The organism is Bradyrhizobium sp. ERR14 (genome assembly GCF_014198235.1).
In the GTDB taxonomy this organism is placed as follows: Bacteria; Pseudomonadota; Alphaproteobacteria; order Rhizobiales; family Xanthobacteraceae; genus Bradyrhizobium.
The window spans coordinates 55974-171316 of record NZ_JACIHD010000010.1 but is presented as its reverse complement, the minus strand read 5'-3'; the positions used below and the strand labels follow the sequence as shown (position 1 = coordinate 171316).

The window sequence follows — 115343 nt, the reverse complement described above, 5'->3', positions numbered from 1 at the left end:
CGGCGCTGCGGATGCGGAGTGGCGGCGTGAGTCGATCAGCTCGCTGAATTTCGCAAAGGGCAGCGGTGCGGCGACGAGATAGCCCTGCCCTTCCTCGACGCCGGAGGCGATCAGGGCGCGGCGCTGCTCCTCGGTCTCGATTCCTTCGGCGACGACCGTCATGCGGAAGTCCTTGGCGAGCGCGACCAACATCTCGACGATCGTCGTGGTCGATGCATCCACGGTGATGGTGTCGACGAAGAACTTGTCGATCTTGATCGTGTTGGCGCCGAGTCCCTTCAGTCGCGATAGACCGCTGTGACCCACGCCGACGTCGTCGATTGCGACGCGGAAGCCGTGGTCGCGTAACTCGGCCACGACGGTCGCGGCGTGCGCGAGATCGTCGAGCTCGTCGCGTTCGGTGACCTCGACCACGATCTGGCGTGCGGAGAGTCTCGCCGCCAGGACCGTGCGACGCAGCGTCTCGACGAAGCCGGCACTCAGCAGGTGTTTGGGCACGACATTCACGGACATCTTGAAGGTCTTGTCCGCCTTCAGCACGCCCTGCAGGTCGGCGAGCGCCGATTTCAGGATCTGCCAGGTCATCACCTGGATGCGCCCGCTGGATTCGGCCAGCGGAATGAAGTTCATCGGCGGCACCACCGAGCCGTCCCGACGAACCCAGCGCGCCAGAATCTCGCAGCCGGTGATCTGGCCCGTCCTGAGCTCGAAGATGGGTTGGTAGTACGGCTTGAACTCGCCGGCTGCGAGGCCGCGATCGAGATCGGCGACCGGCCCTTCCATCCGGCGGCTGCGTGCCAGCAGGATGCCGAACAGTGCACCAAGCCCAAGGGCGACTGCGAGCGCCGGCCAATACGCCTCGCTGTTCCAGCTCGAAAGCACGGCGTGCTCGAGCCGGATCGTGGCGTGAAGCGGGAAGCGCGTGGAATGCCTGTCGAAGCTGATCGGCCCTGGCAGGGGCCTGTCGGCATCGAGCCGGAATTCGCCGAGCTTCTCGCCATTGCTCAAGGCGAGGATCACTTCGCTGTGCGCGCGCAGCTCGGCGGGCATGAGATCGAACAGGCCGGCGTTGATGCCGACGATGGCGACCAGCGCGGAGCTGCGATTGACGTCCCTGAGCACGCCCAATGCGTCGCCGCCGAACTGCTCCACGCGGAACAGCGAGAGCCTCTTGTCGTGTGAGGGCAGCATGTCGCGCCGATCCGCCCATCCCTTGTCGAACTCGAGCGTCTCGGAATAGGCCGAGCAGATCACCGATCCGTCCGGGTTGACGAGACGGACGTCCTTGATCGCCGAGCGCTGGTAGACGTGGAGCCGGATGGCTTGCAACGCTGCCGGTGCGCAGCTGGCAAGATCACGCTTGGCGAGTTCGTCGAGGCTGGCCGCGGCGAAATCGACCGCAAATTCGGAGCGGCGCAGAACGACCTCGGTCAGCTCGTTCAGCTGGTGCGCCTGCTGGTGGCGAATGACGCCGTCTGCCACAAAATGGCCCGCCAGCCCGAACGCCATCGTGCTCGCAACAACGAGCGCCGCAAACGAGAGGTTCGGCCGCTGTAATCTCATCCGGTCCAGGCGAAATTCAGGAGAGGCTTGGTGACTGATCTCGGAACTGATTTTGGGAATTGATTCTAGCCAGCGGGGGCTAAGATAGGGTTTAACGAGCGGACCGGTCCGGAAGGGCTACCCAGGGGTTGCCTGACTGATGGTCGTGCGGCCCGAGCATGGAAAGTTGAGCAGTATGATCAGGACGTTAAGCCTCCTCCTCCTGTCGTTCGTCGTCGGAAGCTCCGCGGCTTGGGCGCAGGGAACCAAAGACCAGCCATCGGGCACTCAGCCCACCTCCCGCAGCGGCACGGCGACGAATTCCGGTTCGGACAGCATGGGCGGAGCCTTCAAGGGGACGGGGACACCCAACTATGGAACGAGCCCTGGGATGGGGTCCCAAAAGAAGACGCGCAACTAGGTCAGGTCAGCTTGGTCGCGCTCATCAGGGGCGCGGGGCGACGGCCTCTGGATAAGCTCTGCCTGACCTGTCGGTGTGGGGCGCTGCGGGATCACGGGCGGCCCGCAGCCGAAGCACCACGAAGGCGATGTTGATCGCCAGCCAAACCAAAACCGCGGAAATGGCAAAGTGGAGCACTGCCAGACCTCGCTGTGAGATTCGAACTAACACCCAAACGTAGGTCTGGTTCCGTCCCGGCGAGACAAGCCATGATTACTCTGTTTCGACTGTAGGCTGACGCCCGCATCTGCGGAGTCGTGACCTCTGAGCCTTTTGCAGTGACCTGCTGGCCCCGTCAGTGAGGTCGGTCGTCATTCATCGCACGCGGGAGGTCATGCTGCGCGGCTCAAGGCGAGCACCGTCGCCTTTCCGAGGCTAGCTCTTTTTGCCCGTCTTCGGCTTCAGCGAAAGACCAAGCCGCAAGGCCATGCGCTTGATCGCATCAGGCGAGCGTCCGAGAACTTTCGCGGCCTCTTCCAGCGAAGCCGAAGACTTAGCCAGCTCCATGAGCCGGCGGTCTTCTTTGAACGACCAGGGCTTGCGCGCCATAACCGAAATCATCCTCTTGTCGACACAACGACAAAGCCGCCAAGCGACCCATGTTCGCTCGACGGCTTTGCTTGGGTGGGGCCGGGCTTGGGGGAGCCCGGTGCGAGATGGATATGCGATCGGTGAGACTTCGCAACAAACAACGCGGATTAAGCTAACTGCTCAACCTTACTGCGATGAAATCGGTGCGCGACGCTCCGTATAACCACGGTGTTTCGCTGGCGAATCCGATGCGCGCCCTCCGACGGCGGTCTCATCCGTGCCGGTCGACGTTTGAAGCACCAAGATGAACGAGGGTTCATGGTGTCGGCGTGGCGAGTTCTGGTAAAAAGAACTGGAGCCTCTTCTCCGCGCTCTGTGCCCTCGCGTGCCGACCAATCTTCGAGCATCACGTTGCACAAACTTCATCTTCGTCTGACAAAAGTTTCAGCGGTGACGAACTTGAAGTCGACACAACGAAAAGATGAAAATGAGCGCGGGAGGAGCGTTCCGGCAAACGTGGGAATATTCCAATGTTAGCTGCTTTGGTTTTGATTTCGATTTTCGCGGCGGGTTTTGGCTGCGGCTATGCCGTACGGGCGTGGCGCTCGCGGAAGCGATCGGCACGATATCGTCTTTATGCACCCTATACCCCCGCTTCGATGCAAGCCGGTCGCACCCAGCGGCCATCGTAACCGCGGGGCTGCGCGCGTGCTGAGCCGGGTTAATAGTCGTCGTGGCGAAGTCGAAATAACCATGTGCGGTTAGGTTAATCTGTCGCGGTCCTTGAGGGCCCAGGAAAGGCAACCTAAAACGGATCAGTTCATTGCGAGTTCGGGCCCTCTATTTCCGGAGGGCGCGCGGGTAGGCGTAGATGACGTGGCTGATTGCGTTGCTGGGCGCGACGACTTGCGCTCTTATTTTGATTGCGTTTGTTTGTAGCTATGGCCGGCATCTGAGAGATCTTCCAGGTCCTTGGATCATGAGCGAGGGTCATTCAAATGATTGATCAACGGCAGAACGCGCCGCGCAGATATTTTGTTGACGCGCAAGGGCATCGTGTTCTGATAGGCCTTTCGCTGGAGGAGACGGCGGAATTCGAGGCGCTGGATCTTGCCTCGAAGGAGACGGTGCAAATCGTGGCCGAAACCCGCGCAGGCACGAGAGCGGCCGCGGTTGACGACGTTCGGTGGCTGGAGCTCTATTCCAAGCACGAAGGAGCCTGGCGGGCCTGGATCGCACAAAGCCAGGCGGGGCGGACGCAGGATTTAGGCTTTGTTAACTATGCCTGACCGATGGTAGCGGCTTAGATCTCGAAAATGGGGATGGCCCACATGTTTCAGCTGTTCCTGAGAGCACGCGCGCATAATCTTCTCGGCTCCCGCCGCGAGGACAAAGGTTTTAAGGCCCGCTCCGCGGAGCGTGATGCGGAGACCGACCGCACGCGGATCGGTGCCGTCCTGGCGGCGATCGAAACGGCATTGCAGGAAGCGGAGAGGGAGCAGGCCGGCCTCAACCGGCGTGTCGATGACGCAGTTGCGCGCGCATCCGTCACCTTCGGAAACGGTACCGACGAGTACCTCGAGCGAGAGGCGCTCGACAATCATCACCAGGATCTCTTTGCGGCTGATATCTCCAATGGCCAGCGCCGGCTCAAGGAATTGGCGAGCAGCATCGGGCACCTGAAGTTCGTCAAGACCGCAATGCTCACGCGTTTTCCGAATTTCAAGCCGCCGCAGCTCAACAGCTAGTATTGGAGCTCTTGCCGCGCGCTCGGCCATCCTTCGAGACGCCCAGGCCACACCGCGTGACAATTCGGCGCCGCTTTGCGGTTTGGCGCGTCGATCCTTTTTGCTATGGTCCCGGCAAGCATTCACGCTTCGAGGGAGCAGCAAGGTGCCGGTCAGGAATATGCGAAGGTTGGTTGGATTGGCATGCGTGTTGACGTTGGCTGCGCCGGCGACGGCGTCGGCCATCACCGCCGAAGTGGCGCGCGCATGCGAAGCGGCGGTGGCCAAGGCGTTTCCGCCCAGGCAAATCGGCAACCCGGCGGCGGGGAGCGCCAAGGGAACGGCCAAGGATCAGCGCGCATACTTCCAAAAATGCGTCGCGAACAACGGTAAGGTCGACGACGCGCCGGCGGAGGCGGCCAAGGACAGCAAGCCCAGTAAGTAGCGGCCGTCGATCTAACGCGGCGGCGGGCAGGGAGAATAGAACGCGCCGTTTGCCGCGTTGATACGTTCGACGCATTGGTTGGGATCGGTGATCGTCCCTGCCACGGTGAAATCGTAGCCGATGCCTTTGACGACGACGATGTAGCGGCCCGGCGACAGCGTGAAGCCGTCCTGTTCCGGTTGCAGCAACAGCATCCTCTGCTGATCCTCGACCGGCCCCACTTTGTAGGGGTAGGACATGCTGCGAATGACCCAGGAATCGCCCGCGTTGACGATGGCGGCCTTGCCGGAGGCATCGACGCCCATTGACCGGGACACCTTCGCGACGACTCGAACCTCGGTCACGCTTGCCTCAATGCTTCCGTCCGGTCTGAACACGATAAAGTTGACATCTCCGCTTGTCAGGGTCGTTGCACTCGGCGTGTTGATGGCCGCCGAGATCGCAACGCGGCGGTCTGGAATCTTTCCGGGGACCGGCTTCAGTTCCTGGAGCTGCCCCTCGTTCAGCGCGTAGACGCCGAAGGTCGTCGGCAAAGGCATGGAGGGGTGTGCAGGTGGCGCCGGCTCCTTTGCGCTGTCGGACGCTCGTTCGACACTCACGCTCTCCGACGGGGGCGGGGCGGTGGCCGGCCGGGGCTCGGGGTTGCCCGGCGCGCGCTCGGATGGCAGCACCAATTGTGACAGTGCGGACACTTGGGTCCTCAAACGCGGCCAATAGATCACCGTGGTGCTGGCGCCGGCCATGAGCAGGAGAATGCCGGCCAGTCGAACCAGAAAGGTGAAGGCGCCGCTGCGTTTGGTTTGATCCGGCGATCGCGGCGAAGCCACGGGACGGCGCGGTGCTCCCGCGTCGTTCGCAGCAGGCGGCGAAGCCGAAACGGGTGACGACATCGGAATGGGCGGGGGAGCGGGGGTATGGCCCGGGGGCGGGACCGGAACGTCGGTTGCCGCGACAGTTTTTTGCGGCTCGGACGCGGCGCTACGCTCGAAGGAACGCTCGACCTCCTTGATGGCACGTTCGAGGACCTGCTGAAACTCGCGCGATTCCCGCGCGTCGGCGTGCGTGAATTGCTCCAGAAGCTTGACGCGCGCCAGCTCATAGACAATCTCCCGCATCTGCCGGGGATCGTCGGATACGGCGCGGATGCGGCTCGACAGGAGACGGATAAACCCGGCTTTGATCTGTTGCGCCGAGGGAGCGTTGGCCGCAGTTTCACCGGAGTCGGTCATCAAGGCCGATCAAGTAGCCCGGATAGGGCTATTTCGCTAGGTCTTTCCGCTTCAAACCTCTCGAGTTGAGGCAGTTTGGCTTCGATTGGCGGCTCCGCGACGGCCTCGCGCGGTGTTCGAAGGTGCTTGCTTTTGGGCGAGAACCTGTGACATTTCGCCAAGCTCTTCTCTTTCTGGTGCTCGACCATGCGCGGCGTTCTAGCAGTCCTCACGGTTTTGATCTTCCTGGTTTCGCCTGCCGGTGCGCAGGGGACCAAGGATCAGGCCAACACCACGAGCTCCAGCATCATCACGACCCCCACGAAGAAGGCGCAGACCAATCAGGCTGCCTCGCGGCCGACCGCCGTTCGGAACCTTTCAGGCAGCCTGCCTGCTGGAAAGTCGGCCCAGGGCGTCTGGCGGGATGGCAAGCTGGTTGCCGTCCCCCGCTAAGGTTCACCCAACGAACCGTGAAGGAACGGTGATCGCCTCCCTGACGTTCATGCTCGGGAGATATCGTATGAAACGACCAGTTCTGATCGCCATTGCGTTGCTTTTGCCCGCCGCTGCCTGGGCCCAGGGCGTCAATGACCCATCGACGCCCAACCGCAACGTGACCATTGTCAATCCGTCGCAGCCCGCGCGCCCCAGCGCGACGCCCAATATCCCGAGCCGGATCGAGCCGCCCGTGACGAGGGGCGGATACGCCCGACCCTATCACGGGAATAGAACCCGGGGCAGTGGCTCGAGCCGCCGCTAGCCGCGCCGTTCATCCTTCGGGGCCTCTCTCAAGCTATTGCGGGTTGACCTCGACCTCCAAGGTCGACGTCCCTGCATTGCGACGGTTCTTGCCCGAGATCAGCAGCGTGAACTTGTCGGTGCCGGGCGCCTCGGCTTCTGCCGAATAGCGGAAGCCGGACCCGACCACCGCCAATTGTCCCCGTGATGGTCCGCTCACGACCGATACCTTGAAGATCTGCATGTACGACCAGCGCAGGCCCTGGATGCACTCCGCGCCAGGCGCGATCGACATCGTCCATTTCACCGTATCGTGCGACAAGGCAAACGGTGTTCGTTCCTTGATGCAGATGGGGCTCGCCTGCGCCGCAAGGCCAGACATGGCGGACGCCGCGAGGACAGCACCTGACAGCAGTACCGGTCTTGTACGCATTCTCGGCAACTCCACCAGCTTATGCCGAAATCGAACGGCGACGATTTAACGAGGTCTTGGAACGCAGCTGTTTGCCACTGAGCCGCTCATCTCACATGGATCTCAGAAAGCGCGATCATCCGGTCGGCTCTCTCCAGATCATGCCATCCTACCTCTGTTTTGCCCGACGGATCAAATCGGATTTCGGGAAAGGCGTAACTGATTGAAATGGCTGGCGCCGGCTACTGTGCATGGGGTTGTTTTTCGATTTTTGATGGCACGGCCCCGCGTTCCTAAAATCTTGCAATTGGCAGCCGCATGAGCTGAAGTTGAGGGGGCCGCTTGATGCCGCTAGGCCCGCTTGGGAGTCATCGGAGTGCGATCCATTCGCCGCAAGTCCACATCGGATCGCTGGATATCCGGGCACGCGCCGGTTCAGGCGGCCGTGGCCGCCGCTGTCGGATTGGTCCTCTCTGCCTACCCGCTCTCATGTCGTGCTCAGTCTGAGCCGGAGCCATCCATCAACGACTACCTTCCGCCAAGCGAGCCGGAAGTCTCGCGCGACGAATGGCGGCAGCGGATCGAGGACGCACGGCGCCGCGCCAAGGAAGCTTCGCGCGAGCGGCGGGAGCATCCCGAGCTCTACAAGCCGATTCCGGAAGATCCGGACCTTGTCGCGACCGAACGCCTTCTCCGCGACGATAGCCTGCAGCGAGGCGATATCGTCACGACCAAGAAGGGCATGTTCGTCTACCAGGGGCGATCCGACCAGCCGCGTCGCGATCAGGACTTCGTGCCGGTCAATCCGAAATCGGTGCGCTGAGCTTCAGTAGCGGCGGAGGATCTCGTTGAATTTGGGATCGGTCACTTTCGTGGTGTCGAGCAGCAGCGCCTTGCCTTGCGGAGTTGCCTGCACATAGGCCGCGATCAGCAGCGGCTCGTAACGCGAGCGATTGGCCAGCGCCGCGCGGATGTCGGATTGCGCCAGCAGCTTGATCTCCTCGTCCGTTGCAGCCGCGCTCGAGGTCACGGTCCGGACGCGAGCGAAAGCGACGTCGATCGGCACCGATCCGGTCAAGTAGGACATCTTCACAGCCGGCGTTGCCGCTTCGCCGGCCTGGGCCTGCAGCGTGCCGAGCGTGAGCCAGAGCGCGGGCCTGATCGGTGAGACCTTCAAGGCTGCGACCACGGCGCCTTGGGCGGCCTTGTTCTCGCTTGCCCGTCCGGCCGCATCGGACGATGGACGGTGAAGAACGTCAGCGGCCACTGCCGCCGCGTAGTTCGCGAGCAGGTCGCCATCCAGCGAAACTGATGCCAAGACACCGCCGGCCGCCAGCTTGGCCTTCTCGGGCGGAATCTCGCCCGAGAACAAATCGCTCGCGCGAAAGTTCGGTCGGATGAGATCGCCGTAGAATTCCATGCCGGCATAAAGCGCCAGCACGATGGCGGTGCAGATGCCGATGACGCGAAGCAGGAACATGCGGTTCATGATGAAATCGACGAGGCCTGTGAGGGCGAAGCGAGCACGGGATTGAAACGAGAGCAGGGCTCTTAAATTGCGAGCAGACTATCACCTTGGATCGTCAGCAGCGTCAAGTTTCCGGTCGCGTAAGCGCCGGTGTCGATGTTGATGCGGTTCGGGCGAATATCGGGCGCGCTGACCGGGGTGTGACCGTGGACGATATATTTGCCGAAGCGCTCCTCGGACGCGAGGAATTCCTCGCGGATCCAGAGCAGGTCCTCATCCTTCTGGCGCTCGAGCGGCACGCCAGGCTTGACGCCGGCATGGACGAAGAAGAAGTCGCCGCAGGTAAAGGACGAGGGCAATTGCTGCAGGAACGCCAGGTGCTCGGGCGGCAATGCGCGCTTCAGTCCTTCGATCAGCTCGACCTGCTGCTCCGCGGACGGATTCATCGTCGGCGTGATGCCGTAGGAGACCAGCGTCAGCAGGCCGCCATAGTGGCGCCACTCCTGCAGGCGGGCGGGGTCCTTGAGGACCTCGAGCAGGAAGATCTCGTGGTTGCCCTTCAGGCAAACCGTCTCGTGTGTCTTCGAGCGTTCGATCAACAGATCAAGAACGGCGCGCGAGTCCGGGCCACGGTCGACGTAGTCGCCGAGAAAGACCTGGATGGCCCGCTCGGGGGCCGAGCGGGCCAGATCGACGTCGATGACGGTTAACAGCGATTGAAGCAGATCGGCGCGGCCGTGCACGTCGCCGATGGCATAGACGCGAACGCCGTCGGGAAGCCGAGGCTTGGTCTTCTTTCGAAAGCGTGAGGAAAGGCCCATCAGGTCGGTCGAATCGCTTCCAGCGTCATGAGCGGAACGTCGCGATGGCTCTTAGCAGAACAAGTCACACATCGGTATTCTTAATTGTTTCCGACCAAGGCGCCCGCATTTTGATTAAAGGATCGCGCGGCCTTTGAGCCGTATTTCAAGACGTCTCGCGTAGCGTCTCCCCAACAAAAACGGGGAGCGCGACATGCGCAAAGTTGTAAAGTTCCTGGCGGCCGTGGCCGCCATCGTCGTTGCTGCAGGGGTGCAGCAGCGCGCTGAAGCCGCTTTCGTCGGTGCGCCCTTGGGGCTGCGCGGCGCCATCCAGTACATCAAGTTCGATCAGCCGACGCTGGCGCCGATGGCCTTCACGCTGTTCTGCCTGAAGTACAAGGACGAGTGCAAGCCGCGGCCGCAGCACGTCGTGTTCAGGGGCGGGCGCCTGAAGCTTACCGCGGAGCGGCTGGCGCAGATGCAAGAGGTCAACCAGCAGGTCAATACCGCCATCCGTCCCGAGGCCAATCTGGAAGGGCTGCGCGGCGAGAAGTGGCTGCTGCATCCGACCAGCGGCGACTGCAACGATTACGCTGTGACAAAACGCCACGAGCTGATCGCCAAGGGCTTTCCGGCGCGCTCGGTGCTGCTCAGCGAGGTCGTGACCACCTGGGGCGAGCATCATCTCGTGGTCGTGGTGCGCACCTTCGCCGGCGATCTCGTGCTGGACAATCTCTCCGGTCACATCCTGCCGTGGTCGAAGAAGCCCTATCGCTGGGTCCGCATTCAGTCGCCCAAGAACCCGAACTACTGGGCCTCGCTCGGCGACCGCGCGGTCTGATCATCCGCGCTCTATCGTGATCCGGATTGGCTGACGCTCTGCGACAGCCCGAGTCCCACGATCACGGAAAGGCACAGGATTGCTGCGGGCCGCAGCAATCCTGGCCCGGCGAAGCTCTGAACCAGCGCAAACAAAACACAGGCCGCGGCGGCCGCAGGGAAGAACGAGTCGCGTCCGCGCTGCAAGGCGCCGAAGAACAGGCGCAGCAGCGCGATCGAGCTCACCGCCAACGCGCTAGCCAGGCCAATCCATCCCATGCCGGCAAAGACCGCCGCGGCTGTCGACGGCGCCGTCAAAGCGGCTCCGACATCGCTCTGGTAGATCCGGCCCACCGCAGCAAAGGTCCCGGCGCCTGCGCCGAACCAGCGCGTGTCGGACAACATCCGCTCCAGCGCGGCCCGCGTTTCAGCCCCCATATCCGGGACGAGCCGCAGCAGGATCGGTCCGGAGCCCTTTTCGAACAGGAAGGACAGCACGATCGCCGCTCCGATCAAGGCGGCGGCCGACAAGGCGCCCGCTGCGAGCGGCGATAGATCGAGCCTGCGAATGACGAGGATCAGCAGGATCAGCACAATGCCAAAGGCCGCGGCGATCGCGCTGTTCGTGCCCGACAGGCCGAACACCGCAAGCGCGCTTGCCAGCGTGCCCACAAGACCGCAAAGGCCGATCGCCACCGAGCGAAGGACCGAGTGATGGGTCTCGGCCCGTTCAGCCGCAAGCTGCATCACCGCCAGATTGAGCATGAGGCCGAGGCCGGCCAAAGTGGTCGTGAAATCCGAGGGCGCGGCTGCAGCAAGGGCCGGCGACAGCCGATGCAGGTCCAACATCAAGGCGGAGACCGCGGTTACGCCGCTCAGCACAAAGAGAACCAGCTCGGCCCGGCTGCGGTTGCGGACCACCAGGACGGTGACGCCGAGCAACGAGATCGCCGCAAGCGCCAGCAGCAGCGCGCTGACGGTCAGGCCGATATCGGCAGTGATCGGTCCGAACGGCAGGCCACCTATGGCATCGCGGGTGCTGGCCCAGATCGGATGGGCAAAGCTTAGCGGAAGCGGGACGAGCTGAGCCGCGATGAACAGCGGAATGGCGATCGGGATCCAGCGGCCCCAGGAGGTCGCGCGAACATAGTGGTCGTAATCGGCTTTTCGCGCGCTTGCGGTGGCCGCCAGCAGGCTTAGCGCGGCGGCCATCGTCCCGAGCTGCGCACCAAACTTGGCGCCGGCGATTTCGAGAGCGGAAGCGGAGACGATGGAAACGATGAGGGCAAAATAAGCGAGGGACAAACGGCGCGCTCGAAGGGAATCCTGAAACGGTCAGGTCACCATACAAGCGGGCGGGTGGTTTTCAAACAGAGGCCTGCCTCGGTCCAACGCTTAAACCTTGGGCCGTTTGCGCGCGGGCTCGTTGGTCGCTGATTGATCGGCGCGATCAGCGGGTGGCCTTGATCGGGCGGCCGAAGACGCGGGCGGCGCGTGCGGCGGCAAGGCCAAAGCGCGCGGCCGAGCCGAAGAGATAACCGCCCTGGAGGGCGATGGCCGCGAGTGCCACGCCTTTGAGGCTCTCGAGCAAGGTGAGATCGAGCATCAAGCCGACCGGGATGGCGGCGAGCACAATGACGAAGGTCAATGGCAGCAGGACCAGGACGCGAAAGCGTTGGCCCAGCACGGCACCTACGAGAAAGCTGAAAATCAAAAACGCGGTCATCCGAAACACTCTCCGTGCTTCGGACCCTAGGTTCCCCACCCTAAAAAGACCCTTAAGCTGTATGGCTAAATTTGGCCTATTGGCTGCAATTTGCCAGCAGCGAATGATAGGCCTCCCGCAAGCCGTTCAGGGCCACCACGCCTTTGATCTCGCTGTCGCTTTCCCTGACCACCACCGACAGCGAGGTCGTTGTCTGCCACTTGCCTGCGGCAAAGGCCGAGACCTCGTCGGGCAGCAGCACCGCGGCGCCTGCGGCCGCCATGCTGGCGTCAAAGGTCAGGCTGCCGCCGCCGCTCGCTGCAATGGTGACCTTGGGGTGGCTCCGCGGCGGAAAAGGCCGGATCAAGGCCACCAGCACGTCGATCTTGCCCTTCGGCGCACAGCGGACGATGAGGCCGGCAAAGTCCGGGTCGGATTGGGTGGTGTCCGCGGTCTTCGTGATGGCCGCGAAGCTCTCGCCGTCCTTGGCCCCTTGCGTGCGGCTGAACTTCCAGATGGAGGAGGGGGCGGCCACCTCAACGACGGGGGCGCCCTGGCACGAGGACCGCGCGCGGCCAGCACAGGAGGTAGCAGAGCCCCATGGGCGATCAGCGGCGCCAAGGAGGGAGCCTGCCAACAGCGGAACAAGAAGGAGGCCAGACAATGGGAGTTCCTATCCTTAACGGCCCAGACTTAGCAGAGCGGCGAGAGGTCAAGAAGCCTCGCGCTCGACACACGAAGCCCTTGAGTTGGGCGGTTTGCTCGCCGACCGGGCACACGAAATACAACAAATGGTCACAAAGGGTTAAACCAAGCCCCAAAGAGTGGCCCGCACGCAACAGTGGCCGACCGATCGCTCCGTTAACTACTGGGAACCCTTGTCGCACCACCCCCTAGGCCGTACCAATCAGGGCTAATTGGGGTCTCTTGGGGCGCGCGATTCATGCATTCCTTTGCCAAGTCATATCTTTTCAAGCCAGCATTTCTGGCCGCCGCTTTGGCGCTCGGAGCGTGCTCGACCAATCCCGGCTCGGGTCCGCTGACGGACGACGTCAACAACAAGATTCAGACTGAAAACGCTCCGGCCTACGAGTTGGTGCCGCTCAATCCGGCCACGGTGAAGATCCTGCACACCCATGAGCCCAAGGGGCTCGCGGGGGCGTTCACGGACAAGCGGCCGCCGGCCAGCATCGTTTTCGGCATCGGCGACGTCGTCAGCGTCACCATCTTCGAAGCCGCGGCAGGCGGTCTGTTCATTCCGGCGGAAGCCGGCGTCCGTCCGGGCAACTATGTGACCATCCCGGATCAGTCGGTCGACAATGACGGCTTCATCACGGTGCCCTATGCCGGCCAGATCAAGGCTGCGGGCCTGACGGCGGTGCAAATCCAGCGTGCGATCGTCGAGAAGATCGGCAACCGCGCCATCGAGCCGCAGGCGGTCGTCGCGATGTCCTCGCAGCGCACCCAGCTCATCAGCGTGCTCGGCGAAGTCAATTCGCCGGCGCGTTATCCGGCGAGCGCGGCGGGTGCGAAGGATCGCGTGCTCGATGCGATCACCCGCGCCGGCGGCATCAAGGGCCAGGGCTTCGAGACCTGGGTCATGCTGGAGCGCGGCGGGCGGCGGGCCACCGTGCCGTTCGAAAATCTCGTGATGGCGCCCGAGAACAACGTTTATGTTCGCCCCGACGACAGCATCTACGTCTATCGCGAGCAGCAGAAGTTCCTGGCGTTCGGCGCCAGCGGTCAGAGCGGCGAGTTCAACTTCGATGCCTGGCGCATCAATCTCGGCGAAGCCGTGGGCAAGGCGGGCGGTCTTCTCGATGGTCAGGCCGATCCGGCTGCCGTCTATCTCTATCGCCGCGAGCCGCGCGAGGTTGCGGCCCAGCTCGGCATCGACGTGAGCAAGTACACGTCGGAGACGATCCCGGTCATCTTCAACGTCAACTTCCGCGATCCGGCCGGCTTCTTCCTGGCCACCAAGGTCATGATGAAGAACGGCGACATCATCTATGTCTCGAACTCGCGCAACGTCGAAGTTGCCAAGTTCCTGCAGTACATGCGTGTGATCATGGCGACCGGCAGCGATGCCGTGAACCTCAGCAACGATGCGCTGATCTTCCGCAACAACATCAAGCTGGCGCCGTAAGACGCCGACTTGGTCGACCAAAAACGATGGCACCGGGGCTTTGTCCCGGTGCCATTTTCGTTTAGCGATCCAATCGATATTGCCGGGGCCGAGGGGACGCCATTGGGATTAAGGCGCCATCGATCACCTCGCGCCGGTCACCGCCCACCCCGCAGCGTTGCAAGGGGCTTCAGGTTCATGCGCGTTCGAATAGTCTGGCAGCTTCCGGCTCTCGTCTTGCTGTCCCTTGGGCTCGCGCCGGCCGGAACGGCCCTCGGCGCCGCAGGTGAGCTGGGCGTGCGCCACCGCATCGACATGATGGTCTCCGCGGAGCCTGATGCTCCAATCTTGTCGCGCTTCAAGGGAGCCAAGGGCGAGCTGTCGTTCACGGTCCGGCTGTCGGCGAACTCCAAGGAGAGCAAGTTCTTCGGGATGCTGCGTCCCTCCTTCCCGGATATCGTTGTCCCCGATGGTGCGGGAAAGCCGCTGGTCCAGCAGACCAAGCTATGGGAGGAGGAGGTTTGCCATCAGCGCCGCGGCCTGCCCAAAGTCACGGTGACGCAACTCGGCGGGCATTTCGGCGAGGGGGAGGGGCGGATCGAGATTTCGGCCATCAACCGGCACATCGGCGTCCTGGTCCCGCCCGACGAATTAACCCCTGGAATAAAACTCGATCCGGGCAGCGATAGCTTTGGAGTATTCTTGGCATTCCGGGCGCAGACCCGGAACAGCCGCCTCAACGTGGATCTGAAAATCTATCCGATCGATTGCTTCCTCTAAGCCTAAAGCAAAGCTCGCCTAAAGAAAGCACGATGCGCCTTTGGCCTCCCAATATCAGCTGGTTCAGGATTCGTTGGTCATGGAGCCTGCCCGCGACCTTCGTCCTATTCTTCGTGATGGCCGGCGCGCCGTTCCCGTTCGGCTCGACCAATGATCTGTCGATTGCGTTCTGGTGCCTGTGTCTCGGGATCGCGGTGATCTTCGCGCCGACGCGCGATCTGCGTCGGCCGCATCTTTGGCTGCTCGCCGGCATCGGCGTGATCGTTGTGGCCTACGCGTTCGTGCTGCATGAGCAGCTCTCCGACCATCCCTGGGTTGCGCCGTTCCAGCCGATCTGGAAGCAGGCCGCGGAGCTGCTGGGCGTGCCGATCGCCCCGTCGGCTTCCATCGTCAAGAACGAAGCGTTCTTCGCGCTCGGCGCGCCGCTCGCCAACATCCTCGCCATCGTTCTCGGCATCACTGTCGGAGCCGATCGTGATCGCGCCCGTCGCATGCTGTGGGTGATCGCGATCTCGGGCGCGGCCTACGCGCTGTATGGCGTGCTCTCGTTCCTGATCGAGCCCACCATGATTCTGTGGCGGGACAAGACGGCCTATCTCGGCAGCGTCACCGGCACCTTCATCAACCGCAACACGGCGGCGGCCTATTTCGGCTCCTGCGCGGTGATCTGGATGCTGTTGATCCTGGAGGACGTCCGCCGCCGGCTGCCTGAACGGCACATCGAATGGCGACGCCTGTCGCTCGATCTGCGCACGATTCCGCCAAAAGAGATCCTGCCGCAGCTTGGCTGCCTGCTGATCTGCCTGATGGCGATGTTCATGACGACCTCGCGCGCCGGCGTCGGCCTGTCGCTGCTCGCGATGATCGTCGCGTTCACGCTCTTTCTCAGGAAAGACCTGCCGCCGCGCACCGGCATCTGGATCTCCCTAGGCTCGGGGCTCGCAGTCGCTCTCGGTCTCTTGCAGCTGCTCGGCGGCCGCGTCTCCAGCCGCTTCGACAGCCAGGGCCTGGTCGACGAGGGCCGCATCGAGGCCTGGAAATCGACGCTCAAAATCATCGGCGACAATCCCTGGTTCGGCACCGGCATGGGCACCTTCCAATGGGCCTTCCCGCCGTACCGCAGCCCCAACATCTCGATTCGCGGCGTTTGGGATGCCGCGCATTCGACGCCGCTGGAGCTTGCCTCCGAGGTGGGCATTCCCATGGCGCTGCTGGTGGCGCTGGCCTGGGCCATCATGCTGCTGGTGCTGGCGCGGGGCGTGTTCACCCGCCGGCGCGATGCCATCATCCCGCTGGCGGCGGTGGCGACCGCGACGCTGTCGCTGCTGCATTCGTCCCTCGACTTCACGCTGCAGGTGCCCGGCTACAGCATTCCATTCTTTGCGCTTTTCGGCGCCGGCCTGGCGCAGTCCTTCCGGAGTAAGGAGGGCCGGGCGATGGCGGAGGCGGGCGCTACCAGCCGGCGAGGCGAGGGCCATCCGACAACCGCGGGCGCAGCCCCGAGCCCGGTGCCTCAGCTTCACAAAAGTGTCTAGATTTGAAGCAGTTGCGTCGTTTACGAAGTCTTTAGAATAAGTGGACAGCTGTTTTCTCTTCGGTTAGGTTCCGCACTGCACAGCCATTTGCCCGGGCCGAGGAAGCACATCGGGGCAGCTGATTTTTTGGAGGTTGATTTATGAGCGTTATCAGAACCGCGCTTCGCATGGCTGCCGCCGCGGCCCTCGCCGCGACGATTACGTCGGCCGCCAGCGCCGCCGTTTACCCGCCGCAGCGCCAGCTGCCGGCCACCGTCATTTCCGACTTCAAGGCTTCCCCCAACAGCCTGCTGCAGCAATATCCGACCGGCGGCCCGCAGCTGATCTCGCGCGTGCGCGATCTCGGCGCCTCCGATCCGACCACGCTTCCCGGCCTGATCGCGCTCCTGAAGGATCCCGCCACCACCAAGGACCAGATGCGCGCGATCGTCGGCGGCCTCGCCCAGGTCGCCCGCATGGCCGCACAGTCAGACCAGGCCTTCGCCAATGAGATCCAGGCCGCGATCGCCAACACCGGCAACGCCGACGTGATCGCCGCCTACCAGGCCGCGACCGGCGACGTCGCGATCGCCGCGACCGGCGGCGGCGCGGGCGGCGGTGGTTCAGGCGCGGGTGGGCCGACCGGAGCCGGCGGCTTTGCCAACGGCGGACAGGGCGGCACCCTCGGCACCTTCGGCGGCCTGCACTATGCGACGCAGGTCAACCCGAACGCGAGCAACGGCGTGACTGGTACCACCAACAGCACCAGCCCCCGGCGCTGACCGGACCGGCCCTTGCGGCCGGCCCATGACAACTCACGGCAGCGGCGCCAGCGGGCGCCGCTTTGCTTTTGCGCCGTTAAGCTTTCTGCAAAATATCGCGCAAAGCGCGCGCTGCACTGCATCGACTGCGTTCAATTGCAGGCAGACTTATGCTAGTGTGGCGCGTAGCGCGGTCCTTTGGCATCCGGTTTGCTCCGGATAGCCAGCAGGCGTTTTGCCAGCATTGATCCCAAGACGACAGATCGATCCATTTTCAGGAATTGCTAGATGTTGCAGGTGAACAAGCCGACCTCGGAGATCAACCGTGATTTCGCCGAGGCCGACGGCTCCCCGTCGCAGACGCTGACCTCCTATCTCGACATTATCAGGCGCCAGTTCCCGACCATGGTCGCGATCGTCTCGGCCTGCGTGATCCTGGCGTTGCTTTATCTCTTCACCGCCGCGCCGCTGTTCACCTCAACCGCCTCGATGGTGATCGACACCCGCAAGGTGCAGCTGTTCCAGCAGCAATCCGTGCTCGGCGACATCGCGGTCGATTCCGCGACGGTGGAAACCCAGGTCGAGATCCTGAAATCCGAGAACATCAGCCTCGCGGTAATTCGCGACCTGCATCTCACGGAGGATCCGGAATTCACGGGTGGCGGCGCCGGCTTGCTCGGCGCGATAACCGGTTCGATCTCCAGCCTGTTCTCCTCCAGTCGCGCAGCGTCCGAGTTCGAGCTGACGCGCAAGGCGCTGGAGCGTTTCGCGAGCAACCGCACTGTCAAGCGCCTTGGCCTCACCTATGTCATGGAGATCGGCTTCACTTCGCGCGATCCGCAGAAGGCGGCGCGCATCGCCAACGCTATCGCGGACGCCTACATCGTTGACCAGCTCGAGGCGAAGTATCAGGCCACCCGGCGCGCCAGCGTCTGGCTGCAGGACCGCATCAAGGAGCTGCGCACCCAGGCCTCCGCCGCGCAGAAGGCGGTGGTGGATTTCAAGATCGCCAACAACATCGTCGACAGCGGTGGCCGACTGATGAACGAGCAGCAGCTGGCCGAGGTCAACAGTCAGCTCATCATGGCCCATGCAGCCACTGCCGAAGCCAAGGCACGGATGGATCGCATCAACGATATCCTGAAGCAGGAGATTCCGGACGCCAGCGTAGCCGACGCGCTGAAGAACGACACCATCGTCAAGCTGCGCGGCCAATATGTTGACATGGCTTCCAAGGAATCGATTTGGTCGATGAAGTACGGCGCCGATCACCTCGCTGCAGTCAACCTGCGCCGGCAGATGGCCGAGATCAAGAAGAACATCGTCGACGAGCTGAAGCGCATTCAGGAATCCTACAAGAGCGACTACGATATCGCGGTGACCCGCGAGGAGGCCATCAAGTCGAGTCTCGCCAATGTAGTCTCGGAATCCCAGCTCACTAACCAGGCGCAAATCCAGCTCCGCGAGCTTGAGAGCAACGCGCAGAGCTACCAAGCGATGTACGACAATTTCCTCCAGCGTTACATGGAAAGCGTACAGCAGCAATCCTTTCCGATCACTGAAGCGCGAGTGATCAGTGCTGCCACTACCCCTCTGGTAAAGAGTTCTCCTAAGAGCCGCATTGTCTTAGCGCTGGCGCTTATTGGAGGCCTTCTGCTTGCCTTCGGTGTGGCTATGGCCCGCGAACTGACGGACAAGGTGTTTCGAACCACTTCGCAGGTGGAGGACGTGCTTGGAGCCAATTGTGTAGCAATACTTCCGGCTCTAACTAATTCTTCTCAAACTGGTATGGCGGGCAGGTTGGTCAAGGGTGTCGATCATCCCCAGCCAGACCTATTGCGATACGTTGTTGAGCATCCCCTCTCTCGCTTTGCCGAGGCTGTGCGCTCATTGAAGGTAGCAGTCGACTTAAATTCGATCGTGCGGGAGAATCGCGTACTTGCAGTGACATCGACTTTGCCGAACGAAGGCAAGAGCACTCTCTCCACAAACCTTGCGCAATTGATAGCCCATTCAGGCAGCAAGGTGATCTTGGTCGATGCCGACCTTCGTAATCCTTCATTGTCGCGGGCGCTACGTCCGAACGCGAGCGCTGGATTGATTGATTTAGTTGCACAAAAGGCGGAGTTGCAGGAGCTTATTAGCACGGATCCTGAGACCGGGCTTTCCGTGTTGCCCGCGGGGTCCACCTCGAAACTTATGCACACTAACGAGATACTTGCCTCCAAGGCGATGCATGCAGTAGTTCAACTTCTGCGGTCGCAATACGACTACGTAGTACTGGACATGCCTCCTATGGCGCCGGTAGTGGACGTCAGGGTGACCTCGTCTTTCGTCGACTCCTACATCTTTGTAGTCGAGTGGGGTAAGACCAAGACCGATGTAGTGAAGCACAACCTTCGCAGCGCTCCGGAAATTCAGGAGAAGCTTTTGGGCGTCGCTCTCAACAAGGCAGATACACGTCTGCTAGCTCGCTATGAGTCCTACCATGGCCGCTATTACTATCGGAAGTACTATGCTCGCTATGGCTATGTGGAGTAGCATTCGGCTTTATCTGTTCCTACTTGCTATCGCAAGTCTGTGCTGGGGCACCATTGTATTTCCAACCTTCCGCAGGGCCACTCCGGCGGAAGCAGTAGTCCAAGGCATCATTGCCGGTGATCGGTTTCAGCGAGGCACGCTGGCCGAGGCATTGGAACGCGTCAAAGATGAATCTGGGTATTCTATCGAAAATCCCGAGAACCTCAGGGCCAGCGCTCTCATCCAAGCGCGCATTTCTGAGGACGCCATGCAGCGCAACAGCGATGAGGAGCCCGATCGGAAGGTGGCTTTGGCTCAAGACGCGCTCAGGAAGTCGCTTTCGAGGAATCCCGGCGACGCTTTCATTTGGCTGATGCTCTATTCGGCAGCAACAGTTCGCGACGGCTTTGCCGCGACCAATTTGCGCTACCTCGATCAAAGCTATTCGCTTGCACCTCTAGAAGGGGGGATTGCATTGCGTCGTAACCGTCTAGCCCTTGCTGTTTTCTCTCATCTAAGCCGCCAGACGCAGGACGGGGTGGTATCTGAATTTTCCACATTGGTTGACGCACGCTTGATCGACGAAGCTGCGATGAATATCGTAGCTGTCCAGCCCTTTCTCAGAGGGCGTCTACTATCTGGCTTGGAGGGTGTCGACCAAGCCAGTAAAGAGGCTCTAAGAAAAAAACTAACGGAGGCAGGGGTAAACGATAGTATTCCTGGAGTCCAATCGCGGGATCGTCCTTGGCAGTAAGCGAGTAATCTAAATGCGACCTCCAGTCTTTTTCTGCGCAATTGCCCTGGTCATCCCAACGCCTAGTGTTGTTGCTCAGACAGTATCCACGAGCCTGAAGGCAACTTTGCAGGGACCTGCCGAGGCGGGCTCTGCTGTTATTCGAGATGGTTTGAATCGTCCATGCCTTGACGTCGAAGCAATCGCGCGCCCGCACACCGTAAATCAAATTCTAATGGATCACGTCGTAAGTTTGAAAAACCGATGCCCGCGAACCATCAAAGTGAAGGCGTGTTACTTTAATTCGGATCGGTGCCAATCTGCGGAGGTCGGTCCATACAGAAGGGAAGACGTTATCCTTGGAACAATCGCAAAATCGCCATACTTTCGGTATTCGATTTCTCAGAAATAGATCTAGTTTATAAACCCGCGCTCTCTTTTGCCGAGCAAGGTGAGGCCGGTAAGTCGTTGCACTTCGCGTGCGACCTCGGCGCTATCTGTGAGGTGCTCCACGGAACGTCTAAGTTCATCGACCTTTGCACCTACGAGAAAGCGATACCAGAAGCCTTGCAGCACGCTGTAAATAAGACCCGCTTTCCCGTCCAAGAATCCCAACAGCAGGACATACCTGTAAAGAAAATAACCGAAGCTGCTTATCGGAAACGGAATGCGATTATAGATACGTTGTTTGATATAACGCTTTGCCGCTGCCTGAAAGGAGCTCCTTTCGATCAGAAGGGAACTTGGTGCCGGCATAAACCGTAGATGCTGATTGAGGAGCTCAATTGCTTCTCGTGTAGCGTACCTATTGTGCTTTTCTACAAAGAACGTCAGGTCATTCAGGTTGTGGTCAGTAAACTCGCCCTCGAATGTCAGCACTCCACCGCTTCGAACGGAAATGTGTTCATCCATCCATCTGTCTTCGATATTGGCGAATCCGCGTCTCCAAATGCGGAGGAGAATTAGGGTTCCCCGGCCACCATATCGAATGACGCGGTCCATGAAAACGAGCTTCCGCTTTAAGTTTACTCCGGTTACTTCCGCTGGAACGAGAGGAAGCCGACGTTCAATTTCAGCCTGGAGGTCTGTCCCTACAACTTCATCAGCGTCCAGTCGCATCACCCATTCCGATTTGATTGGCACGTTTTCTAGCGCCCATTGGAATTGTTTGGCTTGGTTCACAAACGGATGCTGGAGAACGACGGCTCCAAACGATTCTGCTATCTGTGCAGTATCGTCGGTAGAGAAGGAGTCCACGACAAAGATCTCCTTCGCGATCGCGCGAACGGAGTGCAAGGCTCGCGCTAGATGGAGGTGTTCGTTATAGGTGAGAATGATTACGGCCAAATCAGCCACTAGCTTCCGCCTCGTTTGGATTGCGCTTTCGAACTGCCACAGCACGGTTGCCCGCATAGATCGTCCAAGCTTCCAGATCCCTCATTGTGACAGCGCAAGCACCCAGCACGGCACCTTCATGGACGGTGACCCCTGGGCCGACAAAAGCGTTCGCTGCCACCCATGACCGCGAGCAAAGGCGGATTGGGCGTGCAATTAGATCAAATCTTTTCGATTGGACGTCGTGTGTCCCGCCGCACAGATAAGCACCTTGAGAGGCGAGGGCGTATTTCTCGAGCGTGATGCTGCTCATACAGTAGCAATCTACGCCAGGCCCAAGGCAAGCGAATTCGTGCATCTCAAGATTGCGCGGATACCAAATCTTGACACCTGGATAGATTTTGGCTGTGGGAGCGATTTTTGCTCCAAAGGCCCTTAACAGAAGGCGTCGCCAAGAATGCAATGGGACCGGAGTCCAGGATCCAAGAAGAGTCCAAACCACGTTCCAAAGCGCTCGCGCGGCGCGATGCGACAAGGGAAAAGTTGGAGCACCTTCAAGTGGATTGCTCTCAAGAACCATCTTAGCCGTTCCGATACAACTGAACCAGCTTCGCTGCGTTTTGGTTGAGATCAAAGCAGTCTAAAAAAAGCCGCCGCGCCGCGAATTGCATTTCCTTGACTTGTGCGGGGGTAAGTTCGGCGAATGTTTTCAGGAGCCGTACTACTCCTTCCACATTGTCGGGCGCAACAAGGCCGGCACCGCTTTCCTTAACTTCACGCCATATGTTGACCTTGTCGCTAATGAGAACAGGCTTACCGCAAGCGAGCGCCTCTGCCACAACGATACCGAAGTTTTCCTGGTGCGACGGTAGTACGAAGGCTTCGCAAGCGCGAAAGGCTCCCCATTTCTCCGGCCCTTCGAGCATGCCAGGCCAGTGGACGCGTTGAGAAATTCCAAGTTGATCCGCCAAACTTTGCAAATGGCGTCGCCATCCCGTCTGGTCCGGCCCCGCAATGACCAGATTGAGATTAGGCGATGTTGAGGCAACTTCGGCAAATGCTCGGATCAGGAGATCGCAGCCCTTCTTCTCGTGAATGCGACTGAGGAAGAGGATAAATGGCTTCTCGCCTAGAACTGGGAGCCGCCCTCGGAACCTGCTTGTTTGATTAGTAGGATCGCCAAGTTCGTCAGTTGTGCCGTAACCGACTACAAACTCTTTCACTCGGTAAGGCCAAAAAGCATTGCGTGCACGAACGCGTTCTTCTTCCGTTGTAAACAGAACCGCGCGCGCTTTGGCTAGCAAGGGACCTTCATTGATCCACCAACTCAGTTGCTTGAAGGCGCTCTTGAGCGGGTATCGCTTCCGAAACCAGGGATCTAGCATGCCGTGCGTGAAAACGTAGTAAGGAATATCGGCCGAAAGCGATTGGCGAGCTGCCGCCGCGCAGTAATTCCATATCCCATTAATCACAACAACATCGTAGTTGCGGGCACGAGCCTTTAGCCAGGGTGCCATCCGCTTTGTGTAGCCGTAGCGAACCCAAGGCAACCATGATAGCCGCTGCCTTGCTTGCAGGGACCGCTCCCCAAGTGCAAATACGGGAAGAGGAAACTCCTTCACCCACGGGTCGTCCGGGTGATCCAAAGTCGCTAGTTCACGGAGGCAGCCGAGCCGTGCCAGAGGCTCGGTAGATCGCAGTATCCCCTCGAGAGGGCCGCCGGTGCGGGGGTCAACAGTTGCAATAATGTGTAGTATTTTCACTCGAACATCCGTATGTATACTTCGTTTTCACTGGGGTACTTTTTAGCAAGCGAGGACCGCGAGATCGAGATATCTCGCCATCAGAATCCTCGAAATCGGTAAACGGCCGTCCATGACCAAGCGCATTCTGTTCTTTTATCTGTTCGGGGTCACGATGTATTTCGTTGGCTTAGTTGAGTCAGCGATGCTCGGAGGACAGGGGATTTGTGGAGTGGCCTGTCTCGTCATTTCAGCAGTCGCGGCATTTGGGTTTCTAAGCTATCTATTGGTCGGTCGAATTAACGTCTTTAACATCGCCGGCTACACGACAGTATTGGCATATATACTTCCGCTTGGATGGACCTTGCTCTGGGATCCAAGCCCCCTCAAAAACGATCTCAACTCGTACTTGCTGTACGGGTTTGAAATTCTCCTGATGGCGTTTTTGGTATTGCTGGTTGGATTGCGCAACAAGCATGACTTCGAGATATCAAATTATATCAGTTCCCATTCGATCAGGCGGAGCCTCCCGCAGTTTGTGCTGGTCGGTGTCTGCCTCGCTGGGTTTCAGGCTGTGCTACTAAGTTCGCAAATGTGGACATATGGCTCGTTGTCGGTCACTTCGGAGCAGGCCTCTCCCATTGTACTACTAGCGGCCTCGATCACTGTGGGCGTATCCGGTCTGACAGGAGTGGTGCTCGGATCGCTCTCACGCAATATCAGATTAGTTGGACTTCCCCAGCTCGCTGCCATCGCAATCACCATCGGAATGCTGGCGCTGCAAGGAATATGGTGGTTGCCGGTCGGAAGACGTTTCTTTGCGGCTCAAATGGTGATTGCAATTGCTGCCTTTTGGGGAGCTCGTCACGACTTCCGCCTCTCAAGAAAGTTAGTTCTCTCGTTTTGCTCGACTATAGGATTTCTAATTCCGGTAGCCTTATTGTTCGGTCGAATATTCATCGCATTGAGGATACTGAGCTGGTCGAGGGGAGGTGTCGGCAAAATCGATTTGTTCGAGTTGTTGTCCCAGTTGGGTCAAGTAGATCCGAGTGCGGTCACTACATATGAGGAGAACGCGGGTAGTCGTGCCTTGATCCTTGAATCGTACGCAACAGCGCGACAGTACTTCAGCCAGCCGCTTGGGGGTCTGGAGATGCTAACCCAAATCATAAACTCTATTCCGTCGTTTTTTTTCGACAAGCAGTGGCTTCTTGACAGTCTAGGAGGCGTCCACGAGCGACTCTGGACCAATGTAAGCGGGATTCCCTTTAATGATTACGCGCAAACGTTGATGTTGGAGGGATTCATAGATTTCACTTATCTCGGATTTCTCGCATATGTCTGGGTGTTGAGCGTGGTTTTCAAACTATTGTTGAAGCTAACCAGCAACGTTGCCGGTGCGCCGATCCTGGTGCTGTATTTCTACGGTTCCATCTATATGTTGGTGCAGGTAGAAAGCGAACTAAGTTCTTTTATCGCGTTCTTCAGGGCCTCCATCGGCCTGGTTGTCTTCGGAGCGATCGTGCAATTGTGCTTCTACGTCCGTCCGCTTCATAAAGCCGTCTCGCCCCCCGGCCTAATCCCTCCGACCTAAGGATTATAGCCAGGAGTATCGAATAGGATGAACTGTCGATGCGTTGCTTGAGAGCTCTTCTGTTCTTCGCTCTTTTCATCAGCACACTCTCGGAGGCTGCAGCATCCGTCCTTTCTCCTCAAATACGGAGAAGTGTGCGCGAGTGGACATCGTGTACAGGGGTGCAGGATGATCGAGAAGGCGTTGCTCAAGCGTTCGAAGAAGCCAAGAACGATAGATTTATCTTAGTTGTTGATTGCCCTGTTTTCATTCACGTGGGGACCGACATCTCTCGCCCGATATTCCTCGACGATGGAATTACCGTCGAATTTGGTGAAAAGGGACTCTTCATAACCGACAACGTCTTCATGCCGACATGGGTGCTGGCGAATGCATCTCGGATCAACCTAATCGGATGGCGCATTGAATATGTAGGTCAACTTCCGGTTGATCCAGATACGAGAGGATACATAAAAGCGGGCAACTTCGTTCCGCTGTCTGGAAAATACCAACCAGCGGCGGCGTTCCACGACCACATTCTCACGCCGTGGTTGAGTGCGCATCGAGGAATAATTTTTGATCGCAGTCGAGGTCACATTACTTCGCCATGGCCTGGACCAACTGCTACGTCGGCAATGTTTTACATTTTAGGAAGTGCGTCTGAAATCTCTATTCAGAGGATGAAGATGTTCGTCTCCCAGAAGACGGCCGGTAGTCGGTTCATACCTGTCTGCTTTCTCACTACAGCAGGGTTCAAGAGCAATCAGCGCATAACTGCCACTACTTCCATCGATGAGCGTTCCGCAAGCATCCCCGAACACATCAACGTCTCAGAGCTTGAACTGGATGGCACGTATATGGGCTGGCTAGGCGTGGTGAAGAATGCAACATTTGAAGGAATTCGGTCTTTGCGGTACGGCGATCTACAGGCCGATGATGGAACCTTCGTCGGCGGTGTCGGAAAGTGGTTCGCACCTCCTCATCTCTTTTACCTCACCGATACGAAGTATGCCGATCTGCAAAGTACGAACGTCGAGATAAGCAACGTGTTCGATCAAGGGGATCGCGCTGGGCCCGCTCGAGATCGGCCAAATGAACAGCGCAGCGGATACGCTCTCTCCCTAAAAATTGCGGCCATAGACTCGCGAGTGGTGGGCTACACATCTAATCGACCCGACGGATTGCTTGATCTGCTGCCGAGTAAGCGCTTAGTAATTGAGGGATTGAGAGGATCTTACGATTCTTCGTTCTTGAACGGCTTGTATCCGGGCATACGCTTTCCGGCCAGCGGATATAGGGATATCCGCCTCGAAGGCATACAAATTGAAGACAGATCGGCGGAAGCGCAAGTGGCAGCCATCGGAGGGATGTACGACCGCGATGCTAAAAACTTTGTTTTGAAAGACGTGCAAGTTCGCCTCCATAACGCCCATGCAACAGCTTTGCTTGAGCCGAGACTCCTCGGTCAAAGCCAAGTGCTCCAATTTCAAATAATCTCCGATTGAGAGGACTTAGAACTCGACACCAACTGAAGACAATCGCTTCAAGACCGACGAGATCAAGTTTTCATTGAAGTTACCGTTCTTGAGTGCGCGCTCATGGCCGGCTTTTGCGATAGCGGTCAATCGTTGCGGGTCATTGAGAAGGTTTAGACATACGTCGGCGCATTCGGCGGCATCTTTCCAAAAGACGGCTTCCTCGCCATCATTGTACATATCCATGTGCTCAGAAGTTCGTTCAGCGCAAAACAATGTTCCAATAGCCGGGATTTCGATCGATCGTGTCGTGTGCAGGTCTTCATTTCCCTTTGAGAGCAAGCCAATCGCAATAGAACTGCACTGTATCGCTTTGACGTAACGCTGGGACGAAAGCGGGCCCAATCGCAAGTACGGCTTTAACGCGGGAAATTCCGGTGCCTTTTCCCAACGCGGTCCAAAAATTGTTATCGCTACTCCACGCTTGAGAAGCGAGATCAGAAAGGAGCCTCTTTCAGGCATCCATGTTCCGACAAAACTAACTTGACTGGTGTATTCGGCGACTTCGTTTTGCTCAATCTGCTGAGCCCGGTGTACGACCTCGTCAGCAGCAAACATAACCCTCATTACGGCTCGTGCACCGGCCTCATAGGCTGTTGCGACGTTTGACTCCCGAGGCGTGACAATGAGATTGTACTCAGGAATGGCCCTGAGAAGCTGTCTCCAGCGGTAACCGTCCCGTTTTACGTAAGGATTATCCTGACAATAGTTTACAATAGGCACTCTATGTCGACGTAAGTCTCCGATCAGGTCTGCGTTGCAGGCGTCACCCTGATCTACCCACACAAGGTCGAAAGTCGAATTCTGAATGCGTGCGTTTACGTATTGTCGTACCGCATGAGAAATGCCGAGATATCCCGATTTAAAGCCCCACTTTACTAGAGCTGATGGGAGCGCCTTATAAGGATCAATCGCCATTACTTCATGCCCAAGCCGACGCATCGCCAGCTCGCGGAGTTTCGAGTTGCCAGAATTGGCGCCGAGATACAGAATTTTCATCAGGCAGCTTCAGCGCTGAAGAGCTTTCAACGCATCCATGATCTTCGCTCCATACTCCGACCATCCGCCGAGGGTTTCAATTCGTTTTCTGGCTTGTTGTGACATGCGCCGATGCAATTTAGGATCACTGTGGAGTTTCGCCAGAGCTTCTGTTAAGGCGGTCGAGTCTCTTGCGTCAATTATCAGTCCCTCTTCACCGTCGTGGAATAAGTCTTCGGCGCCTGTATTTCTTGTCGCGAGGACGGGACACCCGCATGCTAAGGCCTCGCCCATCACCAGCGCCAAACCTTCCTCAATGCTAGGAACTACTAGCACGTGAGCTTTGCTCATGTGGTACCGCAATTTCGGTTGAGGTACGACCCCTAGGAAGCGAACATTTTCGCGCGGGATGAATGGAGTAAGGATCTCCAGATCGGAGGTTGGCGCCCCAATCAGCGTCAGCGTTTTGTTCTTCGCTTTTAACTTTTCGAAGGCTTGAAACAGGTAGAGCAATCCCTTTCTGACGGAAAGCGCCCCCACGAACAGGATGTCGAACGAAGCATTATTCCGTTCGTCAGAAGGGTAGAACATTTTGAGATTTGATCCATAAGGGATCTTGATCAGCTTCGTCTCGGGGATTCCGCGGGAGACAAAGGATCTCCGGACAAACTCCGACGGGACAAGAATCGCGTCCGCTTGGTCGTATTCCTCGATCTCTCGCTCGACAATGCGCTGATCAAATGAAGGTGCAGACAAGCCGAGCGCTTCATACTCCTCTTGCAGGATATCCCGTTGAAACAGGATGTGCGTAGACCCGCGATCACAAAGATAGTTGGCGCCCATCGATCTAGCCAAGCGACCGCTCCTCGTCCCTGTTCCAGACAGGGCCACATACGCGTCCAAGCTGTCCTTCGCCTTCGAAATCACGCTGTATGCAATGTTGTCTATGTGAACCAGATTCTTGTAATGGAAGTGGGATGAGAGCTGAGTCCATTTGGCTCGAGCCGAAAGGTGTTTAAGGACAGAGAAATGCGGTGATGTAAGTAATAGCTCGTTGGGTATACCTTCTCTCGCGAGCCTCGTTCGGGGGAAGCCACTAATGATGTGGGCGAGAGCATCTTGGTTGGCGAGTTCTCGAGCCAAAGCGAAGGAATGAAATCTTCCAGGAGTCGCTACAAGAACTTTCAATTGTTGTCTCACCTATTCAAGCGTACGGGTGCCGCTAGAGCCGATCTAAACAGTTCATCTGGGTAACGCCAACAGCGCGCATTCTAATCAAGGTAATCGCCAACATGCATCCTCCGCCAGCAATGCCGCCGAGCGCTGGCGAATAGAGATTGAGCATCGGAGCTGTAGCAAACGTGGTGATCAGTCCGACGACTGCGCTAGCGACAAAGAACAGGGCGAAAATTCTGTGCCTATTAGTTGCGACATACGGAGTTTGTAGCGCGGTCCAAAGGATCTCGATACTGACGCCAAACGCAAATGCCGCGCAAAGTTGCGTCGACACAAGAATCTGAGAGTTCGTCCAAATTTGTACGACCGATCCTCCAAGACTCGCCAGCGCCGCGAAGTAGGAAGCTCCAATGACTACTGAAATGATCATGTGATAGCCGAAAACCTGCATAATCCTCGCTGGGCTATTTCTGCCGGCGAGGTCTGCATATTCTGGCTCCAATGTGTGGTTGAACATGTTGGTCGCTGTGATCCCAAGCCGCGTGAATGTGCGAATGGTCGTTAGTACAGCAACTGAACCAGTCCCAAGCTGCCAGCTTACGACAATGGTCGTTCCTTGGATGTTAAGCGCATGCCCAAGAGTATACGCCATATAGTGGAATGATGGAGACGCCATTCGTCTTAGAAGCCGCCGATCAGCAAATCTGAATCCGATCGTTAACCAAGAAGCTATCCTACGCAAAAAGACTATACCGGTTAAAAGAAAGAGAGCCCGGGCACAGAATGTAATCCCTGCGACCTCAGCAAAGCTGCCATCCCAGTAGACCATGGCCAACATCGCGAGTCCTTCGATCAAGCGGCTGCTGGAGATTAGAATAATGAAGAGCCAGAATCTGCCGGTGGCGCGGAAGCCGGCTCCAATTAGGCCGAAGACAATCGAGAGAAGGACTTGGGCGACTAGAATAGGTGCTGCCAGCAGAATCTCTTTAGAAGATGCGCCGAAAAGGCGGGGGAGGGAGGATGCACTTAACAGGAGCACTCCGCCACTGCAGATAGCTAGGCAGCAAACGATGACCAGGACGACAAAAAGCCACGCCGTGTGGTACACTCGCTGAGCTCTTCTATAGTTGCGGTTGGCCGCGAGCATTGTCATCTCGTTGCCTGCGACCTGTGCAAATCCCAAGTCGGCTAGCGCGAAATATGCTGGTATTGCTGAAATCGTTAGCCATGCTCCAAAACGCTCAGGGCCCCAAACAGACAGGATGATCGGGATTGAAGCCAGTTGAAGGCCAATTGTCACAACTTGCGAGTATAGTTGGGCGAGCAACCCAAATCCTACTCGTGCGAAAGCTCTGGTCCGCAGGGTTTCGGCAGCGAACCGCTTGATCGCAGACGTGTCCACCGTTCTCGATTGCGCGCCATTCGAGCCACTGCTATTCACTAGCATAGCTCCGGCGCAGTGTTTTTTCCAACAGCGCCTCGAGATTTGAACGAAACGAGCTATTGAGGTACTTCGTTTGAACTTTGTTTCGACCGTTTCTACCTAGCTCCATAGCAAGCATCTTGTCGGTTAGTAGTTGATGCAGGCGCTCCGCGAGTTGCCTTTCGTCGCGATGATCCACAACGAAGCCATCAACACCGTCGGAAACGATTTCCTTTGAAGCGCCGAAGGTGCTGCATATGACGGGTAATGAATAGAGCCATGCCTCTAAATAGACAATTCCGAAGCCTTCCTTCGAGGAAGGCATAGCAAAGACACTCGCCTGTTGATAAACCTGTGACAGTTCAACATCTGAAACGCGTCCTAGAAACGAAACATTCTCGTCGATATTGAGTTCGCCGCTCAGCTTCTCATGCTCACTCCGTAGAGCGCCATCTCCTACGATGTAGTACTGAACGCGGGGCAACTTCCTCTTCAGTATCGCAACCGCCCGCAGCATTTGGTGAATGTTTTTATCCCGATCCCCAGCGGACATTCGGGAGACGGTTAGGATTATTGGCTTGTCCCGCTCGGCCTCGCAAACGGCTTCAATTTCATCTACGGCGTTGGGGAAGACTTCGAATTTCGCCGCATCGAGGCCGAATTTTTGCGACATCACGTCAGCCGTATATTGGCTAACGGAAGCGATCACATCTACTGCCCTGAGGAGAGACTTGTCGTACCAGCGTTTGCGCCGCCGTTTGGGTTCGTTCCAGACTTCGTCGCCGTGGACAAACAGCAATATTGAAAGCTTTGGACGAAGACATCTCACGAGGCCTGCTAGCGGCAGAAGATTAACATGGCCTATGATGAACACGTCAGCAGTCATGGCAGAAATCGCACCGCGCAACATGTACCAGAGACGGCTCGAATAGCTTCGGACGAAGGGCGACATTTCCGTTGGTACAGTGTCCCCATCGCGCAGAACATGCACTCTCGGAGCGGCGCTGCCTCGAGCTTCCGCGCGCGAGACCAAATTTCTTATTACTCGTCGGTTAAAGTTCTGAAGCCCGCCTACAAGGGAATAGGTTTCGAGCGCAGAAAATACAATTCGGTCGCGCTTCTGGCGCAAGAGCGATTCCATCGGCTTCGTTGGGTTATGTGGGCTCAATAAGCGTTCGGTCGGACAAAGGTAAGAAGTGCTGTGCTCCCGATGATCCTCACATCCAACCACACGCTCCAATTATTGATGTACCACAGATCATACTCCACACGCTTCTGCATCAGGTCGAGCGTGCGGGTTTCTCCGCGATAACCATTAACCTGGGCCCAGCCGGTGATGCCGGGCTTGACGTGGTGGCGGAAGGCGTAGTTGCCGATGATCTGCTCATATTCGGTGTTGTGGGCGGCCGCGTGCGGGCGGGGGCCGACCAGCGACATGTCGCCCTTGAGCACGTTGAGAAGCTGCGGCAGCTCGTCGATCGAGGTCTTGCGCAGCCATTTGCCGATTGGCGTGACGCGCGGGTCGTTCTTCTGCGCCTGGACGATGGTCGGGCCGTCCTCCAGCACACGCATGGTGCGGAATTTGAAGATCTTGAACGCGCGCCCGCCGAAGCCGTGGCGGGTCTGGCGGAAGAACACCGGGCCCTTCGAGGTCAGCTTGATCAGGATCGCGGTCACCAGCATCACGGGCGCGAACACCAGGAGCGCAAAGCTCGCGCCGACGAGATCCAGCGCCCGCTTGAGCGCACGTTCGCGAACGGTCAGCGGTGCGCGGCGCAGCTCGGCGGTGAAGGTGTTGCCGGTGCCGACTAGCGGATAGCGCAGGAAGCGCGCCGTGTTGGCGTCCGGCACCAGATGCACCGGGACGGGGAGGATCTTCAGCGCGTCCAGAATGCTGTCGATCGCGTGCTGCCGGCTCCAGTTCATCAAGAGGAAGACGTGCTCGATCCGGTTCTCGCGCGCATAAGTGATCAGCTCCTCGAACCGCGGCGCCTGCGAGGAGAGCAGCAGCGGCGAGGCGAGCTCCTTGGCGGGGATCTCCATGACCCGCATCAGGCGGTAGCCGTGCTGGCCGAGGTCGTCGACCGCGTTGGACGAGGTGGCAAGGCCGAACTCGGCGATCATGATCGCGCGGCCGTTGGCGAAGGCGCCGGTGCGTAAGCCATGCGCGGTCCAGCGCGCGGCCGCGACCTTCCAGGCGAGCAGAACGGTAAGGCCGACCAGATAGAACGAGATGGTGGTGCCGCGGGAGAACTCGTCGCTGACCTTCATCGTGAAGGCGATCGCCAGCAGCGCGCCGAACAGGCCGGTCCACGTCGTCAGCGTCATCCGGAACGTGCGGGGTACGTCGGTGACGGTTTTCAGGCGGTAGCCGTGCTGCACGATGGTCAGAAGGGTGAAATTGATCGCGACCAGGACGCTGGCCGCCGCATAGACGTCCGCCTTGCCGAGCGTGCCCGCAGTCGCGATGTGGTAGCCGACCGCGCAGCCAATCCCGCTGAACACGATCAGCGCCGCATCGGCCACAGCCATCAACCGCTCGACAACCACGGGACGCAGCCAGCTCGGCGCATAGCCTGTTGCCGGAGATTGCTCGACCGTACGAATTTCCGTCGCAGAATCAGGGACGGGCACCGGTCGAGTGGAAAGAATTGTCATCTTGCCAAGCCCATTGACGCAAAATTCATTATCCGAACGCGGCGTGCTATCGGTCAAAATCGCTTTCAAAACAAGGCGAAGGGAAAATTAACCTTACCCCAGAAGCTTCATTGTAGCCCATCTCGCCTCGACTGATATGTTAAATTTCACAACCCGTTAGGAAGTTCTCGTTGCCCCGAACCCAGTCCCGGCGGCGGACCCGGCCGAAAGGGAGGCGTTACCTTGCCATTGGCCTCGCTGCGGCGGCCTTGGTGGGGACCGCGCTTCTGCTTCTTCGCCCCGATGCGGCCCCCGTAAGAGCTCCGACGGCCTCCGCGGCCGGCACAGTCAAGCTCCTCCTCGACGGCCAGTATGGCGCGCGATTCGCCGGCGAGCTCTCGGCGTCGAGACAGGGGTATTTCTCCTCCCGCATAGAGGTGTCGGCCCAGCCCGAAGACCCCGAGTTCGTCCAGACGATTGCACGCCAACATGCCATCGGCGTGACGAGCGGCCAGAAGTTCCTGCTGGCGAGCTGGCACGGCGTCCCGGTGACTGCGTTTGCGGCAAGCTTCCTCGATACCTCCGTCGCGATCTTCACGCTTGAAGCCTCGGGCTTGCGGCGTCCGGCTGATTTGGTCGGAAAGCGGGTCGGATACCGGAGGGCGAGTGAGGGCGACGTCGTTTTCGACGCCATGATGGCGCAGCTCGGGCTTCCCCGCAGCCAGATTACCAAGGTCCCAGACCGCGACAGCTTCGAAGCTCTGCGGGGCGGGCAGGTGGATGCCATCATCGCCGCCATCGACGAGCAACCGGATCCCTCCAGTTCGACGTTCACGAAGCTGAATGTCATCAAACCGCAAGACTACGGCATCCATGTTCCTGGCTTGGTCTACTTCGCGAGTAACGCTCTCGTCCATGAACAGCCATCCATGATTGCCGATGTCCTTCAGGGCCTCATCCGAGGATGGCAATTCACCTACGCGGACTATGCACGGAGCGTGCCCGTTCTCGCCGGCGCCGGACCGGCCAGGCTGAATTCCGAGCGGCTGAAATTCGAACTGCAGCAGCTGCGTCCGCTGGTGTTGCCGACAGGGGGGCGCATCGGCGATTACGACGAAAGCCGTTGGCGGACGCTTCGGGACATTCTCCTCTTCGCCAAGCTTGGCGAAGAGGACGTGCCGCTGGCCCAGACCGTCAACTATCAGTTCCTTCGAGATGTGTACCGACGTTCACCCGACCTTGCCGCCCCGGGCGCCTGGAGCGAAGAAAAATAGGACCAAGAAGCCACAGTTGCGCGCCATATCGCTACAAAGGGCCTCCCCAAGCTGCGGCGTCGGTTGCCTTTTCGGTCCTAGCCTTGGTAATCTAGGCTTTACTATTCAGGCTGGTTCGCGGTGGTTCTCGGGTTGCAGCCTCCTGGTGGGGCGCGGGGAATGGACCAAATCCGCAGGGGCAAGGAGCTTTTTGGGATGTTTAAGACCTTGATGCGAGCAGGCCTTTTGGCCGCCACCGTTTCCTTCTGTGCAGCGAGCGGAGCAAGCGCGGCGATGCAAATGCCGGCGCCGGCGGCCCTGCTCACGGGTGCAAGCCAGGCGACGCCTGTCACGTTCTGGGCGCAGCCCTACCCATATAGATATGTACCGTCGCGCCACTGCCCCTTGGTGCGGGTCGAGACGCCCTATGGCTGGTATATGGACCGTGTTTGCGCGCCCGTCGGCCCTGTCCTGCGCCGGGCATACTGAGGTTCGGCTGACCTGAGCGGCGAGCGCCGCTTTTTAGAAGATTTACAAGGCAGCCGCACAGCTCATGCGGCTGCCTTGCTCATTTTTGTTTCGCCGTGTGCTGCTCTTTTGTGCGCGCAGCACGGGTTCACCATGAATATCTTTGCGGGCCGGGATTGGCTGTTGCATGGTGAAGATTGTGTTACCAGTTTGGCGGGGCTGCATCGGCAGCGTGATTGCGTAATGCGGCGGTAGCTGGATCTCACGGAAGTGACGATCCGGCCAATCGAACGCCGGTAGAGGATACGATGACAGGGGTTTCAACCTACGATCTCACGGGCAAACGTGTCTTTGTCGCGGGTCACCGCGGCATGGTCGGATCGGCTGTCGTCCGAAGGCTTGCGTCGGAGCATTGCACCGTGCTGGTCGCCGACCGGCGCGAGCTTGATCTCACCAAGGAAGAGCCCACGCTGAAATGGCTCGAGGCCAATCGTCCCGAGGTCGTGGTCCACGCCGCGGCAAAGGTCGGCGGTATCGCAGCCAACAATAATTTTCCGGTCGACTTTCTCTGCGACAACCTTGCAGTGGAGCTGAACGTCATTCGCGCGAGTCACGCGATCGGCGTGCAACGCCTGCTGTTCCTCGGCTCGTCCTGCATCTATCCCAAGCACGCCAAGCAGCCGATGGCCGAAAGCGAATTGTTGACTGGTCCGCTGGAGCCGACCAACGAGTGGTATGCAATCGCGAAGATCGCCGGCCTCAAGATGTGCCAGGCCTTTCGTCGGCAATATGGCGATGATTTCATCTCGGTCATGCCGACCAATCTCTACGGCCGCGGCGACAACTATCATCCGGATCATAGCCACGTTCCGGCCGCGCTGATCCGGCGCTTCCACGAAGCCAAGCTTGCCAAGGCCCCGACAGTCACTGTGTGGGGCACGGGCACGCCGCTCCGCGAATTTCTCAACGTCGAGGATTTTGCAGATGCCTGCGTCTTCCTTCTGAAGAACTACTCGAGTGATCTGCCGATCAATGTTGGCAGTGGCGACGAATTGTCGATTGCCGAATTCGCGACGGCAGTCGCGGAGGTCGTGGGCTACGAAGGCAAGCTCGCATTCGATACATCCAAGCCCGACGGAACACCACGCAAGTTGCTGGATAGCTCGAGAATCCGAGGGCTTGGTTGGCAGCCGAAAGTTGCTTTGCGGGCCGGCCTCGCAGCGGCCTACGCAGATTATCTCCAAGGCCACGGACGTCATCTGGAAGTCGGCGCGACGCGCTGAGTAGACTAGTTAGATTGCAAGACCTTTTTTATTCTGAAGTTTGAATTGGGGCGGGCTTTATGCGCATTCTCTTGGTCGGCATCAATTATGCCCCCGATCTCATCGGTGTGGCGAAATACAATGCCGAGCTCTGCGAAAGTCTGGTTGCCGAAGGTCATGAAGTTAGAGTGATTACGGCGCCTCCCTATTATCCGGCCTGGAAGATCCCCCCCGCGTTCAAATCGTCGTACTTCAGGTCGGTGGCTATTGACGGCGTTCGTGTAACACGGACGCCGATTTATGTCCCCGGACATCCCACGGGCGCTAAGCGGCTAGTCCATCACGCTTCATTCGCGCTCACGAGCGCTCCGTCAGTCCTCCTTGCCGCACTGTCCTGGCGACCTGACGTCATGATCGCTGTCGCGCCGTCCCTGATGTCGGCTGCATTTGTCTCGTTTGTCGCTCGTCGCGTCGGCGCCAAATCATGGCTTCACGTGCAGGATTTCGAGGTGGATGCGGCGTTCGATCTTGGTCTGCTGCGCAATCCTTCTCTGCGAAAGTGGATGCTTCGGGTCGAAACGGGAATCCTCAAATCGTTCGATCGCGTTTCGACCATCTCTCGAGCGATGGTCGAGCGGCTGCGAATTAAGGGGTTGGATCCTGATAGAACAATCGAGGTGAGAAACTGGATCGACACCAACGCGATCTGCCCGGGTTCGCGAATGACCAAATACCGTCGCGACCTGACGCTCGACCAAAGGGATATCGTTGCACTCTATTCTGGAACGATGTCCAACAAGCAAGGCCTTGAGTTCGTGATCGAGGCCGCCATCGCGCTAGAGGCAAGCCATCCGCATATCCACTTCATCCTTGCAGGCGAAGGGCCGCATAAAGCCAAGCTGGAGCAGCTCGCCAGCGGGCATCGCAACATCCATTTTCTTGGGCTTCAGCCCGTCGATAGCTTCAATCAATTGATGGCCACCGCCGATTTTCATTTGATTCCGCAGAAGGCTGAAGCCGCCGACCTGGTATTACCCTCGAAACTTGGCGCAATCTTCGCGTCCGCTCGGCCGGTCATCGCGATGGCTGAAGAAGGCACTGGTCTCGCGGCGGAAGTCACGGATGCGGGCCTTGTGATCCCGCCCGGAGATGCGGTCGCTCTTGCGCTTGCCATTTGCCAACTCAGCGAGGCGCCGGCTCTCCGTGAACACTATGGGCAAGAAGGAAGAAGGCGCGCCCTGGATCGTTGGGACCGAGGCGCAATTGTGCACCGGTGGTCGGAGGCCATGGCAGGGCAGGGCAATGCGACAGCACAAAAGGATACGCACATCGAAGGCGCTGCTGGCGAGTTTGCGCTTCCGGTGGAAGACGCCGTCCGGTCGTCTTGAGGCGCGCAATCTCCATTGGGTACCCTAATGTATCCAAAAAAATGAGCGCCGTAATCGGCGCTCATTTGCTTGGTTCGCTCGCCTTGTTGGCCGATCGATAGGGATTACTCGTGGCGTGGATAATATCTGAAGCCGTGCTGCTTGATGAGTTCATCGCGCTTTGCGGATTCGAGATCTTCCTTCATCATTTCTCGAACCAGGCTTTCGAACGACGTCTTGGGCTCCCAGCCGAGTTTCTGCTTGGCCTTTGACGGATCCCCAAGAAGCGTCGCGACTTCGGTAGGGCGGAAATAGCGCGGATCGACCGAAACGACACACTTTCCGGTCTTGGCGTCATATCCCTTTTCTTCGACGCCGCTTCCTTCCCAGCGAACGGTCATGCCCACTTCGTTCGCAGCGACATTCACGAAATCTCGGACAGAGTGCTGCACGCCGGTAGCGATCACGAAATCCTCTGGCTTGTCCTGCTGCAGCATCAGCCATTGCATTTCGACATAGTCGCGAGCGTGCCCCCAATCGCGCAGGGCGTCCAGATTGCCGAGATAAAGGCGCTCCTGCAAGCCGAGATGAATGCGCGCAAGAGCCCGGGTGATCTTTCGAGTGACGAAGGTTTCGCCACGGACCGGAGACTCGTGGTTAAAGAGAATGCCGTTGCAGGCATACATGTCGTAGGCTTCACGGTAATTGACCGTGATCCAGTAGGCGTAAAGCTTGGCGACGGCGTACGGCGAGCGGGGATAGAACGGCGTGGTTTCCTTTTGGGGGATCTCCTGGACCAAGCCGTAGAGCTCAGAGGTGGAGGCCTGATAGAACCGGGTCTTCTTCTCCAAGCCTGTAATGCGCATAGCTTCAAGGATGCGCAACGCGCCAAGGGCGTCGGAGTTCGCCGTATATTCCGGCTCCTCGAACGAGACGGCAACGTGACTCTGCGCCGCGAGATTGTAGATCTCGTCTGGCTGTACCTGGCCGACGATCCGGATCAGGCTCGAGGAGTCCGTCAGATCGCCATAGTGGAGCCGAAAGGGCGGATCAGGCTCGTGCGGATCGAGATACAGATGATCGATGCGATCGGTGTTGAACAGCGAGGTCCGGCGCTTGATGCCGTGGACCTCGTATCCCTTCTGCAAAAGAAGTTCGGCCAAATAGGCGCCGTCCTGGCCAGTCACGCCGGTAATAAGTGCTCGTTTCTTTGTCATATCAGTCCCAAAAATGGAAATTGGTGCTTACACGAAATCGACCTGGTTAGGGAGGGCGAAATAGAGCGAAAATCAAGCTTAGATTAACGGCGTCTGGCTCCAGCCGGCGCGCCAAAGATTTCCTCCGAGTACGTGCGAGGCGCAGTGCCATTCAAGGTGTCTGTCCCTCGTTTGACCGTAGTCGGGCGAAAGGCTTCCAAACCGCGGAAAAAACTAGATCGGATCTCATGACCATATGAGGCTTGGCCCTGTCGATCAGAAGGCCAGCTAGAAGGTCGCGACTTCGCGTGTCCACCGTTGTGGATCCGTTCCCGACTCCGCCCGTACGATTGCGAACCGATCCAACGCATCGACCAACGGCGTGACCACGGGACTCAGATTATCGAGCACGAGAACCGCTTTTCCCTCACGCACGAGCAGCACAAGATGATGCTCTCCGGTCGCTCGGACGACGACCTCAGCGAGAAGGAGGGCCGAGCTGGGCCAGCCGGATCGCAGCAGCAGATGGCGCTTGGTGACGGCATAGTCGCCGCAATTGCCTTCGTCAGGGAATATCTGCCACTCCGCGTCGCGTCGGCTTGCGGGCGGATCCTTTGGTGTTATGCCGAAATTCACTGTTGAATTGATCTGGGCGAGTTCTCGCCAACGCTGAATTGAGGAGCGGAAGTCTCGGACCCTGCGATCGTCGTGGCGCTGACAGTCCTCGGGATATTGAATACAGAATTGTGAGAATGACAGCGGTGGCGTCACCGCTTGGGATTCGTAGTTCGAATAGGCGGGCCGGCCGCAAACGCAATACATTATGGCCAGCATGCGGACCGCATGTCTGATCATCGAAAGTTCGCCTGACATTTCTGATTACTAGGCGAAGTATATTGCGATGCGATGGAATCGCTATGACAATTGTAGGGCAATTCATGCCCAATTGCGAAGCAGCGCGCGAGTCTGATCTCGACCGGCTGGAGGCGATCGTGGCGCAGTTCGTCCGTGTCTTCGACATCAGGCCAATCAGCGAGACATGACAACCATGCCAGCGTTGAGCATCCGCATCCGCCGCATGGTCGTTGTACGTCTCAGCGTCCGGAGACCGACCACCGCATGAACGCTAATCCATTTGAACGCTAGTCCATGCGTCTCACTTTGTACTCGTCGATTAGTAGCGACTTGCTCGGCTTCAAACTGTTGGAGCGTTGCGGTTCGCCGAACGGCACGCTGTAGGCTCGTTCCTCGACACTGCCGGCGAGGAGTAGCGCGAGAAGTCCGCGCGCGAGTGCTCCGACCGTAACAATCGGTTCGGCGAGGAATGGGCCGCAGATCGGCTCGCGTCGGTGTTCGCGATCAATGCGGTACACGCGCATCATGCCGACGACACACGCGCCTGTTTTCTAGCTGCTGAATGCGGTGCTCAACAGTTCAGATCCCGTTCGCGGCTTGTTATTGGCAACAACAGGAAACAGCCAATCACGCCTAAGCTTCGGAGGGGATGTCCTAATTTCGGCCAACCCCGATCGCGTGTTCTCCGAGAGCTCTATGCCTCAGCGGCTATCGGCAGATCGCCCCGCTCACCCCAGCTGCGAAACCAGACTGACCAGCTCCGACTGGCGGTGCGCGCCCGTCTTCGAGAAGATCGACTTGAGGTGGTTGCGGGCGGTTTCGCGCGAGATGCGCAGGTGCTCGGAAGCGCTGGCGAGCGATGCGCCGGTTGCAAGCAGGGCGGCCAGGCGGGATTCCGCCGGGGTGAGATCGAAGGCCTGGCCGATCAGCGCCGGATCCGGCGCCGGGCGTGGAATGAGGTTGGACAGGATCAGCATGGCGCGGGCTCCGAGGAAGACGGAGCGCGCCGCTCCGTCCACCGGCAGGATCCGCAAGACGACCGGTGGCTTTGTCGTCCGGCGGATCAGGATCGGAGAGGCGGGGATGGCGGAGGCGTCCGGCGTGGAGCGCACCGCGCTGATCAGCTGATCGAGCCTTGTCATCGCATGCTTGTCGCGAAGGATGAGGCGCCGCTCTCTGATGCGGATCTCGTTGTCGAATCCCGTTTCGGCTGCCGCGTTGGTGCGCAGGACCATTCCTTCCCGATTGAGGATCAACGCGGGCTGTCGGACCCGGTCCAGAACATCGGTCATCGCGGTGAGTGCAGTCCTGCCGACGACCGTCGCGAGCGTGGCCGTCTCGGTCAGGCGCGGCGCCAATTGGGCAAGCAGCTGCTTGTCGATTGCCTCAAACGGGCCTTCGCGGCCGGTTCGCTGGATCGTCAATGCCCACGCGGCGCTGTCGGCCCAGAAGCCGATGCCGGCGAACCAGCGGAATCCGGATGGAAACAGCAACTCGTTGTACATGGGATCGGCGCGAATCTGCTCCGGCGTCATCACATCGAGGTCGGTCACGACCTCTCCCGCCATCATGCGCGGAAAGCCCTTGGCGCGCGGGTCCCTCAGATGCCAGTTATTCCTAAAGTAGAGTTCGGTAGCCTCCGCAATCGACGCCGTGCGTGGAACGTCCGGGGTCCGGATATCGCTTTGAAGGAGTAGGGCCGCCGACGCGCCCACCGCCTTGCAGATGTCATCCATGATGTCGCGCCATGCTTCCGGATTCACGGCGGCTTCGCCAAGTCGATTGAGGACCTTCGACAGCTCCGCATCGTCGATTTTGTCGACTTTCAAGCGCGGCCCCCTCCGCCTAACCCCACGCATTTCGTTTCGAGCCCGCATGCATCCTTGCTGCATGCATGCAAGTCCCCGACATTTGGGGCCTCGGAATGCGTTTCCCTGACCGGCGATGCTTCGTGAGGAGGCGGCTCGAAGCAAGCCCCCCTTGCCTGTTTTTCCTGAAAAATCGCACTTGACGAAAGTCTGGCGGATGGCTGCGGCAGGCGGCGGGGCCCGGACCGGAATGACCCATTCGGGTCATGCGTCCAGATGTGCCGGCGCTATTCCATGGAAGAGAAATATTTGCCGCACCAGGAATTGAGATGACATTGCTTTGCTTGAGTCAGTCGGATCTCGACGACGGCTTTCGGCTCCCGATATCGATCTGTGGGGATATCAGTGCGCGTCAGAGTGTCGCAGTATGTGTTGCCCGGCGCGGCGCGAATTGTTCAGCTGCGCTATCAACGGTCGCAATCCATTTTCTCGGCAGCTTAAGCGATCTGGTCAAGGCCAGCCGGGGAGGCAAGGCGATCGCTTCATTCCATCCCGTATTGTGCTGCCATTCGGCAGAGCTTCGATCCTCTGGTTTGCCGAAATCGTGCGCAATCGCAAACCTGGAACGCGCGCTTTCTCGGCTGCGCAGTTCGATTCACACTGCGCTTAAGGTTAGCAGCTGTGCTGTCTTGACGCAGTCACGCAACAATGAAAACAATTTGCAATTATCAGAAGTCCTTCGTCGCTCCGTGACAGGACTTCGCCGTTCGACGTCGGGCAACGGCGCCTCGTCGAATCGATACCCGATACAATCATAACAAGACCATTTCATTTCCAACTCGCGCCGTTGGGCTGACGGCGAACTTTTGAGCATCAGAACGTTAAAGGGGGGGCTCGCCATGAGCGACCAGACGATTTTGCGCGCCAGTTTTGTCTCGGAGTCCGCGGCCTATCGCAACACCTTTGGTTGGTACAACAGCTCAACAGGGCTCGGCGGAATTCTGTTCGCAAATGCGGATTCGCAAGGGGCTGGCGCCCTCACCCCCGGTGTCTCCTATGTCGACTTTGCGGTGAACACCGCCGATCTTGGCAAGATCCAGTTCTTCCTCATTCCCGACGGCGCGGCGCCGGGCCGCAACGATGCCGACGATCTCTCCGGCGCCATCAAGGTCATCAAGCTCTCGGACGGCACCTGGGCGGTCGCCGATGTCGATGCCAACGGCAACGTCATTTACGTTGCCGGCAAGCCCGACCTGCTCAGGGGCGCCGGCGCCAATGCGTTGTTCACCGAGACCTCCAAGAACGCGGGCGGCGTCGATTATGCCTCGTCGGTCATGGGCAGCCAGCAGACGGCAGCCAAGCTCGCCGGCGACACCGCCGACGGCGCAACCGGCACCATCGCCTGGGAGGACTCCGCCGCGACGCGCAGGTCCAACGGCACCTACACCGCGCCGGGCGACGCCGACTACAACGACGCTGTCTTCCAGGTTTCGCTCGTGCAGAAACCGGTCGCCAATGCCGATGCGGTCACGATCGGCGAGGATGCCGGCGCCACCGCGATCAACGTGCTCGCCAATGACACCAACCCCGCGGGCGGGACGCTGCGCGTCACCTCCGTCAACACGCAGGGAATTTTGGGGACGGTCAGCATCGCCGCCGACGGCCACAGCATCGTTTATACGCCGGGTTCGGCGTTCCAGTCGCTGCGCGCCGGCCAGTCCGCGAGCGAGAGCTTCACCTACACCGTAACCAACAGCGCCGGCCTGACATCGACAGCGACGGCGACCGTCACGATCCAGGGCGCCAACGATGCCGCAATCATCGGCACGCCTTCGGCTGCCGATGTCACCGAGGATTCCCGCAATCCGACCCTGAAGCTCAGCGGGACGATCGCGATCTCCGACGTCGATCAAGGCGAATCGGCGTTCAAGACCACCGTGGTATCCGCGGTGGGCAATTTCGGCACCCTGTCCCTGAAAGCCGACGGCGGCTACACCTATTCGATCGCCAACAGCGCCGTTCAATATCTCGGCGCCGGCGAGACCAGGGTCGAGACGTTCACGATCAGCGCGCTGGACGGCACGGCTAAGCAGGTCTCCTTCACGGTTCACGGCACCAACGATGCCGCCGTGATCGGCGCGCCCGCCTTCACCACCGTCACCGAGGACGCGAGCACGCCGACGCTGTCGGTGTCAGGCACGATCTCGATCTCGGATGCCGACCAGAACCAGTCCACGTTCCAGGCCGGCGTGATCACTGGGCAGGGCAATCTGGGCGCGTTGACGCTGAATGCCAACGGCACCTACAGCTATTCGGTCGCCAACAGCGCCGTGCAATATCTCGGTGCGGGCGACACCAAGGTCGAAACCTTCATCGTCAAGTCGTTCGACGGCACGGCCAAGCAAATCTCGTTCGTCATCAAGGGCGTCAATGACGCGGCGGTGATCGGCACACCCACGATTCACGATGTCTACGACAATCCGTCCGCACTCGTGCTCACCGCATCGGCAGCATCGGAATCACGGACGTTGATCAGGGCGAAGCGGCGTTCAAGCCGGCCGTTGGCTCCGCTGCCGGCAATCTCGGCTTCCTGCTGCTGTCGGGCGACGGCAGCTATGTCTACGTCGTGGCCGAAAGCGCTGCGCATAATCTGGCGGCCGGTACCGTCAAGGTCGACACCTTCACCGTGACCGCTGTCGATGGCACCACCAAGCAGGTCAGCTTCACCGTTCACGGCCCGGCCGGCGGCAATCACGCGGCGACGATCGGCGATCCCACCATTGCCAATGTGACGGAAGACCTTGCGGCGAACAACGCCGGGAATCTGACCGCCGTGGGCAGCATCTCGGTCAGCGACCCGGACGCGGGCCAGTCCTCGTTCCAGGCCGGCGTGCTCACAGGGCCGGGCAATCTCGGCACGCTGAACCTCTCGGCCAACGGCAGCTACACCTACACCGTCGCCAACAACGCCGCGCAATATCTCGGAGCCGGCGAAACCAAGATCGATACGTTCAGGGTCATCTCTCAGGACGGCACCACCAAGGATGTCACGTTCACAATCCACGGCGAGGACGACGGCGCGACCATCGGCAATGTTGGCGATCACGACGTCACCGAGGACGGCCAGCTGACCGCGTCCGGGCAGCTGTCCATCGTCGACGCCGACCAGAATCAGGCCGCGTTCCAGGCTGGCGAGATCACGGCACCAAGCAACCTCGGCACGGTGACGCTGCTGGCCGACGGCCACTACACCTATTCGGTCGACAACGCCGCCATTCAGTATCTCGGCGCCAACGACACCAGGACGGAGACTTTCACGGTCACGTCGGTCGACGGCACGACAAAGAACATCAGCTTCGATATCCATGGCGCGGAGGACGCGCCGAATCTGAGCGTTCAGGACTCATCGGGCGCCGCCGACGGAAACATCACGCTTCACATTGCCGCCGATAAGGTCGACCAGAGCAGCACCTTGTCGGTGAAGATCGAGGGCGTGCCGTCGAGCTTTACGGTCCAGAACGGCGCAGCGATCGGGGACGGCGTCTGGCTCGTGACGGGCGACTCCATTCAGAACGTCGTCCTGATTCCGAACCACGCCGTTGGCAGCACCGATCCGTTCACGCTGCAGGTCACCGCCATCTCCGACGACGGCATTCATCAGGCGGTGAGCTCAGCCGAGCTCGCGCTGACCGTGACGTCCGGTGCCAACGAGATCAACGCGCTGGATATCGACGGCTATATCGGCGGGGCGACGGTATTTGCTGACGCCAACAACAACGGAATACTTGACGCAGGCGAGGCGTACACGACGACGCGGGCTGACGGCAGCTTTACGTTGGCGGGCGGCTCCGGTCCGCTCGTGAGTATCGGCGGCGTCGATATCTCGACGGGGCTGCAGGTCGCCGGTGTGCTGAGGGCGCCGGAGGGCTCCACCGTCATCACTCCGCTGACGACATTGATCGTTGCGTTGGTCGATAGCACGGCAAACGACGAGCACCCGCTGACGGTGGACCAAGCCATCAACGCCATTGCGGCCGCGTTCAACGTCGATCTCGCCACTGATCCCGCCAACCCCATTGACCTGCTGTCGTACGATCCCGTGCCCGCTGCGGTGAATGGCGATCCGACGGCAACGGCGGTGCTTGCGGCGGCTATCCAGGTCCAAAGCACGGTCGCCCAGGTGTCGGCCGTCGGCGTGGAGACGGGCGCGGTCATTACAGCCATTGCAGGCGCCATTACGGCCTCCCTGAGCGGGCCCGGCGCGCCCGTCTTCGATCTGGCGTCTTCGGAAACGGTTCAGAGCGTCGTCACGTCCACCGGCGTCGACGCGGCGGCCGCCGCGACGGTTATCGAGGTCGTTGCTGCCGCGAACGACAGCATTCAGTCGGCCACGAACGTCACGGAACTGGCGCAGGCCGGTCAGGTCGCTCAAGGCGCGGCCGCCGACCAACTGGCTGCGACCGATTTTTCGGATCAACAATCGATTGATCAGCTCACAGACCGCTTTGTCGAAAATCTGGACACGGAGGTTTCGAATGCCGTGCTGACCCCGGTCGGGAATGCCCTGTTCGGCTCGCTCGGCGATGACGTGCTTTCGGGCGGAGGTGGCAACGATCTGATTGACGGCCAGGACGGCAACGATCGCATCAGCGCTGGTGACGGAAACGACATCCTCTTTGGCGGCGCCGGCAAGGACTATCTCGGCGGCGGCTCGGGTGACGACATCCTCGACGGTGGCCCGGGCTTCGACCGCGCCGTCTATACCGACGCAACCGGCGGCGTCACGATCAACCTCGCGGCCGGAACGGCGTCCGGCGCGGGCGTGGGAACAGACACCCTCGTCAACATCGAAGCTGCCATCGGCAGCGACTTTGCCGATACGTTCAACGCGGCGGGCTTCACCGGCGACGCCCATGTCTCGGGTAGCCCCGTCGGCTACAACGAGTTCGAAGGCAAAGGCGGCGACGACACCATCATCAGCAACACCAACAGCCAGGGTGCCGAGCTGACGCGCGTCTCCTATGTCAGCGCCACCGGCGCGGTGACGGTGGATCTCGCCGCCGGCTATGCGCAGGGTGATGCATCGGTCGGTCACGACACGCTCGTCGGGTCCGGCTTCAACGGCGTCTGGGGCTCCGCCTATAACGACACGATTCTGGGCAGCAACAATCCGATGTTCACCGCGGAGGTGTATTCGGGCTTTGCGGGCAACGACTACATCGACGGCCGCGGTGGCTATGACCGCGTCGACTACAATGTCGATCCGAACACCACGACTGGAATTATGGTCAATCTCGCCGCCGGATCCGTGACCGGCGATTCGACCATCGGAACCGATACGTTGCGCGGGATCGAGGCGATCCGCGGCACCAACTTCGCCGATACCTACAATGCCGTCGGTTTCGGCTCGGGCAGCGTCAATGCCGGCTCGAACGGGACGTTCAATGAGTTCACCGGTAATGGCGGTGACGATATCGTCACCGGCAACGGCTTCACGCGGCTCGGTTTCAACAACGCGACGGCTGGCGTCCAGGTCGACTTCGTCACCGGCTTTGCCACCGGCGATTCATCCGTCGGAACCGACCAATTCAGCGGCGTCAACGCCGTTCAGGCATCGATGTTCGGCGACACGCTGCTGGGCGGGGCGACCAACGACACATTCACCGGCCTTGCCGGCAACGATTATATCGACGGTCGCGGCGGCTTCGACGTCTCGTCCTACAACAACATCTTTTTCATCACGGGAAGCATCACCGTCGACATGGCGGCCGGAATCGTCACCGGCGATGCATCGAACGGCATCGATACACTTCGATCGATCGAGGGCATTCAGGGCACCAACTTCGACGACACCTACGATGCGACCGGTTACGGCGCGAGTGGGGCCAATATCGGCAACAACGGGACCTTCAACCAGTTCGAAGGGCTGAGTGGTGACGACGTCATCACCGGTAACGGCAACACGCGCCTGATTTTCGCCAACGCGACCAGCGGGGTGACCGTCAATCTCGCGGGCGGCACCGCCACCGGCGACGGCTCGACCGGTCACGACACGTTCACCGGCGTCAACAGCGCCGTGGGCAGCAGTCTTGATGACGTTTACGACGCAACGGGTTTCACCGGCGCCAACGCGAACTTCAACACATTCCAGGGCAATGCCGGAAACGACACCATCTCCGGCAATGGCAATACCCAGATCCAGTATGGCAACGCGACCGGCGGTGTGAGCATCAACCTCACCGCGGGCACGGCCGATGGCGACGGCTCGGTCGGCCACGACATCATCACCGGTGGCGTGTTCAACGTTCTGGGGTCCAACTTCAACGACACCATCGTCGGGAGCGCCAGCAACGATGGTCTCTCCGGCAGCAACGGCAACGACACCCTGGATGGTCGATCCGGTAACGACTTCCTCAGCGGTGGCGCCGGTGCGGACACTTTCGTCTATTCGAGCGGCGGCGGCTTCGACTTCGTCCAGGACTTCGTCCATGGCCAGGACAAGCTCGATCTGACCGGTGTCTACGGCATCTTCAGCCTCTCCGACCTGCAAGCGCACGCGGTGCAGAGCGGCCCCAACACGGTCATCACCTTCAGCTCGGGTGACGGCCTCACGCTTCAGAACGTCAATCTGAGCAGCTTGACGGCGAGCGATTTCCTGTTCGGCACGCCGGCCGCGCCGATCGTCGGCGACGAGAACGCGAACGACCTCGTCGGCACCGCCGATGCCGAATCCATCAGCGGTCTCGGGGGCAACGACCGCCTCCAGGGCCTCGGCGGCAGCGATCTCCTGGACGGCGGCTCCGGCTTCGACCGCGCCATCTATACCGATGCGACCGGCGGCATCGCCGCCAACCTCGCGGCCGGCACCGTCTCGGGACCCGGCGTCGGGACGGACACGCTGGTCAACATCGAAGGCGTGGTCGGCAGCAACTATGCCGACACGTTCAATGCGGCCGGGTTTACCGGCTCAACCGGTCTGCCCGGCGTAGCCGCCGGACAGAGCGAGTTCGAAGGGCGCGGCGGCGACGATAGCGTCGTCGGCGATCTCAACGCCCTGGGGCAGGCGGTGACGCGACTGTCCTATCTGAGCGCATCCAGCGCGGTCACCGTCGACATCGGGGCCGGGACCGCGGATGGCGACGCCTCGGTCGGTCACGACACCTTCTCCAACGTCTCGACGATCTGGGGCTCGGCCTCCAACGACACGTTCTACGGCAGCGACAATGCGGCTTTCACCTACGAGACTTATGAAGGTCGCGGCGGCGACGACTATATCGACGGCCGCGGCGGCTACGATCAGGTCACCTACAATTCGGATACGACGACTACCTCAGGCATTTATGTTCACCTCGCCGCAGGCACCGTGAACGGCGATGCGACGGTCGGCACCGATACGATCCGCAACGTCGAGGCCGCCCGCGGCACCAATTTCGACGACACGTTCGATGCGACCGGATTCGGTCAGGCCGGGGCGACCAATGTCGGCTCCTCCGGCGCCTTCAACGACTTCGCCGGCGCCGGCGGCAACGACACCATCATCGGCAACGGCTCCACCCGCCTGAATTACCAGATCGCAGCCTCCAGCGTCAGCGTCGATCTCGAGACCAGCGTCGTCGGGACCACGAATGCGGTCACGGTTGCCGGCAGCGCCACGGGTGCGACCGAGGGTACCGACAGCTTCACCGGCGTCAATGCGGTGCAGGGCTCGACCTTCTCCGATACGCTGCTCGGCAGCAGCTTCAACAACAACTTTACCGGCCTCGGCGGCGACGATTACATCGACGGCCGCGCCGGCTTCGACACCGCGATTTACAACAGCCTCAGCACGGTCACGGGTGGTGTGAGCGTCGACATGGCGGCGGGCACGGCAACCGGCGACGCGTCGATCGGCACCGATACGCTGCGTTCGATCGAGGGCATTCAGGGCACGGGCTACGCCGACACCTATGTGGCGACCGGCTATGGCCAGGCCGGTGCGCTCAATATCGGCAACAACGGCGGCTTCAATCAGTTCGAGGGCCTCGGCGGCGATGACCAGATCACCGGCAACGGCAACACGCGACTGCTCTACACGAATGCCACCGGCGGCGTCACCGTCGGCCTGAACGCCGGCTCGGTCGCGGGCGACGTGTCGGTCGGGCACGACACCTTCACGGGCGTCAACAGCGTCTATGGCAGCAATTTCGCCGATACTTATGATGCCACGGGCTTCATCGGATTCAACTCTTTCCAGGGCCTCGCCGGCAACGACCTCATCACCGGCAACGGCAGCACGCAGCTGCTGTTCGCCAACGCCACTGGCGGCGTTGTTGTCGATCTCGCCAGCGGCACCGTCAGTGGAGATGCCTCCGTCGGGCATGACACCATCACCGGTGGCGTGATCGGCGTGTCCGGATCGAACTTCAACGATACGCTGAAGGGCAGCAGCGGCGCCGACAATCTGGTCGGCAACGGCGGCGCTGACACGTTTGTTTATGTGAGCGGCGGCGGCGCCGATTTCATCGGCGACTTCTCGCATGCGCAAGCCGACAAGATCGACCTTTCGGGCGCAGGCATCTACAACCTCGCTGACGTGCAGGCGATCACCTCGCAGCAGGGACCGAACACGTTCATCAATTTCGGCAATGGCGACAGCCTGACGCTGCAGAACGTGACTCTATCGAACCTGACTGCTGCGGATTTCATCTTCGCGCCAGGCGTTCACCTGATCGGCGATGCCAATCCGAACACGCTGGTCGGCACGGTCTATGCCGACAATTTGAGCGGCCTCGGCGGCAACGACGTCCTGCAAGGGCTCGGCGGCAACGACCAGCTCGACGGCGGCGTAGGCTTTGACCGCGCCGATTACGGCGATGCAACGGGAGGCATCACCGCCAATCTTGCGGCCGGCTCGGTGGCCGGCCCGGGCGTCGGGACAGACGTGCTGGCGAATGTCGAGGGCATCCTCGGCAGCAACTATGCCGACACGTTCAACGCGGCCGGGTTTACCGGCTCGACCGGTCTGCCCGGCGTAGCCGCCGGACAGAGCGAGTTTGAAGGGCGCGGCGGCGACGATAGCGTCGTCGGCGATCTCAACGCCCTGGGGCAGGCGGTGACGCGACTGTCCTATCTGAGCGCATCCAGCGCGGTCACGGTCGACATCGGGGCAGGGACCGCCGATGGCGATGCTTCGGTGGGCCACGACACCTTCTCCAACGTCTCGACGATCTGGGGCTCGGCCTCCAACGACACGTTCTACGGCAGCGACAATGCGGCCTTCACCTACGAGACTTATGAAGGTCGCGGCGGCGACGATTACATCGACGGCCGTGGCGGCTACGATCAGGTCACCTACAATTCGGATACGACGACCACCTCAGGCATCTATGTTCACCTCGCCGCGGGCACTGTGAACGGCGATGCGACTGTCGGCACCGACACGATCCGCAACGTCGAGGCCGCCCGCGGCACCAATTTCGACGACACGTTCGATGCGACCGGATTCGGTCAGGCCGGGGCGACCAATGTCGGCTCCTCCGGCGCCTTCAACGATTTCGCCGGCGCCGGCGGCAACGACACCATCATCGGCAACGGCTCAACCCGCCTGAACTACCAGATCGCGGCCTCCAGCGTCAGCGTCGACCTCGAGACCAGCGCCGTCGGGACCACGAATGCCGTTACGGTTGCAGGCAGCGCCACGGGTGCGACCGAGGGCACCGACAGCTTCACCGGCGTCAATGCGGTGCAGGGCTCGACCTTCTCCGATACGCTGCTCGGCAGCAGCTTCAACAACAACTTTACGGGCCTTGGCGGCGACGACTATATCGACGGCCGCGCTGGCTTCGACGTTGCCATCTACAACAGCCTCAGCACGGTCACAGGCGGTGTCACCGTCGACATGGCGGCAGGCACGGCGACCGGCGACGCGTCGGTCGGCACTGACACGCTGCGTTCGATCGAGGGCATTCAGGGCACGGGCTACGCCGACACCTATGTGGCGACGGGCTATGGCCAGGCCGGTGCGCTCAATATCGGCAATAACGGCACCTTCAACCAGTTCGAGGGCCTCGGCGGTGATGACCAGGTCACCGGCAACGGCAGCACACGACTGCTCTACACGAATGCCACGGGCGGCGTCACCGTCAGCCTGAACGCTGGCTCGGTCACGGGTGACGTGTCGGTCGGGCATGACACCTTCACGGGCGTCAACAGCGTCTATGGCAGCAATTTCGCCGACACTTACGACGCGACCGGCTTCTTCGGATTCAATTCCTTCCAAGGTCTTGCCGGCAACGACCTCATCACCGGCAACGGCAGCACGCAGCTGCTGTTCGCCAACGCCACTGGCGGCGTGACCGTTAATCTCGCAAGCGGTACTGTGGACGGCGACAGTTCGGTGGGTCATGACACCATCATCGGAGGGGTGACCAGCGTTGCGGGCTCGAACTTCAACGACACGATCACCGGTTCTGGTGCCAACGACCAGATGTTCGGCAACGGTGGCAACGATCTGCTCAGCGGCGGTGCCGGCAACGACGGCCTGAACGGCGGCATCGGTGCAGACACCTTTGTCTACGCTGCCGGCGGCGGCGCCGACACCATCGGCGACTTCCTGCAGACGGACGCCGACAAGATCGACCTCACGGGGATCCCTGGTGTCTCGACCCTTGCCGACGTTCAGGCGCTTGCCACCCAACAGGGGCCGAACACGGTCATCAACTTCGGCAATGGCGACACCCTCACGCTGCTGAACGTGACGCTGTCGAACCTCACGGCTGCCGACTTCATCCTGGGGCAGGGCGTGCATCTCGTCGGTGACGCCGGTGCAAATACACTGGTCGGCACCGCCTATGCCGACAGCCTGAGCGGCCTCGGCGGCAACGACCGGCTGAAGGGCCTCGATGGTAATGATCTGCTCGACGGCGGCCTCGGCTTCGACCGCGCCGACTATGTCGCGGCAACGGGCGGCATTACCGCAAATCTTGCGGCAGGCTCGGTGACAGGTCCAGGGGTCGGCACTGACACGCTGGTGAACGTTGAGGGGATTGTGGGCAGCGACTATGCCGACACGTTCAACGCGACTGGCTTTGCGGGCGATAGCGGTATTGCCGGGACCAATGTGGGCTTCAACGAGTTCGAAGGCCGCGGCGGGAACGACAGCATCACGGGCGCGATGAACAGCCTGGGTGCGCTCCTGACGCGCATCTCGTATGCCAACGCAACGGGCGGCGTGACCGTCGATTTGGCGGCCCATTCGGCGACGGGAGATGCTTCGGTCGGTACCGATACCCTGGTGGGCTCGGGCTTCGGGGGAGTTGTCGGCTCTGGGTTTGGCGACCAACTGCTCGGCAGCACCAACGGCGCCGGAACCGTGGAAATCTTCGAAGGCCGCGCCGGCGATGACTTCATCGACGGCCGGGCTGGCTTCGATCGGGCGGACTACGCGCTCGACCCGGCCGCAGTGGGCGGGATCAACGTTCAACTGGCCTCGGGAACCGTGACAGGCGACGCCGCGACGGTCGGCACCGACACGCTGCGATCGGTCGAGTCAGTGCGCGGCTCGAACGCTGCGGACGTCTTCAACGCCGTTGGCTTCAGCGGGGGCAGTCAAAATGCCGGTTCCAACCTCACCTTCAACGAATTCATCGGCATGGGAGGTAACGACAGCATCACCGGTAACGGCAACACGCGCGTTGCATTCACCAACGCCACCGGCGCGGTGACGGTCGATCTGCTGGCAGGTACTGCAAGCGGTGACTTATCCACGGGCAACGATACGTTCAGCGGCGTCAACGCCGTGATGGCCTCGATGTTCAACGACACCATCAGCGGCAGCGATATCACCACGGCCACGGAGACCTTCACCGGACTTGCCGGTGACGACTTCATCGACGGCCGAGGTGGCTTCGATGTCATCAGCTACAACAACCTCTACTTCTCCACCGGCCCGGTCACCATCAACTTCACGGCAGGCACCGCGACCGGTGACGGTTCGATTGGCAATGATACGTTCCGCCGAATCGAGGGTGCCCAGGGCACCACGTTCAACGATGTCTTCACGGCCACGAATTTCGGCGCAGTCGGTTTCCAGAACGGCGCAACCAACAATGTCGGCAACAACGGCAACTTCAACCAGTTCGAGGGCCTGGCCGGCAACGATGGGATCACCGGCAACGGCAACACCCGCATCATCTATTCCAGCGCGACCGATGCTGTGACGATCAACCTGCAGGCGGGGACTGCGACCGGCGGCAGTTCTGTCGGCACCGATACCTATGTGGGCGTCAACAGTGCGACCGGCAGCAACCAGAACGACACCTACAATGCCGCGGGCTTCACCGGCGTGACTTCGGCCGGATCGTTCGGCACCTTCAACCTGTTCGAAGGCCTGCTCGGTAACGATACCATCACCGGCAACGGCAATACGCGGGTCTCGTATTCTCAGGCGAGCGGGGGTGGAGTTTCCGTCGATCTTTCGACGGGAACTGTGAGCGGTGCGGCCGGCGCAGACTTCATCACGGGAGGCGTCAACAGCGTCCAGGGTTCGAACCAGGCCGACACGCTCGTCGGCGGCTCGAATAACGAGTTCTTCTTCGGCGGCGGCAGTGGCGACACGATCAACGCAGGCGGCGGCAATGACGGCATCACCGGCCAGGGCGGCAACGATACGATCGACGGCGGCGCCGGCTCGGACATGGTGATCTTCTCGGGTACGCAATCGCAATACACCGTCACGACGGCTGGAACGGTCCAGGTTCAAGACAATGTCGTGAATCGCGACGGCACCGACACCCTGACCAACGTCGAAGCGCTGCAGTTTAGCGACGCCATCGTGCTGCTGTCGTCGGGAGCTTCGGGCAGTCCGATCGACCTCTCGACGCAACAGTTCTCTAACACGGCACCCGTGATCGGAACGGCTGGAGATGATTATCTTCGCGTCGGAGCCAATATCTTCGGACACGGGATCAATCTGGGAGTCGGGACGGGCGATACCGTCCTGCTCAACGGCACCTTCGGTAACGGCTACACGCTCAATCTCTCAGGTGTCGAAAACCTGATCGGGAACGGCAATGATGAGTTCGTCAACCTCACGACGACCGCCAACGGACTGGTCCTCGATCTCGGCGGCGGCAATGATCAGCTCAATCTCGCGGGCGGCGCCAACACGCTCAGCCTGATCGGTGTCGAGGGAGTCGGCGGGTCCGATTTCGGCGTGACGCCCGGCGTCAACGACGTGCTCACCTTATCGACGATTGTCACGGGCCTGAACATCAGCCTCGGCAACGGCGACAATACGATGAATCTCGCAGCCGGCGCGAACTCGTTCGTGAACATCTACGACGTCAACCACGTGCACGGAACCGCGAGCGACGACACCTTAACCGTGACCGGTGCGATCGCCGCGGCCAACGGCGTCGCGGTCGACCTCGGCGATGGCGAGGATACGATCGTTCTCAACGGAAACTTCGCGGCATTCGCCGCGCTCGGCGTCGAGCACATCAACGGCAATTCAGGCGACAATTCAGTCAGCTTGACGAATACCGTCGACGGCATCTTCATCGACATGGGCGGTGGAAACGATCTGGTGTCGCTCGCCAATGGCGTGAATTCGGTCAGCATCAATGGTGTCGAAAACCTCAACGGCAGTGATTTTACCGGCAATCTCAACCCGTCGGACGATATGGTCACGCTTCTGAACACCGTGTCCGGAGTGTCGGTCAATCTCGGCGAAGGGACGGCAAACGTCCTGAATCTCGCCGCAGGCAGCAATTCGTTCGACAATCTGTGGAACGTGAATCTGCTCAACGGGAGCTCGTCGGACGACATTCTGACGTTGCAGGGCAGCCCGGCGAACGCGATCGATCTCGGCGGCGGCGACGACACTCTGAACTTCAACGCGAATGTCTATGACATCACGGTGACCAATGTCGAAACCGTCAATGCCGCCGCGAATTTCGACAGGATCACGATCGGCAATGCGTCGGGTAACACCACGATCACTGCCGGCGCGGGTGCGGATGAGATCTTCGCCAGTGCGGGCCATGACAACTTCCGCTTCGTCAGCACCGCGGATTCCGCCGCCGGTGCCGCGGATACCATTCACAGTTTCGATGCCGACAATGACAGCTTTACGTTCTCAGGCATCAGCGTCGCCGGCGGTCACATCGAGTACGTGGAGAATGCGGCGTTGCTCGGCGCCAACCAGGCTTCGGCTCATCTGCAGAACTTCGGGCCGGGTAACGACTATCTTCAGATCGATATCGATGGCGACGGAACGAGTGATATGGATGTGAGCCTGCAGAATGCGAGCGGCACGCTGCACAACGGCAACTTCCTGTTGAGCTGAGAGGGAACCGGCTTCGGAGAAGGCGTTGGCCGCCTGCCGGCCTGTCTCCGGAGCCGCCGTCCGGCAATCGGCGCGCGAGCCCAAGCAAAAACCGCCACCACCAGCTATCCGGTGGATCGGCGGTCTGTGGTCGAAGGTCGCTGGGTCGAAGGTGGCTGGCCTCTCAGGGCGCTCTTAGCTAAGCGCTCCCGCGCTCACCGAACGTACCAATAGCCCCACCAGCGCTGGGACACCGGACGCACCTGCGCCTTCATGGCTGCGACTTCTTCGACGGAGCGAAGTTGCGGGCCATAGATCGCGGGCGGATAAACGTCATCCCACAGCACGACCCCGGTTTGCGCGTAGGCCGCGCGCTGATGTGCTGGAGCAACCGCCAGCTCGGCGGCCGGTGCTACGGATGCTGTCAAAGCGAGACCGAGAGCGGACAGGGCAATGGATGGAATAAGGGCGCGGACGTTCATTGGATTGAATCCCTCGTAATATGAGATGCGAAATAATGCGACGGGTCCCGACTGGTTGCAAGGGCATGGATTGGCCGGTTGGCCCGAAATTTCCTGTTCGTGGGAGGGCGTGCCAGGTCCGTTCGACGGCAGCAGCTCTTGGACAGATCGGGATCGCGAGGACATCTCTTTATATTGAGTGACTCTAATGAGTGATCTTGATCGCAGCGGTCAATGCACGGGAGTTGTGCTGCATGCACGTAAGAGGTCAGGCATGAACAATCTTTCGGCGCCCGAGGTCGGCAAGAACCATGATGTCGACACACTGCTCGCTCTTGATGAGTCCCGGACTATCTAGGGCGACTCCCATGACTTCTACATTCCTCTCCGCTTTCATTTTCGGCGCTGGCCTCACCTTGGGATACGCGCTACGCGCTTGGCGCGTGCAACGAAGCCCTGCGAACCCGTCCCGCGGCGCCTCGCGCCGAATGACCGGACCGACTCCCACCTCGACGTTCGGCCACGCTCGACGAGCCTTTTAGGCAACGTCCGATTCGCTGGCGGGATCTCACTGGTACGATGGGGCATGACGAGATGAGCGAACCCAAGAAGGATGCGCCGCGGCGTTACATCGTCGATGGCGCCGGACAACGCGTGCTTGTCGGGCTGACGATCTCGGAGACGGTCGAGTTCGAAGCGCTGGATAATCCGAGCTCCCGCCCCGGCGCCGATTTGCTTGTCGAGGCACGCCGCGTCCGACAGGACGGACATGGGGAGCGCTGGCTGGAGCTTTACGTCAAGCACGAGCGAGCCTGGAACGATTGGATGGCTGAAACACGCGCGCGGCTGGAAAAGCCCCGCTTGCTCAACTAGATCCGGTCGAGGTCGATGCCATGGTCCGATGGGCTAGCCGTCGCGAACCAAGGCTCCGCGTCATACCGCGAGCATGCGGCTGCCCTGGATGCTCATCAGGGTGAGGTTGCCGGTCGCATAGGCGCCGGTGTCGATGTTGACGCGGTTCGCCATGAATTCGGCGCTGCGGACCGGCGTATGGCCATGCACGATGTACTTGCCGAACTGCTCCTCGCTGCGCAGGAATTCTTCGCGAATCCAGAGTAGATCGCGCTCCGTCTGCTCGGCCAATGGAACGCCGGGGCGAACGCCGGCGTGAACGAAGAAGAAGTCTCCGCAACTGAAGCTCAGCCGCAGATTGTCCAGGAATTCCAGATGCTCGGTGGGCATCGCCCGAATCAGATCGCGCATGATCGATGCCGGCTCGTCGCGCTTCAGGTCCGGCGGCGCGAGCCCGTAGGACATCAGCGTCTGGGTCCCGCCGACGGCAATCCAATCCTCGAACAGTGAAGGGTCTTCGAACACCCTCACCAGAAATGCCTCGTGATTCCCTTTGAGGAAGACCGCGTTGCCCCGGCGGCTCCGTTCGACGAGGACGTCGAGGGTGGAGCGCGTATCCGGGCCGCGATCGATGTAATCGCCCATGAAGACCTCGATCGCGTAGCGCGGCCGGCTGCAGGCGATGTCGGCGTCGATCACCCGCAACATCGGCTGGAGCAGATGTGCGCATCCATGAATGTCCGAGATCGCATAGATGCGGACTCCCTCCGGCAATTGCGGTTTGGGCATAGGCGGGCGTGGTCGGGCGAGAGATATCATGGCGCTCAATCGATCGGGTGGTCGAAAAAATTTCCCCAAGTCGCCGGCACCGGAGAGCTTCCATCCAACACGAACGACGTGAAATTGGCGAGGGAGCGTCCTTGTTCTCCGGCTCGATCACGCCAAAAGAAGGGCGCGGCATTTTTTGCCCACCTGGGTATGCGACCGGCGGTGTGAATGGTCGGTCCGCAGGATTGCATCGCTCAAGGCGAGAGTGCAGCAAAGATGCATGCCTTGGCGCAATTTTGCATCGCACGCCCAGATAGAAAATCATCGAAATTCTCGCAAATGACTCATTGTGCTTCGCCGAGGGATTCTATCGCCTGAAAGATGAGCGAGGAGTCGCTCACACGACGGCAAAGCATCGCGGTGGACGTGGAACTTGATTCAAAATAGGGCAACGCGTTCGCTCATATGTCATCACTGTGACGACATTTTCAGCGCGTCGAATTTCGCTGCGCATTTCAACACGACGCACGATCCGTGCGCCGCAAAAGTTTTGCGTGCAGCGCCACAATGTCGCTGCGATCACTCAACACTTTCCGTGCGGGGAAGTGACGAGTCTTCAGCATCACGATGAGCGTCAGACACTCTCTCGATAGACAGAGGTACGAATGGCTGTTGCAACTTATGGTTCTGAAAACACTCACACGCTGTCGTCGATGCGCGGCAGCGCTCTTCAGAGGCCATTTCAGATCGTCGTCATGGCGGCTGACTTTTTGCTGATCTTGTTGAGCTATGCCGCCGGGGCTTCGCTGTACGGCGCGGCCGTCGCTTCACCCGCCGACGGAGCTTCGGTGGGAGCGGGGTTGTTTGTCGGCGTGGTGTTCGTCGCGGTCGCCTATTTCCGGGATGTCTACGCCACCCACCGCTTGCTCAACATCGTCTGGCAGCTTCGAAAGGCGGTGTTTATCTGGCTGACGTCGCTGACGATCCTTGCCGTTGCGGCCTTCCTGCTGAAATCAACCGACAACCTCTCCCGCGGCACCGTCATCGTATTTGCCGTGATCGGCGGACTTGGTTTGGTCAGCCTCCGCTTCGTCTGGCAGGCGGTGTTTGGCACGAGCTTTGCGCGAAGTCGATTGGTCGATCGCAAGGTGATCCTGCTCAGCCTCAAGCCGCTCGACTTCACCTCCAGCCGCTTCAAGGACCTGCGGAGAAATGGCTTCGACGTCATGCGCCATTTCGTGCTTGGCGACGACCGGGATGACGGCCATTGGGAGCGGCAGATTCGCGACGTGATCCGTCAGTCGCGCTCGGCCGACGTCGATGAATATCTGCTTGCGATCGACTGGAACGAATTGCCGATGCTGCGCAAGCTCGGGCCATATCTGCGCGCGGTCCCGCAGCCGATACGCCTGCTGCCGGACGATCCGGTCGCGGATCTGGTGGCTCGTCCTTTCCTGCCGGTCAGTGGAACCGTAGCGGTCGAAATCCAGCGGCCGCCTCTCACCATTCTCGAGCGGCTGCAAAAGCGCTGTCTCGACGTCGGCGTGGCCCTGTTCGCGCTCGTAGTCTTGACGCCGCTGCTGCTCACCGTTGCCGTGCTGATCAAGCTGGATTCCCCGGGAGCCGTCATATTCCGCCAGTCGCGCCGCGGCTTCAATGGCAGGCCGTTCGAGATCTGGAAGTTCCGGAGCATGACAGTCTGCGAGAACGGCGAAACGATTGCCCAGGCGACCAAGAGGGATGCTCGGGTCACCAAGATCGGGCGCTTCCTTCGTATGACGAGCATCGACGAACTGCCGCAGCTCTGGAACGTGCTGCGCGGGGATATGTCGCTGGTTGGGCCGCGCCCCCACGCGCTGGCCCATGACAATTACTATGACGAGATCATCAGCAAGTACGTCTACCGGCATCACATGAAGCCGGGCCTGACCGGCTGGGCCCAGGTGAACGGGTTCAGGGGGGAAACGCCGACGATCGATCTGATGGAGAAGCGGGTCGAATATGACGTCTGGTACGTCAGCAACTGGAGTATCTGGCTCGACCTGAAGATTATGGCCCGGACGGCGTCCGCAGTGATGTTCCAGGAAGCATATTAGTCGTTCAATTTCTTCACTGTCCGGAACCGGATCCTCGAGGGATCAGGTTCCGTCTCTCGACGACCTGCTGAAGAGCCGCATGATCGCGTCGCGCAAGGCAAGCAACGGCGGCACCAGCACGAAGAAAGCTCCCATCGCGACGGAAACGATGACATGGCGGATCGAGAAGGGTTCGTCCTGCTCGATTTCCCTTTGGCTAGGGTCGATGGGCGCGCGTGAGAGTGTCGTCGCCATCGGCTGGGGACGCGGTTTACGGGGGGGAACCACGATCAACACGAACAGGATGTTGAGCAGAACCCAAATAGTCAAAATCGTCAGGACGATCAGCATTCCGAGCCCGCCGGAAATGAACGACAAATATCAGCCGAGGTTAGCCTCAGGGAACCCAGAAAGAAAGATGCCCAAAGTTTCAGCAGTTTGAAGCATCGAGGACCGGATTGTCTCGTATTACCGATGAATGATTGCCAATTGGCGCACTGTCCTCGCCATCGTCGCCTTCGTCAATCCTTGCTTTTGGCTAGAGCAATAACTGCAAGTTGTGGATTCCGGACGAATACGGAGGCCTCGCCAGTCGGAGGTGGGCTCGGCGCAATCTTCCGTCTCGTGGTGCGAAGGCGCACTCGTTCCTCTTCAGGCGACAGTTGCGCAAGACGCGAAAAAAGGCCCGCTGCCAAATGGCAGCGGGCCCGACGTCTTTACAATTCGGCTGGGCGCGGCGCCGCGCCTCTGCCTTTTAGGCATGCTCGACGTAATAGCTGTTGTGGTGCTTGCCCTTGTACGCCTCGATGCGCTTGAGCATCTTCGGGTTGGCGCGGTTGAGCACGGCGCCGAGCAACTTCTTCTGCAGGACTTCCGACCCGGAGACCGACTCCTGAAGAGCGCTTCGCGTCGTCTGCCCCCACTCGATCACATAGACCATGGCATCGATCAGGAAGCTGACGGCCTTTGAATCCGCCACCGGCATCACCGGGGCAAGATCGATCACGATGTACTCATAGTGCTCCTTCAGCACCTTGAGCAGATCGGCCATCGCCTTCGATCCAATGACATCGGCCGAATTGACCATGCGGGAGGCCACGACGGACGGCAGGAAATCCAGGCCCGTCTCCTTGCTTCGCTGCACATGGTAGCCGAGGCTGGCCGGATCGCTGAGCGCCTCTACCAGTCCGCTCTTGGCGTTCGGCGCGAGCTCTCGCGTGAGCGAGCGCGTGTGCAGATCGCCGTCGATCAGCACCGTGCGATGTCCGGTGAGGGCGATCAACTGGGCGAAGTTGGCCGCCACCGTCGTCTTTCCTTCCTTGGGAAGGGACGACACGATGCCAATCACCTTGATCTCGCGGGTCAGGCGCGCAACGTCGATCGATACCTTGATGTTGCGCAACGTCTCGGCAAAGCGCGAGAATGGATGATCGACGACGTAGCGGGACAGATCGGGTGGACCTGTCTTCGCGGACGTCGAAAGCAACGCGCCGGTCTTCGTCGGCGGACGAATGTCCGGCAGGACCCCGAGGCACTTCACGCCGAGCTCGTCCTCGACCTCGCCGGGGGTCCGCAACACGTCGCTGAGCAGCTCGCGGGCGAAAGCGGCGCCGAAGCCGAGGCACAGGCCGCCCACCAGGCCTCCCACCAGCGCCAGGACCGTGCGCGGCGAGCTCTTGCGATCCGGCTTGGTGGCGGTGCTGATGAGGCGCGCCTCGCTGAGCGGAAAGCTCTGATTTTGCGTCGCGCTCTGCAGCTTCTCGAGGAAGTTGTTGTAGAGGTTGCGGTAGGTGTCGGCGGCGCTTTCGAGATCGCGCAGCTTGACCGCAGCCTGGCCGGTATCGCCGGCCTGGGCGACGAGTTCCTTTACGTTCTTCTCGAGCGAGGCTTCTCGGCTCTTTGCGATTTCATAGTCGCTGCGATAGGCGTCGCCGATCCGATGCAACTCATCGGCGATGTTCTTGCGCAGCTCCTCCATCTTGTTGGCCAGATTGACCGCAGCAAGATGTTGCTTGCCATAGCGCCTCGACCAGTCGGCATACTGGGCCTGGAGGTCCAGATATTGCGCGCGCAGGCGGGTGATGACCGAGTTGTTGAGAGCATCGGTCACCGTCGATTGTGCGACGTCCTGGTCCGAAATCGCGGTGATCCGGTCGAGCCGGGCCTTGGCTTCGGCCGTCGACGCCCGCGCTTGAACCAGCTGGGTGTTGAGGTCCGACAATTGCTGTTCGGACATCAGGCCGCGGCTGGTTCCGACGATGTTGTTTTCGGCCTTGAAGGTCTGCACGGCGCGGTCGCTGGCCGTTGCCTGCTCGCTCAGCTCGATGCTGCGCTGCTGAAGCCATTCGGTCGCCCGCTTGGTGGACTGATATTTGGCTTCCAGGGCGCCGACAAGGTAGGCGCTGGCGATGGCGTTGACGATCTTGGCGGCCTTGTCAGGGCTTCGCGAGCGATAGTTCAGCGACAAGACATAGGTCGTCAGGACGCGTTCCGTCCTCAGGTTCTTCTGAACCTGCTCGACCACGGCGTGCTCGAGTCGTTCCTGCGACGCCGGTTCTCCGGAGCTGAACAACGCCATGAACTTGCCGAGGACGATGGAGAGCAAACCCGGATTGGAGCCGTTGAACTCCGGATCGTCCGTCAGCTTCAGGCGGCGGACCACCGAGAGGATCAGGTCGTCCGAGTTGATGACCTCGACCTGGCTATCGACGTATCCGGTATCGATGAGGGCGCTGTTGGCGTTGCTGTCCTTGTCCAGCACCTGCGCCTGACGGGTATCCATCATGATGCGGGCATTCGCCGTGTACATGGGTTGCGCCATGATCAGATAGACGATCACCAGCGCCAGCGAAGCGCCGGTGCACACCGCGATGATCGGCCATTGCCGGCGCAGGACATCGGCCACGCGTTCGAAGCTCAGGACCGCTCCGCCGAATTCGATGCCGAATCTGTGGCCCGACGGGAAATGTTCTCTAGGCTGATACATCTGTTAATTCGCTGCCTTTTGACGATCGCTGATCAATTCGGAAGGGGGACGGGTTTGAACGGGTTGGCCAGCTTGGTCTTCCACTCGCCGTCGAGCAGCGCCCCGCCTCGGGGCGGTTGCGCACGGCCCTTGTCTTGCGATTGGGCCTGGGCGCCGGAGGCGTCCTCTCCGGCGGCGGAATAACCTGCTTGCACGTTGAGATCGCCGATCCGCTGCGTGAAATCCCTGATCTTGCGCGCAGCGTCTGGCTTCGTCGACGTGCACCGCCCTTCGGCGATCCTCAACGCGGCGCCAATGGCTGAACGGTCGGTTGAAGTCGACGCCGAGATGAGGGTCTGCACGGACGGCAACACCGACGGGTTCGTGGCGATAAATGTGGCGAGCCGATATCTCAGCTTCTCCTTGTCATTGCGCAGCTGCTCCAGAAGCGAGGAGGGCGATTTTACGAACGTGTCGAGTTGGAGCTGCGAGGCACGATCCGTAAATTCGACGCACTGGGCGCGGCAAGCATCGATGCTCGACACCATCAAGACAGAACCTGCCAAGATGATCGGTAGCCATCGCGATCTCGCAAGACGACGTGTTAGTCCGCAACCCATCCGTGTCCCTTGCTCCCTGTTGCAATAGGAGAACACGCGAAACCTGGCATGCAACTGTGTCAATTTTTGTGCGATGCAAAAGCTGCGAGTACTCGGCGAGACAACGCGTGCATTGTCTGTTTCCCGGTCGGTTGCAAAATGAAGATATGCAATGCCTGCGAGATCGGCACGCTGGCGCCTAGGAATGTTGCAAACTGAAAACATAAGAGGCGCTGAACGTCGAAGTGTCGCGAGCATGCGTCGCAAAACCGACACAAGTCGTCACGCGACTCATTGTTCCCCGCTTGCGAAAAATTATCAGTCCGATATGTGCGGCATCCTGCATGCGAAGAGATCGACGTCTTCGTGGTCGGCTTGATCGCAACAGCGCCGAATTTCGCGCACACTTTGCGCGCAAATACTCGCAATCATCACGGCCGAATTGATTTGCGCGCCGACGCATGTCGATCCCAGGCAAAAAGTGGCGTGATCTTGGCGCTCGCATGTCCGAATGATCTGCGAGCGTTGAAATTATCGTCGACCCTCATGCGTCGAATGCGAGTCCGCGATCGCAGAGATTGAACACGCGCAAGACCTGATACACACTGCTGCGGTGCAATAGCTACGGAATGTTGATGTGACGGAGATGGTTCATCGTGAGAAGGCGCATGTCCTGCCGCTCGATAGCATTCGGGGGATCGCCGCGACGTCGGTGGTGATTCACCATCTCCTGCTGATGCCGACCTTCCTCGCGGCGTTCCCGCACAATGCGTGGATCAATTGCTCGTTCTTCAGAAGCTCCTGGCTGCTGGTCGACTTGTTCTTCGTTCTCAGCGGGATCGTCATGTCGCTCAGCTACGTCGAGAGCGACTTCGGGCGCTTCTCGCTGCGCGAGTTCATGGTGCGGCGCCTGGCGCGGGTCTATCCGCTGCACATCGTCATGCTGATGGCAAATCTTCTGTTTCGCCTCCTGCGGATCGGTCTGGTCATGGCCGGTGTCGTGGTGGCCGCGCCGGCGGCGTTCGAAGTGAACAATGTCTATTCCTTCGGTCTCAACGTCCTGCTGCTGCATTCGATGGGATTCATCGACTATCTCAGCTGGAATGCGCCGAGCTGGAGCATCAGCGTCGAGTTCTACACATATCTGGTATTTGGCCTGATCGTGCTGCTGGCCCAGCGCATGCGTTCCCTGTTGTGGTTCTACGTTCTCTGCGGGCTGCTCGCGGTGGGAAGTCTGGTCGTCATCATTTTCGTGCTCGACAAGAGGAGCCTTGGGCTTCAGACCGACTTCGGCATCCTGCGCTGCTTCGTGAGCTTCTTTCTCGGCGTGCTGACGGTCAGGATCGTCGATCGCCTGCCGGCCAAGCCGGGCCCTGCCGCGCAGGGCCTACTGCAGTTCGCCGCCATGATCGCCAGCATCGTTCTGGTGTCCCTGGCGGAGACCAATCCCGCGGCAACCTTCCTCGCGCCGGTGACGTTCGCGATCTTCCTCGGCAGCTTGCTGGCCTTTCCAGATGCGCTGCTGGTTCCGCGGATGCTGGTGGCGGGGCCGCTGGTCTGGCTCGGGAAACGTTCCTACTCCATCTACATGGTGCACGCGCTCGTGGTGCTGCTCGCTGAATATTTCGTGCGGGCAGTGGGGGCGGGGCGGATCGCCGCCCTGGATTCGGTCTGGGCAGGCCTGCCGGCGACGCTGAATCTCGTCGTCTCGCTGGCCGCCGTGCTAGCGGTCTCGCACTTCACTTATCTCTACATCGAAATTCCCGGCGGCAAGCTCATGCGAAATGTGCTGGGAAGCCGTCGGGATTTCGCGCCATCCCCCGCGCCGTCGGCGCGGCTGACGAACTGAGTCGGGCATGAGCATCCTCGCAATGCAACGGCCGCGTCTGATCCTGATCAGCCTCAGCATCGAGGCGATCGCGCTCGGGGTCTATCTGGTCCGCGACGCCTTTGGCGGCGTGATCCGCTATTATACCAGCATCTATCACATGGATGCGCTCTGGTATCTGCCCGATGCGGTCGCGCTTGCGTGTCTGATCCAGTTCATCGTGCATTGCATCTTGCGCAATCGCAGCACCCTGGCCCTGTTGGTGTTGGTCCAGATCATGCTGTCGCTTGTGCTTGGCTATTTCATGATGGGAACGGCAAACGCAGCGATCTCGTCCTTCAAGATGATGCTGCCGGTGTTCGTCGGCTTCTGCTTCTGTGATTCGAGCCTCGGCTCGTACAAGAAGCTGCTGTCGGTCATCGCCGTGACCTTCTACCTCTCGGTCATCGGGGTGCTGCTGACCAAATTCTATCTCATGCCCTGGGTCGGGTATAAATACGAGTCCTTCGGCGCAGTTCGAGAGGCGGGCCGGCTGTGGTGGGCCTATGGCGGCGACGACCAGCGCCTCATGGGTTTTGCGGCCGACAACACCATGGCCGCCTTCTTCATTCTCGTGTCGTTCGCGATCACCTCGATTCGCAAGAGCACGACGTGGTGCCTTCTGTTCGGCTCGCTCGCGGTCTATGTCATCAAGCTGACCACGAGCAAGACGACGATGATCGTCCTCGTGCTCTATCTGCTCCTGCTCGTGTTCGTGCGCATGCTGCCGGAGAAGTCGCGCTTTCCCGCAATCAGGGGCATTGCGCAATGGTCCTTTGCCGCGATCTTCGTTCCGTTCTTCATGATCGTGATCGCTTCCGGCACCGCCGCCGTCCCGCACTCGACCCTGTTCAGCATCGTCGATCGCATCAACAACAGCTGGCAGTTGCCGTTCGTCTACATGAACCAGCTCATGCCGATCGGTCTGGTGACGGGCTGCGGCGCGGGCTGCTTCAACTATCCGCAGAAGCTGTTCTCGCCGCTCGCGCACTTCTGGGTGCCCGTCGACAATTTCTACATCGGGACCTACCTGATGTTCGGTCTGCCGTTCGTCGCGTTCATGGTGATGGTATTCAGGGCGACATTCGGCGCGACCGACGTGTACAAGCTGACGCTGATCTTCGTCGTCAACCTGTTCACGATCACGGTGTTGAATTACGGCCCGGCGTCCGGCCTCCTGATCATCGCATTGAGCTTCAGCGACGTGTTTTCGCGCCGCGCGGCCTCCGCACGGGCGGGCGACGCCGTGCCGATTGTCATGCGGCCGCCGATGCCGTCATTGGAAGGCTTCCGCCCGGACGTGCCGGCGGCGAGCGGAAGCAGGTGAGAACGAATAATGCATAAACGGCTCGCATTCATCGACACGCTACGCGGCATTGCCGTGTTGTCGGTTCTGGTCCAGCATGTGTTCGAGGTGATCGTCGAGAAGCACCCGACGGGCGCCTATTACTGGCCCATCCACGATTTGTTCGGCTACTACATGAACTTTGGCCGGTTCGGCGTGGTGCTGTTCTTCTTCGTCAGCGGCTTCGTCATTCCGTTCAGCTTCCCGGACAGCGCCACGCCCGTGCGGGATTTTTCGATCAGCCGCTTCTTCCGGCTCTACCCGGCCTACTGGACCTCGCTCGTGGTCGGGCTCGTGACGATGCAGCTGCTGGATTCGAAGATCTATCCGCTCGGACAGATCGCCGCGAACGTGACGATGTTGCAGACCTTCGTGAACGTCCCGAATCTCTGGGTGTTCTATTGGACGCTGGCGATCGAGCTGTTGTTCTATGTCGGATGCACCATTCTGTTTGCGATGGGGCTGCTGAACCGGCGCTTCACGGCGGTGACGATCGTCGTTGCGGCCGCGCTGGTCGGAACCACCGCCGCGCTCCTGGTGGAGAACAGGGCGGTTTCCTCGGTGATGGAGGTCGGGCTGAATCTGTCGGCGATGTTCCTGGGCAAGATCATCCGCGACACCGTCATCGGCGGAAAGCTGCGATGGTCCCACGTGGCGGTCTGCACGCTCCTGTATGCGATCTTCGCCATCACCCTGGCCGACCGGCGGTTCGGAGGCGTCTACCACGAGAATTTCTTCTACAGCTATTCGATCGCATCGGCCTATGTCTGCGCGGCGATCGTCTTCATTGGCTTTGCCGTGTTCGGTGAGAGAATGGCGTGGCGGCCGATGGCGTTCGTCGGCGTGATCAGCTATTCGGTCTACCTGATGTCGCCGTTCGTGCTCGTCTTCATCCATCGCCTCGTCTGGTTCGGCGACGGGCCGCTCGGATGGTCGATCTTCATGACCCTGATCCTGGCGTTGTCGATCCTTGTCAGCTGGATGACGTTTACATTCGTTGAGAAGCCCAGCATCGCCTTCGGACAAAGGTTCCGTTCGGCACGGAGAAAGAAGGTCGTTCTCGAGCCCGCCCTCAGTACTCAGGGTGCTGCAGAGTGAGTGGCGCACTGCACCAGCCGGGCGCCGCCTACGACGGATCGTTCGTTCCCTCGGTCCAGGGGCTTCGGGGAATTGCGGCGCTGAGCGTGCTGATGGATCATTTCTACGACATGCCGAAGGGAGGCATGTACGACATCCCGGATCCCGGCTTCCTGCCGCCGCTCTGGCTCTGGCTGCAATCGGTGATCAATGTCGGCGGGCATGGCGTCGAGCTGTTCTTCATGATCAGCGGCTTCCTGATTCCGGCGAGCCTGGTGCGGCACGGCTCGCTGCCGCGGTTCTTCTTCGATCGCGTCCTGCGCATCATGCCGGTGTTCGTCGTCCTGCATCTTGCGCTGTTCGCGATAGGTCCGATCGTCGGCTACAAGTTCTTCCGTGGGATCGATCTGACGAGCTATCTCGGGATTTTCGCGGCCAATCTGTTCTTCGTGCAGGACGCGCTTGGCTTGCCCATTGCCCAGCAGAATGCCTGGACACTGACCTATGAGTGGGCGTTCTACATCTGGTTTGCGCTGACATTCTCGATGTGGCGCGGCGGGGGCAAGCTGCTGGCGGCGCCCCTGATCCTGCTGGGTCTGGCCTGCCTGATGCACTGGCCGATCACGGCGTTCTTCTGCATCGGCATGCTGTTCAGCGCCACCGGGTTTCGCATCTCCATTCCCGGACGGGTCGGCCTGCTCGCGGGCCTCGCCTGCGGAGCCGCGCTGTATGCGAGCCTCGTGCTGTTTCACCCGTTCGTGGGGCTCCTTCCCGGATTCCTGCTGTTCGGCATGGTGCTTGCCCCGGAATTGGGCCTTGGCAGGGCTCTGAGTGCCCCGGCCCTGCAATATGTCGGCAAAATCAGCTACAGCCTCTATCTCGTGCATCCCTTTGTGCTCTTTCCGTTGCAGGTGATCGGCCTGAAGCTGGTCGCCGCCGGCGTCGACCGCTGGCTGCTGTGGGCCGCCTTCATCGTGCTCGGGCTGGTGATGTCATTGGTCGCAAGCGCGATCAGTTATGAGCTGATCGAGGTCAGGCTCAGGCGCCTGCTGGACGGCGCGATCCGCGGCACGTTCTTTCGACCGCTGAAGGTCGGGCAATCGGTTTGAGCGGCCGCGTGCCCGTCGCGGTCAGCTCACGGTACGGCCGGCGAGCTTGTGATAGGACCCCAGCAGCTGTTCGGCGATGTGGTCCCAGTTCAAAATGCCGGCCGCGGTCTGCCGTGCGCCATCGGTCAATGTCGCGGCGAGTGGCTTGGAGGTCAGCACGCGTTCGAGTGCATCGGCCAATGCAGTGGCATCCCCGGGAGGAACCAGCAGCCCGTTGACTCCGTCGGTGACGACATCGGGAATGCCGCCGGTGGCGCTGGCAACGACGGGACGAGCATTGCCGTAAGCAGAGGCAAGCACGCCGCTCTGTGTTGCATCCTTGTAGGGCAAGGCGACCACGGTGGCGGATTGAAACAGCTGTCCGGTGTCCGCAGGCGAAATGTAAGCGTTGATGGTCTTGACCGTCGGCATCGCTTCCATCCGCGCGCCGAGCCGTGTCATCTCGGGACCGCGCCCGGCGACGATCGCCTCATGCGCCACACCGCGCCGGGCCAACATGTCGATCGCGTCGATGAAGACATCGAGGCCCTTATAGGCCCACATTCGTCCAAAAAACAGGATGCGTGCGGCTTCGGGCGCGGTGACCGCATCTCGGGCCGGTGGAACCATGAGCACGCCGTGCATGCTGGAGACCGTTCCGCCCTTGAAGTCGGGCGAGGCGCGACGAAAATCGGCAATACAGCTCTCGCCATGCGTCGTGACGATCGACGCGGCGGCGCGCATGTGCCCGCGCCAACCGTCTTCACGTGGCGAGGTGCCGGAGCCGCCTTCCGAATGCGGGATAGCATCGTGAACGGTCAGCACCAGGGGAATGCCGAGCGGACGAAGGAACTGGATCAGCTTGGACGTATAGATCTCCGGAACTTCGTGACAATGAACGACGTCCGGACGAAACGAAATTATGTCGAGAAAAGAAGCCGGGATACCGATCACGCCGCCGCGGCGCAGGCTCAAATCGCGAATCCGGGTTTCGAAGGGAGCCGCCACGGCGATGTCGGCAAGTTCCCATTGCTGGTTGGCGTCCTTGCGGTTGAGCACGAGCCTGACGTCGCAATGGTGAGCCAATCCCGAAGCGAGCCGGTAGGAATATTCCGCAAAATGCGGGGCGTAGATCGCCACACGCAAGCGCCTGGAATTGGGAAAAGAACGCGGGGCCGGCGAATTCATCAAGGCATCCATTTTGCATCACATCGCAGAGAGCGATTGGAGTGTAGTCCACGATTTGAACTCACTTCCACTCTAAATCGGAATCGTGATGGCGCTCATCTGATTGCCATCACTCCGTCGTATTGTAGCGAGCAATCAGTCGCCGTTGAGAGCGGCGACAAGCGGTGGCGTGTCATCATCATTGCCGCGTCGTCTGGATCGGAATTGGGTCGAATTGTTGATGAACGTCACTCGAGGCAGGCAACATCAGGTCGTGGTGGCGCTGTTCTGGTCGCTCGCGCAGAATTGGGGCGGCCGCGCATTGTCGTTCGTGCTGTTCCTGGTGCTGGCACGGCTGCTCGATCCCGCCGATTTCGGTCTTGCGGCGCTGGTCGCCTTTATCCTGCTGCTTTTGAGCTCCATCGCGGAATTCGGCTTCGGTGATGCGTTGATCCAGCGGCGGACGCTCGAGCCTGCCGATGTGACGCTGCCGTTCTTCTGCTCGTTTGCAGCCTCAGCGCTCCTGGCCGTTCTGATCGCATTGCTCGCGACACATATCGAGCATTGGTTCGACGTGAAGGGGCTGGCGCCGCTGCTGACGGCCGCCAGTCTCTCGCTTCCGATCGGCACCGCGACGCTGTTCCAGGAGGCGCTCTACAAGCGCCAGATGGATTTTCGGGTGCTCGCGGTCAGGACCATGGTGGCGACAGCCATCTCCGGCGTCGTGGGGATCGCCTGTGCCTATGCAGGGTTCGGCGCCCTCAGCCTCGTGATCCAGGTGGTCGTTCAGAGTGCGATCAGCGGCTTGTGGCTCTGGAGCCAGCCGCGATGGTTGCCGATGCGCGGCTACGATCTGAAGAGCTTTCGCGAGCTCTCCGGCTACAGCATCCACGTCATGCTGAACAGGCTGCTGGACTTCGCCATCGTTCGGACGATCGACATGATCATCCTGTCGCTCTATGGCGTCGCCGCGCTTGGCATCTATACGGTCGGGGCGAGGGTCTACATCATCCTGATGCAGTTGCTCACGCAGGCGGTCATGGACGTGGCGCTGAGCGCCTTGTCCAAAATCGCGCACGAGCGGGACCGCATCGCAGGTGCATATCTGCGCAGCGTCAGTCTCGGCGCACTGATCGGATCTCCGGTCTTCGTGCTCCTCGCGGCGATCGCGCCGGAGTTCTCGCTGCTGCTGTTCGGTGCGAAGTGGGGTGGCAGCGAGGCGGTGATGCGGCCGCTGATGCTGATTGGCGCGGTCCAGACGGTGCAGTTCGTCAACAGCGCCTATTTTGGTGCTCTAGGCAAGCCGAACTACGTCTTTCTGCTCAACATCCTCAAATTCTGTACGGTCGTGCCGGCAATGTTCCTGCTTCCCTCGCGCGACATTGGTCAACTGGCCACGATCTTCGCGTTCTCGCAGCTCGTGGTGACCCCCGTCACGTTTGCACTGGCGCTCCGGCTGCTCGGCTTGAGCTGGAGCCAGTTTCTGCGCCCCATAGCGGGATGCCTTTGCGCCATCGCTCTGGCCTACGGCGCAGTCGTGCTGTGCCGGGAGGCGACGCCGGGCATGAATCCCTATTTGCGGATTGGACTGCTGTCGTCCTGTTTTGGCGCGACTTATCTGACGGGCATTCTGCTGTTCTGGCGGAAGCAGCTCCTTTCCCTGATTGATTTCGTCGTGAAGCGCGGTGCGACCGCTTGATGAAGACGAGGAGGATGTCGTGAAGCAACTGATCCCGGTGCCCGTACGCAGGCAACTCCGAGGCTGGCTCAACAGCGCGAAGAATACGCCGTTGGCGCTCGACCTGCTCGAGCTGCGCAGATGGCAGATCGCCCGGAGGGACGTCGGCGTCAACGCCGCGCCGCGCAACACTCCGCGCCGGCTCGTCGTGCTCCCCTCCGATCCCTGGAGCGTTCGTCAATCGCGCGGCGATGAGGCGATGATCGAAGCGGCCACCGGGGAGGTGAAGCGGACCTATCCGAACCTCGAGGTCTACATTGTCACCGCGACGCCAACGGCCAGCGCGGACGTGCGCGCGATGGGCTTCAAGCCGCTCGAACTCTGGAGACAGCCGTTCTCATACGAGACGGTCGCGCAGGAGCTGTCGCTCACCAGGCCGGATTTCGGGCTGGTTCTGGGCGCCGACGTGCTCGATGGCTACTATTCGCCGGTGGATGCCGCGCGCATGCTGCTCGTGGCCGATCTGATGGCTGCGTTCGGCGCCAAGGTCAGCGTGCTCGGCTTCAGTTTCAACTCCCGCCCGGCGAAGGCGTTACGCGAGGTGTTCCGGCTGCTGGACCCGGGCGTGGTGCTGAATCTGCGCGATACAATATCTCTTCAGCGTTTCGACGATTTCGCGCGGAAACGTGCCCATTTGGTCGCCGACGCGGCGTTCATGCTGACGCCGCGGGCGGATACGGCGGCGGTGAGGCAGATCGCGGCGACGATCGCGCGACAACGCGAGCAGGGTCGCAAGGTCTTTGTCTTCAACATTCATCCGATGTTGTTCAGGAAGCCGGAGCAGGCCAAGCTGCGGCAAATGATAGAGCTCGCGGCGGGCGCCATGGAGCGGCTGTCTCGCGAGCACAATGCGAGCTGGTTGTTGCTCGCTCATGACTACCGCCCCGAGATCGCCGACGACAATTGCCTTCGGCCGCTGGCTGACCGCCTGAAGCCCACGCTCGGCGATCACGTGCATCATGTCGATCAGGCGCTGTCGGCGGGCGAGATCAAGGCCGTTGTCGGTCTGGTCGACGGTGTGATTACCGGCCGCATGCATCTCGCGATCGCGGCGCTGGGGCAGGGAACGCCCGTCGCGGCGATTACCTATCAGGACAAGTTCCAGGGTCTGTTCGCGCACTTTGGCGTCAGCGAATCGTTGTTGCTGTCGCCGGCCCAGTTCCTGGTCGACGACAGCTTTGAGAAGTTTGTGCTGCAGTTCCTTGGCGCACACGAAGCCGTCGGTGAGAAGGTACGACAGATGCTGCCGGATGTCATGGAGCTATCCCGCGCCAACATCGCACCGTTGCTGGGCGACAGCGCGATGCGGACGGTGCAGCAGGCCGGCGGCAAGGTCGCCTGAACGCCCTCACGTCGCCGGCAGGCGTCAGTTGACCGCCCGCTCGGTCTTGTCAAAGCGCACGGAGGTGTCGGCTGCGGCCGGCTTGCGCGAGGACTTGGCACCAATGTCGGCCCAGCGGTTGATGAAGCGCCGCGCCGGATTTTCGAAGTAGGCGTAGGTGCGGTCCGCGGCGATGGTCAGGACCGCGCAGCACGCCAGAGCGAACAGGCCGAACTGATCAGGACGCAGTCCGAGCCAAATCCACAGCGGCTTGAACACGGCAATGAGAATGGCATCGTGCAGCATGTAGATCGCATATGAGGTGTTGCCGAGCCGTCCGAGCAGGCGGGCGCCCGGAAACTCCTTGAAGGCGCTCTCGCCGACCGCTGTGAGCAGGATGGCGCATGAGAACAGCAGGATGGCGAGGTCCGGCTTGGCGAAGACGTTGAGGACGAGCACGGAGAGGCCGAACATGCCGATGCCGGCGAAGATCATCCGCTTGTGCCGGTAGGGATGCGACATCCGGAATAGAATGGCGAGCAGGATACCGTTCAAAAAGCTCGGCAGCGCGCGGAGCATCCCGTAGTCGAAATTGGCGCCATACATCTGCGACCGTTCCTGCCAGATCGGTAAATGGCCGTGGGCAAGCACCAGATAGAGCGCGGCCACGATCGCGCCGAGCACGAACGGTTGCACCTTGCGTGCAAGCAGCATCAGCAGCGGAAAGATCAGATAGCAGAAGAACTCCGCGCTGATCGACCAGGACGGCGAGTTGAAGCTGAGATGGTCGGTGACGCCCCAGGCCTGGAGCAGCAGAAGATTGTACAGGAAGTCCAGCGAGGTCGAGCGGGCCGTGCGCTCCAGGCCGACGCCGATGAGCACCACGAAGATGAGCAAGCTCAGCAGATGTAGCGGATAGATCCGCGCGATGCGACGGATCATGAACCGGGAATAGGCCGCCACGCCACGGGCGTCGGACGGGTAGGAATAGGAGATCACGAAGCCGGACAGGATGAAGAACATGTCCACGAACAGGCCGTAGGACCCGTTCCAGGCCGGCGAAATGCCCGTGTCGATCAGCTTCAGGTGGAAGATGAAGACCCCGAGCGCAGCGACGAAGCGGTAGAAGTCGAGAACGACAAAACGTCTTGCTTCACTGGCTTCCATCGGGCCTCGGAGTCCTTGCGCGGTTCGTCTCGCTTCTAGAGACCAATTGTGACGCAAGTTCGCTGGATGGAGCGGGGAAGGTGGCGTGATCGCGGATCGGTCGGCCTCGAGTTCCTCGAAACATCTTGCCGGGGAAGTGAACGTCTTCATCGCCTCAACGCTGCCTCTTGATGAGGCAGACGCCTAACGAGCGGGCCGGGACCTTGGCTGGTCCCGGCCCGTGTCAACGTTGATGCGGACTTGTCGTCAGCTCGCCTTGCTCAGACGAACAAGAAATCGTGGCTCGTCAGGCTGCTGACATACACGTTCTTCAGCAGGATCGAATCATTGGCCGAGAACGTGATGAGCGCATTCGTCCCGGATTGCGTGATCTGCAGGTGACTGTAGTCAGCGGCCAGGAGCTTCGAGATCTGGACCACGTCGTGGGTTGTGCCGTCACCGGCCTGGAAGTTGAGGATCTGGTCCTGGCCATGATCGTAGGCAACCGTGGTCGAGTTTGGCGCGGCCGAGAACACGTCATTGCCGGCCCCGCCCTGGATCGTCACGCCGCCGGCGACGGCTGTGACATTGTGGGTGCCGTCGGCCTTGGTTTGATCGAAGAATTGCAGCGCGCTGGCGGAGTTGTAGTTCTCGTGCTGCGTCGTACCGGTCTGTCCGTTGAAGTTGAACAGGAAGACGTCCTTCGAGCCGTCCACGTTGTTGGCGATCTCCTGGGTCTTGGTCCCGGAGCTGTTGTAAATGTCGGTCAGCTTGCTGCCGTCGTCATGGATGACCTGGGTATAGTCCAGGGTGCCGTCGGCGTGGGTCCGGGTGAGCTCGACCAACTTGCCCGAGGCATCGAGGTGCTGATGCTGGGTCGTGTAGGACTGCCCGGTGATGTTGTAATTCCAGTTGTCGGATGTGCCGTCGGCATTCTTGATGTAGGCAGCGCTCTTCACGCCGCCGGTATAGACGGTCGTGGAGCTGTAACCATCGCTCTTGGTCGTCACTTCGCTGGTGATGACGCCGTTGGCATCGTACCAGTCGGAGGTCTTGGTGCCGTCGGCGCTCTGCACCAGCGTGAAGGCCAGGCTGTCGTCGGCATGGGTGCGCACGATGTTGGTGAGGAAGCCGGTCGAATCGTAGCTGTCGTGCTCGTTCGTGTAGTTCTGGCCGACGACGTTGAACTGGAAGACGTCCTTCGACCCGTCGGCGTGGTAGTCGGTTTCCGTCTTCTTGACACCTGATGCATCGTAGTTGGTCACCACGCTGCTGCCGTCGCTGTTGACGATCTGGGTGTAGTCGAGCGAGTTGTCGGCATGCCAGCGGGTCACCTCGGTGGTCTGACCGGATGGATCGAGGTGCTGGTACTGCGTGGTATAGCTCTGCCCGGTGATGTTGTAGCTGTAGTTGTCGTGACTCATGTCCGCGTTGGTGATGTAAGCCGCGGTCTTCACGCCATTGGTGTACACCGTGGTCGAGCTGTAACCGCTCGGCTTCTGGACGACTTCGCTGGTCAGCACGCCGCTGGCGTCGTACCAGTCCGTGGTCTTGGCCCCATCGGCGCTCTGCACCAGCTTGAACGCCATGCTGCCGTCGGCATGCTTGCGAATCAGCGTGGTGAGGAAGCCGGTCGCGTCGTAGATGTCGTGTTCGGTCGTGTAGGTCTGGCCGGTGATGTTGAAGAGGAAAACGTCCTTGCTGCCGTCGGCGTGATAGTCGGTTTCCTTGGTTCGTGTTCCCGCGGCATCATAATTGGTGACGACGCTGCTGCCGTCGCTGTTGATCACCTGGGTATAGTCGAGCGTGCCGTCGGCATGCTTGCGGGTCACGGCGGTGACCTTGCCCGTGGGATCAACGTGCTGGATCAGCGTGGTGTAGCTCTGGCCGGTGATGCCGTAGGCATAATTGTCCTGGCTGCCGTCGGCATTCTTCACATAGGCGTTGGTCTTGACCCCGTTGCTGTAGAGCGTGGTCGAGGAGAAGCCGTCGGCCTTCTGGACCACCTCGCTGGTGAGGCTGCCGGCGGCATTGTACCAATCGGTCGTCTTGGTGCCGTCGGTCGTCTGAGTAAGCTTGAAGGCGAGGCTGCCGTCGCTGTGCAGCCGCGTCAGGCTGGTGAGGAAGCCGGTCGAATTGTAGACGTCGTGCTCGGTCGTGTAGTTCTGGCCTGTGATGTTGTAGGTCCAGACATCCTTGCTGTGATCGGCATGATAGGCGGTCTCGACCAGCTTGACGCCGGTGGCGCTGTAAGTGGTGATCACGCTGCTGCCGTCGGCGTTGTAGACCTGCGTCGAGTCCAGCGAGCCGTCGGCATGGCTGCGGGTCACCGAGGTGACCTTTCCGGAGGCATCGAGATGCTGAACCTGGGTCGTGAAGCTCTTGCCCGTGATGCCGTAGGTGTAATTGTCCTGCGAGCCGTCGGCATTCTTGACGTAGGCGGCCGTCTTCACGCCGCTCGTGTAGAGCGTGGTGGAGTAATAGCCGTCCGACTTCTGGACGACTTCGCTCAGAAGGGTTCCGGCCGTGTTGTAGGTGTCGGTGGTCCTGGTTGCGTCGGTGCCGACATGGACGAATTTCGTCTTCACGCCGCCGGTGTAGCTGATCAGGTCCTTGGAACCGTCGGTGTAGGCGACGGTGGTCGAGGTCGGCTGTCCGCTTGCGTTCAGGCCGGTGTCCGACTTCGACACAAGCGTTCCGCTGGAAGTATAGGTCTTCGTGCTGCTCCAGGTCGCAGCCGAGTTCGTCACCGAGAACTTGTAACCGCCCTGGATCTTGGAGAGGGCGCTGCCGTAGTGGGCGATCATGTAGTCCATGGTCGCCTTCGAGGCGACCGGCAGGACGTGCGAATCGGTCAGCGTGATGGTCTGCAGGGCCGTGGAGTCGCTGAGGTCGGACAGTTGCGGCACGATCTCGGCGGCGGTGCCGCTGACAGTGGTTCTTGTGTCCGGCGGAGTCGTGGTGGTCGGAGGCGCGTCGATCTCGATGATCAGCGGGTGATCGCTGACCGGGATCGTGATCGTGCTGACGTCGGTGTAGCTGGCGATCGCCGTGGTTCCCGTCAGTGTGTCGTACACCTTGACTGAATGATGCACGCCGCCGAGGTTCACGGTGACGGTCTCGGTCGGATTGGAAATCTCGGTGTCGTTCGAGTCCTTCCAGAGCTTCGGCTCCGCCCAAACGACGAGCTCGTAAGCGCCGTTGCTCTTGCCGAGCACCATGCTGTTGCCTGTGGCTGGCATGTTGCTCAACGTATAGTTCAACGGATCAGTCGGCTGCAGGCCGCCCTTGCCGTCGTCGGCCAGAATGGTCGTCAAATTGTGAATGGCGGTGGCGGCGAGCTTCGGCGTCCCGTCGGAATTGAACAGTCCGAAATTGGCCTCGGGATTGGTATTGCCGGCGGAAGAGTCGCGGTCGAACAGCTCGTAGAGATAAGTCGCGCTCACGCCGGCCTTGTAGGCATCGACCAGGGTGTTCAGGATCGATTTGGCCTGCACCGTCTCGTTGACGCCGAGATATTGGGTGTTGGCTTGCGTGGTGTACCCGGTCTCGGTGATGACGACAGGCTTGCCCGGTGCCGCGGCCATGACGGCGCTCAGCGTTGCCGAAATCGAGCTGCCGGTCGTCAGGCTGGTGCTGACATAGGCGTGGGCGTTGGCGTAGTCGACCGAGCCCGACATGTCGCCGAGCTGGCTGTAGCCTTGCGGATCGTTGTAGGCCAGTGACAGATTGTAGACGGGGATGCTGCCGAGCGCGGCGTTGGCGTTCACGGCCTGATAGAGCGCGCTCTGGAACTGAGCTGCGGCGGTAAGGCTCGAGCTGCCGTTGTAGCTGAAGGGCTGGTGATTGGCCTCGTTGAGCCCTTCGATGGCGCTAATGCTGCCCGGGTGGCTCGTCACGAACTTCTGGAGCGAGGCGATGTAGTTCTGCAGCCCGGTTGTGCCGGTCTGGGGCAGCGCGGATGACACCAGGAAGTCGAACTTGTAGCCGGCAGCGGCCAGACCGTCGACGACGGGTTGCGCGGCCGGGCTGGTCCCCATGGCGTCGCGGAGATGGGTGACGCCGAGATACTCGAGGTCATCGACCATCAGCGCGAGATTGTTGTAGCCGGTCCAGCCGAAGCCGGCGTGCGTGTTGACGCCGATAGAGTCGATGAAGCCGCTGGCGGATAGGATGGTTTGATCGGACATTTCACACTCGAGTTTCAGCGCGAACGAAATTGCTCGCAGGGATTGCGTTCAAGCTTCTCTGTCGAGTGTGAATTTCAGATAAAAATGGAAGCTACAAATCGCGAGCGAAACGAGGTTCCTTGTGCAGGAACAGACTTGCTCTGTGTTGCAGCAGAATATTCATGCGATGCCCGGGCAGCATGGCGTGAGGAAGGCGCTTTCAAGATTTTCGTGATTTGCACTGCTGAATGTATGCGCAGACCGCGCGAATTGGATTTTATATGACAGATTTTGAAAGAGCGGTTGGCGCGCGCGCGGCGCGCGAGGTCGGCAAGGAGCAGCAAGACATTTTCTCGCTGGCCGTGGATCAAAGCATCTTCGTCTCATTCCTTCGCGCTACTCGCGCCTTCCTGCACGGGAAGTTCGCAGATGCCGCTTCCATGGGCGGTTAAACCAATCGATTTGCTCGTAATGGTTGTGGTTGCTCAGGGATGGTGCAGCGTTCGCCGCGAAACCGCTGATGAAGACCCGGTTCCGTATCGGAACCAGATCCGCTTCGCCCACCGCTGATGCAGCCAATCAGCTGCGGCGGGCCAGCATCAGAAAGTCTCCGCGCCATCCGATGACCGCCGTTGCCATCGCGGCGATCGCGATCTTGCCGGCCAGCCATGCCGCGGGCTCCGTCGGTATCGAACCGAGCGATCCGATCAGGATTGCGGCCACGACCGCCTGCATGACCAACGGCCAGCGCGGGAACGCCTCGAACCGCAGCGTGGGACCGAGTGCAACCAGGATCGTCGCGAGCGTGGCGACCGCAGCGCAGCCGACCGCCCCCCGCGGCGACAGGCCGGCCGATACCGCGACCAGGGAGAGGGACACAACGATGGCGAGCTGGCAGGCCGCGACGACGACGAGCCTGGTCGCCAGCTTCTCGAGGTGGGGAACGACCGCGATCGTCGCCTGCAGATGGGTGTGCAGGAAATAGAAGGCGGCGACCGTTGGTGCCGTCTCGAGAAAGCCATTCAGGCTCGCCTGCGGCACCAGGATACGGCCGGCATCTGGAATGAATCCAATCAGACCACCGAGTAGCACGAGGGTCGTGCAGATCATGAATTCGAACATCCGCCGCGCCGACTGCACCGATTTTGCGCTGCCTCCGTGCTCGAAGTCGTTGACCACTTCCGGATAGCTCACGGTGTGGATCGCCGCATTGAGAACCCAGAAGGGACGTTGCAGGAGGTCGAGCGCAATCGAAAATCCAGCCCCGGCCCCGGTCGCACCCAGCTGGCCGACGACGATGACACGGAGCAGCACCGGCACCGACAGATGGATGACGGACGCGCCTGCCGCGAGCATGCCGTAGCGGGAGAACTCCTTCCAGTCGGCCAGCATCGTCTGCGGCGAGACGCGCTCCATCGGCGTGCGATAGGCGACAAGGCCGGCGAGGAGGCCGAGGGCGTGACCCGAGGCAATGCCGAGCAGCGCCGCTTCGGCCGTTCCCGAGATCAATGCGCCCGCGGCGGCTCCAATCAGAAGGGCGGTGGCACGCAGCGCGAGCAGAAAGGATGCGATGCCCAGCCGGTCGGACAGGCGGACCGACAGGAAGTAAAGATCCGTCAAGCCCTGGAGCACGGATATGCCGAGACCCAACGCGACGATCCCGGTCGGGAGCACGCTGGCCACAGACGCGCAGCTCCCGACCACGACGAGCGCGGCTGCGCTCGACAGGCCGGCGGCAAATAGCGACCACCTCAGCCGCGCCGCCTCGTTTTCCTTGGCTGCCGCCAGAAACCGCAGTCCGGCCAGCTGCAGCCACTCGAACATCAGGACGCAGAGCAATTGGCTCGAGGCCAGCGCGAGGGAAAAGTTGGTGTAGTCGGCGGCGGGCAGCAGATGGCTGATCGCGAAGATCAGGATGATCGCCGCGGCGCTCTGATAGACGTAGCCCGCCATCGCGAGGAGGCGTGTCATCGCGGAATGAGGCGCTCCTTGCCGACGATCGACGGCCCCTGCGACGCTTCGGCCGTTGCTGCGCGCACGTGCGACATCCGCTGCTCGCGCAATTGTTCATACAGGTTCTTGTATGAAGACAGCACGTCGGAGAATATCCATTTGTTGGTATCCGCGATCAGGCGCCGGCTGATCTCGTCGATCTTGTGCGGATCGGCTGCGACCGCGAGCATGCTCCTGGCCAGGGATTGCGGATCGGCTTCGGTCAGCCAGCCGGTCACGCCGTGCTCGATGACCTCGGGCATGCCGCCAAAGCGCGTGCCGAGCAGCGGCCTGCCCGCAGCCTTGGCATCTGCGACGACGAGCGGACCGGGGTCGTGCCAGATGGAGGGCGCGATCACGACGTCGACCTGCTTGTAGAAATCGTCCGGCACCACGAAGCCCATGAACTCGATTCGCGCATCGGGCGCGAGCGCCCTGAGGCGCCGTTGCTCCTCCTCGCTGACCCGTCCGGCGATCATCATTCGAATCCGATCACGGGGCAGCTGAGCAAGGGCCTGCATCAAATTGTCGATGCCCTTTTCCTCCGTGAGGCGGCCGATGAACCCGAACGTCACTTCCGTGGTGCAGACCGGCCGAGGGTAGGGCTCGCGCGGCGGCTCGGTCGAGGCGTTGCGGATCACGGTGCGGATCGGCGTCTCCGAGAACATGCCCATGTCGGTATGAATGGACAGGACGCGCTCGCTCACGCCGACCACGGCGCTGAGCCAATGCGTGGCGCGCTTGCGATGAAAGCTCAGAATTCCGCAGCTCGTGCAGGTGTGCTCGCAGGATCGCCCATTGTTGAAGCGGGAGCAGCGCGGGCAAGTCAGATAATAGTCGTGAAGCGTATGGAGCACGGGAACGCCGAGCTGCGCGGCAACGCGCCAGATCGCGGTGGTAAGGCCCGACAGATTGTTGGAGTGCAGCACGTCCGGCTTGAAGGCCCGGATGCGCTCCGCGATCAGGGGGGCCTGCATCTGCCAGTCGTCGACCGCGTGCCAGATGCTGCGGAGCGCGACGTTCTTCTGCTCCGTGAAGGGCAGATACACGTTCCGCACCGGAGCGGAGTAGACGTTGATGCCGTCGCAGGTTTCCGGTGCCTGATGAGGCGTGGATGCGGCCCGGATCACTTCCACCTCATCACCGCGCTGCACCAGACCTTCGGCGAAACGACGGGCGAAAATCTCCGCGCCGCCGACGATCTTTGGGGCCTGAGGCGTCGGATAAAGCGTGGACGTCAAAAGAACTTTCATCGCATCAACCTCATATCTGCAAAATCGCGTCTACCGCGCCGGCCTTATCTCCAGGACGGGAACGGCACTGTCATTGGCTGCAATCAAAACCGGTGTGCTCGAAACGGGGATCCAGACCCCGGACGCAGGCCTTGCCGCCTGGTCGCACGGCATCGCAAAGCTTGCGCCTTGTTGATCGCCCTTGAGCCGGATCTCGTAACGTCGGTCCGGGGCCTCGGACCAGACTGCAACTCTGCCGCCGGAAGCCGTCGATGCATTGATCGACACGACGCCGCTGGCGAGCTCGCGTCGCTCGGCACTCAGGCTGGGGCGAATGAAGGCCCAGGCCCCCTGGGCCGCGCAGGCAACCGGCTTTGGCGAATTATCGAAACGATAGAGCCCGAAATTATCCTCCAGCTCCGACGGGTTCTTTCCGCTGTCCTTGAGCTCGTAGAGCCACATGCCCTTGAGCCAGCGTGTCGCGGTCGACGCCCACAGGATGAGCTGAGCCGTATTGTCGGCCTGGGCCTGCTCGCTGACGCCGCACTTGTTGGTGGCCGTGGTCCAGCCCGTCTCGGTGACGTAGATCGGGAAGTCAGGATTTCCGCTGGCCTGGCCGACGAGACGGTGAAACGCCGTGAGCCGATCAATGATCTCGGCCGACGTGCGTTTGCTCGGGCCCATGCAGAAATTGTAGAGATGGATCGAAGCACCGTCCGCATGCTGAAGAATGCCGGTTCGCAGCATCTTCTCCGTCCATGTCCAGCCCGGATCGTCGCCGAGAGCTCCGACCAGGAAAGGCGCATGCGGTGCAACGCGCTTGACCGCCGGCCGCGCGACTTGCGCGAGCGCCAGATAGTTCTCCGGTGAGAACGCCGGATCCTTCTTCGCCGCCAGATTCCATTCGTTCCAGAGTTCGAAGACCGGATGCTGCGCCACGACCGATTGCGCCGCCGCCGCGGCATAATCGGCGAACCGCTGCCGGGCCTCATCGGTGGTCGGCGGTGAGGAATTCGGAACCAGATGATGGCCGAAGGCGAGGATCAGGAGGGGGCGCGCGACGCCGGATTTGACTTGCGCTTCGAGCCGGCCGAGCCTGGGCGTGAAGCCCATCCGGCGTCCCCCGACCTCGAAATCGGACCAGGGAAAGTCATCGCGGAAGGCGTTGAGGCCGAGCTGCTTGATCTGCGCGACGTTTTCCGAAGGAACGTATCCGCGCGCGCTCACCGGGCCACCCAGCCCCTGATGGGTGCCGACGCCCAGCAGGAATCGGGCATCGAGCGGTTGCGCCTGCTGTGCGCAGACGGAGACCGGCAAAAAAATCGATGCCATGATGCCCGCGAGGCGGAAGCTGCCGCGAACCAAGGTGCGTGAGAATATCATCGGCTAGTTCATGCTCGCGCGTGCTGCGTTCGCGGTGACACCCAGTCCGGTCCATGACATCGCCATCGCGATCTCCTGCATCTGCGAGGGCAAGTGTGAACGTCGAGCCATCAGAAATTCTTGGAGAGGTCCGACTGCAGCCCCGCCTTCGCGTCGATCGGTGTCCGGTCGTCATGGAGCAGCTCGGCATAGACCTGCTGCAATTGCCCATGCGTCTTCTGAACGTCATAAAACTGCTTGAACCGGTCGTAACCGCGCTGTCCCAGCACCTTGAGGTCGAGATCGAGTGCTCGCCGGAAACCGTCGACGAGTGGCTGGACCGCGACGGGCTCGCAAAGCACGCCGGTCACGCCATCGACGACGATCTCGGGCAATGCTCCGCTGCGGAACGCCAGGATGGGTTTGGCCGCGCGCATCGCTTCCAGGGCAACGAGGCCGAAGGCTTCCCATCGCGACGGGATCACGACGAGGTCGGCGGCCTCGAGTTGGGTCTCAATGGTCGGGCGATCGAGCCAGCCCAGCAGGGACACGTTGGACGGGACGCTCGGGCCTTCGTACTTGTTGACGACGGAGGCGCCGATCATGCGGATCTCCAGCACGTCCTCGAGCGAGCGTGCTGCTTCGATCAGGAGATCAAAGCCCTTCTGGCGGTCCAGCCGTCCGATGAACAGGACCTTGACCTTTTCGGACGTCCAGTCGGCCGCGACAGGCTGCGGTGTGCGGCTCTTCGAGATGCCGTTATGGACGAGGGTGAGGCGCTCGGCGGGAATCCCAGCGCGGACGGCTTCGTTGAACTCGTCGCTCGAGATGCAGATGATTCGGTCCGACGTGCGGGCAAGGAGGTTCTCCGCCGCTTTCGTCACGAGATGACTGAGGCGGCCGGTCTCGCGTGAAAACGCCCAGCCGTGCGGGCAATAGACGACGCGCGGTCCGTCCGAGCGGGCCGCCAGCGCCGGGCGCAGCACCAGGCCCGCAAACGAGGAATGCAGGTGAACGACATCAGGGCGAAAGGCATCCAGCGCTTGCATGCTTGCGCGCAACATCTGGAATAGCCCAGAGATGCCGCGACCGGATCGTTCGAACGTCGTAATCTGGTTGTCATCGATCGCCGGAAGATCGCGGCGATGATCCGACGGCACGACGTAGTGCACGTTCCCGGTGCCGAAGCTCGCCTGTTGCTGTGGGTGCAACTCGTTCAGGTAGCTGGCAATCCCGCCCCGGATCGTCTCGGCGATGTGCAGCACTTTCATCGTTTGCCTTCCGTAGGGCCGCGTTGGAGAGCCGGACATCCTGTATCCCTGTTCTGAGTTCGCTAGTGTTCGCTAGTGCGAGAGACAGTTCCTCGAATACGTAGCGATATTGGGGCAGCGATGTGGTGATGTTGCGCCAAGCTCTTTGTGCGCATGATTGTCATGGGAAGAACGAAAACTTTTCGTGGAACCATGCGCAGGTGTGCGAGTTGCAGCCAGTTGCAAATCGTTTGTGCGAAAACCGATGCGCGGGATAAGCGAAGTGCATCGAACTTCAAGCAGCGCTGGCAACGTTTGCCGATGGTGCGAGATGATCGAGCAACGACTTCGCCGACTTTTGCCACGAAAAGAACGCAACGCGTTCTTGCTGCCGCCGCCGTTCCTGATCGGAGATGGCGCCGATTGCCAATCTTTCGAGCATCAGCTGCTTCAACGATTCGGCATCATTGGCGTCAAAATACGCAGCGGCGTCGGCACACGTCTCCACGACCGCATCGGCCGTCGAGGCAATGACTGGGCAACCGAAGATCATGGCTTCGAGTGGCGGCACGCCGAAGCCCTCGTACAGCGAGGGAAACACGAATGCCGATGCATGCGCGTAGAGAGCGGCGATCTCGCCGTCCGTCAGACGCCCGGCGAGCAGCAGGCCGGAAACCCCGTCGCCCGAATTGTCTTGAAAGACCTTGCTGTTATCCCCTCCGACGATGACCAGGGGAACGTCGGCTCGATCGAGCAACTGGACAGCGCGGATCGCGATGGAGAGATTCTTGTTCTTGGTCTTCGAGCCCACGAAGAGGAAGAACTTTCGCGGCTGAACGCCGAGCCGGGCAATGATGTCGGGATCCGGCTTCGTCCTGGCGAAGTGTTCGGCGCTATTGGGGAAAACCGGGATCGCCGTTGCTGACAGATTCAGCACCTCGGCAAGCTCTTTGCGCGAAAAGGCCGATACGGTTGCGATGCTTGCGTGCCGGGCGAGCAGCCGGCCCATGGTTCGGTGAACTGCCAGATAGCGCCAGTTGAAGAAGTCGGGCCTGCGAAAGACCTGTGCGTCGTGGATCACCACAATGTGGTCGCGATGGAACACGGGGCCGGAATTGGCGAGACTGATCAAGCGGCCTCCTGCAGCGGCGCGTGCCAGGTCGATTTGATCCCAGGCGTGCCCGCGCAAGCGGCCGACGGCGCGAATCTTGATTCGCTCCAGCTGGAGCTGCTCGCTTGCATCCACGGGCGTCAGCAACTGCCAGTCTGCGTTCCGCAGCGAGGCGGGAGTTTGCTCCGACGCCAAAAGCACGTCGATCGCCTTGACGATCTCGGCGGCATAACGCTGAACGCCGGTGAGCTTTTGCGACAGAAAACGACCGTTGATGAAGAATTTCAATTGGCTACCATAGTGGTTGATCGGAGTCCGGGCCGCCCTGCAGCAAGCAGGCGGGGGACGAACCGCAAAGGAGCAACCGTTAGGTACAGAAATATGACGCAGCCCTGCACGGTGGAGACGTTTCACCTGCATGGCTGACGTTGCCTTGCTGCGTGTGAGGTCGCGGTGTAGATGTCCGCCATGAGTGACGACACCCACTCCCTCCGCAGCGGGGGGCTCACCGCGACCATCAAGGCGCACGGCGCCGAGCTGTGCTCGTTGAAGGACAATGTCACCGAATTCGTCTGGCAGGCCGGGCCGGAATGGCCGCGCCATGCGCCGCTGCTGTTTCCGATCGTGGGGCGCCTCGCCGGGGACGAATTGCGGCACCGGGGCAAGACATACCGGATGACCCAGCACGGCTTTGCGCGCGACAGCCGCTTTGCATGGGCGGAGCGCGGCGAGAGCCGCTGCACGCTGGTGCTCGAAGACAGCGAGACGACCCGCGCGCTCTATCCGTTCGCGTTCCGTCTGACGGCCGCGTATGTCCTCGATGAGGCCGGCCTCGACCTGACGCTCACGATCGCCAACACCGGCAAGGAGACATTGCCAGCCTCGATCGGCGGTCATCCCGCCTTCAACTGGCCGCTCCGGCTCGGAAGCGCGAAAGAGGACTACGCGCTGGCCTTTGCGAAGGTGGAATCCTCTCCCGTCCGCCGACTCGATGGCGGGCTGCTGCGCCCGGCAACGGAGCCGAGCCCAGTCAAAGGTGCCGCGCTCCCCCTGTCGGAATCCCTGTTCGTCGATGACGCCGTCATCTTCGACCGGATCGAAAGCGACGCGGTCCGCTACACCGCGTCCAGCGGCCCCTGGCTCAAAATGTCCTGGCGCGGCTTTCGCGAGCTCGGCGTCTGGTCGAAACCGTCGGGCGCGCCGTTCCTCTGCATCGAGCCCTGGCGTGGCTATGCCAGTCCCGCCGGCTTTGACGGCGAATTCGCGGACAAGCCGGGGCTGATGCATATCGCGCCGGGAGCGGAAGAGCGCTTGTCGTTCCGGATCGAGGTCGGATCGTCCTGAAGCCGAAGGGCGAGCTGAGCGTCGGCCCTCAGACCTCGATGCGCGTGAGATCCTCGCCGAGCACGACCGGCCCCGCATAATCCTGCCTGACATCCGCAAGCAGCGCGTTCAGCATGGCGTCATCCGTGCGCGGCCGGTGATGGGTCAGCGCGAGCTTCTTGACGCCGGCCTTGGCCGCCACCTTGCCGACGGTGTCGCCGCAGGCGATCGTGAATTTCGCAAGGCGGCGGAGATGCTCGTTGTTGATCTCGGGCGTTGCGAGAAAACAGCACTGGACAAGCAAATCGGCGCCCTCGGCCAGCCGATCGAGACCGGGGCAGGGGACCGTGTCGCCGGAGATCGCGATGACCTTCCCCTCCGCCTCGAAGCGGTAGCCGAGACACATCCAGCGCGCCAGGAACGCCGGCGACATGTCGAGGCCGTCGCCGTGCGAGACGAGCTCGGCGCTGATCTTCCAGCGGGCGGTGTCGAGCACGGGTCCGGGAATGATGTCCGTCGCCACGACCGGTTTCCAGCCGCCGAAGGTCGGCTCGCCCTGATCGCGCCAGGCGATGTCCTTGTCGTAGACCTGCGTGACCAGCGTGTCGACGAGCCGCTCGGTATCCGGCGGTCCATAGATGCGCAGATCGTCCTTGCGACCATGCATCCATGAATTTAGCATCACATCGTAGAGATCGCCGATGTGGTCGAAATGGTGATGGGTGAGGAAGACCGTGTTGATGGAGCCGAGCGGAACGCCGGCCTTGCTGAGCTGCACCACGACGCCGCGGCCGGCGTCGAACAGGATGTTCTCGTCGCCGAGCCTGATCAGGGTGGTCGTCGCCATGCGGCGCGGGTCCGGGCGCGGGCCGCCGGTGCCGAGCAGTATGACCTCCATGGCGCCTTCTCCAGCGTGAAGAGTCTCCACAGTAGATTCGGAGGCGGCAGCGAGGCAAGCCGCATCAGGCCCGGAGCGTGCAGCGGGGGACTTAGGGGACGCTGGCCGCGGTCGCGGCAATGGTCGGCGGGACGATTGATCGGTCCGATCCCGCCGAGGTCAGGCGGTGCGCGAGATCCTGCGCGTGCCGTTCGACCAGATGCCAGGTCGCGCGCGCGACGAGATAGCTCAGCGCGGCGGTGACGACATAGGCGATGAGCAGCGAGACCAGCCCGTCCGCGAGCGGCCAGAGCTGATGCAAGCCGTAGATCACCGCGAAGTGCGACAGGTACATCGAATAGGAATTGCGGCCGAGCGCCTCAAGCGGCTGGAAGCGGATGGCAAGCTTGATGCAACCGGCAACCAGTGCGCCGAGCACGAGGTTGATCATGAGATAGTTGAATTCGTGCGAGCCGGTGACGCGGTTGGCAACGAAGGACAGCGCGATGAAGACCGCATAGATCGCGGCGTCCGACCGGGCAAACCCGTCGCGCAGCGCGAAGAACAGCGCGCATCCGACCAGGAAGACCGGAAGCTGGTTCAGGAAGCTGATGTGCAGCGTGGTCCAAACGAATGTCTCGTGGCCGGGGCCGTAATAGGCGGAGAACAGCGCGAAAGCCCACGGCTTGAACAGGCAGACATTGACGAGATGCAGCACGATCGCCAGCGCGAGATAGAGATGGCGGCGCGAGCCGAACGCGGTGATCAGAAGCGGGAAGACGAGATAGAACGTCATCTCGGCCGCGATCGACCAGTCGCCGGGCACGACGCTGTTGACGCTGTCCGGCCAGAAGCCGTGCAGGAACGTCGCGGTGAGGATCACTTGAGCTGGCCCGATGCCGCCAGGCGCATTGGCGCTCGGGCCGGTGCCGTTGATGACGAGGTAGATCGGGATCGCGAGCCAGAATAGCGGCGCGATGCGCAGGAAGCGGCGGATGTAGAACTTCCGCGTCGGACCGGTTTCGACACGTTGCGTCCACATCAGGCACATCGTCATGGCGCTGACGAAGTAGAACACGTTGACGCCGGTCCATCCGCACATGAAGGCGTAATCGACGGCGTGGATATTGGATGGAAACGACTGCGAGACGTGGATGGCCATCACGCCGGCGATGGCCAGGCCGCGCAGGACATCGAGCGTGTGCGAACGGCCGAACGGCGCTATGCTTTGCTCGATTCGACCGGCAGCCAACCGGGCCTGCCCCTGCATCACGCCTGCTCGGTGGTTTCGTATTGTGCAGGCGGGACAATAGAGGTGCAGGTGGGCTTTCCGAAGCCGAAGGCTGTCTTTACGTTAACCGCCGGTTGAGTCCAAAGCTGAATGTGTGGGATCGGCGGCCCCGGGGCCGGCGCAAGGCTCCCAGGGGCCATCCTGCGGTACGATGCGCGGAATGAGAATTGTGGGCCAATTCATACTTAATCCCTGGAGACCATGAGCAATATTGTTTGCGCGTCGCAACGCGCCTAATATTCCAGCAGGCAATTTCGGGGGCTCGAACAAGTCGTGAATGTCCGTTCACATGACAGCGCATTGCGCGGTGACTTGAATTTCCAGGTCGGGTCCCAGGCACACAGGACACCCAAGACCGTGGTTGATCCCGCACTTAAGGAGTTGCGTCCCGCCGGCCGCGAGCGGCTGATCGTCGTCGAGGACGATCCGGTGACGCGGACCATGCTGGTCGGCTATTTCAGCGAGAACAATTTCGACGTGGTCGGCGCCAGTTCCTGCGCGGAGTGCCGCCAGGCGTTGCGCGCTCGAACCGATCTCATCTTCCTCGACGTGCAACTGCCCGATGGTGACGGCTTCGAGCTCGCCAAGGAGATCCAGGCAACCAGCAACGCGGGCATCATCTTCGTGACGCGCCGCGACACCGACGTCGATCGCATCCTCGGCCTCGAGATCGCCGGCGACCACTACGTCACCAAGCCGATCAATCTGCGCGACCTGCTCGCGCGCGCACGCAGCGTGCTGCGGCGACGCTCGCTCGATCGCAAGGCGGCGCGCAACCACAATTCGATCGCGTTCGGCGACTGGATCATCGACCTCACCCGGCGTGAATTGCTCGGCAGCGACGGCAAGCCGGTGGCGCTGACGCGCGCCGAATTCGACCTGCTCGCGGCGCTGGTCGGTGCCGACGGACGGCCGCTCAGCCGCGACTATCTGATCGAGGTCGTCAGCAACCGCCAGGCAGAGGTCGACATCCGCACGGTCGATGCGCTGGTGGCGCGGCTGCGCCGCAAGCTCGTCGGCAGCGGTACGCCCGTGATCGCGACGGTCACCGGCGTCGGCTACAAGCTCGCGCTCAGCGAGCGGCTATAGGGCACTTGTCGTCAGCGCGATGCGACGCGCTTCCATCGCGCTGCGATGCGAGCCTTGATCTGGCTGACCCTGACCTCGTGCGCCGCCCAATAGGCGCGGCTGGCGGCCGCGGTGCCTTGACGATAGCGGGCATAGACGGCTTTGGGTTGCGCAGCCATCTTCGGGCGGCTCGCCGGTTTTGCCGGAGCCGCCGTAGGTGCTGCGGGAGTGGGCCGGGGCGCCGGATTCGGAGCGGCCGCAACCTCGGTCTCAAGAGCCTTCGAATTCATGGCGGCAAGACGGTTGCGGGTCCGATTGCAATAGACCTGCGACCGCGCGGTCATATCTTCTTCGCCATGGCCTGCCCGATACTTCATGAGGGCCCGGCAGAGATCCCCGCCGGCGAGGCGCCAGGCCCGGCTGAGATAAAGTACCCCGTAATGGATGTTGATGTCGGGTTCGGCGAGTTCCGCATCGCTGCCCCGGAAGCCCAGCATCGCCGCCGTCTCGGGCCGCACCTGCATCAGGCCGATCTCGCCGACGCTGCCGATGACGGCCGAATTGTAGCCGCTTTCGACGAACACGACCGCTTCGGCGACATCGGCCGGTAAATTGGTGTTTGCGGTTTCTCGTTCGATGATCTTCCGGATCATGGCCCGGGATGACGGCGTTTCGCCGGCGCCGAGCTCCGTGCCGTCTCCAGCGCGCGCACAGATCGGGGCCGACAACAGCAGGACGACCGCCACGTGTCTCCACGTCACGCCGAGATTGAAGCCTGCCCGATCCCACAGCATCGGTCCGTCATAGAGCTCCGGAGTTAATAAACCGGCCTCCGCTGCGGCAACTAGCGCGCGCGGGCGCTCTGATCGGTGGACGTCGCTTGCGCAGGTTCAGCCAGCCGGTCGTCGATCGCATAGAGCGTGCAGGTCGGCGACCATTTCATGCAGGCCGCCAGCGACTCGCGCCGGGCGTCGTCGGCCGTGATGTGCCCCGAGCGCCAGCCGTAGCCGCCATTCGGCGACACCGCGAACGCCTTGTGCGGCAGCATGCTGGCGAGATAGCGCGCGAACTCGGCCCGCGCGGCCTCATTGAGCTGGCGCGGCGGCGGTAGCGGATCGGGCGGGCTCAGGATGTCACGGCTAACAAGGCTGCGCTCGCGCAGGAAAGCGTCGACATAGGGCGTCCATTGCGCACGGCTCGTCACCGAATAGAGGTAGTGGCCGTCGTCACCGAACGGCGGCGCCGCGATGAATTTTGCATTGCCGCCACTGGTGCGAAATCCGTCATGGAGGCGGCGCGCGAGGTCGGGGCCGAAATAGGAATCGTTGATCGCATAGACCCACAGCGTCGTTACGCGCGAGGTCTTGCCGAAGGTGGCGAAGGCCTGCACCAGCCCATCGGGATTGCAGACGTCGTTGTCGTCGCGCGAGCCGCGGCCGCCGGCGAAGTTGATCGCGGCGACGAGACCGGCCGGCGCCTGCGCAGTGAGCGCGATCGTGGCGAGCCCGCCGGCGGAATGGCCGGCCGCGATCATGCCCGTTGTTGTGACGTCAGGGCGGCGCGCCATCGCATCGATCGCGGCCCGTAAGTCGGCAACCGCGACCGCGACTGCGGGCAGATAAGCGGCTTTCGCGCAGCCGCCGACGCTGTCGACGCGCCCGCCGGGCGAGCTGCCGTAGCCGCGCCGCATCACGATCAGCGCGGCAAAGCCGCGCCGGGCATATTCCAGCGCAATGCCGTAATATTTGTGCGCGGACATCGTCGCGCGGTCGTCGAAGCTGCGCGGCGAGCCGTGGCTGAGCAGCGCCAGCGGATAGCGCTTCGTCCCGGCCGGGCGGACCAGGAAGGCCTCGAGCCCCTGCGGCCCGGCCTCCGTCATGGGGATGCGGAGATCCTCGGTGTAGAACTCCGCGGCCACCGCAGACGACGGCCCGTCCGCCGGGATCAGCCAGGCGATCAGCAGAGGGAGCAGCTTGCGCAGGACAGCCATGAGGCGATTCGAACAGCCGGAAGGCCTCGACCATAGCACGATCCCGCAATTTGCATTGCGGTGCCTACGTGCACGACGCGCGGCGCTAGCGCCCGGTGGATGCGCCAGAGGTGTCCGTGGTGTCGCTACGGAGCTCCCGCTCGAACCGGCGCCTCACCTTGGCGAGGTCATGATCCACGGCTGCGTTGCGCAGCATCGGGTTGCGTTCGACGCCGGTTTGCTCGACGTATCCGGGAGACGATAGCACCAAGGAACTGGCGAGCAGCAGGGCCGTTGCGAGAATGGTCATGTCCCCATTCATGGACCCAAATGCGGCCATTTGTTGCCGGCGTCGGCCGATGGCTTTTGAGTTGGCGTGTGCAAGCCCAATGCTATGGTGCGGCAGGGCCTCAATTTGACAACGACGAGGATAGTTCAGTGGCTGATGTTCATCCCGCGGCGGGCAAGCAGGCTTCGCCGGACGCGCTCACCAATATTCCGCGGCTGGTGACGGCCTATTTTGCCGGCAAGCCCGATGTCACAGATCCCGCGCAGCGCGTGGCGTTCGGCACCTCCGGCCATCGCGGCACCTCGTTCAAGAACACTTTCAACGAAGGCCACATCCTCGCGACCACGCAGGCGATCTGCGACTACAGGCGGGAAAAGGGCCTGACCGGACCGCTGTTCATCGGCATCGACACTCACGCGCTGGCCGAGCCGGCACTGGTCAGCGCCGTCGAGGTGTTCGCCGCCAACGGCGTCGACATCATGATCGACAAGGACGGCGGCTACACGCCGACGCCGGTGATCTCGCACGCGATCCTCACTTACAACAAGGGCCGCACCAGCGGCCTTGCCGACGGCGTCGTCATCACGCCCTCGCACAATCCGCCGGAGGATGGCGGCTACAAATACAATCCGCCGCATGGCGGCCCGGCCGACACGGATGTCACGGGCGTGGTCGAAAAGCGCGCCAATGCCTATCTCGCCGACGGCCTCAAGGGCGTGAAGCGCATCGACTATGCCAAGGCGCTGAAGACTTCGAACGTCCATGCCTATGACTTCGTCACGCCCTACGTCGCCGATCTCGGCAATGTCGTCGATCTCGACCTCGTCAAATCCGCCGGCATCAAGATCGGCATCGATCCGCTCGGCGGCGCCGCCGTGCATTACTGGCATCCAATCATCGAGCGTTACGGCCTGAAGGCCACCGTGGTGAACGAGGCGATCGACCCGACCTTCCGTTTCATGACGGTGGACTGGGATGGCAAGATCCGCATGGACTGCTCATCGCCTTATGCGATGGCGAGTCTGATCGGGATGCGCGACCGCTTCGACGTCGCCTTTGCCAACGACACCGACGCCGATCGCCACGGCATCGTGACGCGCACCGGCGGCCTGATGAATCCGAACCATTATCTCGCGACCGCGATCTCTTATCTGTTCGCGCACCGCCCGAACTGGAGCCGGGATGCCGCGATCGGCAAGACCGTGGTGTCGAGCTCGATCATCGACCGCGTCGCCAAGAAGCTCGGCCGCAAGCTGGTCGAGACGCCGGTCGGCTTCAAATGGTTCGTCGACGGCCTCCTCACCGGCGGCTTCGGTTTCGGCGGCGAGGAGAGTGCGGGCGCCTCGTTCCTGCGCCGCGACGGCGGGGTTTGGACCACCGACAAGGATGGCGTCATCCTTGGCTTGCTCGCCGCCGAGATCATGGCCAAGACCGGCCGCGATCCCAGCCAGCTCTTCAATGATTTGACCGCCGAGTTCGGCGTGCCGCATTACGCCCGCATCGACGTCGCCGCGACCGGGCCGCAGAAGAACATTTTGAAGTCCGTCACGCCCGAGCAGCTCGGCCTGAAGGATCTCGCCGGCGACCCCGTCCGCTCAACGCTGAGCAAGGCGCCCGGCAACGGCCAGCCGTTTGGCGGCATCAAGGTCGAGACTGACTACGGCTGGTTCGCCGCGCGGCCGTCAGGGACCGAGGATGTCTACAAGATCTACGCCGAGAGTTTCCGCAGCACCGAGCACCTGACGCGGATTCAGGAAGAGGCCAAGGCGGGACTGGCGAAGGTGTTCGGCGCTTAAGGGTCCGAACGCTTACGGCTCTCGCTGCTGCCCGCGGGGATACCTCTGCCGCTCCGAAGCGGACCGCTTGCCGCATCCACCGCTGTCATCACCCGCGAAAGCGGGTGATCCAGTACGCCGCGGCTCCAGTTGTGTGAGTCTCATGCCCGCTGCGGAGTACTGGATTCCCCGCTTTCGCGGGGAATGACCGCCACCTTGTCTGTATACATCAAAACACATAAAGGTACTTTAGTACGGCAAAATTGCAGCTTGAACCTTTCTGCGCGTGCGCTATTGTATACATAACGTATTCATAAGCCGTGGGAGTGAGACCAATGACAAAGCCCTTCCCGATGAACGCCTGGTACGCCGCGGCCTGGGACGCGGACGTGAAAGCTGCGCTGCTGCCGCGAACGATCTGCGGCAAGCATGTCGTGATGTACCGGAAGGCCGACGGCTCGGTCGCGGCGCTTGAGGATGCCTGCTGGCACCGCTTGGTGCCGCTGTCCAAGGGCCGGCTCGAAGGCGACACCGTCGTCTGCGGCTACCACGGCCTCAAATACAATGCACAGGGACGCTGCACCTTCATGCCCTCGCAGGAGACCATCAATCCGTCGGCCTGCGTCCGCGCCTATCCCGTGGTCGAGCGCCACCGCTACATCTGGCTCTGGATGGGCGATCCCGCGCTGGCCGATCCCGCGCTGGTCCCCGACATGCACTGGAATCACGATCCGGCCTGGGCCGGCGACGGCAAGACCATCCACGTCAAATGCGACTATCGCCTCGTGCTCGACAATCTCATGGATCTCACCCACGAGACCTTCGTGCACGGCTCCTCCATCGGCAACGAGGCGGTGGCGGAGGCGCCGTTCGACGTCACCCATGGTGAGAAGACGGTCACGGTGACGCGCTGGATGCGGAACATCGAGCCGCCGCCGTTCTGGGCGAAACAACTCGGCAAGTCCGGCCCCGTCGATCGCTGGCAGATCATCCGTTTCGAGGCTCCCTGCACCATCGCGATCGACGTCGGCGTGGCGCCCACAGGCACCGGCGCGCCGGAAGGCGACCGCTCGCAGGGCGTCAACGGCTTCGTGCTCAACACCATCACGCCGGAGACCGAGAAGACCTGCCACTATTTCTGGGCCTTCGTGCGCAACTATCAGATCGGTGAGCAGCGCATCACCTCCGAGATCCGCGAGGGCGTTTCCGGCATCTTCCACGAGGACGAGCTGATCCTCGAGGCGCAGCAGCGCGCCATGGATGAGAACCCCGATCGCATCTTCTATAACCTCAACATCGACGCCGGCGCGATGTGGACGCGCAAGCTGATCGACAGGATGGTGGCCAAGGAAAACGGGCCGCAGCACCTTCAGGCGGCGGAGTAGATCATGGCCGAACGTGAGGTCGACCGCTCCGTCTCGCAGACTGTGAAGGCGCAGCTTGCGCTGCGCGACCAGATCCTGTCCGGCTCCCTACGTCCGGGCGAGCGCATCTCCGAGCTCCAGGCGGTAGAGACCACCGGAGCCTCGCGCACCCCCGTGCGCATGGCGCTGGTGCGACTGGAGGAGGAAGGCCTGCTGGAGGCGATCCCGTCCGGCGGCTTCATGGTGAAGGCGTTTTCGGAGCGCGACATCTCCGATTCCATCGAGCTGCGCGGCACGCTGGAAGGGCTCGCTGCGCGCTTCGCCGCCGAGCGCGGCGTCTCCGCGCGCGAGCTGGAGCCGCTCAAGGAGTGCCTTGCCGCGATCGACGAACTGCTGCGGCAAGTGCCGATCTCGATCGAGGCGTTCTCGTCCTATGTCACGCTGAACGCGCGCTTTCACGCCCTGCTCACGGAATTGTCGCGCAGCCCACCCTTGATCCGCCAGATTGACCGCGCCTCGGCGCTGCCGTTCGCATCCCCGAGCGGCTTCGTGATGGCGCAATCGGCGCTGCCCGAGGCGCAGCAGATCCTGATCATCGGGCAGGAGCACCACCGTGTCGTGATCGACGCCATCGAGAACCGCGAAGGCTCGCGTGCCGAAGCCGTCATGCGCGAGCATGCGCGGCTGGCGGTGCGCAATCTGCGCCTCGCGCTGCGCAACCGCACCCATCTCGACCTCTTGCCGGCGCTCGCACTGATCAAGACCACAACCGATTGAGGGCAGTCATCATGCGCTTCATCGAAACCTGGATTCCGGCAACGCTCGTTTCGACGCGCGATCTTGCCCCCGGCATCCGCGAATTCCTGATCCGGCCGGATCAGTTCGACGCCGCCGCCTATCCGGTCGGCAGCCACATCAATGTCAGCGTGACCATCGACGGCCTGCCGGAGACGCGGTCCTATTCGCTGGTCGGCGAAGCCATCTCGACCGGCTTCAAGATCGCGGTGCGCCGTGCCGATGATTCCCGCGGCGGCTCGCGCTACATGTGGCAGCTCGCGCCGGGCGCGCGGCTCGACATCACGCAGCCCGCTTCGCTGCTTGCGGTGGACTGGTCCCGTGAAAATTATTGCCTGATCGCCGGCGGCATCGGCATCACGCCGATCCTCGGCGCCGCGCAGGCGCTGGCGCGGCGCGGGGCTGACGTCACGCTGCATTATGCGGTGCGCTCGCGCGGCGAGGCTGCCTATCTCGACGATCTCGCCGGAATTCTCGGCGATCGCCTGGTCGTTCATGCCAGCGATGAAGGCAAACGGCTCGACCTCGATGCGGTGTTCGCGTCATTGCCGCAAGGCACGCTGTCGCTGTTCTGCGGCCCGATGCGCATGCTCGATGCCGCACGCCACGCCTGGATCGGCGCGGGCCATCCGCTGCCCGATCTCCGCTACGAGACCTTCGGCTCCAGCGGCACGCTGCCGACCGAGACGTTTCGCGTGCGCCTGAAGGGCTCCGATGTCGAGCTCGAAATCCCGCGCGAGCGCTCGATGCTGGACGTGCTCAACGCCAGCGGTCACGACGTGATGTACGACTGCAAGCGCGGCGAATGCGGCCTGTGCGCCATCGACGTGGTCGAGGTCGACGGCGAGATCGACCATCGCGACGTCTTCTTCAGCGACCATCAGAAGCAAAGCAACCAGAAGATCTGCGCCTGCGTCTCCCGCGCGCGGGGCACCATCACGGTGGATACCTTGCTGCGGGCGGATGCGGTTTGAGGGAATGGCTTAGGGAAGTCGGGCGGCAGGCTCCCCAACCTCTCCCGCTTGCGGGGGAGGTCGGCGCGAAGCGCCGGGTGGGGGCTTTCTCCTCTAGGGGAGTGTCCCGTTGCGGAGACACCCTCTCCCCAACCTTCCCCCGCAAGCGGGGGAGGGGCTCACCTCCCTCATTGCCTGCACTCAGGATCTACCGCAAACTACGCCGCAAATGTCGCCCGAAGCTTCTTCCTGTCCAGCAGCGCCAGCACGCCATCCACCGACACCGGCCGGCTGATCAGATAGCCCTGGACCTCGTCGCAACTGATCTGCCTGAGATAGTCGAGCTGGTCGGCGGTCTCGACGCCTTCTGCGACGACGGCGATGCGCAGGTCGCGCGCGAGCGAGATCACCGACTTGACGATGGCGGCACAGTCCGGCTGCACCAGCATGTCGCGGATGAAGGACTGGTCGATCTTGATGCGGCTGAACGGCAGCTTGCGCAAATAGGTGAGGGAGGAGAAACCCGTCCCGAAATCGTCCAGCGCGACCGTGACGCCGAGCTGCAGCAGCGCGTTCAGAACCGGCTCGGCCGAGCCGTATTTCGACAGCAGCATCGATTCCGTGATCTCGATCTCGAGCCGGTGCGGCGCGATCTTCGCGTCCGCCAGCGCCTGCACGATGATCTGGAGGATGCCGGCGTTATGAAACTGCGCGGCCGAGAAGTTGACGGCGACCCTGATCTCGTCCGGCCACTCGGCAACCGTCGCGCAGGCGCGGCGGACGACCCATTCGCCGATCTCGTGGATCAGCCCGGTCTCTTCCGCAATCGGGATGAATTCGCTCGGCGGCACCAGTCCGCGCTCAGGATGTTGCCAGCGCAGCAGCGCCTCGAAACCGGTGATCCGGCTTTGGTCGAGATCGAGGAACGGCTGGAACACGAGGAACAGCTCGTCTCGCGCGATCGCGCCCTCGAGGTCGGATTGCAGCGCCTTGCGATCGCGTGACACCCTGTCGTCGCTGGCCTCAAAGAAGCGGATCGTGCCAGGTCCCACCTTCTTGGCGCGGTAGAGTGCGGCATCGGCATTCTTCATGACGTCAAGCGGTGTAGTGCCGTCGCGCGGCGCCAGCACGATGCCGACGCTGGTCGCGCCCCCGATCTGGCGGCCCTCGATGCGGAACGGTTCAGTGAAGGCCGCGACGAAGCGTTCGGCGATTTCGAGGGCATCCTCGGGACGCGCCAGATTGGCCATCACCAGCGCGAACTCGTCGCCGCCGATGCGCGCGACATGCTCGGCGGCGCGCGTGCAGCGTCGCAGGCGGCTTGCGACCTGGACCAGGAATTCGTCGCCGGCGGGATGGCCGAACTTGTCGTTGACCTCCTTGAAGCGATCGAGATCGAGCAGCAGCACCGCAAACTCTTCGCCGGACAATGCCAGTCGCTTGAGCGCGGCCTCGAGCGTCTCGTTGAAGGCGACGCGGTTGGGCAGGTGGGTCAGAGGGTCCAGCCGCACCGTGCGCTCCGCCTCGATCTGCCGCATCACGCGCCGCGCGAACGAGAAGGAATTGACGAACACGCCGCGGATCAGCACGCTGCCATAGACCACGACGAGGAAGGCGATCAGCAGAAAGGCCAGATCGCCGTTCCTGCCGAGGCAGATCGCGATCCCGACGAAGATCGGGGCCGTAAAGGCGATCGCTGCGATCGGGATGGTGGCGAAGGCGAGCGCGCCGCCGGCCAGCATGCCCGAGCACAGGCAGGTGATGACGAGCTGGCCGCCGGTCGAAGCATTGTCGAAGAAGGCGACGGGGACGATGCCCCAGGCGGTGCCGAGGACGAAGGCGTTGCGCACCAGCCGGTGCATGGCGTGGCGCGAGACGAATTGCGGCTTGGTGATGCGGCGCGCCGCGCGGGATTGCAGGCCGAATGCGATCGCGGCGCTGGCGACGGCGGCGGCCCAGATCAGGGCGGATATCCTGTCCGGCGATTGCCAAAGCGCAATGGCGAGCACGATGGCGTTGCAGGCATTGGCGAGCATGATGCCGACCGAATAGCCGAGCACCAGCGACATCTGCTCGGCGCGGATATGGCCGGCCACGGCTTCGTCGGTTGCGGGACCGCCAAAGGCCGATAAATCGCCCGCGAACAGCCGCGCGACATAGCTGGTCGTTTGAGTCCGCATTTCAGAGCCTAGCAGGACGGGCCGTTGGTCGGCTCCTTCAGGGAAATTCGCCGCAAACCTTTGACGAACTATGAATTATCCCTGACTGCGGCGCTCGCCGCGACCACTTCTGCGTGTTCGTGACGTGATATCGATAACAAATCGATACAAATGCAGACTTCGGATTACGGCTGTAACGAGAGAAGGGCGCTCCCCACTAGCTCGCCGTCATGCCCCGGCTTGACCGGGGCATCCAGTACGCCGCGGCCTATCGAGGAATCACAACCGTCTCTGGAATACTCGATCGCCCGGTCAAGCCGGGCGATGACACCTGTGTGGAGAGACGTCGTCACCGCCCCAGCTGCTTCGGATCGTAATAGAACCGCTCTTCGATCAGCTTGTCGCCGCGCCAGGTTTGCCACGCGATCTCGTCCAGCGTTCGTGAGACACCCTCTGCGTTGGTGAAGCTGAACGTCCAGCGCGTCGCCACGTGGTCGCCGTCGATCAGGCTCGGTCCGATGCGGACGGCCCTGACCTCTTTCGAGGCCGCCAGCACGGCACGCTCCTTGGCGACGAGCTTGTCACGGCCGATCGTCGGGGCGCCGTTGTTCTCATAGGTCGCGGCGTCGGGCGTGCAGAACTGCTCGATCGCGCCGATGAAATCCCCGGCCTCCAGCCGCTGCGCAAAAGCTTCGACGACATCACGGCTCGGCATGGCAAACCTCGCGATTAAAACCGACTGACAGTCGGTAAAATACCGACCGAGGGTCAAAAAGTCAACTGGCCGCCCCTGCCGAATTCGATTAGACGAGACTCATGGCGAAACAGGCGGAGCGGCGGGCGGCGACATCGGAAGCGATCCTGTCGGCGGCGCGCCGCCTGTTCGGGACGCAAGGCTTTGCCGCTACCACCATGGACGAGATCGCGGAAGCAGCCCACGTCGCCAAGGGCGCGGTCTATCATCACTTCAAGACCAAGGAGGCGGTGTTCGAAGCCGTGTTCGACCAGGTCTCGCGCGACCTCGTCGTCGAGATCGATGGCACGGCTCGCGCCGAGAAGGACGTGCTCGCGGCGATGGTCGCCGGCACGCAGCATTATTTCGCGGCGACCGCCAAGGGCCCGACCGGCCAGATCATCCTGCGCGACGGCCCGGCCGTGCTCGGCTGGGAGCGCTGGCGCGAGATCGACGCGCAGCATTTTGGCGGCAAGCTGCCGCGCGCGATTGCGGCGGCGATGGAGGCTGGCCTGATCGCAAAGCAGCCGGTCGAGCCGCTGGCGCGGCTATTGCTCGGCGCGGTGACGGAGGCAGCGGTCGCCTGCGCCGGACGCGCTGATATCGCAAGGGCAGGCGCGGAATATGCCCGTGCGTTCAAGTCGCTGGTCGAGGCGCTGCGCCTGCGGGAATGATTGTGCTAAGCCACGCGGACGGAAACGCCCCAACCAACAAGAAGACTGACAAGACATGACCATAAACTCCTCCCTCGCGCCGTCCGATCCCGAATTCGACTACATCATCGTCGGCGCCGGCTCCGCCGGCTGCGTGCTCGCCAACAGGCTCTCGGCGAACGGCAAGCACAGCGTGCTGCTGCTCGAGGCCGGCCCGAGGGATTCCAACATCTGGATCCACGTGCCGCTCGGCTACGGCAAGCTGTTCAAGGAGAAGTCCGTCAACTGGATGTACCAGACCGAGCCGGAGCCCGAGCTGAAGGGACGCCAGGTGTTCCAGCCGCGCGGCAAGACGCTGGGCGGATCGAGCTCGATCAACGGCCTGCTCTATGTCCGCGGCCAGCACGAGGATTATGACCGCTGGCGCCAGCTCGGCAATACCGGCTGGGGCTACGACGACGTGCTGCCCTATTTCAAGAAGGCCGAGAACCAGTCGCGCGGGGCCGACCAGTATCATGGCAGCGGCGGTCCGCTGCCGGTTTCCAACATGGTCGTGACCGATCCGTTGTCAAAGGCCTTCATCGACGCCGCGGTCGAGACCGGTCTGCCCTACAATCCTGATTTCAACGGCGCCACGCAGGAAGGCGTCGGCCTGTTCCAGACCACGACGCGCAACGGCCGGCGCGCCTCGACTTCGGTGGCCTATCTCGGCCCGGCAAGGACCCGCGGCAATCTCAAGGTGGAAACTGGCGCGCTCGGCCAGCGCGTGCTGTTCGAAGGCCGCCGCGCCGTCGGCGTCGAATATCGGCAAGGCGCAGCTGTGCGCCGGGCCCGCGCGCGAAGAGAGATCGTGCTGTCGAGCGGCGCTACAACTCGCCGCAACTGCTGCAGCTCTCCGGCGTCGGCCCTGGCGATCTCCTGCGCAAGCACGGCATCGATGTCGTGCTGGACGCGCCGGGCGTCGGTCACGACCTCCAGGACCACATGCAGGTCCGCATCGTGATGCGCTGCTCGCAGAAGATCACGCTCAACGACACCGTCAATCATCCGCTCCGCCGCACCATGGCCGGCGCGCGCTATGCGCTGTTTCGCAAGGGATGGCTGACCATTGCGGCCGGCACGGCGGGCGCGTTCTTCAAGACCAGCCCGCGGCTGGCCTCGCCCGACATCCAGGTGCACTTCCTGCCGTTCTCGACCGACAAGATGGGCGAGAAGCTGCACGATTTCTCCGGCTTCACCGCCTCTGTGTGCCAGCTCCGTCCTGAAAGCCGCGGGACCTTGCGCATCCGAAGCGCCGATCCGACGGTGCCGCCGGAGATCCGCATCAACTACATGTCGACCGAGACCGACCGCACCACCAACGTCGAAGGTCTGAAGATCCTGCGCAAGATCTTGAATGCGCCGGCGCTGAAGCCATTCGTTGTCAATGAGTACGATCCCGGGGCGAAGGTATCCACGGACGCCGAGCTGCTGGAATATTGCCGCGAGCGCGGCAGCACCATCTACCATCCGACCTCGACCTGTCGTATGGGCAATGATGCGCTCGCGGTGGTCGACCAGCGGCTGAAGGTGAGGGGGCTCGAAGGCCTTCGCGTCGTCGACGGCTCGGTCATGCCGGACCTCGTATCGGGGAACACCAACGCGCCGATCATCATGATCGCCGAAAAGGCCTCCGACATGATATTGGAGGATGCGCGGTAAATTCGCGTCTTGAGAGGGTTTGGACTTGGCTACTCGATTTCGGATCGGCACACGCAAGAGCACAATGGCGCTGGCACAGACGGAAGAGATCGCGCGCCGCCTGACCGCCGCCGTGCCCGGTCTCGACGTCGAGATCGTCAAGTTCGACACCACGGGCGATCTCGATCAGACCAGCAAGCTCCTGCCGCATGGCGGCAAGGGCGGCGCCTTTGTGGCGCAGATCCGCGCCGCCGTGCTGTCGGGCGAATTGCAGGCGGCGATGCACTCGCTGAAGGACATGCCGGGCAATGAGGACACGCCCGGCCTCGTCATCGGCGCCACGCTGTCCCGCGATCCGCCGAGCGACGCGCTGGTGCTGCGCGACGGCGTGACGCTGGAGGCGCTGCGCCAGTCCCGCGGCAAGGGTTTCAAAATCGGCACCAATGCGGTCCGTCGCGCCGCTTACGCGCGACGCCTGTTTCCGGATGTAGACGTGATCCACTTCCGCGGCGCCGCCGACACGCGCGTGCGAAAGCTCGACAATGGCGAGAAGCAGCGCCTGCCGGATGGCGGCACGGTGGGACCGGCCGATGCGCTGATCATGGCGCGTTCGGGCCTCGACCGCGTCGGCCTCGCCGGCCGCATCGCGTACGAATTCACCGCGGCCGAGATGCTGCCGGCGGCGGGGCAGGGCATCGTCGCGGTCGAATGCGCCGCGCAGGACTGGCAAACGCGGCAGATCCTGTCGTCGATCGACGATCCCGCCGCGCATGCCAGCGCGGACGCCGAGCGCGAGGTGCTCTGGGTGCTGAACGGCCACTGCAATTCGCCGGTGGCGGGCTTCTCGACCATCGCGGGCGATCAGATGTCGCTCACCGCATCCGTGCTCGACCTCTCCGGCAATACCATCATCGAAGCCTCGCGCGCAGGCCCCGCCAATCGCCCGCGCGAGCTCGGCCGTGCCGTGGGTCTGGATCTGCTGACGAAGGGCGCGGCCGAGATCATCGAGCGCAGCCGGCCGCGCTAGGCGGCCGCGATCACGAGATCATGCGGGCGTGCGCCTGTTTTGCCCGACGTGTCAAACGCGGCTGGTGAGTCGGATCTTGCCGGCCCAGCTTTTTCAATGACTTGTCTACTGTGCATGGGGTTGTTTTCGCGTTTTTTGTTTCCGCCCCGTTGGGGGCGGGCGAACTAGCCCCGCACGCGCTTGATCATCTGCTCGACATGGGCGATCGGCGTTTCCGGCTGGATGCCGTGGCCGAGATTGAAGATCAGCCGCCCTTGGGCAAAATTCGCCAGCGTGTTGTCGACCGCGCGGTCGAGCGCGGCGCCGCCCGTGATCAGCACCAGCGGATCGAGATTGCCCTGCACGGCGACCTTGCTTTGCACGCGTTCGCGAATGAAGCCGGGCTCCGCGGTCCAGTCGATGCTGACCGCATTGACGCCGGTCGCCTCGACATAGCCCGGCAATTGCGCACCGGCGCCGCGGGGGAAGCCGATGATCTTCGCATCCGGCACCTTGGCCCGCACGCCCTCCACGATGCGGCGCGTCGGCTCGACCGACCAGCGCGCGAACTCGGCCGGCGGCAGCACGCCGGCCCAGGTGTCGAAGATCTGCAAGGCATTGGCGCCGGCGGCGAGCTGCAACAGCAGATATTGAATCGAGTTCTCGACCAGCACGTCGATGATTTCAGCGAACGCCTCGGGGTGCCGGTAGGCCATCATCCGCGCCGGCGCCTGGTCGGGCGTGCCCTGGCCCGCGACCATGTAGGTCGCCACCGTCCACGGCGCGCCGCAGAAGCCGATCAGCGCGACCTTTTGATCGAGCGTGCCGCGCACGATCCTGAGCGCCTCGAACACCGGCTCGAGCTTGCCGAAGTCGGCGCGCGCGGCGAGCGTTGCGACCTTCGCCGGATCATCCAGCGGATCCAGCCGCGGGCCCTCGCCGACCTCGAACCGCACCGAGCGCCCGAGCGCGTAGGGGATCACGAGGATGTCCGAGAAGATGATCGCCGCATCGAAGCCGAACCTGCGGATCGGTTGCAGCGTCACCTCGGCCGCCAGCTCCGGGTTGAAGCAGAGATCGAGGAAGCCGCCGGCCTTGGCGCGGACCTCGCGATATTCCGGCAGATAGCGGCCGGCCTGCCGCATCATCCACATGGGCGGGATGCTCTGGCGCTGGCCGGAGAGCACGTCGATGAAAGGTTTCGTCGCAGATTGGGGCACGAATGGTCCTGAGCAAGGTTATGGCCTCTGATACACCGCTCCGGCCCTCAGCGGAACAGGGGAACCAGCGCAACAGGGCCGCGTTGATCCAGCCGATGGAGGAGATCATGGCTGAGAGATTCAATCCCGCCCCGCACGACAAGCACGCCGACGATCTGCGTGAAGCGCTCGCCGCCGACCGCAACGCCAAGCTCGATGCCGGGCTGAAAGATACCTTCCCGGCATCTGATCCCGTCAGCGCCGCCCAGCCGACGCCCTCGAAGGCCGATGCGGAAGCCGACAGTCCCTCGCTCTGGGACAAGGTCAAGGCGATCTTCAGCTAGCGGAAGGCGACGCCGGGATTCCGATCGGCTTGCTAATACCTTGTTAGCGATGTGCTGATCGCGGTGTCCGTAGGACTACTGGGAACCGGGGAGATGGCCGCGTATTCCAGTAGTGATTTCAGAGTTCAATAATAGAAGCAGCAGAGTTTCCGACGATCGGAGAATTCTGCCGCATGAGCCTTGCGACCCAAAGAGCCGGATGGAGCCGCCTGCCGCTGCGCGCGGCGGCGTTCGTCGTGCTGACCTGCGCGACCATCCTCGGCGTCAGCGGCTGGCGCGAATGGGCTGCGCGCGACGCGGTGCTCAGGGGTGCCGAGACCGAGATGGCGAACGTCGCCCGCTCGCTGACCCAGCATGCCGAGGACAGCCTCGATCTGTTGGATTCCGGCGTCGTCGGCGTCGTCAGCCGACTCGAGATGGACGGCACTGCACCGGCCACGATCGCCAAACTGCGCACCCTGCTGGAAGTACGCAAAAAGGCCATCGAGCGCGTTCACAGCCTCGCCATCATCGACGACCAGGGCAACTGGCTGACCTCGCCCGGCACGATCGGCTCAACGCTCAGCGACGATGCGTTTTTTCGTTATCATCAGCTCTCCCCGAAACGAGAGCCCTATGTCGGCCGTCCCGTAAAGAGCCTCCTGGACGGCGAATGGGTCGTCACCCTGTCGCGTCGCTTCAACAAGCCCGACGGCAGCTTCGGCGGGGTGGTGCTCGCGACCATCAGCTCAAAATATCTTTCGCATTTCTACGAGCAGTTCGAGATCGGCCGCAACAGCTCGGTGTCGCTCACGCATGGCGATGGCCTGATCATCGCGCGCAACCCCAGCAACGAGACATTCGTCGGACGCAGCGTTTCCGACAAGCCGTTATTCCGCGACGCGAGCCTGCAACGGCCGAGCGGGGCCTACTATTTCAAGTCTCCCCTGGACGGCGCCGAGCGCGTCAGCTTCTTCAAGCGCAGCAGCCGTTTCCCGCTCCTTTTGCTTGCCACAGTCGACAAGGACGAGTTGCTCGCGCCCTGGCGCGCCGCGGCAATCTCCCGCATGCTCTACGTCACCGCGCTGGTGATGCTGATTGCGGTCATCGGCGCCGTGCTGGTGCGACAGTTGCAGCGGGGCCAGCGCATGGCCGCGGCCCTGGTCGAGAAAGAGGCGCATTTCCGCCTGCTCGCCGAAGGCTCCAGCGACATGGTGACCCGCATCGGGCTCGACGAGCGGCTGCGTTATGTCTCGCCCTCGTCTGCGCGCGTCGTCGGCTGGCGCGCCAATCAATTGATCGGCACGCCGGCGCTGGCGGGCATCAATCCGGAGGATCTGCCGGAGGTCCAGGCGATCGTCGACGCCATGAAGCGTGGCGAGCGGGAGGAGGCGCGTCTCACCTACCGCAACTCGCACCGGCAGAACGGTGAAGTCTGGCTGGAATCGACCATGCGGGTGACGCGCAAGGACAATGGCCGCGTCGACGGCGTGGTCGCGATCTCCCGCGACATCACCGAGCACAAGAAGCTGGAAACCAGGCTCGAGACGCTCGCGATCGAGGACAGCCTCACCGGCCTTGCCAATCGCCGCCGCTTCGACGAGCGGCTGAAAGAGGAATGGGCGCGCGCCTATCGCGACCGCTCGAGCCTTGCTTTGCTGATGATCGATGTGGATCACTTCAAGGCCTATAACGACGAATACGGCCATCCCGCGGGCGATGCCTGCCTGCGTCTGGTCGCAAAGATCATCGCGGCCGAGACGCAACGCGCGGGCGATCTGGCGGCGCGCTATGGCGGCGAGGAATTCGCCATGCTGCTGCCGAACACCGATGCCGCCGGCTGCGCCCTTTTCGGCGAACGGATCCGCAGCGCCATCCACGAGGCCGGCCTCGTCCATGCGACCAATCCGGAGTCCGGATGTGTCACCGCCTCGGTCGGCGGTGCGACCTGTCGGCCGGCGCTGGAGCGCACGGCGGGCGTGGCCTCGCTGGTTGAGGCCGCCGACCGGGCGCTCTACGCCGCCAAGGATGCAGGCCGCGATCGCCTGGTGATGTCCGGCGAGCTCATGAACCTGCTGCCCAAGGCCTCCGGCCAGTAAGATGGCTCAATAATGCGGCGGAGGCTCGTTGGTGGGCCCAGGCGCATTGGCCTCGGCCTCCTGCAGCCGCTCGCCGAGCTCTGCGATCTTCCGGGTCAGCAGATCGATCTGCTTCCACTGCGCGGTGATGGTCTGGTTCAACGTCTCGATCGTGTCGTCCTGGTAGGCGAGGCGCGTTTCAAGCGTGTCGACGCGCTCCCTCAGCGTCTTGATCTCATTCGTCACGCGTCGCATCCTTGTTTCGTTCGCGCAAACCGGATTCTTGCAAGCGAGATTCTTGCAGACCATGGCCGAGCGCGACGCGCTCGTCGAACACGAAGCACTCCCCACGCCAGCGGCTCTGCGCCTCCGGCACCTCTTCCAGATATTTGAGGATGCCGCCCTTGAGGTGATAGACCTCGGTAAAGCCGCGCGCGAGCAGGTGCGCGCTCGCCTTCTCGCAGCGGATGCCGCCGGTGCAGAACATCGCGATCCTGCGGTGCTTTGCCGGATCAAGCTCGACGGCGGCAAAATCCTTGAACTGGCCAAAGCTCCTGATGCCGGGATCGACGGCGCCTTCGAACGTTCCCATCGCCACCTCGAAGGCGTTGCGGGTGTCGAGCAGCAGCATGTCGGGCGCGGAGATCAGCGCGTTCCATTCGCTCGCATCGACATAGGTGCCGACCTGGCGGGTCGGATCGGCAGCCGTATCGCCAAGCGTGACGATCTCCTTCTTCAGCCGCACTTTGAGCCGCCCGAACGGCATCGCTTCGGCGGCCGAGAATTTCAATTCGAGATTGTTCAGCCTGCCGCCGAACATGTCGCCGTTCGCCAGCTCATGGGCAAGAGCGTCGATCGCCGCCGGCGCACCGGCGAGCGTGCCGTTGATGCCCTCCTGCGCCAGCAGCACGCTGCCCTTCAGCTTAAGGCCGGCGCAGAACGCGCGCAGCGGCTCGCGCAGCTCGCGGTAATCCGGGAGGGCGGCGAATTGGTAGAAGGCGGCGACCTTGATCGAATCCGGATCAGACATGGCGGTTCGTTTAGCAGGCGCGTGCGGCCCGGAAAACCCGCATGGCCGCCGGCCTCGAAAGGTCTATTCGCCCAGCGGATGGCAGCCATTTCCCTGGTATGCCAGCATTGCCGAAAGCTGCCGGAATGTGTCATGTAACCCCGGTTTTTCCGAGATGGCGCGCCATCCGCGCCACGGGCCCAAGAGAGCAAGAATTCGATGAGAAACTTTCATTTCCCAGGCAGGTCCACGGTCCACGCCACCAACGCGATGGTGGCGACCTCGCATCCGCAGGCCTCGCTCGCCGCGATCGAGGTGTTGCGCGAAGGGGGCACCGCGGTGGATGCGGCCGTTGCGGGCTCGGCCCTGCTTGGCGTGATCGAGCCGCAATCGACCGGCATCGGCGGCGACTGCTTTGCGCTGATCCAGCCGCGCGGCGAGGGCAAGATCATCGCCTATAACGGCTCCGGCCGTGCCCCGAAGGCGGCCAACGCCGACTGGTACCTGGAGCGCAAGATCAACTCGGTGCCGCTGACCTCGGCGCATGCGGTCTCGATTCCCGGCGTGGTCGATGCGTTCGCGACCGTCCTGCGCGACCATGGCAAGTTCGGCTTCGACCGGCTGCTCCGGCCCGCGATCAAGGCGGCCGAGGAAGGCTACGTCGTCGCCCCCCGCATCGCCTTCGACTGGAAGAACCAGTTCGAGAAGCTGAAGGGCGGTACCAACACCGTGCGTTACCTGTTGCCGGGCGGCAAGCCGCCGGTGGCCGGCGACGTCATCCGCCAGGCCGAGCTCGGCAAGACGCTGCGCGCGATCGCCAAGGACGGCCGCGACGCCTTCTACAAGGGCTCGATTGCCGAAGACATGGTCGAGACCCTCAGGGGCATCGGCGGCCTGCACACGCTCGACGATTTCGCCGCGCACACCACCGAGACGACGACGCCGATCGGCACCATGTACAAGGGCTACGACGTCTGGCAGTGCCCGCCGAACGGACCCGGCCTAACCATGCTGCTGATGCTGAATATCCTGTCGCGGTTCGACCTGACGAAATACGCGCCGCTCAGCATCGAGCGTTTCCATCTCGAGGCGGAGGCCGCGCGCATCGCCTACATGCACCGCGAGCTGCATGTCGCCGATCCCGACCACATGCAGGTCGAGGTCGCCAGGATCCTCGCCAAGGAATTCTGCGACGAGCACATCGCCAAGATCCGCATGGACGGCATGCTCGACCTGCCGAACGTCGCACCGCCGATGAATCCGTCGACGATCTACATCACCGTCGTGGACAAGGATCGCAACGTCTGCTCGTTCATCAATTCGATCGCGCATTCCTTCGGCTCGGCGATCGTCTCGAACAAGACCGGCGTCCTGTTCCAGAACCGCGCCGGCGGCTTCCGCATCCAGCCGGGCCATCCCAACTGCATCGCCGGCGGCAAGCGGCCGCTGCACACGATCATGCCGAGCCTGCTCACCAAGGGCGGCCGCTCCGTGATGCCGTTCGCGGTGATGGGCGGGCAGTACCAGCCGGTCGGCCAGACCCGCGTCGTGACCAACATCCTCGACTATGGCTGCGACGTGCAGGAGGCGATCGACATGCCGCGCGGCCTGCACTACGAGGGCCAGTATCAGCTCGAGGACAGCGTGCCGGCTGCGATCGTCGAGGGCCTGAAGAAGCTCGGCCACAAGACCACCAGCGTGGTCGGCCCGCTCGGCGGCGCGCAGGCGATCTGGATCGACTGGGACAAGGGCACGCTCACCGGCGGCTCCGATCCGCGCAAGGACGGCTGCGCGCTCGGCTATTGAGCGCTGCCGCGCGGGGTTCCGCGCGCAAGATCAGGAAAAGTTGACGAAGGGCGGCGCGGCATTTGCTGCGTCGCCCTTTCTCGTTCGGAACAGAGTTCATCGCTTCCGGTTAAGGGGCGATGAGCGGTGCAGGGCGTGCGCTGCTTTGCAGATAAGCGGCGGAGGCCTCGATGTCCGACACATCAAGTTCCAAACGATCAGCATTCGATCGGCTCGCCTTCATGGCCGGCGCGGCTGGCAGTGCGCTCGTCCCGATCACAGCGCGCGCGGCCACAGAGGAAGCCAAAGCCCCAGCTGCACAGGACCCCTCACTTCCTGTCGAGGTCACGCTGCACGTCAACGGCAAGGACAAGCGCCTGCGCATCGACGCGCGCACCACGGTGCTCGATGCGCTGCGCGATCACCTCAAGCTCACCGGCAGCAAGAAAGGCTGCGACCACGGCCAGTGCGGCGCCTGCACAGTGCTGATCGACGATCGGCGGGTGGTGTCATGCCTGACGCTGGCGCTCGCGGCGGAAGGGCAGGAGATCACGACGATCGAGGGGCTGGCGACCGACGATCGCCTGCACCCGATGCAGCAGGCCTTCGTCGACAACGATGCGTTCCAGTGCGGCTATTGCACGCCCGGCCAGATCATGTCCGCCGTAGCCTGCGTCAAGGAGGGACATGCCGGGAACGAGGCCGATATCCGGGAATACATGAGCGGCAACATCTGCCGTTGCGCGGCCTATCCCAACATCGTCGCGGCGGTGAAGCAGGCCGCGCCCGAGATCATGAAAGGCTAGGCGCATGCGACCCTTCTCGTATCAGCGGGCAACAGACCCTGACATGGCCGTGCAGGCGCTGAGCGCCGCCGCAGCAGCCAACCATCCGTTGTCGCAGGCGATAGCCCAGCCGCTTGCGGGCGGCACCACGCTGATCGATCTGATGAAGCTGGACGTGATGCGGCCCGCCGCGATCGTCGATATCAATCCGCTCGCGCACGGCTGGTCGGCAATCGAGCCTCGGGACGACGGATTACGTCTCGGCGCGCTCGCAAAGATGTCCGACGTGGCGGCCCATGCCGAGATCCAGCGCAATTATCCGGTGATCGCCAATTCCCTGAAGCTCGCCGCCAGCGCCCAGCTCCGCAACATGGCAACGCTCGGCGGCAACGTGATGCAGCGGACGCGTTGCAGTTATTTTCGCGACGTCTCCTACGAGAATTGCAACAAGCGCAATCCCGGCTCCGGCTGCGCCGCCATGGACGGCGTCAACCGGATGCATGCCGTGCTCGGCACGTCCGATCAGTGCATTGCGACTTATCCCGGCGATTTCGCGCAGGCGTTGATCGCTCTCGATGCCGTGGTCGAGATCACGGGCAGGGCCGGCACGCGCAGCATACCGTTCGCGGAGCTGCACAAGGCGCCGGGCAACTCCCCGGACATCGAGACCACGCTTCAGCCCGGCGAGCTGATTTCGGCCTTCTCGATCCAGGGACGCTGGCCGCGCTCGGTGTATCTCAAGGCGCGCGACCGGCAATCCTATGAGTTCGCACTGTCCTCGGCTGCGATCGCGCTCGACGTGCAGGACGGCACGATCCGGGATGTGCGCGTCGGGCTCGGCGGCGTCGCCACCATGCCCTGGCGGGCGCGCGAGGCGGAGGCGCTGCTGAAGGGACAAAAGTTCGACGAAGCTCTGGCGCAACGCGTCGCTGATGCCGCTTTTGCAGACGCCCGCGGCCGCCGGCACAACAGCTTCAAGATCGCGCTCGGCAAGCGCGTGGTGGTGCGCGCGCTCCAGCAGGCCGTAACGATGGAGATCTGATCATGACCGCTGCAGCTCCCTCGCCCAAGGCGAATATGGGCCAGCCCGTGCCGCGCTATGATGCGGCTGCAAAGGTGACGGGACGGGCGACCTACGCCTCCGACATGCCGCTGGACAATCCGGCCTATGCATTCCTGGTCACCAGTGCGATTGCCAAGGGGCGCATCGACCATTTCGATCTCGATGACGCCAAGGGCGTCCGCGGCGTGATCGAGATCGTCACGCACGAGAACGCCCCGAAGCTGAAGGAGTCGAAGCTGTTCAGCAATGGCGGCTATGCCGGGACCACGATCCAGCCGCTGAAGTCGGCCGACATCGCCCATGACGGCCAGATCATCGCTGTCATTGTCGCGGAGAGTTACGAGGCCGCGCGCGAAGCCGCCAATCGTGTCAAGGTCAGCTACACCGCCACCGCGCCCAGCGCGAGCTTCGACTCGCCGGGAACGACCACGGCCGCCGCCAAGGGCCAGAACGCGCAGTTCAAGGAAGACCCCGCGGTCGGCGATTTCGCCAAGGCATTCGATGCGGCCGAGGTCAAGCTGACCGCCGCCTACGACACGCCGACGCAGCACCACAATCCGATGGAGCTGTTTTCGACGAGCTGCGCCTGGATGGGCGACAATCTCGTCATCTACGAAGGCAGCCAATTCGTCTATGGCTTGAAGAACGGCGTCGCCGAGCAGCTCGGCATCGACGCCGACAAGGTGCGCGTGGTCAACCCCTATGTCGGCGGCGGCTTTGGTTCGCGCGGTTCGATGACGCCGCGGACCGCCATCATCGCCGGCATCGCCAAGCGCCTGGGCCGCCCGATCAAGCTGGTCCCGACCCGCGATCAGGGTTTCACCATTACGACCCACCGTGCCGAGACGCGCCAGGAGATCAAGCTTGGCGCAAACCGGGATGGCAAGCTGCTGGCTTTGAGGCATGAGGGCGCCGAGGTCTCCTCGCGCGCCGACGCCTATTGCGTCGGCGGCACCAAGACGACGACGCGGCTCTATGCCTGCCCGAACGTCGACAGCCTGGTGTCGATCGTGCGTGCCGACCGCAACACGCCGGGCTTCATGCGCTCGCCGCCGGAGGTGCCGTATCTGTTTGCGCTGGAGAGCGCGATGGACGAGCTCGCGGTCAAGCTGAACATGGATCCGGTCGAGCTTCGGCGCATCAACGACACCACCAACGAGCCGATCGGCGGCAAGCCCTACACCTCGCGCTCGCTGATGGCGTGCTTCGACGAGGCCGCCAAGGCCTTCGGCTGGGCGCAGCGCTCGCCGCAGCCGAAATCGATGTCGGAAGGCGACTGGCTGATCGGCTATGGCTGTGCCGCAACCTGCTATCCGACGCAGATGGGACCGTCGGCCGCGCGCGTGCGCCTTCAGCGCGACGGCCGGACCCGGGTCGAGATCGCCGGCCACGAGATCGGCACCGGCGCCTATACGGTCATCGCCCAGACCGCGGCCGAGCGCCTCGGCGTGCCCCTCGAGAAGGTCGCGGTCTTCATGGGCGACAGCGATCTGCCGCCGGCGCCGGTTGCCGGCGGCTCGAACTCGACCGCGAGCACCTGCTCGGCGGTGATGATGGTGTGCGATCAGATTCGCCAGCGCCTGTTCAAGGCCGCGATGCCGGCTCAAAGCCTGACCGACCGGGCCAAGGAGACCGTGGGTCTTGGCCAGACGCCGGCCACGCAAGCGGCGAAGGGCGATCGTCCGCTGGACATCGAGAAGGCCTTCGATGCGCTCGGTGTCGGCGTCGTCGAGGAATATGGCGAGTGGAAGCCGGAAGGCGCGCCGCTGGATTCCTTCCGCGCCATGCACAACGGGCAGGTTCGGCTCGTTGGTGGACACGCCATGAAAGACCAGATCGCCTATGCGTTCGGCGCCGAGTTCGTCGAGGTCCGTGTCAATCGCTTCACCCACGAAATCCGCTGTCCTCGCCTCGTCGGTGCGTTTGCGGCTGGCAGGATCATGAATCCGCGCACAGCGCGCAGCCAGCTGATGGGCGGACTGATCTGGGGCATGTCCTCGGCACTGCTCGAGGCCACCGAAATCGACGAGCGCAATGCGCGCTACGTCAACGACAATCTAGCCGACTACCTCGTGCCCGTGAATGCGGACGTCGCCGGCGTCGAGGTCGTTTTGCTCTCCGAGCAGGATGACCGCATCAATCCGGTCGGCGTGAAGGGCCTCGGCGAGCTCGCCAATGTCGGCACCAATGCCGCGATCTGCAACGCGATCCACCATGCCACCGGCCAGCGCATCCGCAAGCTCCCGGTTCGGCTGGAAAATATCGAGGTGTGAGGGGTGGAAACCGCACCCGCGTTGCGCTAGACACCTTCCGCCTCAAACGGAAGGTGCCTTATGCAGCGTTTCCAGCGCGCGCTCCTCACCCTGATGTCGGCACTCGCGATCACGGTGATCGCGGGCGTGTCGCATTTCGTTTCCACCACGGCCTCGGCCCAGACCGCAGGAAAGACCATGACCACAGCTTCAGGCTTGCAGATCATCGATTCCACCGTCGGCACCGGTGCCTCGCCGCAGCCCGGCCAGATCTGCGTGATGCACTATACCGGCTGGCTCTACGAGAACGGTCAGAAGGGCAAGAAATTCGATAGCTCCGTCGATCGCAAGGAGCCGTTCGAATTCCCGATCGGCAAGGGCCGTGTCATCGCCGGCTGGGACGAGGGCGTGGCCTCGATGAAGGTCGGCGGCAAGCGCACGCTGATCATCCCGCCGCAGCTCGGCTACGGCGCCCGCGGCGCCGGCGGCGTGATCCCGCCGAATGCGACGCTGATGTTCGACGTGGAATTGCTGGCGGTGAAATAACTGACGTCTCCACGTCGTCATGGCCGCGCTTGTCGCGGGCATCCACGTTCTTTCTTCGTGCTGCTAAGACGTGGATGGCCGGGTCAAGCCCGGCCATGACGGAGATAATCGACACGAACAAAAAGACCGGCCTTTCGGCCGGTCTTTTCGCGTTCAGTCCTGCGCGCGCTATTCCGTCGCGCGCTTTGCCCCGGCCGCCGCGCGATCGATCGCGTCCTTTGCGGCGTCCTTGGCATCGCCCATGGCCTGCTGGCCCTTGCCCTTCACTTCCTGGACCACGCCTTCGCCCTTCATGCGTTCGGAACCGGTGGCTTCGCCGATGCCCTGCTTGGCCTTGCCGATCGCTTCGTTGGCGTTACCCTTGATCTTGTCGGTCGTGCTACCCATGAAACTCTCCATCCATTTTGCTCGCAAAGACAACGTCCCGCAGCTACGAGGGTTCCGATTTTGGCATGGCTCGCGAGTGCGGCTTCGGGTTAGGTTGCCGCGCACGGAACCAACAGAAAGCAAGTCCCATGACCGGCCATGACCATTCGCATTCCCACCATGACCACGATCACGACGATCGCTGGAAACATGACGGCGTGCGCGTCATTCCCGGCAACCAGCTCGATACCAACGTGCCGTCGACGGCAGGCATGGACCGCGCGGCCGCGATCAATTTCGCGCGCGTCGGCGCCCAGAAATTGTGGGCCGGCACCGTCAGCATCAAGCCGGATGCCAAGACCGGTGCACACCACCACGGCCATCTCGAAAGCGTCATCTATGTCGTGAAGGGCAAGGCGCGGATGCGCTGGGGCGAGAGCCTGCAATTCACCGCCGAGGCCGGCCCCGGCGATTTCATCTTCGTGCCGCCTTACGTGCCGCATCAGGAGATCAACGCCAGCCCGGACGAGGTGCTGGAATGCGTGCTGGTGCGCAGTGACGGCGAGGCGGTGGCGATCAACCTCGACATCGAGCCGGTCGAGAAGCCCGAGACCGTGCTGTGGGTCGACCCTATCCACCGGGATCCGAACGAGAAGAAGTAAGACCGCCCTGCCGTGGGAGGCGCGATCGTCTCCGGGGGAAAAAATATTCGGAAGCCGTGTCGGGTGGGCCCCCGGCAGTCCGTCCTTGGGCAGAACCCGCCCAAGGAGCTTCCGATGCCCAGGATGATCTTCCTCAATCTTCCCGTGACCGACCTCAAACGTGCGACCGCCTTCTATGAGGCGGTCGGCGCGACCCGGAACCCGCAATTCAGCGATGACACGGCGAGCTGCATGGTCTTTTCCGAGGCCATCTACGTGATGCTGGCGACCCACGACAAATTCCGCCAGTTCACGCCGAAGCCGATCGCAGATGCCAAGACCTCGAACCAGGCGCTGTTCTGCCTGTCCGCCGACACCCGCGACGAGGTCGACGCGATTGTCGGCAAGGCAGAGGCGGCGGGCGGGGTGGCCGATCCCAGCCCGAAGGACGAATACAGCTTCATGTACGGCCGCAGCTTCGAGGATCCGGATGGCCACATGTGGGGTGTGAACTGGCTGGACATGGCGGCTGTCCCTCCGCAGCCCGCCATGGCGAATGCCTGATCGCAGTCCGT

At 61.8% G+C, this 115343-nt stretch carries 88 protein-coding genes and 2 pseudogenes (1 of these 90 only partly in view); 46 read left to right on the top strand and 44 right to left on the bottom strand.

Going from position 1 to position 115343, the window contains the following annotated elements; all coding sequences use genetic code 11:
* Both GGD62_RS26040 and GGD62_RS26035 read right to left on the bottom strand, forming a co-directional pair.
* Positions 1-1563, bottom strand: partial view of an EAL domain-containing protein gene (locus GGD62_RS26040; RefSeq protein WP_183710943.1) — the 5' portion only. 24 nt of this gene lie to the left of the window's left edge; 1563 of the gene's 1587 nt are visible here — the first part of the coding sequence; its start codon is at positions 1561-1563; its stop codon lies off the left edge, out of view.
* A gap of 814 nt (positions 1564-2377) precedes the next feature.
* Positions 2378-2551 carry a hypothetical protein gene (locus tag GGD62_RS26035; protein WP_018317058.1) on the bottom strand — a complete coding sequence of 58 codons (174 nt, stop codon included), beginning with the start codon at positions 2549-2551 and terminating at the stop codon, positions 2378-2380.
* Positions 2552-3531: 980 nt separating this feature from the next.
* Between GGD62_RS26035 and GGD62_RS26030 the strand changes: the two genes are divergently transcribed.
* The 3 genes from GGD62_RS26030 (at position 3532) to GGD62_RS26020 (ending at position 4705) form a co-directional block, all read left to right on the top strand.
* Positions 3532-3822 (top strand): hypothetical protein, encoded by a 291-nt coding sequence (locus tag GGD62_RS26030; protein WP_092261669.1) that lies wholly within the window; start codon positions 3532-3534, stop codon positions 3820-3822.
* A gap of 42 nt (positions 3823-3864) precedes the next feature.
* Positions 3865-4281 (top strand): hypothetical protein, encoded by a 417-nt coding sequence (locus tag GGD62_RS26025; protein WP_026201779.1) that lies wholly within the window; start codon positions 3865-3867, stop codon positions 4279-4281.
* Between the two features lie 187 nt (positions 4282-4468).
* Positions 4469-4705 carry a hypothetical protein gene (locus tag GGD62_RS26020; protein WP_244550789.1) on the top strand — a complete coding sequence of 79 codons (237 nt, stop codon included), beginning with the start codon at positions 4469-4471 and terminating at the stop codon, positions 4703-4705.
* 11 nt (positions 4706-4716) lie between these two features.
* On the opposite strand, the gene GGD62_RS26015 is transcribed toward GGD62_RS26020, so the two are convergent.
* A complete protein-coding gene (locus GGD62_RS26015; RefSeq protein ID WP_183710941.1) occupies positions 4717-5934 on the bottom strand; it encodes a hypothetical protein in 1218 nt (405 codons plus the stop codon).
* 186 nt (positions 5935-6120) lie between these two features.
* On the opposite strand from GGD62_RS26015, the gene GGD62_RS26010 reads away from it, so the two are divergent.
* Positions 6121-6366, top strand: a complete 246-nt coding sequence (locus GGD62_RS26010; protein ID WP_183710939.1) for a hypothetical protein — start codon at positions 6121-6123, stop codon at positions 6364-6366.
* Between the two features lie 340 nt (positions 6367-6706).
* Here the strand turns inward: GGD62_RS26010 and GGD62_RS26005 are convergent, their stop codons facing one another.
* On the bottom strand, positions 6707-7084 hold the full coding sequence (locus tag GGD62_RS26005; RefSeq protein WP_183233106.1) for an Ig-like domain-containing protein: 378 nt from the start codon (positions 7082-7084) through the stop codon (positions 6707-6709).
* Between the two features lie 355 nt (positions 7085-7439).
* Between GGD62_RS26005 and GGD62_RS26000 the strand changes: the two genes are divergently transcribed.
* Entirely contained in the window at positions 7440-7886 is a 447-nt protein-coding gene (locus GGD62_RS26000; protein WP_312014295.1) for a hypothetical protein, read from the top strand.
* A gap of 3 nt (positions 7887-7889) precedes the next feature.
* Here GGD62_RS26000 and GGD62_RS25995 read toward each other — a convergent pair whose 3' ends face one another.
* Positions 7890-8552, bottom strand: a complete 663-nt coding sequence (locus GGD62_RS25995) for a hypothetical protein (RefSeq protein ID WP_183710937.1) — start codon at positions 8550-8552, stop codon at positions 7890-7892.
* 62 nt (positions 8553-8614) lie between these two features.
* Positions 8615-9352 (bottom strand): metallophosphoesterase family protein, encoded by a 738-nt coding sequence (locus tag GGD62_RS25990; RefSeq protein WP_091956216.1) that lies wholly within the window; start codon positions 9350-9352, stop codon positions 8615-8617.
* 193 nt (positions 9353-9545) lie between these two features.
* Between GGD62_RS25990 and GGD62_RS25985 the strand changes: the two genes are divergently transcribed.
* Positions 9546-10172 (top strand): transglutaminase-like cysteine peptidase, encoded by a 627-nt coding sequence (locus GGD62_RS25985; protein ID WP_183233109.1) that lies wholly within the window; start codon positions 9546-9548, stop codon positions 10170-10172.
* A gap of 11 nt (positions 10173-10183) precedes the next feature.
* Here the strand turns inward: GGD62_RS25985 and GGD62_RS25980 are convergent, their stop codons facing one another.
* The 3 genes from GGD62_RS25980 to GGD62_RS25970 form a co-directional block, all read right to left on the bottom strand.
* Positions 10184-11455 (bottom strand): hypothetical protein, encoded by a 1272-nt coding sequence (locus tag GGD62_RS25980; RefSeq protein WP_183710935.1) that lies wholly within the window; start codon positions 11453-11455, stop codon positions 10184-10186.
* A 145-nt stretch (positions 11456-11600) separates the two neighbouring features.
* The gene (locus tag GGD62_RS25975; protein WP_183710933.1) at positions 11601-11876 is read right to left on the bottom strand and encodes a hypothetical protein; all 276 of its coding nucleotides are present in this window, start codon (positions 11874-11876) and stop codon (positions 11601-11603) included.
* 76 nt (positions 11877-11952) lie between these two features.
* A complete protein-coding gene (locus tag GGD62_RS25970) occupies positions 11953-12390 on the bottom strand; it encodes a hypothetical protein (RefSeq protein ID WP_246800292.1) in 438 nt (145 codons plus the stop codon).
* Positions 12391-12798: 408 nt separating this feature from the next.
* On the opposite strand from GGD62_RS25970, the gene GGD62_RS25965 reads away from it, so the two are divergent.
* The 6 genes from GGD62_RS25965 to GGD62_RS25940 all read left to right on the top strand — a co-directional run bounded on the left by GGD62_RS25965 (position 12799) and on the right by GGD62_RS25940 (position 20309).
* Positions 12799-14001 carry a polysaccharide biosynthesis/export family protein gene (locus GGD62_RS25965; protein WP_183233113.1) on the top strand — a complete coding sequence of 401 codons (1203 nt, stop codon included), beginning with the start codon at positions 12799-12801 and terminating at the stop codon, positions 13999-14001.
* Between the two features lie 276 nt (positions 14002-14277).
* Positions 14278-14760: a hypothetical protein gene (locus tag GGD62_RS25960; protein WP_312014294.1), complete on the top strand. Its 483-nt coding sequence runs from the start codon at positions 14278-14280 to the stop codon at positions 14758-14760.
* Between the two features lie 32 nt (positions 14761-14792).
* Positions 14793-16295 carry an O-antigen ligase gene (locus tag GGD62_RS25955; protein ID WP_183710929.1) on the top strand — a complete coding sequence of 501 codons (1503 nt, stop codon included), beginning with the start codon at positions 14793-14795 and terminating at the stop codon, positions 16293-16295.
* A gap of 140 nt (positions 16296-16435) precedes the next feature.
* Positions 16436-17056 (top strand): hypothetical protein, encoded by a 621-nt coding sequence (locus tag GGD62_RS25950; RefSeq protein WP_183710927.1) that lies wholly within the window; start codon positions 16436-16438, stop codon positions 17054-17056.
* Positions 17057-17323: 267 nt separating this feature from the next.
* Positions 17324-19576, top strand: a complete 2253-nt coding sequence (locus GGD62_RS25945; protein WP_183710925.1) for a polysaccharide biosynthesis tyrosine autokinase — start codon at positions 17324-17326, stop codon at positions 19574-19576.
* Positions 19524-20309: a hypothetical protein gene (locus GGD62_RS25940; protein ID WP_183710923.1), complete on the top strand. Its 786-nt coding sequence runs from the start codon at positions 19524-19526 to the stop codon at positions 20307-20309. Before GGD62_RS25945 ends, GGD62_RS25940 begins: the two co-directional genes overlap by 53 nt.
* A 393-nt stretch (positions 20310-20702) precedes the next feature.
* Here the strand turns inward: GGD62_RS25940 and GGD62_RS25935 are convergent, their stop codons facing one another.
* Complete coding sequence (locus GGD62_RS25935) at positions 20703-21644, bottom strand: glycosyltransferase family 2 protein (RefSeq protein WP_312014293.1); 942 nt, start codon at positions 21642-21644, stop codon at positions 20703-20705.
* Positions 21645-22204: 560 nt separating this feature from the next.
* Positions 22205-23386 (bottom strand): glycosyltransferase, encoded by a 1182-nt coding sequence (locus tag GGD62_RS25925; RefSeq protein WP_183710917.1) that lies wholly within the window; start codon positions 23384-23386, stop codon positions 22205-22207.
* Between the two features lie 112 nt (positions 23387-23498).
* Between GGD62_RS25925 and GGD62_RS25920 the strand changes: the two genes are divergently transcribed.
* Positions 23499-24959: a hypothetical protein gene (locus tag GGD62_RS25920; RefSeq protein WP_183710915.1), complete on the top strand. Its 1461-nt coding sequence runs from the start codon at positions 23499-23501 to the stop codon at positions 24957-24959.
* A 47-nt stretch (positions 24960-25006) separates the two neighbouring features.
* Positions 25007-26443 (top strand): hypothetical protein, encoded by a 1437-nt coding sequence (locus GGD62_RS25915; RefSeq protein ID WP_183710913.1) that lies wholly within the window; start codon positions 25007-25009, stop codon positions 26441-26443.
* A 6-nt stretch (positions 26444-26449) separates the two neighbouring features.
* Here the strand turns inward: GGD62_RS25915 and GGD62_RS25910 are convergent, their stop codons facing one another.
* From GGD62_RS25910 to GGD62_RS25890, 5 genes are all read right to left on the bottom strand, one after another.
* Positions 26450-27472: a glycosyltransferase gene (locus GGD62_RS25910; RefSeq protein WP_183710911.1), complete on the bottom strand. Its 1023-nt coding sequence runs from the start codon at positions 27470-27472 to the stop codon at positions 26450-26452.
* A gap of 9 nt (positions 27473-27481) precedes the next feature.
* Complete coding sequence (locus GGD62_RS25905) at positions 27482-28294, bottom strand: glycosyltransferase family 4 protein (protein WP_183710909.1); 813 nt, start codon at positions 28292-28294, stop codon at positions 27482-27484.
* Positions 28295-28673: 379 nt separating this feature from the next.
* Complete coding sequence (locus GGD62_RS25900; RefSeq protein ID WP_183710908.1) at positions 28674-29774, bottom strand: lipopolysaccharide biosynthesis protein; 1101 nt, start codon at positions 29772-29774, stop codon at positions 28674-28676.
* 286 nt (positions 29775-30060) lie between these two features.
* A complete protein-coding gene (locus GGD62_RS25895) occupies positions 30061-31191 on the bottom strand; it encodes a glycosyltransferase family 4 protein (RefSeq protein WP_183710906.1) in 1131 nt (376 codons plus the stop codon).
* Positions 31192-31214: 23 nt separating this feature from the next.
* A complete protein-coding gene (locus GGD62_RS25890; RefSeq protein ID WP_183710904.1) occupies positions 31215-32582 on the bottom strand; it encodes an undecaprenyl-phosphate glucose phosphotransferase in 1368 nt (455 codons plus the stop codon).
* Positions 32583-32878: 296 nt separating this feature from the next.
* On the opposite strand from GGD62_RS25890, the gene GGD62_RS25885 reads away from it, so the two are divergent.
* The 3 genes from GGD62_RS25885 (at position 32879) to GGD62_RS25875 (ending at position 37058) form a co-directional block, all read left to right on the top strand.
* The gene (locus GGD62_RS25885; RefSeq protein WP_183710902.1) at positions 32879-33961 is read left to right on the top strand and encodes an ABC transporter substrate-binding protein; all 1083 of its coding nucleotides are present in this window, start codon (positions 32879-32881) and stop codon (positions 33959-33961) included.
* Positions 33962-34716: 755 nt separating this feature from the next.
* Complete coding sequence (locus GGD62_RS25880) at positions 34717-35691, top strand: GDP-L-fucose synthase (RefSeq protein WP_183710900.1); 975 nt, start codon at positions 34717-34719, stop codon at positions 35689-35691.
* A gap of 59 nt (positions 35692-35750) precedes the next feature.
* The gene (locus GGD62_RS25875; RefSeq protein ID WP_183710898.1) at positions 35751-37058 is read left to right on the top strand and encodes a WcaI family glycosyltransferase; all 1308 of its coding nucleotides are present in this window, start codon (positions 35751-35753) and stop codon (positions 37056-37058) included.
* A gap of 104 nt (positions 37059-37162) precedes the next feature.
* Here the strand turns inward: GGD62_RS25875 and gmd are convergent, their stop codons facing one another.
* The 4 genes from gmd to GGD62_RS25855 form a co-directional block, all read right to left on the bottom strand.
* Positions 37163-38254 (bottom strand): GDP-mannose 4,6-dehydratase, encoded by a 1092-nt coding sequence (gene gmd / locus GGD62_RS25870; RefSeq protein WP_183710896.1) that lies wholly within the window; start codon positions 38252-38254, stop codon positions 37163-37165.
* Between the two features lie 267 nt (positions 38255-38521).
* Complete coding sequence (locus GGD62_RS25865; protein ID WP_183710894.1) at positions 38522-39088, bottom strand: transglutaminase-like cysteine peptidase; 567 nt, start codon at positions 39086-39088, stop codon at positions 38522-38524.
* 287 nt (positions 39089-39375) lie between these two features.
* Entirely contained in the window at positions 39376-39615 is a 240-nt protein-coding gene (locus GGD62_RS25860; RefSeq protein WP_183710892.1) for a hypothetical protein, read from the bottom strand.
* A 201-nt stretch (positions 39616-39816) separates the two neighbouring features.
* Positions 39817-40917, bottom strand: coding sequence for a helix-turn-helix transcriptional regulator (locus tag GGD62_RS25855; RefSeq protein ID WP_183710891.1), 1101 nt, complete (start codon positions 40915-40917; stop codon positions 39817-39819).
* Between the two features lie 878 nt (positions 40918-41795).
* On the opposite strand from GGD62_RS25855, the pseudogene GGD62_RS40930 reads away from it, so the two are divergent.
* Both GGD62_RS40930 and GGD62_RS25845 read left to right on the top strand, forming a co-directional pair.
* A pseudogene (locus tag GGD62_RS40930) lies at positions 41796-43361 on the top strand (VCBS domain-containing protein); the annotation flags it as partial.
* A 38-nt stretch (positions 43362-43399) separates the two neighbouring features.
* Complete coding sequence (locus tag GGD62_RS25845; protein WP_312014299.1) at positions 43400-55222, top strand: VCBS domain-containing protein; 11823 nt, start codon at positions 43400-43402, stop codon at positions 55220-55222.
* A 194-nt stretch (positions 55223-55416) separates the two neighbouring features.
* Here GGD62_RS25845 and GGD62_RS25840 read toward each other — a convergent pair whose 3' ends face one another.
* Positions 55417-55683, bottom strand: a complete 267-nt coding sequence (locus GGD62_RS25840) for a hypothetical protein (protein WP_183710888.1) — start codon at positions 55681-55683, stop codon at positions 55417-55419.
* 558 nt (positions 55684-56241) lie between these two features.
* Between GGD62_RS25840 and GGD62_RS25835 the strand changes: the two genes are divergently transcribed.
* Positions 56242-56535, top strand: coding sequence for a hypothetical protein (locus tag GGD62_RS25835; RefSeq protein WP_018323190.1), 294 nt, complete (start codon positions 56242-56244; stop codon positions 56533-56535).
* A 60-nt stretch (positions 56536-56595) separates the two neighbouring features.
* On the opposite strand, the gene GGD62_RS25830 is transcribed toward GGD62_RS25835, so the two are convergent.
* Positions 56596-57333 (bottom strand): metallophosphoesterase family protein, encoded by a 738-nt coding sequence (locus GGD62_RS25830; protein ID WP_092261618.1) that lies wholly within the window; start codon positions 57331-57333, stop codon positions 56596-56598.
* A 614-nt stretch (positions 57334-57947) separates the two neighbouring features.
* Between GGD62_RS25830 and GGD62_RS25825 the strand changes: the two genes are divergently transcribed.
* Positions 57948-59378, top strand: a complete 1431-nt coding sequence (locus tag GGD62_RS25825; RefSeq protein WP_018323192.1) for an undecaprenyl-phosphate glucose phosphotransferase — start codon at positions 57948-57950, stop codon at positions 59376-59378.
* Positions 59379-59420: 42 nt separating this feature from the next.
* Here GGD62_RS25825 and GGD62_RS25820 read toward each other — a convergent pair whose 3' ends face one another.
* From GGD62_RS25820 to GGD62_RS25810, 3 genes are all read right to left on the bottom strand, one after another.
* The gene (locus GGD62_RS25820) at positions 59421-59708 is read right to left on the bottom strand and encodes a hypothetical protein (RefSeq protein ID WP_183710887.1); all 288 of its coding nucleotides are present in this window, start codon (positions 59706-59708) and stop codon (positions 59421-59423) included.
* Positions 59709-60111: 403 nt separating this feature from the next.
* Positions 60112-62343 (bottom strand): Wzz/FepE/Etk N-terminal domain-containing protein, encoded by a 2232-nt coding sequence (locus tag GGD62_RS25815; RefSeq protein ID WP_092261617.1) that lies wholly within the window; start codon positions 62341-62343, stop codon positions 60112-60114.
* A 32-nt stretch (positions 62344-62375) separates the two neighbouring features.
* Positions 62376-62870, bottom strand: a complete 495-nt coding sequence (locus GGD62_RS25810; protein ID WP_018323195.1) for a hypothetical protein — start codon at positions 62868-62870, stop codon at positions 62376-62378.
* 697 nt (positions 62871-63567) lie between these two features.
* On the opposite strand from GGD62_RS25810, the gene GGD62_RS25805 reads away from it, so the two are divergent.
* The 4 genes from GGD62_RS25805 to GGD62_RS25790 are packed head-to-tail and all read left to right on the top strand — an operon-like array spanning position 63568 to position 68319.
* On the top strand, positions 63568-64770 hold the full coding sequence (locus GGD62_RS25805) for an acyltransferase (RefSeq protein ID WP_183710886.1): 1203 nt from the start codon (positions 63568-63570) through the stop codon (positions 64768-64770).
* A 7-nt stretch (positions 64771-64777) separates the two neighbouring features.
* Positions 64778-66115 (top strand): hypothetical protein, encoded by a 1338-nt coding sequence (locus GGD62_RS25800; protein ID WP_092261614.1) that lies wholly within the window; start codon positions 64778-64780, stop codon positions 66113-66115.
* A 9-nt stretch (positions 66116-66124) separates the two neighbouring features.
* On the top strand, positions 66125-67231 hold the full coding sequence (locus tag GGD62_RS25795) for an acyltransferase (RefSeq protein WP_018323198.1): 1107 nt from the start codon (positions 66125-66127) through the stop codon (positions 67229-67231).
* On the top strand, positions 67228-68319 hold the full coding sequence (locus tag GGD62_RS25790) for an acyltransferase (RefSeq protein ID WP_183710884.1): 1092 nt from the start codon (positions 67228-67230) through the stop codon (positions 68317-68319). The genes GGD62_RS25795 and GGD62_RS25790 overlap by 4 nt, the downstream gene beginning before the upstream one ends.
* Before the next feature lie 21 nt (positions 68320-68340).
* Here the strand turns inward: GGD62_RS25790 and GGD62_RS25785 are convergent, their stop codons facing one another.
* Positions 68341-69438 carry a glycosyltransferase family 4 protein gene (locus GGD62_RS25785; protein WP_245283409.1) on the bottom strand — a complete coding sequence of 366 codons (1098 nt, stop codon included), beginning with the start codon at positions 69436-69438 and terminating at the stop codon, positions 68341-68343.
* 268 nt (positions 69439-69706) lie between these two features.
* On the opposite strand from GGD62_RS25785, the gene GGD62_RS25780 reads away from it, so the two are divergent.
* Together GGD62_RS25780 and GGD62_RS25775 are read left to right on the top strand one after the other, a co-directional pair.
* Positions 69707-71164: a lipopolysaccharide biosynthesis protein gene (locus GGD62_RS25780; protein ID WP_179737043.1), complete on the top strand. Its 1458-nt coding sequence runs from the start codon at positions 69707-69709 to the stop codon at positions 71162-71164.
* 91 nt (positions 71165-71255) lie between these two features.
* Positions 71256-72545, top strand: a complete 1290-nt coding sequence (locus GGD62_RS25775; RefSeq protein ID WP_246800288.1) for a polysaccharide pyruvyl transferase family protein — start codon at positions 71256-71258, stop codon at positions 72543-72545.
* 24 nt (positions 72546-72569) lie between these two features.
* On the opposite strand, the gene GGD62_RS25770 is transcribed toward GGD62_RS25775, so the two are convergent.
* Together GGD62_RS25770 and GGD62_RS25765 are read right to left on the bottom strand one after the other, a co-directional pair.
* The gene (locus GGD62_RS25770; RefSeq protein WP_183710879.1) at positions 72570-73691 is read right to left on the bottom strand and encodes an acyltransferase; all 1122 of its coding nucleotides are present in this window, start codon (positions 73689-73691) and stop codon (positions 72570-72572) included.
* A 260-nt stretch (positions 73692-73951) separates the two neighbouring features.
* Entirely contained in the window at positions 73952-77860 is a 3909-nt protein-coding gene (locus tag GGD62_RS25765; protein WP_183710878.1) for an RHS repeat protein, read from the bottom strand.
* A gap of 260 nt (positions 77861-78120) precedes the next feature.
* On the opposite strand from GGD62_RS25765, the gene GGD62_RS25760 reads away from it, so the two are divergent.
* The gene (locus GGD62_RS25760) at positions 78121-78291 is read left to right on the top strand and encodes a hypothetical protein (protein ID WP_183710877.1); all 171 of its coding nucleotides are present in this window, start codon (positions 78121-78123) and stop codon (positions 78289-78291) included.
* Between the two features lie 127 nt (positions 78292-78418).
* Here GGD62_RS25760 and GGD62_RS25755 read toward each other — a convergent pair whose 3' ends face one another.
* The 5 genes from GGD62_RS25755 to GGD62_RS25735 form a co-directional block, all read right to left on the bottom strand.
* On the bottom strand, positions 78419-79810 hold the full coding sequence (locus GGD62_RS25755) for a hypothetical protein (RefSeq protein ID WP_183710876.1): 1392 nt from the start codon (positions 79808-79810) through the stop codon (positions 78419-78421).
* Complete coding sequence (locus GGD62_RS25750) at positions 79807-81084, bottom strand: glycosyltransferase family 4 protein (RefSeq protein ID WP_018323207.1); 1278 nt, start codon at positions 81082-81084, stop codon at positions 79807-79809. Before GGD62_RS25750 ends, GGD62_RS25755 begins: the two co-directional genes overlap by 4 nt.
* A 30-nt stretch (positions 81085-81114) precedes the next feature.
* Entirely contained in the window at positions 81115-82395 is a 1281-nt protein-coding gene (locus GGD62_RS25745) for a hypothetical protein (RefSeq protein ID WP_246783443.1), read from the bottom strand.
* 161 nt (positions 82396-82556) lie between these two features.
* Complete coding sequence (locus GGD62_RS25740) at positions 82557-83696, bottom strand: glycosyltransferase (RefSeq protein ID WP_183710875.1); 1140 nt, start codon at positions 83694-83696, stop codon at positions 82557-82559.
* Between the two features lie 274 nt (positions 83697-83970).
* Positions 83971-85074 (bottom strand): glycosyltransferase family 1 protein, encoded by a 1104-nt coding sequence (locus GGD62_RS25735; RefSeq protein ID WP_018323211.1) that lies wholly within the window; start codon positions 85072-85074, stop codon positions 83971-83973.
* A gap of 180 nt (positions 85075-85254) precedes the next feature.
* On the opposite strand from GGD62_RS25735, the gene GGD62_RS25730 reads away from it, so the two are divergent.
* Positions 85255-86130 (top strand): aldose 1-epimerase family protein, encoded by an 876-nt coding sequence (locus tag GGD62_RS25730; protein ID WP_179737055.1) that lies wholly within the window; start codon positions 85255-85257, stop codon positions 86128-86130.
* Positions 86131-86158: 28 nt separating this feature from the next.
* On the opposite strand, the gene GGD62_RS25725 is transcribed toward GGD62_RS25730, so the two are convergent.
* Together GGD62_RS25725 and GGD62_RS25720 are read right to left on the bottom strand one after the other, a co-directional pair.
* Positions 86159-87007 (bottom strand): MBL fold metallo-hydrolase, encoded by an 849-nt coding sequence (locus GGD62_RS25725; protein WP_183710874.1) that lies wholly within the window; start codon positions 87005-87007, stop codon positions 86159-86161.
* Positions 87008-87098: 91 nt separating this feature from the next.
* Positions 87099-88256 (bottom strand): acyltransferase, encoded by a 1158-nt coding sequence (locus GGD62_RS25720; RefSeq protein WP_183710873.1) that lies wholly within the window; start codon positions 88254-88256, stop codon positions 87099-87101.
* A 294-nt stretch (positions 88257-88550) separates the two neighbouring features.
* On the opposite strand from GGD62_RS25720, the gene GGD62_RS25715 reads away from it, so the two are divergent.
* Positions 88551-89366, top strand: coding sequence for a response regulator transcription factor (locus GGD62_RS25715; protein ID WP_038951059.1), 816 nt, complete (start codon positions 88551-88553; stop codon positions 89364-89366).
* Between the two features lie 11 nt (positions 89367-89377).
* Here GGD62_RS25715 and GGD62_RS25710 read toward each other — a convergent pair whose 3' ends face one another.
* The 3 genes from GGD62_RS25710 to GGD62_RS25700 form a co-directional block, all read right to left on the bottom strand.
* Positions 89378-90139, bottom strand: coding sequence for a transglycosylase SLT domain-containing protein (locus GGD62_RS25710; protein ID WP_183710871.1), 762 nt, complete (start codon positions 90137-90139; stop codon positions 89378-89380).
* Positions 90140-90189: 50 nt separating this feature from the next.
* A complete protein-coding gene (locus tag GGD62_RS25705) occupies positions 90190-91335 on the bottom strand; it encodes a S9 family peptidase (protein ID WP_183710868.1) in 1146 nt (381 codons plus the stop codon).
* An 85-nt stretch (positions 91336-91420) separates the two neighbouring features.
* A complete protein-coding gene (locus GGD62_RS25700; protein ID WP_143109112.1) occupies positions 91421-91624 on the bottom strand; it encodes a hypothetical protein in 204 nt (67 codons plus the stop codon).
* A 128-nt stretch (positions 91625-91752) separates the two neighbouring features.
* On the opposite strand from GGD62_RS25700, the gene pgm reads away from it, so the two are divergent.
* The 4 genes from pgm to GGD62_RS25680 all read left to right on the top strand — a co-directional run bounded on the left by pgm (position 91753) and on the right by GGD62_RS25680 (position 96511).
* Positions 91753-93399, top strand: a complete 1647-nt coding sequence (gene pgm / locus GGD62_RS25695; RefSeq protein WP_183710866.1) for a phosphoglucomutase (alpha-D-glucose-1,6-bisphosphate-dependent) — start codon at positions 91753-91755, stop codon at positions 93397-93399.
* A gap of 314 nt (positions 93400-93713) precedes the next feature.
* Positions 93714-94763 (top strand): aromatic ring-hydroxylating dioxygenase subunit alpha, encoded by a 1050-nt coding sequence (locus GGD62_RS25690; protein WP_018323220.1) that lies wholly within the window; start codon positions 93714-93716, stop codon positions 94761-94763.
* 3 nt (positions 94764-94766) lie between these two features.
* Complete coding sequence (locus GGD62_RS25685; protein ID WP_183710864.1) at positions 94767-95519, top strand: GntR family transcriptional regulator; 753 nt, start codon at positions 94767-94769, stop codon at positions 95517-95519.
* Between the two features lie 11 nt (positions 95520-95530).
* Positions 95531-96511: a PDR/VanB family oxidoreductase gene (locus tag GGD62_RS25680; protein WP_183710862.1), complete on the top strand. Its 981-nt coding sequence runs from the start codon at positions 95531-95533 to the stop codon at positions 96509-96511.
* A 197-nt stretch (positions 96512-96708) separates the two neighbouring features.
* Here GGD62_RS25680 and GGD62_RS25675 read toward each other — a convergent pair whose 3' ends face one another.
* Positions 96709-98670: a bifunctional diguanylate cyclase/phosphodiesterase gene (locus GGD62_RS25675; protein WP_183710860.1), complete on the bottom strand. Its 1962-nt coding sequence runs from the start codon at positions 98668-98670 to the stop codon at positions 96709-96711.
* Positions 98671-98998: 328 nt separating this feature from the next.
* Entirely contained in the window at positions 98999-99364 is a 366-nt protein-coding gene (locus tag GGD62_RS25670) for a nuclear transport factor 2 family protein (RefSeq protein WP_018323224.1), read from the bottom strand.
* 101 nt (positions 99365-99465) lie between these two features.
* Here GGD62_RS25670 and GGD62_RS25665 point away from each other — a divergent pair, with 101 nt between their 5' ends.
* The 3 genes and pseudogenes from GGD62_RS25665 to hemC all read left to right on the top strand — a co-directional run bounded on the left by GGD62_RS25665 (position 99466) and on the right by hemC (position 102742).
* On the top strand, positions 99466-100056 hold the full coding sequence (locus tag GGD62_RS25665) for a TetR/AcrR family transcriptional regulator (RefSeq protein ID WP_092261595.1): 591 nt from the start codon (positions 99466-99468) through the stop codon (positions 100054-100056).
* A gap of 55 nt (positions 100057-100111) precedes the next feature.
* Positions 100112-101736 (top strand): annotated as a pseudogene (locus GGD62_RS25660) (GMC family oxidoreductase).
* A 25-nt stretch (positions 101737-101761) separates the two neighbouring features.
* Complete coding sequence (hemC, locus tag GGD62_RS25655) at positions 101762-102742, top strand: hydroxymethylbilane synthase (RefSeq protein WP_183237601.1); 981 nt, start codon at positions 101762-101764, stop codon at positions 102740-102742.
* 164 nt (positions 102743-102906) lie between these two features.
* Here the strand turns inward: hemC and hemE are convergent, their stop codons facing one another.
* The gene (hemE, locus tag GGD62_RS25650) at positions 102907-103941 is read right to left on the bottom strand and encodes a uroporphyrinogen decarboxylase (RefSeq protein ID WP_183710858.1); all 1035 of its coding nucleotides are present in this window, start codon (positions 103939-103941) and stop codon (positions 102907-102909) included.
* Positions 103942-104048: 107 nt separating this feature from the next.
* On the opposite strand from hemE, the gene GGD62_RS25645 reads away from it, so the two are divergent.
* Entirely contained in the window at positions 104049-104264 is a 216-nt protein-coding gene (locus GGD62_RS25645; RefSeq protein ID WP_179737086.1) for a hypothetical protein, read from the top strand.
* Positions 104265-104437: 173 nt separating this feature from the next.
* The gene (locus GGD62_RS25640) at positions 104438-106342 is read left to right on the top strand and encodes a diguanylate cyclase (RefSeq protein ID WP_183710856.1); all 1905 of its coding nucleotides are present in this window, start codon (positions 104438-104440) and stop codon (positions 106340-106342) included.
* Between the two features lie 6 nt (positions 106343-106348).
* Here GGD62_RS25640 and GGD62_RS25635 read toward each other — a convergent pair whose 3' ends face one another.
* Positions 106349-106567, bottom strand: a complete 219-nt coding sequence (locus tag GGD62_RS25635) for a SlyX family protein (protein ID WP_183710855.1) — start codon at positions 106565-106567, stop codon at positions 106349-106351.
* A complete protein-coding gene (locus GGD62_RS25630) occupies positions 106557-107351 on the bottom strand; it encodes a rhodanese-related sulfurtransferase (protein WP_183710854.1) in 795 nt (264 codons plus the stop codon). The genes GGD62_RS25635 and GGD62_RS25630 overlap by 11 nt, the downstream gene beginning before the upstream one ends.
* 198 nt (positions 107352-107549) lie before the next feature.
* Between GGD62_RS25630 and ggt the strand changes: the two genes are divergently transcribed.
* The 5 genes from ggt (at position 107550) to GGD62_RS25605 (ending at position 113761) form a co-directional block, all read left to right on the top strand.
* Positions 107550-109136 carry a gamma-glutamyltransferase gene (gene ggt / locus GGD62_RS25625; RefSeq protein ID WP_183710853.1) on the top strand — a complete coding sequence of 529 codons (1587 nt, stop codon included), beginning with the start codon at positions 107550-107552 and terminating at the stop codon, positions 109134-109136.
* A gap of 170 nt (positions 109137-109306) precedes the next feature.
* On the top strand, positions 109307-109921 hold the full coding sequence (locus GGD62_RS25620) for a (2Fe-2S)-binding protein (protein WP_210317926.1): 615 nt from the start codon (positions 109307-109309) through the stop codon (positions 109919-109921).
* Between the two features lie 4 nt (positions 109922-109925).
* A complete protein-coding gene (locus GGD62_RS25615; RefSeq protein WP_183710852.1) occupies positions 109926-110942 on the top strand; it encodes a xanthine dehydrogenase family protein subunit M in 1017 nt (338 codons plus the stop codon).
* 2 nt (positions 110943-110944) lie between these two features.
* The gene (locus GGD62_RS25610) at positions 110945-113236 is read left to right on the top strand and encodes a xanthine dehydrogenase family protein molybdopterin-binding subunit (RefSeq protein WP_183710851.1); all 2292 of its coding nucleotides are present in this window, start codon (positions 110945-110947) and stop codon (positions 113234-113236) included.
* Positions 113237-113296: 60 nt separating this feature from the next.
* Positions 113297-113761: an FKBP-type peptidyl-prolyl cis-trans isomerase gene (locus tag GGD62_RS25605; protein WP_018323238.1), complete on the top strand. Its 465-nt coding sequence runs from the start codon at positions 113297-113299 to the stop codon at positions 113759-113761.
* A 168-nt stretch (positions 113762-113929) separates the two neighbouring features.
* On the opposite strand, the gene GGD62_RS25600 is transcribed toward GGD62_RS25605, so the two are convergent.
* Positions 113930-114148, bottom strand: coding sequence for a CsbD family protein (locus GGD62_RS25600; RefSeq protein ID WP_026202894.1), 219 nt, complete (start codon positions 114146-114148; stop codon positions 113930-113932).
* 128 nt (positions 114149-114276) lie between these two features.
* Here GGD62_RS25600 and GGD62_RS25595 point away from each other — a divergent pair, with 128 nt between their 5' ends.
* Entirely contained in the window at positions 114277-114789 is a 513-nt protein-coding gene (locus GGD62_RS25595) for a cupin domain-containing protein (protein ID WP_007606929.1), read from the top strand.
* Positions 114790-114903: 114 nt separating this feature from the next.
* Positions 114904-115332: a VOC family protein gene (locus GGD62_RS25590; RefSeq protein ID WP_018323240.1), complete on the top strand. Its 429-nt coding sequence runs from the start codon at positions 114904-114906 to the stop codon at positions 115330-115332.
* Positions 115333-115343 lie beyond the last annotated feature (11 nt).

Coding starts and splice junctions, on each gene's coding strand:
- GGD62_RS26035 (WP_018317058.1), bottom strand. CDS start 2,551: ATGGCGCGCAAGCCCTGGTCGTTCAAAGAAGACCGCCGGCTCATGGAG.
- GGD62_RS26030 (WP_092261669.1), top strand. CDS start 3,532: ATGATTGATCAACGGCAGAACGCGCCGCGCAGATATTTTGTTGACGCG.
- GGD62_RS26025 (WP_026201779.1), top strand. CDS start 3,865: ATGTTTCAGCTGTTCCTGAGAGCACGCGCGCATAATCTTCTCGGCTCC.
- GGD62_RS26015 (WP_183710941.1), bottom strand. CDS start 5,934: ATGACCGACTCCGGTGAAACTGCGGCCAACGCTCCCTCGGCGCAACAG.
- GGD62_RS26010 (WP_183710939.1), top strand. CDS start 6,121: ATGCGCGGCGTTCTAGCAGTCCTCACGGTTTTGATCTTCCTGGTTTCG.
- GGD62_RS26005 (WP_183233106.1), bottom strand. CDS start 7,084: ATGCGTACAAGACCGGTACTGCTGTCAGGTGCTGTCCTCGCGGCGTCC.
- GGD62_RS25995 (WP_183710937.1), bottom strand. CDS start 8,552: ATGAACCGCATGTTCCTGCTTCGCGTCATCGGCATCTGCACCGCCATC.
- GGD62_RS25990 (WP_091956216.1), bottom strand. CDS start 9,352: ATGGGCCTTTCCTCACGCTTTCGAAAGAAGACCAAGCCTCGGCTTCCC.
- GGD62_RS25985 (WP_183233109.1), top strand. CDS start 9,546: ATGCGCAAAGTTGTAAAGTTCCTGGCGGCCGTGGCCGCCATCGTCGTT.
- GGD62_RS25975 (WP_183710933.1), bottom strand. CDS start 11,876: ATGACCGCGTTTTTGATTTTCAGCTTTCTCGTAGGTGCCGTGCTGGGC.
- GGD62_RS25965 (WP_183233113.1), top strand. CDS start 12,799: ATGCATTCCTTTGCCAAGTCATATCTTTTCAAGCCAGCATTTCTGGCC.
- GGD62_RS25955 (WP_183710929.1), top strand. CDS start 14,793: ATGCGCCTTTGGCCTCCCAATATCAGCTGGTTCAGGATTCGTTGGTCA.
- GGD62_RS25950 (WP_183710927.1), top strand. CDS start 16,436: ATGAGCGTTATCAGAACCGCGCTTCGCATGGCTGCCGCCGCGGCCCTC.
- GGD62_RS25945 (WP_183710925.1), top strand. CDS start 17,324: ATGTTGCAGGTGAACAAGCCGACCTCGGAGATCAACCGTGATTTCGCC.
- GGD62_RS25940 (WP_183710923.1), top strand. CDS start 19,524: ATGGCCGCTATTACTATCGGAAGTACTATGCTCGCTATGGCTATGTGG.
- GGD62_RS25920 (WP_183710915.1), top strand. CDS start 23,499: ATGACCAAGCGCATTCTGTTCTTTTATCTGTTCGGGGTCACGATGTAT.
- GGD62_RS25910 (WP_183710911.1), bottom strand. CDS start 27,472: ATGAAAATTCTGTATCTCGGCGCCAATTCTGGCAACTCGAAACTCCGC.
- GGD62_RS25905 (WP_183710909.1), bottom strand. CDS start 28,294: ATGGGCGCCAACTATCTTTGTGATCGCGGGTCTACGCACATCCTGTTT.
- GGD62_RS25900 (WP_183710908.1), bottom strand. CDS start 29,774: ATGCTCGCGGCCAACCGCAACTATAGAAGAGCTCAGCGAGTGTACCAC.
- GGD62_RS25895 (WP_183710906.1), bottom strand. CDS start 31,191: ATGGAATCGCTCTTGCGCCAGAAGCGCGACCGAATTGTATTTTCTGCG.
- GGD62_RS25890 (WP_183710904.1), bottom strand. CDS start 32,582: ATGGCTGTGGCCGATGCGGCGCTGATCGTGTTCAGCGGGATTGGCTGC.
- GGD62_RS25880 (WP_183710900.1), top strand. CDS start 34,717: ATGACAGGGGTTTCAACCTACGATCTCACGGGCAAACGTGTCTTTGTC.
- GGD62_RS25875 (WP_183710898.1), top strand. CDS start 35,751: ATGCGCATTCTCTTGGTCGGCATCAATTATGCCCCCGATCTCATCGGT.
- gmd (WP_183710896.1), bottom strand. CDS start 38,254: ATGACAAAGAAACGAGCACTTATTACCGGCGTGACTGGCCAGGACGGC.
- GGD62_RS25865 (WP_183710894.1), bottom strand. CDS start 39,088: ATGATCAGACATGCGGTCCGCATGCTGGCCATAATGTATTGCGTTTGC.
- GGD62_RS25860 (WP_183710892.1), bottom strand. CDS start 39,615: ATGATGCGCGTGTACCGCATTGATCGCGAACACCGACGCGAGCCGATC.
- GGD62_RS25840 (WP_183710888.1), bottom strand. CDS start 55,683: ATGAACGTCCGCGCCCTTATTCCATCCATTGCCCTGTCCGCTCTCGGT.
- GGD62_RS25835 (WP_018323190.1), top strand. CDS start 56,242: ATGGGGCATGACGAGATGAGCGAACCCAAGAAGGATGCGCCGCGGCGT.
- GGD62_RS25830 (WP_092261618.1), bottom strand. CDS start 57,333: ATGATATCTCTCGCCCGACCACGCCCGCCTATGCCCAAACCGCAATTG.
- GGD62_RS25825 (WP_018323192.1), top strand. CDS start 57,948: ATGGCTGTTGCAACTTATGGTTCTGAAAACACTCACACGCTGTCGTCG.
- GGD62_RS25820 (WP_183710887.1), bottom strand. CDS start 59,708: ATGCTGATCGTCCTGACGATTTTGACTATTTGGGTTCTGCTCAACATC.
- GGD62_RS25815 (WP_092261617.1), bottom strand. CDS start 62,343: ATGTATCAGCCTAGAGAACATTTCCCGTCGGGCCACAGATTCGGCATC.
- GGD62_RS25810 (WP_018323195.1), bottom strand. CDS start 62,870: ATGGTGTCGAGCATCGATGCTTGCCGCGCCCAGTGCGTCGAATTTACG.
- GGD62_RS25805 (WP_183710886.1), top strand. CDS start 63,568: ATGGTTCATCGTGAGAAGGCGCATGTCCTGCCGCTCGATAGCATTCGG.
- GGD62_RS25800 (WP_092261614.1), top strand. CDS start 64,778: ATGAGCATCCTCGCAATGCAACGGCCGCGTCTGATCCTGATCAGCCTC.
- GGD62_RS25795 (WP_018323198.1), top strand. CDS start 66,125: ATGCATAAACGGCTCGCATTCATCGACACGCTACGCGGCATTGCCGTG.
- GGD62_RS25780 (WP_179737043.1), top strand. CDS start 69,707: ATGAACGTCACTCGAGGCAGGCAACATCAGGTCGTGGTGGCGCTGTTC.
- GGD62_RS25770 (WP_183710879.1), bottom strand. CDS start 73,691: ATGGAAGCCAGTGAAGCAAGACGTTTTGTCGTTCTCGACTTCTACCGC.
- GGD62_RS25765 (WP_183710878.1), bottom strand. CDS start 77,860: ATGTCCGATCAAACCATCCTATCCGCCAGCGGCTTCATCGACTCTATC.
- GGD62_RS25760 (WP_183710877.1), top strand. CDS start 78,121: ATGACAGATTTTGAAAGAGCGGTTGGCGCGCGCGCGGCGCGCGAGGTC.
- GGD62_RS25755 (WP_183710876.1), bottom strand. CDS start 79,810: ATGACACGCCTCCTCGCGATGGCGGGCTACGTCTATCAGAGCGCCGCG.
- GGD62_RS25750 (WP_018323207.1), bottom strand. CDS start 81,084: ATGAAAGTTCTTTTGACGTCCACGCTTTATCCGACGCCTCAGGCCCCA.
- GGD62_RS25745 (WP_246783443.1), bottom strand. CDS start 82,395: ATGGCATCGATTTTTTTGCCGGTCTCCGTCTGCGCACAGCAGGCGCAA.
- GGD62_RS25740 (WP_183710875.1), bottom strand. CDS start 83,696: ATGAAAGTGCTGCACATCGCCGAGACGATCCGGGGCGGGATTGCCAGC.
- GGD62_RS25730 (WP_179737055.1), top strand. CDS start 85,255: ATGAGTGACGACACCCACTCCCTCCGCAGCGGGGGGCTCACCGCGACC.
- GGD62_RS25725 (WP_183710874.1), bottom strand. CDS start 87,007: ATGGAGGTCATACTGCTCGGCACCGGCGGCCCGCGCCCGGACCCGCGC.
- GGD62_RS25720 (WP_183710873.1), bottom strand. CDS start 88,256: ATGCAGGGGCAGGCCCGGTTGGCTGCCGGTCGAATCGAGCAAAGCATA.
- GGD62_RS25710 (WP_183710871.1), bottom strand. CDS start 90,139: ATGCTGTGGGATCGGGCAGGCTTCAATCTCGGCGTGACGTGGAGACAC.
- GGD62_RS25705 (WP_183710868.1), bottom strand. CDS start 91,335: ATGGCTGTCCTGCGCAAGCTGCTCCCTCTGCTGATCGCCTGGCTGATC.
- GGD62_RS25700 (WP_143109112.1), bottom strand. CDS start 91,624: ATGACCATTCTCGCAACGGCCCTGCTGCTCGCCAGTTCCTTGGTGCTA.
- GGD62_RS25690 (WP_018323220.1), top strand. CDS start 93,714: ATGACAAAGCCCTTCCCGATGAACGCCTGGTACGCCGCGGCCTGGGAC.
- GGD62_RS25685 (WP_183710864.1), top strand. CDS start 94,767: ATGGCCGAACGTGAGGTCGACCGCTCCGTCTCGCAGACTGTGAAGGCG.
- GGD62_RS25680 (WP_183710862.1), top strand. CDS start 95,531: ATGCGCTTCATCGAAACCTGGATTCCGGCAACGCTCGTTTCGACGCGC.
- GGD62_RS25675 (WP_183710860.1), bottom strand. CDS start 98,670: ATGCGGACTCAAACGACCAGCTATGTCGCGCGGCTGTTCGCGGGCGAT.
- GGD62_RS25670 (WP_018323224.1), bottom strand. CDS start 99,364: ATGCCGAGCCGTGATGTCGTCGAAGCTTTTGCGCAGCGGCTGGAGGCC.
- GGD62_RS25665 (WP_092261595.1), top strand. CDS start 99,466: ATGGCGAAACAGGCGGAGCGGCGGGCGGCGACATCGGAAGCGATCCTG.
- GGD62_RS25645 (WP_179737086.1), top strand. CDS start 104,049: ATGGCTGAGAGATTCAATCCCGCCCCGCACGACAAGCACGCCGACGAT.
- GGD62_RS25640 (WP_183710856.1), top strand. CDS start 104,438: ATGAGCCTTGCGACCCAAAGAGCCGGATGGAGCCGCCTGCCGCTGCGC.
- GGD62_RS25630 (WP_183710854.1), bottom strand. CDS start 107,351: ATGTCTGATCCGGATTCGATCAAGGTCGCCGCCTTCTACCAATTCGCC.
- ggt (WP_183710853.1), top strand. CDS start 107,550: ATGAGAAACTTTCATTTCCCAGGCAGGTCCACGGTCCACGCCACCAAC.
- GGD62_RS25620 (WP_210317926.1), top strand. CDS start 109,307: ATGTCCGACACATCAAGTTCCAAACGATCAGCATTCGATCGGCTCGCC.
- GGD62_RS25615 (WP_183710852.1), top strand. CDS start 109,926: ATGCGACCCTTCTCGTATCAGCGGGCAACAGACCCTGACATGGCCGTG.
- GGD62_RS25610 (WP_183710851.1), top strand. CDS start 110,945: ATGACCGCTGCAGCTCCCTCGCCCAAGGCGAATATGGGCCAGCCCGTG.
- GGD62_RS25605 (WP_018323238.1), top strand. CDS start 113,297: ATGCAGCGTTTCCAGCGCGCGCTCCTCACCCTGATGTCGGCACTCGCG.
- GGD62_RS25600 (WP_026202894.1), bottom strand. CDS start 114,148: ATGGGTAGCACGACCGACAAGATCAAGGGTAACGCCAACGAAGCGATC.
- GGD62_RS25595 (WP_007606929.1), top strand. CDS start 114,277: ATGACCGGCCATGACCATTCGCATTCCCACCATGACCACGATCACGAC.
- GGD62_RS25590 (WP_018323240.1), top strand. CDS start 114,904: ATGCCCAGGATGATCTTCCTCAATCTTCCCGTGACCGACCTCAAACGT.